The sequence below is a fragment of the Paenibacillus provencensis genome, from assembly GCF_042678545.1.
GTDB classification, from domain to species: domain Bacteria; phylum Bacillota; class Bacilli; order Paenibacillales; family Paenibacillaceae; genus Paenibacillus; species Paenibacillus provencensis.
In genome coordinates this window covers 1-92,471 of record NZ_JBHTKX010000009.1, presented here as the reverse complement: position 1 = coordinate 92,471, position 92,471 = coordinate 1, and the positions used below count along the sequence as shown (strand labels likewise).

Genomic DNA, 92,471 nt, shown 5'->3' with positions numbered 1-92,471 from the left:
ACTAAATCTGTTGTAAAATGATTCATAGGGAAGACCTCTCTCTGTGAATTTTGTGTGGTAACTCAATTCTACAAGAAAAGGTCTTCCTTTTGCATTTATTCATTTACACATAATATTTTATACTCTCGTTTTGAGATTGTTAAATGCATACATATATATTCAGTAATATATTCAGTAATATATACAGTAATATTTTTATGTTTATACTTCTGGGTACAAAACTATGTCTGCAACCCCATATAAATTAGATTTGATTCTCTATTTATGTGCCCAGGTAATGGATGAGGAGGTGTAGAGAAGGGACAGTGCAGGAACTACGATTTATCCAATGCAGGACTTTTTTCAAGATATAGCTTAGTTAAAAAAAATCTTGAAGAAAAAGGCGGATCTAGATCTCAGAGTGGAATGACAGTTCATACAGAAAGTAATTCGACACAAAATTGCTTTGTGCAGTATAGTGGTGCACCAGGAGGTTACATAGCTTTATGAGGAACATACAAGCAAGGAGTACCCCAACCATATTGATGTAGGAGAGAAGTTTCGAGGACTAAAAAGATACCTGGTGAGATTGCTGGATACTTACCAATACCCTCCCACTGAAAATAGCGGATATTCTATTCATCGGTCCACGGAGAAGAACTCTCAAGTCTTTATGAAAGATACCTAAAAGTACCGGCAGATATCCTATCTTTCAGACTATGTTTCCCAGATCGGCAATATACAAAAAGTGGGCAAAAACATAGGCGGCATGGAGAATGTCGGAAATCATAAATAATGCCCTTCCAATTTCCAACTGGGGAAAGGATAGGGCAGAAAACTTTGTTTTCAAGTTACTCGCCTTTTGGAATCGCAAGTGCGAAACCACGAGATAGGTGCGAGAAAAGAAGGAGACTAAGGACCCTTCTTCTCGATATTTCCTAAGCTACTTTTTTTCACCTCAATCAGTACATCCATATTTCTTTTATAATCCTCAATCACTTCTCTGCGACGAAGGACTACCTTTTTTGTTGAGTCGTTAAATTTTCTCCAGGCTTCTATAGCCGTTTCAGCTGCTCTCACCGCATTAATACCGGGACCCCTCCTCTGTAACTGAAGAATCAACTTTCACTGCAAATTATCTAAATTTAATTTTCCTTCAATACGCTGGATTTTTACATTGAAAATTATTTAAGTAGATGGTCATTTCGTGATGAAGTTTCACGAATAAAGACAGATATTATATTCGGGCCATTGTAAAGTAGTTAAGAGGATTAACACGACGAAGATCAAGTTCAACGCCAGATTTATCAAACCATTTGTTTAAAGAAATATCGTGCCATAAGAAACGCTCAAAAACCTCTTCAAACGCCTCTTTCTCTTCGCAGCCCATAAATTCAAGAGAACGTGGTTTTTTCTCTGAGTAAAAGAGGACCGGTATGACCTCTTTAGCATTTATTCTTTTCATAGATTCTATTGAGCGATATTTCTTTGCGAAATCTAATGCCTTAGAAATCCCACCGGTCTCATACTCGTCATATTTGAGATAGAGATAGATCTGATGCGATTGGGAATCTGACTGTGTCACTGTAAAAAATGGCTCCCAGCCAATTTCCTTCATCTCATTCTCATACAAAAAACAAAAGCTGGAAACCGTATTAGAATTAACTAGTACCTTAGATGGTTTCGGTTGACCGGTGAATCGAGAATCGTCAAGTAAAGGTCTGAGGTTTGAATTAAGTTGCTTCCTATACAATTCATTTGAGTTAATGTGAGATAAGACTAATGGTTCTAAAGTTTCCATATTGCCTACATAGAGATTTAAGTAAGTAGACCAAGGGCCGATTGCATTCATATAATTCCGAAATATGTTTTGCCAACGCGACCAGATACTTTGTCTGGCTGTTGTAATGAAAAATATAGAATCCGGTATAGAGGAGGCTAGGGATTTTCTATCAATACCCTGAGCGATGTAATTTAAAAATTGTTGATATCTCGAGAATTTCTCAAATAAAAAACTACCTTTCTCAGTACCCATATCGAACTCTACCCATGAGTGAAACTTTTTCTGCCCATCCTTAGACCTGATAATGAACTCTCCGTCTGGACGGAAAATTTTTTCAACCTGTTTTTTTTCGCCATCATCTATTGTCGTATAACCAACAGAAGAATACCGATTATCAATAAAGTCAAAGGAGAAGTTATGCTTAATTGCAAGCAATTCCATGAGAACGTTGAAATCAACACCAAGCATATGATGTTTTAATAGCCTTTCTTTCGGAGGCCGGTAAAGGTTGTAAGGGAAATAACCATGCTCTTTGTCCCAGCCTGTTCGATGATATCCCTCAATCTGTGGAATATCAAGAAGGTGGTATGCAATTGATAGACCGTCTTCCGAAAGAGAAAAGATTCTTTGATCGTTCTCTGGATGCTTACCCGCAACCACCACAAGACCACTTTTCTGCAGCTCCGCTAATCTATTCCATATACTTCTTAAACGAGGAACTCTTAGTTGGTCCCACGTGAAATGGGGATATGTTAATGGGATGTCCGATGAATCAAGCAAAAAATATAGTTGGTATGCAGTAAGGCTTCTGTAAATGAATAAACGTTCAATAATATGACTCTTTGTAGGACTTAATTTATGGATCTTTCGAATGTCCAAATCTAGTGACAACTCCTTTCGAACTTTCTCTTGATTATGGCATGTATTTACTTACCTTTCCGTACGGTTATTTCTTGTCACCAAAATCAAGTAACTAGAGGTTAGCAAATAAAACCTTTATCTACAATGCTTCTGTCGACCTTTTGTGAAGTTATAGACTGGTGACAAATCTAGTGACAACATAAGTGATTTTCTTAGTGATGGCATCACCTGGTTTATCATCATAGTTGTCACCAACAATGTCGCCAAAATAGAGACGATTTATGAAGAAATAAATTTTAGGAATAGATTTGATGGAATTACATAATAAAATCAAATTCCAGACTGTGCATTTGGATCAATTATCTTGCTTATATCCAGTATTATATTTTTGAGTTACCTAGAGGTGAGCTTAATATCACCCAGAGTTCACCCTATCTTTTTCTCGGTGAATAATAGAACAGATAATTATAATAATCTCAAGATATGAAAACGTAAGAATGCAGCAACTACACAGCGAAGAGGAACTTGCATATAGAATTATCTATGAATAAATGGGGATTGATGTAATATATATTCTATAATTTGCTATCTGCATAGATACCATATATGCTTAAGGTAACCCAAAGGTCACCCAAAGGTGACTGAGAGGTGACCTAAAATTTCTGTAAGGGGGTGGTGTGGTGTCATCTCGATTTTACTCAGATGAACACTATCAGGCATTCTATTCAAGGCTAACTCAACAACATATTCACGTATTAATGGTTATAACTGAAAATAGCTACATAGCTAAGAAAGATATTATTGAAAAGCTGAGTTCAGAGTATTCCAAAAATCCGATTGTAGCAGCTATTGATGCTTTGCTCTTTGCAGGGTTGATATCCTACAGATATAGTAGGAAGCAACATCAATATTATCTGTCAGCGGATGGAGTTGCCTTTAGTGAATATGCCAATAATCAATTACAGGAGGAAAGTCAAAATGGGACTCTCGAATAGTAAAGTTCTTAATTATATGAATGAAAGTGGTTTGATTACCGATGTATCACTTCGTTTCGGAGTAATCGGTGCAGGACAAAAAGGAAATAAAGATGCAGATATTTTCGCTGGGTATACTTATGCGGATGGAACACAAATCTATCCAAGCTTAGCAATCAATTTTTCAAAAACAGATATGATCCACCTCAAGAACATTCCTGAAGAAGATCGAGTTCATTTTGAAGGATTTAAAGGAGCAGCGAGAACACCATCACTGGTTGTTGAGACATTCGATCCAGAAATTAATCCTGGAGCGGTAAAGCTTCGCGATCAACTTGTACAAGCTATGGAACGTAAATTCGAGAACATAGATCACCTTATCATTTGCGCAGGTGCGGGAGGAGGTTTTGGTACTGGATTCATCTCTTTAGTTCTCGGACTTATTAAGGAGCAGTTCTTCCCAGTACCAATTACTCTATTGCTTTCAGTTCCAATCGATGATCCTACAGAAATGTCCAATGCAATTCTTCTTATGTCTGAACTCAATGAATTCAAGAAATTACAAGATGACCTTTTCGGACCAGGTGAAGAGAAGCCAATTGGAAGCTTTATCATCACAGATAACAAAAAATTGTATACTGATTTTTCGAGTAAGAAAGAGCATCGTATTAACACTGATGCACTTATTTCTTGGAAAGATCAAGGAAACGACGCAATTATCAGCACAATTCATGAAGCAAACGTTATTCCAGCGAATTTCGGATCAGATAACGTGACTTACGATCCTTCAGACTTTGTAAAGCTCATTCAGTTGTCAGGTGGATTTCTTAGTATCCACAAAGCCAGTATTGAAGCTCCTTACGATGTTCAAGATCTTAAAACAAAAATGAAGAATAGTATTAGTCGTGGATACTTTGCTTGTGACCACAATTATGATACTGCAACCATGTACGGCGGATTCGTATTACGGCCTTCTGGTGCAGAAATTTTCAAAGACGTAAAAACAGAACAAACAATTAAGCAAGTAATTAATGAATTTTCTGGAACCGCTCAAGGGAAATACGGTGATCCTATCTGGCACGACAATTATGCAGTGGTCTATACAATGTTTTCTGGAATGATTATGCCTAATCGAATTGTAGAAATGACAAAAGAATACGATGCTATATTAGAAAAACAAAAACAAGTAAAGAGTAAGGAAATTGAAGTAAATATCTCTGGAGCCATGGAATCCGTGAAGCAATCGTCCTTTAACCCATATCAAAAACGCAACGGAAATCGTTTTGGTGGTTCTGGTGCTGCTGGAATGGGAGGCTCAGTCTTCAGTCGGAAAACAAATGAAGATGCTGCTTCGGCATCAGAAGAGGTTGCAGTGACTGAAGAACAACCGAAGAAAAAATTCGGTTCAGGTGGAGGACAGGCTACACCAGCTAACCCCTGGGCAAAGATAAAAAAATAGTATAAACAAAAAAACGACGCCGGTAATTACTGACGTCGTTTTTATCTATGCGAAGTACCAGTTTCTATAAGTGATGTTTATTTTCTTTCATCAACTCAAGCACAATGCGCAAGCCGGAATTTATAACTTTAGTAGCGAAGCCTTTTTTCTTACCTTTTGAAATTTTATCGAGTTCCTTTAGCAATTTATTATCTATCAAATAAGTCCTACGTGTATGCGTTTCTTCTACAGTTAAATCATTTGTATTGGCGAGTGTAGAGAGAATGTTGTTAATTCCAGATGCAGAAGCAGACTGCTTTTCATCAGTAAATTGAGTGTTACTTGAAGGATTAGTAATTCTTGCTTCATTAATGTTAGGTTTATCTATATCTGTGCTGCTAGAGAATGTCGAATCCACTGACAAAGAAGAATTTTTCTTTTCATCAACGATAGCTGCCTCACTCTCTCTTATATCATTTTCTGATAGTTGATCTGTTTGAGGCAATGCTGACATAACACCTTCGGGTTCTTCGACTGGAGTAGTTGTTAAATTTTCTACTTTGTTATCGATTTTAACTTCTTCCTTTGTAATTTCAGAGCCTGGGAGAAGATGATCGTTGAGAATTCTCATTTTTTGCGAAGAGCCTGTATCTTTAATGTCATCATTCAACAAACCTTTAAATAGCTCCCTTTTCGACACGTGTCAACAGCTCCTCTAAATATAATTGATATTGCTCTAACGCATCACGATCTTCTCTTGTACTGTTTTGAATACCTAGTATAGAAAATTCTTTTATACGATTTCTTCTTTTAATAACGGTCTCAAACATCCAGTTGCCGTAATCCTCTCTTGCTTGATCAATAATAGAAGTATCTATCTTTGTACGTGTATCACTCATACTTGGTAAAATGCCTGCCAAGTTCAGCTGAGGACTTATCTTTGTTTTTATCAATTCGACAAGTTGAAGGTAACGAGGAACAGCTTTAAAACAGAGAGGCTCCGATTGTAACATTACAACAACATAATCACTCGCCACTAATGCCGAAACTGATAAATCACCTAAGTTTGGTGGCTGATCAATAACAATAAAATCATATCGATCTTTAACGATTTCCAGTGTTTCTTGTAAAGAGGAATGAACGTGTCTTTTCATTTCATTCATTCTGTTACCTAAAGTTGATAGAATATCATCTGCAGGAAGCAGGTCGAGATTTTCACGTACATTAACTATATATTTTTCAGGATCTCTCTCTACTATGGCGTCTAGTACAGTTTGTTCCTCAAATTGATATATATCTTTACCAGAAAGAATCTGAGTGGTATTACCTTGTGAGTCAAAATCAACTGTTAATACCTTATATCCTCTTTCAGCGAGTAGATAACTGGTAATACAAGTCGTAGAACTCTTACCGACTCCGCCTTTTTGCACGCCTATCGATATCGTTGTTCCCATATAAACCTCCGCTTGTATAAATATACTTAACTTCTATTTTGAAATAATGTTGGAGCAGAGTCAATACGTTATTGAATATAAACAAGAATACAAATAGTCACACAGATTTAAATATAAACATAATTAGTAAATAGAATAGATATATGTGTAAATAAATGAATAAAAAAGTATTCAGTTTATTATTAGTCAGTTTAATTATTCATGACCTGTTGACACCTTCAAATCAATCAACTATTATTGTTTGTATAAATAAACCGAATATGATCCTAGCGGATCTCGAAAAGCGAAGCACGCTTAATGCCAAAAGGCATTTAGCGTGCTTTTTTTATGTTCATAAACCCTCTAGAAAGGGGTGAGTAGAGGCAATGGATTTAACACCAGGAGAACTTATGAGAACATACCGGAACAGAAAAAACCTAACTCAAGAAGAACTTGCAGAGAAGGTCGGTTCTTATCAGGTAAGAATAAGTCGTTTGGAAAATCAGTTAGAGTTGCCGACTGACAAGGAGATTGAGGATATAGAAAGAGTTCTGGGTACTTCCATCTGGACGAACCAGAAAGGGGATGCAATGAATGGAGCATGAAACAGAGCGTGAACGAAAACGCAATGTTATCATTGCGACTCCTAAACCAGACCTTGGTGAAGGTTTAAAGAAACATTTTGAGATTGAAGGGATAAATGTTCTCGGAGTATATGTCATCATAGAGCATCTTATTGAAGACCTTCATTCTTTCAAAAACCAACCTGATTTTAAGCTAGATGGATTGGTCATTAACAGTTCAATGGCTAAGAAAGGAAAAGATAAGCGGCTTGAGTTTTTAGCAGACGTAATCGAGAAAATAAGAGATGACTTTAGTGAGACCTCTATCATCTTCCTGTCAGATGAAACACAGGGTCATCCATTATTAGCTGAGTTAGTATCGATGGGCATCTACAACATATTCGCAAAGTCTGCGCAAAAGTCGGAGTCTTTAAATGTCAAACAGTTGATTCGTTGTATTGATCATCCCATGCTTTACAACGAAGTAAAGAAATTTCGTGAGTTCGACAAAGATATCCCCTGGAGGAGATTTGTAAACGGCGGTCAGTCCATCACAATTAATGTTAATTCTGCTAAAGAAAGCATGCATGAAAAACAAGAAGCAAAGGCAGTACCTAAAGAAAAACGTATTCCTACTATTAATAGTGATTCTCAAACAATCACCGACGAGAGTTCTCCAACAACAACTGTTAATTCTTTGGAGTATGGGAAGCAAAAGGGTACGGAAAACTTACAATTGCCTGACATATTAGAGGAAGATCTCGAAGAAGAAGAATTCCTCTGGACTTTACCTCCTGTGAAACCAAAGGTGATTGTCCGAGATCGTATCATAGGCAAACAGATAATTGCTGTAGCAGGAATTGATAGAGGAGTAGGGACGACGCATACAGCGATTCTTATTGCTAATTACTTTGCATCGCAGGGGTATCAAGTAAAGTTAATCGAATGTAGTGGCAACAGCGAATATGTCTATATCGAGAAATCCTACGAAGGTAAAAACGTAGATTTGAATCGATCTGACGAATTCCAAATTAACGGAGTTACCTTTGTCAAGAACGACGATGAGATAGACATGGCTTCACAATTAACATCAGAACATACACATATTGTTTTGGATCTTGGTCTCTATGAAAACTCTAACTATATTGAAGAGTTTCATCGTGCGGGAGTGCAGCTACTTGTAGGGTCGGGGAGTGAATGGAAGCAGCACACATTGAAAAAATTTATAACTTTAAATCGCGCTGATATTCAACATAGATGGAAATTCCTTATTCCCTTCGTAGAAAAACAAACAATAGACGATATCCAGGGCGAAATCAAAGAATTTTCAGTTCGAGCCATCCCTTATCATCCAGATCCCTTTATGGAGCAGGATAACACGGGGGAATGTTTCGATGAACTATTTGAAGGTCGAGTAACAAAAAAACGTAAGATAATCAAAATCAGCATTGCAATTCTCGGGATACTTGTATTTGCAGGAGTATCGATGTATTTCACTTTATAGGAAGAGGTGTGTAAGACGTGTCAGTAATCAGGCAACGTACGAAAAACCTGTTAGCAGCTGGCGTAGCAGGAGCAGTCATTATGGGTGTCATTTTTTCTGGAGGGGCTGTATTCGTATATAAACAGCAAGCAGAGGAAAAGAAACAGATCAGGTCTGAATACGAGCAGAAATTGCAAGAAACGGAACAACTTTTACAGCAGGAACTTGCCGTTAAGAAAAGCGTTGTTGTCTCTTCGGGAGAGTTGAAAGCCGGTGTGAAACTTACGGAGAAAAATCTAAAAACTGTGCAAATCTCAGAAAAAGATGCTCCAGCCAATATGATTCAAAACCCTGATGATCTTGTAGGTAAAGTTGTAAAGATTGATGTTGGTGAAAATACACCGATTATTAGTTCCATGGTGTTTAATGAAGGTCCTACACCAGCTGATCTTCGTTTCCATGAATATAATGTCATGATTCTCCCAACGAAACTCCAGAAAGGACAGTACGTCGATGTACGGATATCATTCCCTACTGGTGAAGACTTCGTAGTGCTTTCTAAGAAAAAGGTCGAAGACTTGTCTGGTACGACTGTCTGGTACGACATTAATGAGTCAGAACTGTTGGTTATGTCCAGTGCTATCGTAGATGCTTACCTACAGGGAGCAAAGCTCTACGCAATCACCTATGTCGATCCGTTTTTGCAAGACAAAGCAATCCCGAATTATCCTGCAAACGCGAAGGTAATCGACCTAATACAATCTAATCCAAACGTGTTAGAAAAGGCAACAGAACAGCTAGGTAAAGTTGCAAGAAATACGCTCGAGAACAATCTCTCACAAATATCTGAAGTTGATCGGATGAAAATTCAGAATGGAAGCTTGATTCTCCAACAAGAAGTGGCAAATAACCGAATAACAAATGAGCAAAATAACCAGGCGCTTTCCGAAGCGCGAGGCGGTGTCGGATCAGATGGTACTCCTGTAGACACAAGTACTCCGTTAGTGACACCTGAATCACAACCGACAAGTTCAGGAATTCAAGAGGATCAAATAGTACAGCCGAACGATTCGCAAAATGACCAATCTGCTGATGATATTCAGAAACAACAAGATGTTTTTGAACAACCGCTAGTTAAATAGAAAGGAAGCCTCCTATGAAGAATGCATTATTCATTGGTTCCACGGATATAAGCGATCTGCTGCAATATGCGAGTAAAATATTAACGGTTTCAGGAAAAAAAGTGCTTCTTGTTGACGGCACTGAAGAAAGATACATCCGGTACGGTACTCCACTACCCAATGAGAACATCAAGGTAGTTGAGTTTGAAGAATTTGATGTTGCCGTAGGGTTTGAAGATATAAAAGAGTTGGATGAATATTTGGTAGAACATCATCAATATGAATCAATTATCCTACACTTCAGCGGTAATAAATTTCTTGAGTGGAACGACTTCCAACGTTTCGATCATAAATACATTGCAACATCTAGTGAAAAGATGTCCCTCGATAAGACGATAAGGTCCCTTCAAACCCTATATGAGGAAACAGAAAAGGATGAGCAACAAATACAATTCACAAAAATCGTCGTTAATGGCATTGAGTCCGATCTAGCGTCAGAATATTTAGAGACTGTATTAGGACCATTGCCAATCAAATGGGCTGAAGAAGTAATAGAACTTTACTTCGATGAGATTGATTATTCTATTAAAGTCAATAATCAACACGAAGGAAAGATCAACATTCGCAAATTATCGCGTCACTACAAAAGAGCTCTCGAGGACTTAAGCGAGGCGCTCTCAGATATGGAGACACGGGAAATGAAAGCTGTCATGAAACAAGTTATAAGGAGGTCATACGGATGGGGCAAATAGCATTTTGGAGCGGCCGCCACGGTCAAACAGGTAACTCAGCAAATATGATTGCGGCGTCGAGCATACTAGGTATCGAATACGTAACTCGTACACTCATTTGCCATACTCAATGGGAAATGTCTTCTCTTGAGTCGACGTTTCTAAAAGACAAAAAAAGTTCGGAAAATATAGAATACACGCGGAAGGGCATCGACGCTCTCGAGCTATTAGCGAAGAGCGATAAACTTGCTCCGACAGCTGTAAAGGATTATACGGATACCATTCTAAAGGATCGCTTGGAACTACTACGAGGTACATCCAAACCTAACGAAGAGATGTTTAATTCTGTCCTTGATGTAATCCAAACAATTTTAGATGCTGCGAAGAACTATTACAATCTCACTTTAGTAGATGTCAATAGCGGCATTAAGAATAAGTTCTCAAACGTGGTCTTGGAGCCATCAGATCTTGTGGTTGTTAGTTTAAATCAGAACAGAGCCGTACTGGAGGAGTTCTTTAATAGTCCTCCACCATTCTTGGAAGATAAGACATATGTAATTGTACTTGGACAATATGATCGACATTCGAAATATTCACTATCAAATATCAGCCGTATGTTTAAACCGAAGGTTCCTATTTTTACTGTTCCTCACTGCACTGGTTTTATGGATTCTTTGAACGATAAGACAGTTATTGAATTCTTTCTGAGAAATAAGAATATCACGAACTCTCACGATAATTATTATTTTATGAGCGAAGTTCGTAGATTCTCGAAAGGGATACTTGATGCGGTCGGTCTTGATACGAAGATTTTTAGTGAAAAGGGGGCATGATTCATGAGTGCAGGAGCGCTGCTTAATATATCACTCATCCTGATCATGTTGTTCCTTGTTGGGGTTCTCATTTTCTTTAAACTAACGGATAATCGCAACCCTCGCAAAGACCCACATAAACTGGATAAGAAGTATACATTCGAGGGATTGATCGAGTACGTAAAAACTTGCCTTAATGAAATGACAACAAGTAACATCGACGATCTAGGTTTATCTGAAGAGGAATATACTCGTCGTATGAATCAAAGGTTACAGCTGCAGAAAGCTTTAAAAAATAGTCCTTATGGCGATCTCCAAGATAAAAATTATGTAAAAAACACCATATTCGACTTACTACTGAAAACTTATGGGTTAAACGATGAGAACATCAATAGGGTCATACCATTCGATAATAAAAAATTACTAACTTCTAAAGATAAGCACGATATACTTCTACATCTTTATAAAAAGAAACATGGCTCTAACGCACTAGGCGCTCTTTTTGAAGCACACGGTCTCGCAGAATTGAAAAACGTGATTGAGGGAGGAACAGTTTCTTCTTATATCATTACTGACAGCGAGATTCACGAGGTGTACCAAAAGGAGATCAAGCCTCTTTCTTTTGAGGACAAACTCCAGATTATCGTTCAGCGTATCTATGAGCAATATAAAGGTTTAAGTGTAATTGACGAAATCAGAGACATGAAGATTGATGGGGTATCCGGCGGGGTATCGGGTGTTCCCATAGATCAAGTAGATCTAGACGATTATGATCTCTCATTCGTCTCAGGCCAGCTGAAAAAGAAGACAACCAAATATAGTCACGATAGCATCTGGGTCTTCTATAAAGGGAAGCCGATTCACTTAGCTTACCTCACATTTGGAACTGAGTCTGAATTGAAGCGCGTATGTCAGAACATATATAGATATAACAACCCTGGACAACTGTCTGATTCAAATGGTTTTAAAGTCAACGATATGAAAGATGGGTCTCGTGTGGTAGTTGTACGTCCTGGATTTTCTGAATCATGGGCCTTCTTTGTAAGGAAATTCGATATAGCCAATGCGACTCTTGATCAATTGATACCTGAAACAATCGTAGGTCGTGAGCTGGTTTCTGATGCCATCAAGTTTCTTGTTAAAGGAGCTCGGGTTATGGCCATCACTGGACCACAAGGTGCAGGGAAAACTACGCTTCTCATGGCAATGATTAAATATATCGATGCGACATACAGACTTCGTGTTCAAGAAACAGCTTTTGAACTTCATCTTCGGAAAATATACGGAGATCGCAACATTCTCACTTTTCGAGAAACTGAAACCATATCCGGACAAGCAGGTCTTGATCTATCTAAGAAAACTGATGGGGACGTAAATATACTCGGTGAGCTTGCAACAGATCCTGTAGCTGCTTATATGATTCAGACAGCACAAGTAGCCAGCTTATTCAGTCTCTTCACTCATCATGCCAAGACATTTAAAAACCTGGTATTTTCAATTCGCAACTCCTTGCTGAAAACGAATATATTTACTGATGAAAAAATAGCTGAGGAGCAAGTTGTAAGTGTACTAAACTTTGATATTCACCTTAAGCGCGATCCAAACGGTTTTCGTTACATAGAACGAATCACGGAATGTATACCACTCGATTATCAGGATGATTATCCTACTGATTTTCGAGAACTTGAGGGTTTAGAAGAGAAAGTTGGAGCCTTTATGGAAACCGCTACGGAGTACTTCCGAAGAAAAACGGATAGAAGAGTATTTACTGAAAGAAATATAATCGAATATCGTACTGGTGGATATATCGCTGTCAATCCAATTTCTGAAAGAAACAAATCTGAAATGCTGGCACATATGTCTGACGTAGATCAAATGGAGTTCAAACAATTTATCGACGAACACTGGTCATCCAATATTAATGGGGGTGAGGAAGCATGGATACAGAGAAGCTAGCCGTTATTATTTCCGTAGTATCGATGTTCCTCGGTGTGGTCCTCTATGTAATCTATAAAATTGTATCTCGAAAGTTACAGAGAAACGGAACTGAAGAAATCTATTCAAATTTTAAGCAACTTACTGGAACGGGGAAGTCTAAATGGAAGCAACGAGTTAATCAGCTCCTCTTAGACTCGTATATGGCATATAACAAGGTCCCGTTACTACGGTCTTACATCCAAAAGATACGCAGGAGACTTCAAGCAATTCATTCATATGATGAGCTGACTATGCGACGCGAGACAATGAAAATTGTCTTCTATACGCTAGGGATCATGGCCACCTTTGTAATAGTACTTTTACTAATGAATCATGATTTAACATTTGTTTTCATGCTGCTACTAGCTGCAATCGTTATAAATGGTATGTTAATCGATACATTTGTTCATAGGGTGGAGGATCGATTACTAATTCAGCTTCGAGATTTACTTAAGGACGTACGTCACCATTATCATCAGCATGGAATGATCGAAGAGGCTCTACATGAAGCATCAGAAACATCGTCCTATGAAGCGTCTCTTCATGCAAAGAAAATTTATGAAGTCCTAGTATCAGACAAACCAGAAGAAAGCCTGGCTGCTTATTACGAGAAGGCGCCGAATCGGTTTCTCAAAGGATTCGCTGGTATGAGCTTTCTGGTTAAAGAGTTCGGTGATAAGGTCGTGAAAGATGGATCGTTGTTTCTGGACAACCTCAATAAACTTACAAGCGAAATTAACTTGGAAATTTTGAAAAGGACTAAACTGAACTATTTATTTAAAGGACTTACTGCTGTAGCGATTACACCAATTATATTTACTAAACCAATTGAGATTTGGGCATCGAATTACTTCCCCGCAATGGAAGAATTCTATTCAGGTAAAGCTGGTTTCCTTATCCAAATAGTGATATTTGCTGTTATCTTACTCTCGTATATCTTGCTAAAAAAAATGCAGGATCAGCAAGAAGGCACATATGTTGCCAAAGTAAGAAAGCACCCATGGGAGAAATTCGCATTTCGAATACCTGGAGTCGATTGGCTTGTTGATCGCTTAGAACCAGCTAAGCGAACTGCTGCTCACTATAAAATAAGTAAGCTTTTAAAAGATGCTAATGCCGGTATTCCTATGGAGTGGCATTATCTGCATAGATTAATGTTATCCGTTGGTCTATCAATAGGACTCTTGATATCTTTTACAATGATGCACACAATTACGGTCAAAAACGTGATGGAGGCCCCAACTAGAAATGATTCATTGTTCGGTCGGATGACCGCAGAAGAGTTGCAAGTTGCTCAATCCACCACTGATTTTGATAGCAATATCATTAATCAATTGAAGGGGGTGAAAAAGGATGATTTGCACAACGAAGTTGTTCAATTGGTCAAGCAGAACGAAGAAGTTGCCACCAACGATACCTTGCTCAACAATACAACGCAAAGAATAATTGCAAAGATTGATCAAATCAATTCTGAATATCTCAAGTGGTGGGAAGTGCTAGTTTGCTTAGTGTTGGGTTACGTAGGATACCACATACCATATTGGATTCTGATTTTCCAAAAACGTATAAGGGCAATGGATATGCAGAATGAAGTGGATCAATTCCATACCATTATAGCAATGTTAAGCGAAATCGATCGCGTCTCAGTGGAGATTATACTTGAGTGGATGGCACGGTTTGCTTCTATTTTCAAAGCTCCGTTACATACATGCGTACTTAACTATGAAAGTGGAGCTGAAGAGGCGCTCGAAAAATTAAAGATGGATGCTCCATTTACTCCATTAGTAAGGACCATTGAGAAATTACAATTGGCTGTCTCCCGTGTCCCTATTAAGCAAGCCTTTGATGATCTTGAAACAGAGCGAGCTTATTATTTTGAACAAAGAAAACAGGATTACGAAAGAACTATTGAAGAAAAGGCAAGTTGGGGCAGATTGCTCGGATTCGCCCCTCTATACACTGTCATCTTTCTTTATCTTGTAATACCACTTATGTACATGAGCTATTCACAAATGAGAATCTACTCCGAACAATTACAAAACTTATAATAAAGGGGAATATCAAAAATGAGTAATGCACAAAAAGCATTATTAATGGCAGCAGGACTTTTCTTGGCTATTGCTTTAATAACGACCGCAGTGTTAATGTTTACTTCCGCTCAAGATGCAACGAAAACAGCTCAAACAAGTTTCTCTGAAATCCAAACGGAATTAGCACAAACCTCTTTCACAGTCTATGATGGCACGACCGTATCAGGTAGCCAAGTTGTAAACGCACTCCGTAAGTTCCAAGATAAGGGCGAGTTTGGTGTTCAAGTCATCACTGGTAAGAACCCAACTGGATCTTGGTACTTTAAAACTGTAAACACAACTGTGCCTGTAGGAAGCACAGGATATGGTTCTATCACGTCAAATAATACAACGGGTACCCTGACTAATGCTGCAAACGAATCGAGCAATGATTATATTAATCCGTCTGGTAAGTTTAAAGCGGAAATTATCAAAGATAACAGCAATGTGATTCGTGGTCTCATCTTCACACAAAACTAATTCAAAATAGCTAGGGGATGGGCTCAATTAGCCATCCCTAGTTAAATACAAGGGTGATCATTATGGGACTTGGTGAGAATACAAGATCCGCAATATATCTTGCGTTCGCTTCATTCATTTTTGTAGCTGCCTTATCTATTTCATACTATCTTTTCAAAACAGTTGCTGATACAAACGAAATGACATACACAATGACTGAACAATCCGATCGCAGTATTACTACCACTCTTAAGGTTCCAACAGAATACATAGTGACTGGGGCTGAAGTTCGTCAGTCGATTTACAAAATAAAAGATATTGGGGTTGATATAGTAGTTGATGGCGTTCTATATCCCAAAACATTGGATACTAGCACCGTTAATGTTTCGGGTATCAATATTGCTAAAAACTATACTCCTACTTACGTTCGAGATTCAAAAGGAATATTGACCTTGTTACGGTTTAATTAAAAAGGGGATGTAGATCGTGTGGAATTATTTCGAGAAAGTCTTCGGCTTGATACTTGCATTAGCGCTTATGTTCATATGGCCCATTTCTAATTCATTAAACAAGCAAGATGATATCTCAGAGATCGTTGTACTCAATTCAGTAACTCAATTCGTCGATTCAGTAAGAGATAAGGGTTTTATCACTCCAACAATGTACAACCAATTCTCAGATCAATTAACTCTAACAGGTAACACATATGATATTCAAATGGAACACTTACACAAACGCTATGACCCCATATACAGCGATGCCGGGGAATTTCTCGGTGGCTACAACGTAAACTACGAAGGATTTTACAATGCTCAAATAAACGAGAAACTCTTCCCGAGAACATCAACTGATGGAATTGATCATCCTAACCGCGTATACAAGTTGGCAGCTGGCGATTTCTTTAATGTAACTGTGAAGAATACTAACCGAACTGCTGCCACCCTTATAAATGACATTCTGACAAATACAATTAATTCTCCAAACAGCAAGATTGTCATCCCTTATGGGGGGATGGTGTTAAATGAAGACTATTAAATTTACAATTATCTTCACCGTGATTCTGCTTCCATTTTTCATTATTAATAATATGAACGTTGAGCATAACCGAAAAAACACTATTCTTGAGCTTCGATATAATCATGCAATCGATACAGCAACACAGGATGCGGCAAAAGCATTAATGACAAATGCTAGCCAAGGTCAAGAAGCTCAGTACGAATTCCAAAAGCGAGTTCGGATTAATAAAGAGGAAGCTGTACAAACCTTCTTCAATACAATGTATGTAAACTTTGGAGTATTTAATGATCCAGTTGGACAAGGAGTTATCCAATCTTATGTACCTGTTATCGCGATAGTTGGATATGATGGATACTATGTGTATTATATGGACGAGTACACCAATGCAGATGGTCAAACCGAACTCAAGCATGTATGGAGTCCAAAGAAGCCGTATGCACATGCAGATCAGTATGGAAACTCTTTTTCGTTTACACTTGATGATTTTGTCACAGTAAACCGTAATTCCGATCAACAATGGTTTGAAGGTTTCAGAGGAGAGATATCATCATTAGCTGAAATATCATTATTAAATGATGCAAATACGTTTGAACAGGTGAGAAGATCTACAATTGTAAAGGCAATACAGAATGACCTTGAATATTACATTAATCAATACAACAACTTTGCGAAAAAATATGGTGTAGCTTACACTTTCACACTCCCACTTATTAGCCAAGAAGAGTGGAATAATACCATTAACGATGTTGGAGTACTATCTTTTGTACAAGGTATTCCTATGGGGCAGGATTACTATAATAACTATGCGTTAGGTGGAAGTCGGCTTGTTAAAACACCAGTATATCACGGCATTATTGCCAACGGCAGAAAGTACTATTATTCCGCAAATTCGTGTACTTCTGATTTTACTACTTCAGAAGTCTTTGGATCAGAAAAAGAAGCTGCATCCAACGGTTATATACCCCTAGATTGTACTGTCGGGAATAGGCAATAATAACAAGTTTTATCGAAGCAATTGAGTTCTACGATAGTAACCTTAATTATAGTTTGACAGCATTTATCCTATCATTTAATATTATTGTATAAATAAACTGAATATGATCCATTTGGATCAAATATAAGCGAAGCACGCTTCTTGCCCTTAGGCAATTAGCGTGCTTTTTTTGTATTTCATATAAGGAGCTGGTTACCATATTTAATGATTTATACCGATATTATTTTATGTGGTGTAAAATTCGTGCACCTTAACAATTCAGCTTATTATAGAGATAAGGGTTAATTTCTCTATAAAACCATCGTCTCGAAAGGAGAAACAAATGAAAAAAGTTGTTTTATCTACTATTGCCGCATTAACACTATTAACGGGGAGTTTTACAATTACTCAACCGCTTGCCGAAGCTAGTTCTATCACTAGTAGTTTGAAATTTAAAGATGTCCCGTCCACTCATTGGGCTGCATCAGCGATCGCATCTGCTGTAAAAAACGGATATATGAAAGGCTACACAGATGGTTCGTTTAAACCGAGTTCACCTATTACAAAGACGGAAATGGCTGTAATCCTAAGTCGTATTGAAGGGCAGCCTACAGTAGCTTCTGGTAAAACCTTTAGTGATGTTCCTACTTGGGCTAAGAGTGCTGTCAGCGCAGCAGTACAGAAAGGTTTCATTAGTGTTTCTAAATATGGTAATAAACTAAATGCAAATGCGGCCCTTACGCGTGGAGAGATGGCTACATGGCTTGCACAAGGACTTGCTGCCGTTCATCCCGACTTTAAGCAAGCATTGTCTGATGTTACTAATACGGTAATACCAGCGAAAGAATATTTTGAGGGTAAAATGCCAGCTGCACAAAAAAATGCAGTGGCCGTGACTATGGGGACGGGATTAATGAGTGTGGGTAGCGATAAGAGCTTTGGTGTAAGTAAAACTACAACTCGTGCTGAAGTGGCAGTCTTACTTACTCGCTATACCAATGTTGCTAAGAAAGATCCTAGTGATCTACAGGCTTTAAATGAACTAAGGGAAATTGGACTAACAGGAACTAACATAAAAACCATTGTTCCCAAATATGTGAAAACTCCGGAGGAAAAGTTCCCTACAAATTACGATTATAGTAAAGTAACTGATGATTTCTCGAAAATCCGAAACAAAGAATTGGTAACAAAGAGAAACTATGCAACAGTAAAAATTAAAAATTGGATTCTCGTTAATCCATATGTTAAAGGTGAAGAAAGAAGCATATATTATTCAGTTTTCTTGGATGAAGGAGATAAACCACTGCGCGGATCTTATTACTCATTTGCCGAATTTAATTTGAGTATTACCAGTGCTTCTATGACACAAGTACAAGCAGGAAATTTAATGAGTTCTCCTAGTTTTATTGCTGCAATTTCACCTAATTCTCAATCGTCTAAAGAATATCAAATACCTGTTACTAGTAAAATTACAACATCGCGCGGAGAATTTACTGTAAAGACTCCAATCTACTGGGGAACTGGTTTGTTGCATTTTGATAAATCACTAAGAACGGGAGTTAGTCTTGTTTCAGAAGATGGCACCGTGTTTGATGTCATCCCAAAATAAATAAATAAGGATGATTGTCATTGAGTTACCGTAATAATTTTATAAAACAACTCATCACAATAAGCTTACTTTTCTTAATATTTATCCCTATAAATTCAGTAACTGCGGGTGGAGGACCTGGTCAAAAACCAGCATTAGAGGCTCCGTATTTTGAGCCTTCTTCACCAGCAAAGACTCAAAAGAAAGTCATACCTGCTGAAGGTGTGGCGGATACCAATATTGGGGTTTATATATGGCAACAGGATAATTTGCAGTGGCGAGTTGATGGGTCGTGTAATGGGCAATTATTGACCAATAACTCTCTCACAAATAAACCTGTCTCATCTTTGGTATGTGTTGATCTTGATTTAAGCTCACCATATTATATCCCATCCGAATGGAAGGATAAGAATGGTGAAAGGGTTTTATCAACTGAACTTGTTGAAAGTACTCAGAATCCAATTTATATGGACAACGATAACTATTACACACCAGGACTACCAATCTTAGTAAGTGTGGATTCCTTTACCGGTAAGCGAGTAAAATTCACAGCACAAATCGGCGGAGCAATAGAGCCTCAAAGTTATGGTCCATATAACGGGGATAAATTTAATGCTGTGTATAATATTTACACTGACCTTTATTGGAGAGGTAGAGCAGAAGTAACCAAAGAAATAAGCCTAACCGATGGCGGTCAATTGTCTACTGGACAAACCAAACAATTGACCGCCAAAGTGAAAACTAAAAATGGTGATGGTAATTTTGGTAGTGAAACTACTATATCTGCAGGAAACGGGACAACCACTTGGGAGTCATCTAACCCAGGTGTTGCAAGAGTAAATAGTAATGGACTCGTTACAGCTCAAAGTAAAGGAACAACAACTATTAAAGTCCTTTGGGAAAAGGACGGATACCGATTAACAACAACCACTACGGTTACTGTAGGCGAGGAAACTGGTGGTGGGGGTGGAGAACCAGGTGGCGGCGGCGCTTGTACATACACACTAGGTACTCCATCTCAAGTTTCAACCACAAGCATGTCTGATATGAATCCAAATACCAATGGTGTAATCAGAGCAGATAGTAGAGGATCAGAGAAGTTTGATGTATTACAGGGTATTCCAACATCTGAATCTCTTTATACCAATGCATTTGCTGATAATTATTTGTTCAAGCATGTGTGGGCTAAAATGTCTGGGACTATTACTTACGAGTGCAATGTTGATGTAACTTACGCTCTTGAATGGACTGTTCCTGGAGAGGAAGTTTGTCCTCCAGAAGGTGAAGAAGGAGAATGTACGCCAGGACCACCTGAACCTAAAACAGACACGGCGGATAAACCTTACTCGTTTACCTTTACACGTAACTATTCTTACTGGCAGATCAACAATTTGGAAGTATACGAGATATCGAGAGCGGACATGTCAAATGATGCATTGCCTAGTGGGAAAGTCACAATGAATCCTAGCGGGTATACTTCCCCGTCACTAGTATCCCAGCATGATCCATCTGTTGAATCTCATGTAACTCCTGGAAAAGGAGCGAGTATAAGTTACACTCCACCAGTTTTAAAGGGGGGACTAAACTCTCCACCAGAAGTACCTGATGACACAGAATTACTAAAAGGAATGGCGGAAGGTGACACTCCAGAAGCTAAAGTCAAAAATGATAAAGTCGTTTTCAATGGTTCTACGATCATGAATGATGCTGAAGCTACAAAGGATGGACCTACACCTTCAAATATTCCTAGTCCGTCAACAATTGGACAGAATGTGCTATATAAGCCTAATAACATGATAAGCAGTACATTCTTAAACCGAAGCAATATCCCAAGTTCAGGAAGAATCTATTATAACCTTCTGCCTGGTAATGTGAACGGTGGTTCGAATACCGATTTTGCAATCAGTGGTATCAATAGTGTAACGGTTCATACTCCTACTGTGGTGTATGCCAATGCTTCTGACGATGCTGCTCATAACCAAAAGACGATTCCGAATTACTCTAGAAGGGCTTTTATTTTGGATAGACCTTTTACGGTAAGCATTCCTACAAGTGGCCAACATCGAAACATTCCAGGATACGGGAATAGGGACTACGCGAAGTACATTAAATTGAAGCAAGTCCGATTTGAGTTTGACGTATATTCAGCAGACAGGAACAGTTTTTATCCAGCCAATACTTGGATTGAAATACCGGTTACTCAAATCGAAACCACGTTCTATTTACCGAAATGGGTAGATGAAGGGAACTACACTGTTTATTATCGCTCCTTTGCTGAAAACTCTCCGAACACTGGATTTACTACGGAGCAAGATGCGAACTTAAATCTGGCCAATCACGTTGCGACAGACACAGTTCCAGTAGAGGTTATAGGACGAATTTACGACTTCAAAATCACTGATATTGCTGACCCGAACTGGGAAACAGTGTTTCGGACTGGGAAGGGAAGTAGTATTCCAAAGGGTACATCCTATTCGGTTGGTCCATACGGGATTGATGCAGCTCCGAATGGTTCAGTATTTCCGTATCAGTTACCAATCAGACGAGGAAGCCATCCTCTTGCAAACTACAAGAGTGTCGCAGTAAAGTCGGGGTATCATTTCAAATTTGAAATGAAGACTAAAGGGAATTTGTTTGGAGATAAGGACGCGGTAAGAATCACTCCGAAGTTCTACTTCCAAGATAATAACCCATTAACACCGGCTAATCGTGTTGAAGTTGATTTATATTATCATTCTCAAAACCAAAAGTTCATAAAGATAGGTTCGACAGAAGATGTCGAGCGGAGGGAAATTACTATGAATACCCGTCTGCGCAATGTACCTTACACCGACATCATTAGTACAGCAGGTTCTATCTATGATCTTAACTCAGGTTGGACGATGACAAGAGATCAATACATTAACTCATTCGTGAAGCGGTCGACAGAACCAACATACGTTGGAGGATACGATGTGCAAATTCTACCTTCTCCACTTCGGACCTTCATTAACACCTTTGAGCGACCTAGCAATGCAAATGCAACACCAGCCAGAGTCAATGCTTCTGAACAGAAATGGTATGGGGAATACAGCCTGCCAGCTGCTGTGTATGCTGTGCCGAAAGGTACAGATCTAGCTGCATATGGACGAAGCAACCGCTTGAATGATAAATCACCTATTTTCTTGAAGAACGGTTATATCACAGTCAACTTCAACATTGAGACGATACCTAATGCAAACCTAGATAATCCTCACCTTCAATACATTCACGGTCCTTTAAACAACCAATGGTGGGATATGGAAGGATTTGACGGAGCAGATGGAACTCGTGACCATGTAATTACAGATCCATATGGCGTCCAATTCTTGCTGCAAGATGGTGATGTAGTATTCTATGATGCCAACAAGTCATCTTATGATGATTATAGACCATATGGTACGCACTGATTCATCAAAGAATGAGTGAGGAGGGGCCCAAACTAGGGCTCCTTTTCTTCTTTTTTTCTTGAATAGAATACTCGTTGTTTATGATTTCCAAATGCTATATAATTGAATTAATCGAATATAATCAAAAGCGGAAGCACCGCCGATCCTGATAAATTTATGGGACGGCTGTGCTTTTTTTTATTAAGGAGGAGAATAAATGAAGAAAGATATACAGAAACCCATTATCCTGGGGAATTACTATCACGGAGATGGAGAAATGGCTTGGGGATGGTGGATGTATGAGCACGCTCAACTTGCTATTATTGGTGACCAGGAACGTTCACCACGTCGCAGGATTGTTTCTGAGATAACTGAGTTGCTGAGCAGAAGAGATCAGGATTGTGTTTATATGATCTCGACAGAAAAGCCAGAGTTTGGGAAGTCTACTGTACTGAATACGATCCCTTGGGTAGAAGAATTCTCTGACCCTCCCGAGCACTTCGATGATCGCCAAGTTTTTATTGATAACCGTCATTTTTTTTCGTCCTCTTACTTTAATCTGCAGGCGAAGATACTGGATATTCCGCGAGGAGATCTCCTCCCTCCAATTAGCTTTAGACCTCATATTGAGGGACCATTAAAGGGTTATAGGAGAGCAATAGAAGGTCTTAGCGAAGAAACGCCACATAAGGAAGGATTAGTTGCTTCCTTAAACAGTCTCTCCCAAATCACATGGATACAAGTTAACGATCAAGGATATAAGTTTTATATTAACACGGATAACAATATCTACGAACAAGCTCTGGACTTCCTCACAGCTGCTTGGTCTTTTTGGTCATTTACATGTCAAACTGATGCTCAGCAGCAGATGCTTTTGGTAGTTGAATTACCTAAAGACTTGTTACGGCACGGGATTGATCCGATGGTAGAAAAGATTGTATTTCAAGCATTAAACATACTTAGATATGTTTCCCTTGTAACTACAACTACCCTCGTGCTGTCCTCAGAAATGCTGTATCCAGCTCCGGAATTGAATTTTCGTTATAAACTTCTTTTACAAACTCATGATTCGGACGTAGATTTTACTAACGATAACATCCGGAGTTCCATTGACTCAAAGCTGCTTGAAGAGTGGGAGCAGGGCAACAATAATATTGGACTATGGATGGATGATACTGCAGGGGAAATTGAAGATGCACGTATAACGATTCGGGTTGGTCATAAGGCACCTGAGATCTGGGAAGATTTCGAAATGGCTTAAAAGCACCTTATTCCGTAATTCGTAGTAACTGTGATATAATAATTTCATACCTTTGAACATTCTATTTTTTTATCCCACGTCATGCGATATGGGACTTTCTAATCAATAATTCACCCTTAAGGTGCCTAAGTCTGTCTTCTACCAGACCATAGCCTCCTTAAGGGTTTTTTTATTATAAGGAGGAGTTATATGAAACAAACATTCTTTAATGAATTATGTGCAGCAATGGGAGTGAGTAGTGAGTTGGCCGAACTTTCATTTCAAATTCCGACCGTTCATGAAGGAGTTCTCCATTTTAGAGCGTTCTGTCTTGCGGATATGCTCATCAAAAAGGTAGCATCAGATCATCAAATATCTTGGGCAGAAGTAATGAACGTATTTACATACTCAGAGGACAGGATATACGCATTTATTCAATTTAATTCATATATAAATGCGTTCCCTCTTGAAATTCCGATCATAGCACTTAACGGATCCAAAGCTCAGGTGGAGGTAACGATTGCTAAAGTATTAAAAAACCTACCTGAACAAATCAGAGTTTGGCTAAAGGTTACCAAGCAAGGTTACAAAAAGATGACTATCAAAGAGTTCTCTATGAAATTGAATAGAAGACCTAATTACCTCCGTAGCTGATAAGTCGCTGCGGTTTTTTAATGAAAAAAATATGGGAGGCGAATTAATTGTTTTCATGTAAAAACCCTGAAAAGTGTAGAAATGAAATGGTACGAAGAAGTAACATTCAAGAACGATTTTATTCTCAGAATATCGAAATTATTAAAGCCGCTCAGAGCAATAAAGGAACCAGGCTTAGTATGATTGAAAATTCCCACTCGGCAGAACGGGAAAACTTTAGAATGTATTCAAGAACGCAATTGATCCAAGCGTTTCTTAAAGGAAAAATGATTAGTTCTTCCTATAACAAAGTTTTTGGTGAATACCGTTTTGTACTAAAGTACAGTTTCAAGACATCTGTTGATTATGAGCGGCCGATACATCTCATTGTCGCGACCCACAAAAGCAATCTTCTAGATTGGACCATAATTACCGTAATGGACCCCGCTTCTCGTAAATTTAAGTGGGATGATACCTATGAAAATCAGATTTGCTTTTGTGATCGAAATTCTACGTTAAATTATGTATATAACTGAATTATCCAATGATCGTCGATCCATGTATAATGGACTTAGCGAAATCCGCGAGGGGGAATCCAGATGGCTCTCAATTCGGACTCGTTAAGTTCTCTGAACTTAACTGAGGAGGAACTGATTATGTTGAAGATTAAAGCAGCAATGTATACCAACGGTGATACTCAGGAATACATTAAAGGACTAATATTAAGCGATAAAAGATCCGTACCTGACTATAAAGCGTATTGCACTTCTTGTCACGATGTAAAGGAAATGATCTCGGTTAATCGCAATGAAGAATTCATTCTCTCTGAGTGCGAAAGCAGTATGCGGGTTGTAGTTGAATCGGTTCCGAAGCATAAATGCTCCAAATGCGGCAGCATCACATCCAATATGAAATTATCTGCAGCTATTGAGGAAGCGCTTGAGACAAAGCTACCTAATATGAGATCAGATGAAAAAATACCATTTCAAGTATTGGTCTCCTAAGAATAAATTACATAGAAGCCACGGGGATGATCCGTCGTGGCTTTTTTTCTATGGAAAAATAAGTTTAACTCATCTATAATACTGATATACCATTTATCATTTTCTCTAACTTACGGAAGGTCAGGCGACTATCCGCATTCTAATAATCCATTTGGATTAATTGACCAAGACTAGTTTTCTTGTGTCTTTGACTTAGAATCGGGGTTGTTCTGACCTTTTTTTGTTGAGTAATAGCTAAATGCCTCCCACCGGTTGAGTGTTTTCTTAATACTTCATAAGGTGGTTTTTTTAATTAACTCTAATTTAGAAGGAGGGATTTCTGTGGAATTATTAATCGCGTTTGTAGTCGGAGGATTAACTAATCTTTTCGTTGCATCGAAGTTGGAAGGTGGGGTATTACTGCCTTACATCAAGAAGGTAGGGAAAAAACGATTCTTTATTCCTGGTTTGTTTGGTGACTTTGTAATTGGTGGGGCTGCGGCTTTGGCTGCATTTTCGTTCTTTGAGCCAGTTGGATATGCTAAGATTATCGGCACATCAGTACTTGCAGGCTTCAATGGGCTTACCTACCTAGCTAAAAATGCTCTGTCCAAAGTTTCTGATGTCGAGGCTAAAACTATTGATGAAGAATATCAGAAACTCATCGGTATCAAAGATGGAAAAGATAAACTTTAGCTCACTGAAGTTGTTTAGATTGAAGCTCTAAAACCATAAAAAGTAGCCGAGGTGTAAACTATGGAGGATTCGAACCAAACTTTAAGCGAAATAGTGGAACTCATACACAAGATCTATTACCTACGAGAGAAATCAATCGATACTGTAAAGAAAGCAGAATATGAGGAAAAACTTACTCAACTTTTTGAACTTAAGAAGGAATTGGAAACGGAAGTGAGCCAGATTCGAGTGGTTGCTAGGTTTTCGAAAAAACGGAAAACCCATACTGAAAAGTCTGATCGTAGAAGGAAAACGGGGTTTAATCGAGCACTACATACCTTGACACTTGAGACGGTAGCTAATTGAAAAGAATCGAAAAAGCCTGAACACTATGTGTTCGGGTTTTTTTGCTTATCTCTAACACTCAAAATAGATTTCTTTATAATCTTTCGATGATTTCGGCAATTTCTGTGTGTGTTAGACTGTAAGTGTCAAATATATATTTTAAATTTAATTACATGAACGTGTTAAAAAGTAGCCTAACAACCTTATATTGTCACTGGAAGCCATCTAGGGCTTTACACCATATAAGTGAGGTAGTATATATGCAAAAGCGTGAGGTATTGAGTTTCATAATTAGCGACCGTGGCAGAAAGGTTTTCAATGTAATCGAGCCTACCTTCGATATAAGCTGGATAGAACAGAAAATACTGGAGCAGAGGAAGAAAGGAAGAGATATTTACTGGTACTCTTCTGTAAAACCGGTGAATATCGCTAAGAAAGACAACCAGGAGCAATTCGGATATACATACACGATGGATTCTGTATTCCTTCTAGCATCAGAAAGAAGCGATTTCTAATACCCAGAAATTATTGTACATGACTTGTGTACGGAGAAAATAAAGTAGTAGACTGAAGGTAATGATTTGACGCGGTTTATGCTTTGAAAAATCGTCTCTCTTCGATAAACAAGTATTAGACTGACTAATAAAATGAAGCAACGGCAGACCAAGACTGAAAATAAAGTCTTTTGACTGCCGCTGTCTTTGTTGAACTAACGTTTCCCGTCGTATTATGAGGTCATCCTGTTTTTACTGGTTACCACTTTTATTCCGTGGAGTATTTGTCAGTAGCCGGGGCAGCTCGAACGTTTCCCTGGGTCTGTAACCCGTTGCTAAAACTGATCTCTTCTTGTACTCCCCTATGAGTTCATAAGGAAGAGTTTTTTCTTCTTCGATAAAAAAAATACCCACTTATAATTAATGTTAAGGCTGCAAGAATAATCAAGCTAAAGGAAAGCTTGATTTTTTTGTTCCATTCATCTTTACCTTTTTGGTAGTAAGTATTAAATAATTCAACAATATCTTCATCTCCACGAATTTCATCTGGCAGAAAAAGGGCTTTATTTTGGCTTCCTGTCTCAAAAGCAATTTTTCGATAATTATCCGCCTCAGTGTTCGAATCGAAGCCTTCTTTATAGGCTTGCTGTATATCTGGATAATCTGAGTATGTATTAGGGTTGTATTCTACTAGTTTAAAATGAGTGGTGTAACCTTCTTGAAAGGCGGCTTCTTTTTTATCTTCGTAACCATTCGTATAACCTTTTTTGAAAGAATCTACAAATACTTTAGGCAGATCTTCTGGGATTGCGAATGGAATTAAATTATAACCTGATTTGTACCCCTTCTCTTCAGAGGCTCGTTCAATTTTCTCCACCGCTTCAGCTCGCCCCTCCTGAAATCCTATCTCATATGCTTCTTTAACCGACTTAATACCTAAATAAAGATCGGGAATCCAAATTTCTTCATTACTTAATCCATACTTATATCCCTCTTTCTTTGAACTCTTCTTGAGCTCTTCTATTCTTATTGCTTTTCCTTCTTCATAGCCTTTTTCATATCCCGCTTTATACCAGCTATATTCGGCCGTAGATAACTGCCCGAATTGATCTGGATGAAAGTCTAAAAACGAAAGTTCGTTGTAACCATGTTTATATCCAAGATAATGTCCTTCTTGAACAAGCTCATCATAATGTTCTTCAAGCTGCGCCTGAGTCCTTTCTGAAGAAACGTTATCGTCCGAAACTTCGTCTGAAGACACGTCGTCATCTGAAGATGATAAACCGCCACCGTTATGGTAGTGGTATTCTCCAGTGGATAACCCCCACTTGCCGCAATTCGTTCGACAAGTGTGTCCACCAGAGCTATCTGTTCTGCCTGGGTGTGCATCAGCAGTATACGAAAGAAAGAATAATATCATGACCATAAGCAACAGGGATGCTTTTTTCAAGTAAGTTTCCTCCAGTAATTTTACTCTCAGTAGTAACTATTAATGAAGTTTGTTCCATTAGAGAAACTAGAATGCTCCAGCCCCATCCATATTCACTATACTGCCCGTTAATTAATTTGAAAAATGAATGGAGCAGCTACCAACGGACAAACTGTTCCAAGTTTTTCTAACCTAAGACTCTACTGCTTCTCCATAATGTCTAGTTGCTTCTCTACCACACAACCATTTAATCCATAAGAAGATAGGATCACATAGTACCTATATTCACCCAATAATTAAATAGCCGGAGAGGACATTGAATACCGTGATCGTTTCTATACTGGTAATAATCCCTTAGATTTGAGCATTTTCCTTTTCGACAGTGGAATACTCTTTTCAAGCTCTCCTTTTGTAACATCCAGTCCTTCCCAATCGACAAATAAAACAAAATCCTCGGAGAGTAATTCGGAGAGTAATGGGTACTTGGACCAAACAGTCGCATTTATAGCATAGGTGACCTCATGCCATAATTTCATACCTTCTTCCCACCAGGTATCTGTATTATGCCAATACATAATAAGTGTTCTAAGCTTCGTGATTAATTCTTGATCTGAAATTTCTTGTTGATAATTCACCGGATGCTCTCCCGAAGCCCAGATCGTCCAAAAATCCTTATTGTTTTCTATCTGCTCATCTCTGATATGTTGCAATCCTGGATGAAAAATGGGTGAGTACACACCATGAGCTTCATCATGCAAGTAAATGGCCAAGAAACAACAACGTATATCTACTAACCCCTTACATACAGCATCAACTACTTCTATTAATGCTAATTTTAACTCTTCTTTAACTTCTTCCCGTAGTAGTGCCGCCTCATCAGTAGACATTCTTACAAAAATAACTCCCTTATCACCGTCTAATACTCGTGTAAGCTCACCTTTCTTATCATATTCAAGATAAGTTCGAACAAGAGAAGAATAATAAGGACTATTTTCGTAAACAGGCTGATAAACTTGAACTAAGTTTCCACCCTCATATATGTAGTCTTCATATTGCAACTTATCAAATCGAGGAGAGTATTCTACGCACCGATTAATGAATCCATCTTTTATTAAATATTCTTTAATTGAATAAAGTTCTCCAGTTAAGTACAATCTTGTAGTGATTCGGTTTTCTTCATAAACGGAGTATGTATAACCATCAATTAATTCATCATTCGCTGAGATAAGGGGTCTGTTTTGGCTATCAAACTCATAATATATGTCGGTTTCAACTTCTGAAACTTCCCCTGGAACTGTACTTTCACGACCGTACCAAAAAGGAGTAATATCATATCGCTTGTTAGAAGTAAATTCCCGTCTAACAGCAGCAGCCTCAGCTTCCTCCTTATAGAAAGCATAGTTTTTCTGTGCATCCTTACTTAACTTTAGGTAATATTCTTTATCTATCACTCCATATTCTTCCTTTCTATAGCGGCTAACCCAAATAAATTCGACAGATTATGCTTCATATCCTTTACCATTGAAATCTTCTACTCCGAGAAAATCTAATGATTAATGCAGCCTGCTCGTTAGCTTAACGGATGACTTTATTTTTCAGTCAAATACTTTATTTTTGCAAACAGCTTGATAAAAATCCCGCACGGGATAATGTATAATCCATATGTGGTTGGTTGGTGGGCGGCAGACGATGGATGATCTAATATACCGGTGCCATTCTTATGCTCCATAAACCACACTTCGTAACTGTAAATCTGGCTATTAAAAAGAAGATTTGCTGATCTGTCGTAGACAGAGCTCTTATTTTGCAGGAGAGAAATAACTGAAGCAAATGCTCGACTATGATATGATACTTCTTAAAAGGAGGTATTCTGTATGGGATCTCACTTATCTGGCTCAGAACTTCTCCGGATTAAGAAGCTAATGGGGCAAATTATTTGGCAATATTACAATTCAAATGACATTGTGACTAGAAGCGAACTTGAGGAAAAGTATAAGACTTTGATGGAAAGTAGCAAGCAATACAACCATGTTGAGTTAACTAAAAACGAAGAGCGAGAGATAAACAAATTAAATTTATATGCCAAGCTATTTGAAGAATATCATATCACAAATAACGTTGTAAGAAAGGCGGAGATCGAGGAGATCTTCACCAATTTAACTAGCGAACGGTGATATTTAAAGCACTTAGCAGGATAACTGCTTGTAAATTTGATTAATCACTTTGATCGCTATAAAGTATAACAGAACAATATTCTCTTATGGAGTGATATAAATGTTGAATAACTTCACTATGGAACCAACAACACATGGACTTGAGCCGATTGATGCTGCAGTTATGATGAAGAAATACGTGGCTCTGCTTGGATTAATCAATTACGGTAACGTGGAACAAAAACAACAGGCAAAACGGGAGATCAGAGAGCTCGATAACATAATTCACTATCACCTAAATTCTTTGGCTTTTGATGCTGCTGAAAGAAAGCTAGGGTTTTCGGAGGATGATCTTCGTGCACTTAATAAAGCTGTTTCATAAAGAACGTCTTTCTCTTGCTATATTATTCATTTTCACAGTTATTTCGGGGATCTGGACAATACATAATTCAATCCAATTTTTCTCCGCAGCTACACGAACCTGGGAGATCAAAATCCCCCTAATGATAAGTCTAATATTGTTATTTTCCTTATCATACGTGGTATTTCTTTTCATTTATGATAAATGGTCCGTTGAAACAAGAGGACAGCTCATGCATCTTTTATTAATAGATAATAGGGTAGTGTATTCAAAATTCAACCGATACTTTATCAATGTACAGTTAGTACATTCCTATGGATATAAAGCTTCCTCAATAAATAAACTTTCCCAAAAGGACATAATGTACTCGGTTCAAAGAGCAACTAGTCTTGGAAAAAAACCTTAATCTAAATTTGGAAATATGATATAATGTTTATTAATCAAATAACGTGAATGTGAGGAAGCACCTCTTTATGTCGAAAGACGTATTGGGGTGCTTTTTATTTTTATATGCAACTGATGCGCAGACTACTTCATAAATATTTATGTAGGGGGCATTAACTTATGCAGTGGGCAAGATATGGTTATGAAAAAAAACAAATTTCAGCTGAGTATTACAGAGAAGCTAAACATGGAGAAGTCACTTGTCGTTTTTGCGAAGGAAAAATGGCGTATGTATCAACTGGAAATCGAAAACCACACTTTAGAGTTGTCGATCGCAAAACTCACACATGTAAGTATTTTGGGAATGAAATTGAGAAGATTGTTGAATCAAGCTCCGAGGTAGTCCAAATGAATCGTAAAAACAATGAGAACCCAGTTTTTACACTTAATATTGAGTCGGCAAAACAGTCTAATGAAAAGACACTCCAATCTATAGCTTCTGATTCCTTTCTAACCAGCCTCGACTTGATGAGATCATCTAAGGGAAATTCCTTATATAAATTCATCCATGACCTTCATGCAATGTTCCTCAAGAATGAGTACGATAAGGTCCTCCAATTCCGATTTATTGTCGCAGAAGGAGGAACGGCCCAAAAGATTAAGGCAGAAGAGCTGGTGCCTAGCTACAAACAAATAATAGATATGCATACAAAAGGCAAGCTGACATCGAGGAAGCGATTTATAGTTGGTACAATACTTTCCTCTAAAGAAACAATTAAGCGAAACGTTGAAGTTACTCTACGCGGTGAGAAGTCATCAGATGGCTCCTACATTAATCACAAAATAATTATCATGAAGTATGTTCTCGATCAGCAAAATTTAGATGTTACTGATTTTATAAAAGGGAATACCATTGTTGTTTATGCAAAACTTAAGTTATCTGATACAAAACGTGAAGTTATTTCATTTGTAAGCAGTAAAGATGATTTTGATTTTGGACGCTATACAAGTCTCGACGGTGATTGGTTAGATTCACAAGATAAAAAGATTGTAGATGACTTCTTTTATTTATGTAACATCAAGCATGTCGTACCTGATCATGCAATGACTAAACAGTATTTCTACCATGAAGACCTTTTATTAAAACCAGATTGGGTACTTTTTATCCGAAATAAAACAATCGTTATCGATTACGTTGTGTCACAGAAAGATTTTATCAGTAATAAGTCGGAACCACGGGGCGACTACTTTATCAATCGAACTGATTACCACTACATGAAAGTACTTAAAGAAGATATTGAGGACAATTTCTATGGGCTAAAAAAGAAGTTACATGAGATAATTCCCAATCTTCAACTAAACTTATACGAATCATGAAAGGAATCACATTATGTCTAATAAATCGAATGAAAAAATAACGACTATTGGCTTAGATATAAGAGAAAGCAGGTTGAAACTGAAATACTCGCAAGCTCAATTAGCTCTAAAGTTAGATGTGGATAAAACTACAATCTCTGCCTGGGAAAGAGATATTCGTTTTCCTAACGAGGATTATCTTCTTCGATTGTCAACGGTCTTAGGTTTGTCTCTGCGACATTTACTTATGGTATCAAAGAACAAAAAAATGGCGGGGTTAACAACATGAGGCCTGTGGGGAAACGACTTAAAAGCGCTATATTGATTGATGAAAGTAATGCTATGCATCAGTTACATGATGTAGGGGTGGGCGGATTTCGATCATGGAAAAAGTTTTATCAGTCGATCGAGCAATATCTAAAGAGTAACTATGGACAGAAGATGGTAACTGATTTCAACTTTTATGGGACCCTGCCCCCTAAAGGCCATGTTGAGGATGCCAAGTACAATAGCAGATACAAGTTTTTCGAGGCATTACAATATGATGGAATAAACGTATTAAGAGGGGAGTGCTACTTTCAGGATGATGGTTCTCTAAAGGAGAAGCAGTTAGATGTATTGATGGCACTAGATATATACGAGTTATCCGTGTATAAATATGAATACATAGTAGTTTTTTCAGGAGACGCAGATTTTGTGCCTGCCATTGAAAGAGCGCAAAAGAATGGATCAACAGTGTTTGCAGTTCTGGGTAAGAATAAATCAGCTTTTCATCTAAAGAACTCCGTTGATGTCATTATCAATCTTGAATCGATAATTCAAGACATGGACAAAAAAACAGTTATTCCTTCAAAGACAACCTGGAAAGTTAGCAACTAAACATGTGTAAATCTCTCGCTCAAAAAGTACATCCAAACTTTCCTTTTATTACGAAAGGGTTATCATTGCAGCATAAGCCTGCAGAAGATTGAAGTTGATCTGAATACGATATACTGTTCAAACTTATTAGCTTAATGAGAAAACCGAGAAAGGTTAGTATATTGGTTTCTATTTGTTACTGCTCCAAAAATGCTAGACGGCAATCCTCATGATATAATGAGCCATTATATCACCGTTGGAAAGAGTGAGAGCGATGGGGAACTTTGAGATACTTATATTACAGATTTTCGGCGCGATTTTCTGCTGCATTATGTTATACGTATACATTGAATACCGTATCAGTTTGGCCCGTGAAAGACGAATCAAGGAAGCTACTTATACGAAAGCTGATGTTAGCTCCGATTCATTTTTTGGTGGAAATCAGCTTCATGAGCTCCATACTTCTGGAGATGAAATTTTGGAGTACTACCTCAATAAGGGGTATGTAGTTGCTCTCGATATCGGGGTCCTTACAAAATATCCGCAACTTTTTCAAGTGGACACTCCTGGCTCAATTCTCATTACAGAAGAAGTTTTTGCTGCTCAAAAGAAGAATAAGGTAGTTGGAATTTACCAGTATGACTCACAAATTGAATTTAGCCATGCTTTCATGCAAATTGGTACTAACGTCTCCTACGTTGAGAAAATCGGATTAGACCTGGCCAATATTAGTGATCGAGCTATTGGCGCATATTTGTATGCAGAAAGAACAGACTTAATTTCCATTATCTTTGTTACTCTAGATCATGAAACTCAGAAGCGAGCAATTGAGGCTGGACTACACTGTGAGATTATCTAATATAAAGGGTTGCCGGGAATAAATACAGTTCGTATAATTAATGTAATTGAATAACATTAAGCGACGAAGCACGCGCACATCTCCTATGGAGATTGTGCGCTTATTTGTTGTTAGGGGGTAATTATTTTGTTGAAGAAAACAGCAATATGCGCGATTACGGTCATAACGCTTTTAGCCAGTCCTTCGAACTCAAGAGCTGCCGAAGGTATATCTGTATATCTCGATGGAAAAAACATGGAGTTTGATCAAGATCCTCAGTTGATTAAGGGAAGCACGATGGTACCAATGCGAGCAATATTTGAGGAGTTGGGTGCCCAAGTGAAATGGGACAGCAATTCAAGCTCGGTGACAGCAACAAAAGGAAATATAACGATCAAGCTAACCATCGGGAAAAAGGAAGTATTGAAAAATGGAGATGTTTTTAATGTTTCTGTCGAGCCAACAATTTTAAATAGTACTACATACGTACCGCTTCGTTTCGTAAGTGAGTCATTAGGCACTAACGTAGGTTGGATTAAAGAACCTAACACCGTTATAATTAATTCTGCTAAACTTCAAGAGTTTAAAGTCGAGCACATACGGGATGGAGATACATTTGAGGGCATTTATAAGGATGGTCCTAAAAAAGGCCAGAAAGATGTTATAAGACTAATCGGAGTAGATACTCCCGAGACGGTCAAGGAGGGTAGCGCAGTAGAGTACTGGGGTCCTGAGGCTTCGAATTATACGAAAAAAAGTCTTAGCCAACAAACAGTATTTATTGCTGAAGATAAGTCAGATGATCCATATGGGCGGACACTGGCATACGTGTTCTTAGAGAATGGGTTGATGTATAATGCGGATCTAGTAGCCGGTGGATATGCTCGAGAGTTAACAATTGAACCAAATTCTAAATGGAAAGATTTATTCTCTCATCTAGAAGCAGAAGCTAAGTCCTCAGCAAGAGGATTGTGGTCAAAGCCTTCAAAGGAATCTGAAAATAACACACAAACAAATATTAACTATCTTAAGGAAAAGGCTTCTGAATACGGTTTTATCGATGGGGAGTTTGATCCAAAAGAAGTTGTTACCGAGGAGCAACTGCTTAAATTTTTGATAATCGCTCTATTCCCAGAAGCTAAAGCGATTTTCCTAACTAAGTCTTTCTATGATCTTAGCCAAAATGAAAAGGTCCAAAAAACAATCGACTATGCGATCGAGGCAGGTTTGATCCTTAAAGATGAAATCTCAGATATTGATGAGCCCTTAACACTCTCATCTGCAGCAAAAATTACTAGTAGGGCACTCCAACTAGAAGAAATCGATCAAGAGTTATCCTTACTCGATTTTGGAATCAATTTTGATCAAACTGATTCTAGCTCCTCACTTACATTAGGCGACACCATTTTATTGGTTGAAAAGACAGCCCGTGTTCATGATTCATTAAAGGAGTATTTTAGACATATGGCAGTTGCCGTGGAGAATTCAGAAATTGTAGAACAACTATCGGCAACACTGGCTGACAAACAGCTAGCAGAGAAGTTAAAGTCCTATGTAGCAAACGTGAAAGGCGTTATATCAGATCCGGAATTAATTGCTACGGTTACAGAAGGAGGATCACAGTTAATAGGCAACTTAACATCGCTCCTCAGCGGCTGGAAAGATGCAATGAATATTAACAAGATCAATGCGGCGATCGAGCAAACCAGCGAAAGCATAAAAAAAGCAGAACAAGCACTAGAGGCTGCAAAATTATTAAACTAGATTTTTAAGATTCTCGGTTTGACTCCGAGTGGTTCTAATGGATAAAGCAATCATTTTACGAATATATGTAAATGATGATTAGGGTTTTCATTGAGCACGAGGCACTAATGTTGTATAATAATACTTAACTGAATAACCAGAAACGCGAAGCACGCGAACGCCCATTTAATAGGCGTTCGCTTTTTTTATTCTTATTTCATAGTGAGAGGGGAAATTTAGGATAAGTTATTAAGAATATTGCCACTAACTAATGAAACAATAATCACACCATAAGTGTCACTTATTCTAGTTCAATAAATATTTAGTAACTTTGATTGCAAAGGGGTTCATTATGCGCAAGAGATACAGATATCTTTGGTTGGCATTGGGACTAGTCTTAGTGTTTATATTTCGATTACAAATCATCCTCCCCATTGCATATATATCGACTGGATTTCTTTTTTACCTATTTTTCTTTTGTTGGGCAAAAGCGAAGAATCTAGATGAGAGTTACAACGGTTGGTACTACGTGTTGAATTCAGCAAAAGGAATGTTTTATTTCCTTCTGAGCGGTTCAGTTTTATGGGGGCCGGTTTTAATAACGCTATTCCTGGAGATGAAAGAAAAATTCAAGCGAGACAGCAAGCATGCCTGGATGCAATATATAAAGAATCCGATGCAAATGCACCGTGACTGGTTCAATAATTTTTATCAATGAAAAGGAGTGGTTGATTATGTCATTACTAGATTTATTTAATGGAGTTAATGGAGAATTTGTAAGAGTAGCACTCATTATTCCAATAAGCGTCTTAATGTGGTTATTATCTCTGCAGTTACATGCAAAACGAAAAAAGAAATCATATGCGATGCTCTCCAAAATATCATTTGGATATATGATTTTTAATGTAGTAAGCTTTATTTTACTTTTAATAGCTGCAGTCACAAGTACCGAACTCTCATGGCTTGTTAAAGCTATAAATGCAGTATCCAATTCGAGTTTATTAGTGATTCTATTTGGATTTTATCGAATTCACAACAAGGCAGACATTAAAACTTACATATTATTTTTCTTACCTGCAGCTGTATGTTTCTTTACGGGAACTTTCTCCATTTGGGCAGGAAGTGCCTTAAGCGCTATCTCTGTATTGGGCATTACCATCCTTTTTGGAAAAAGAATAAGTCGAGGAAAAAGTGTTTGGTTATCTACTGGCATTTTTGTATTTGCATTATTATGTTCCTTATTGGCCGATCTGATTCCTGCAATTTCAGGGGGGATGAACCTGATCTATTCTCTTTTAGCACCTGCTGCATACGTAGTTCTATTTGCAACTTTAATGGATCATTCACTTGTCATAATGCAAAGCTCTTACGTATCCGCAATCACAGATCCATTAACTGGTTTATTCAACCGCCGCTATTTTATGAAATACATTACGAAATGTGTAGATCAAAATATACCCGTACATATTATTTTCACCGATATCGACAATTTTAAGAAATTGAATGATACAAAAGGGCATAAGGTTGGGGATGGGGTTCTGAAGGAAGTGGCCACCATTTTAATGGAAGAAGTTGATGGCCTTGGAATCGCAGGTCGTTATGGTGGAGAAGAAATGGTGATGTTAATTCTCAATGAGGATGTAGACATGGTTGAACTAACCGAAAGAATGAGGAGACGTATTGAGCAAGAATCGATGGTAACTGCAAGTATCGGTTACAAGATATTTGAAAGTGGATTACCACCTGAAGTGTTAATAAAGCAAGCAGATGAAGCGATGTACAATGCTAAACAAACTGGAAAGAACAAAGTAATGGAGTATGGAGGAGGAAGCCAGGCTCTGATTAAACCAGAGGCACTAAAGGTTGTTTCAAATGCATAAATACGATCAAAATGTAGATTTCCGTAACGACAAAGAGTTTTGTGAACATACCTGGAGTGAAGCTTATTGCTTCAGCGAGGACTTCACAAAGATCGTGTCTAACGGTGAAGAATGTGAGTATTGTGGCTTGAAGAGAGGACAGATAATTTAACATATTATTATAATTACATTAAACTTTATGAAGAGACAAAGCTTACAAAGCCTTGTCTTTTTTGTTTATGTGGAATAAAATGTTGTTTATAGTCAATGTGACTCACTACTTTTTTTATATAGGTATTTAAAGGCCCTTATAGATTAAACGGAAAATATCAATATTGCGATAAAAACTTATTCAGAGTAAGAAGGGACCAACTATTATGAAAGCACCTAAACGGTTTTTAAAAGAAGCGCATGGAGTCTTTAAGGTTGTGGGTCTTTCATTTAAGCCTCAAACGACTTCAAATCAAACACAAGAGACACTGTCAATCGGATTTAAAATCGGGGATTGGGACAATCCCATCAATTTGGTACCGTATTTCATTGAATCTGATCACAGTACACCTTATATTCATTAATCATACACTAACGACGCTCCTTATTAAGGGGCGTTTTTTGATTGTTTTTAGAACCAATCCGGAGAAATTTAGGGATAAGCTGAAATACAGAAGCTGGTTCCCCTTATATACACTCATCAGAAAAAGGTGAATAGTGCATATGAAACATTAAATTATACTTAAGACCATAAACAAAAGAATATGTAGAAAATACATGCTCGCTTGTTCCATAGCCTTTTTCAATAGTAAAAGAAAATGCTATTAGCCCACAAGATACATTTCAGATTAATTTTGGTTCTCTTAATAAGACCAAGAGTCCCCTGTAATCAATCCAATCAAGTACCTTTGTCCATATTTTCCAAACAGAAGGGCATGTTGAGCAATCTCACAGAACAACTGAATTGAAAATGTAAGCTCAAGCCTTAATGAAACAAGCTGACTGATACAAAAAATAATGATAAAGCATCAGCAGTTCATTCATTGTACTTGGAGCTAGGTTTGTTTTTGCTAGAAAGAGCCCCTCTATCTTCTTAAAAGAATAAATTATTCTCCTCGAATCAAATTTAATGAGTCTTCTTGCAAAGATGTATACATCTATTGAGCATTTTGATTTGTAGATTTATGAAACTATCTTTCCGAATCGGATCCCTAATTCTGTTAGAACTTTTAGATTTTCATTACGAAAGGTTGAAACAAACCAAGCGATCGGATTAGCAATTTTCCTCTTTACCAAATAAGTAATAAACTTATCAAAGGTGCGGTGGATTGCTTCGTAATGAAACTTTTGAATCTCCTTTTTGATTTGAGGATAAAGTTCACTTACCAATCTAACAGGAAGGTTGTATACTTTACAGGTTTCCAGAAACTCTTCTTGTTTAAAGCTTAATATCCCCGTCCCGTGGTCTTTAATCATTTCGTTAAAGACTTGTGCATAACATGCATAAGTTTTAGATTGTTTCTCACGCTCGCGCGTTATATATTCTTCTTCATCTTTTAAATCAGTAGAAGGATAAAGATCTAAAGATTCTTGATTCTCAAAACCTGAATTATAGGGTGCATCTTGTGCACATGGAGAATTCGTTATAGGTGCATCTTGTGCTTTTTGTGCATGCTGTGCATCAGAATCATTTTTTGATTTAGCAACCTGTTCATCAACGATTGTGTAACGATTAGATGTTTGTTTACGAGTTCCATCTGCAACTTCTTTGAAACGACTAAACTTTTCAATCATGTTACGTGCTTGGAGATCCTTAACCACGTACTGTGCTTTACGTTTAGACATCCCACCTGCAGCAGCGATGGTGTCGTAATCGGGAAATACATCACCGTATTCCTCTTGATGCATCTTGATTACAATCATAATTATTTTTTCATATGTTTTAAGATCCGAGTTATTAAGGATGGATTTAATACCATCAAACAAAAATTGGTTAGAGTGATTGATGCTTTTTGGCATGAAGAAGCCTCCTAATAGAGTTTTTCACGCCGGAAACCCTTGAATTTACTGGAACTGTCTCGTATAATAGAAGGGCACCGGCTAAGTTAAAGTTGTTTTTGGGCGACCTTAACACGGCCCCAGGCATACTGTTTTTTTGCGGAAACAGTATCCTGCGGAATAGCATTGCTGAATTTGAGTTAGCGGCTCGACTCAGCGGTGTGCGGTTTTTTTATTCGATCGGCCTAAAGGCCCGGCCCCCACTTCGGGGGCTTTTTTTCTTATCTAGGTATTTTTATATTACTCATGGCATATACTTCTAATCTAGCCTACCGTCATTGTATTTTTTGATATTTTTCGCGTCAAGGTATCGGGGGCGAATATACATCTTAGATTTATCGGGGACGAATAAACAAATTATCGGGTTTGAATAGACAGTATATCGGGGGCGAATATACATTCTAACGGGGTTGAATGTTCGGAAAATTTTTTTTGGTATATTTTCTTAGATTTCGCAGGGTATCGGGGGCGAATATACATATCAACGGGGGAAAACGAACAATCGATTTTTTAAAGGTATTGATATGTTCGTTGACATCACTCTAGCTGGAGATTCAAAGTATCGGGGCTGAATATACATTACTCGAATATAAGTAGTCCAATGGGGCACCAACATTGTTAATCATGTGGTGCTTTTTAATTTTCCTAAAAGGTATCGGGGGCGAATATACATCATAAGAATACAGATATTTTAAGTATCGGGGTTGAATATACGTATTAACGGTATTAAGTCTACATAGTATCGGGGGCGGATATACAATTGGTACTCGAATCTTATCAGATCATTCGGATCTGTGTTATTCTAAAGCAGTAAGTATAAATATACTGAATATATGTACAGAATATCCTGACAATAAAGGAGCTGTTACCATGCCACGTCGAAAAGTAAATATCGATCAGTGGGTCTCTAAGATAGTAGTGCTTGAGCTCCCGAAAGAAGACCCAAAAGTCCAGGACTTAATTATAAAAGCTGCAGATCAACTAAAGAGTAAATCAAAAGAAGAAGCTCAAAGACACATTCGGGATGAAGGTCAGAAAGAACTCGAGTTAACTAAACTACTCCTTCAACAAACGAACACACAAGAAGAGGCAGATGCCATTAACAAAGAAATATTTAAACACCAAATCAAGCAGATCATTTGGAACAAATCTCAAGAAATTAGAAGAGCAACCTACTACAACAAGCCTTCACACCCATATGGCCATATATTTGCTGAAGGTGCAATTTCCTCAATTTCTACTAAGCGGCAAAAAGCCTTATCTGCAGCAGAAGATGGTGACACTTTAGTTCGAGACAATCGTCGTACGCGTATCTATCATCCAGCCAACAAAGAATTAACATTGCAGGATGCAAAGGTATTAATCGGTATTCACAAACTCTGGGAGGAAAGCGGAAAGCAGAAAGAGTTTGAATTTACAATATACTCGTTGGCCAAAGCAATGAATCGTGATACAGGTGGTAAGACGTATAATGAAATTTGGCAGTCCCTTGAGGTACTACAGGACAGTAAATTCGAGTTTTGCTACTACTACGAGAAGGGGATTATTGATTCCTTAGATCGTATCAATATTCTCCAAGCTATTGGACGTAAAGACCGGCACAGCACATTCAAAATTATGTTCTCGGATATGATCTATCGCTCGCTGCAATCCGGAGCTATTGCATATCTTAGTCTAGCCATCTTAGAAGATCTTAAAACAGACACTGCGCAGAACTTGTATCTTTTCCTTCCGGCGCAGGTTGGACAAGGGATTACACGTTGGCCTCTGGAAGAAATATCAAACCTCATGGGTTCCAAGGCGACACGTCCAGTCTACAAGAAAAAAGCTGTTGAGGATGCTTGTAAGAACATGGTAGAGATTTCTCTTCTTGAGGAATTTACTATTCATGAAGATGAAACAGGGACTTCGTACCTTGAAGTAACACCAACCAATTTATTACTGAACTCCACCAGTATGGCAAACCAAGCAGGTGTTCAACAACTGTCGCTCCCTATATAGGGAGCGTTTATTTGTATATTCGCCCCCGATACTAAAAAAACGTGTGTAGTGTTAGAAATAGTGAGAAAACATTGGTTAAAAATCTCGATTTATCAAGGGCCGTATTCAGAATTAGTGAGAATGATCTTCCCTTAAACGTTGCTGTACTGGCCTGATTTTCACTATTGATGAGATTATCCGCCAAAGGCTAGATGTATAATTGTATAATTATTCGCGGAATGTATAGCCGTATATACTTCATTCTGAGGACCTCTTACCGTTTAATCAAACAAAAAATGCTTACCGTTTGAATAAAGCAACGGTAGCACTAGCCAGAAGACAAGTGACGCTTGTAAATAAAATAAGATACATTGAACAAACAGAAGTATTGGAAAAATAGAGCAGCTATGCATGGGCAATTGTTCATACGAATCAAAGCATAATAATTCAGTACTCGATAATTTTCATCTCATTAATTTAGAAATTATTCTCACTAATTATGACACCACACTGACCCTGAGGTAAGAGGAGTACACTAGTATGATGAAATGTATATTCGCCCCCGATACATAGAGTTTTTCTCGTTGTCTATGATGGAGTTGGATATGTTTATCCAAAGCATTGAATAAATCGTTTAATCATATCTTTTTGTTTTCCGATCTTAAGATGATGTACGAATTCAAGAAATACAATAGCAACTAGCTCGTCCATTCCAATTTTGAACGATTTAAACATTTGTTCGAGATCATATAAAACAATTTCTAGTCTTAAAGCTGTTTTACGTGGCACCGTGAGTTCAAGAGTATAATATTTAACCCTACGTGGCTTCTCTTTCAATTGAAGAGAAGAGCGGCCAGGGGAAAGTTCAACTAATTCTTCTATAGTTTCTGTTTTAGAGAGGTACTTCTTCTTCATTTCCAATAATGAGGTTTTCAGATCCTCCATCTTAGTCGTGGTCGTGACATGAAGGAAATCTTTTAAAAGCAGAGCAATGAGATCGACAATACTTAGTGCCGCATCATCTTCGAGTTTATCAGCTATATCCTCTAAAAAGACCTGTGCACGCAACACTTCGTACTCAGGTAAATCAATCTTCATGAACACAGCAGTTGATCGTGAAGGGAGCGTGAGTATAGTACTTAGAATTCCTTTTATGTTGCTACGGCTTTGCAAACTATCTAACTCTGATCTAATTAGGCTATATTTCTTCATCAGTGGCAACCTCCAGCGGACTTAGATTTTCTATCATTCTATGTCTGCGATTAGTAGATATGCCTCATGTTTAAAAGTCAAAAAGATTGGCAAGATTGAAGATAGAATGAAAAACGGGAAAGGGTGGAATAGCATGAATAAGAGGAATAAAGAGATTACAAAGTCCGAGGCGAAGGAATTAGCACGAATCATGAAGCAGGCGAAGCGGGAACTTGGAATCGTAGGCAGCCTTAAGAGGAAAGCGAACTAATCAAATTATGTACTAAACAAAACGAGTTTATGTATTGAAGGAACAAGCAAAAAATGATAGGATTTACGTAATCGAATACACGAAATGCGAAGTACGCATCTACTCCTTCTCTGGATTAGATGCGTTTTTTGTGACAGAAAACATCCATTTGATACAAGTGAATTTAATAAGGTCACTATTGAATGACCCTTGGGTGACTCTATAAGAGGTTTAATTTACTAACGGAGGTCAAGATGGTGAACAATTTACGCTACATAGAGAAGAATATCAAAAATTTGTTCAGGGCAATTATTATATTCCCAGGATCATTATTGGTGGGGAATGGAATAGATCAAGTGGGGCAGTGGTTTAGACTTAGGTCGTTATCTCCTATGGAAATCATTATTTCGGGGTTTTCATTCATACTAGTCTTTTATATTATCCCTCAGATAATTAACAACTTAATGGCCATAAAGAAGATTCGAAAATATTATCCTATCACTAATGATGTTATAAGTGAACATCGCGAGTTCTTTATGGAGAATATCGATCAAGAGATTACATTCCTTCAGCAAGCTGCCGATACTTTTATAGAAAGAGGTATGCGTGACGACTACAACCTTTTTATTGAAAATCTGCAGACAATGAAAGAAATTAGATCATGTATTATTGGAAACCAAAAATTAGAAAGTAAATATTTAACTCATCTAAACCAAGTTTTTAATCGTGGCTATCTTTTAAAAAAGATGTAGTTTTACAAAAATATTCAGTAGATTATACTTTGAAATTTAGACTCCGGGAATCCGACATTATTGAAAGTTTATTGCTATACTTATAATGTTGATTGGACATTGCCGGAGGTTAGCGTTATTTACCTAAGTGGCAGAAGTCATATTGTCGTCGATGATACTGACACCAGACATTTACTAAGGGGGAATGTTGAATGGAGACTTATATATCAGAACTTGGAGATATAGTTGCAATAGGTTTATGGTTCATATGTTTTTTAATGATTTTATCGATAATAACTGAGAGTATTCGTAAAGCTTTGAGTCATAACCGGCAGAGTGTACAGGTAATAGATACAAATGATATGGAACTGGTATCAAGAGAAGAAACAAATGGAGTAATAGAGGAAGTCTACATTAAAGGGAATAGAAAAGTAACCGTCAGAGCTTGGAAAGATGAAAATGAGGAGTAAATTATTTATAAACATCTTTAATGGATTAAGGGGTTACTTCATGAAGCGTTTATTTAGTTTGATAGCCGTTCTATCAGTTTTCATCTTATCCTTATTGGTTTTCATCCTCATAACAATTAATTCAAAAGCGGAAATGATGAAAACATCTCTGGTCTTAACGAGTCCCACTAATTATGAGTCTCAAACAGATGAGACGTTTGAAAAGACAGGTATTATCAATAAGACTTATAAGTTGGAAGGTAAGAAAAGCAGCAATTATAACATGATGATAGTCGGGAGTATGACTATACCAATAACATGGACGGACTATACGGAAGAGCGTTATTACGTTCTTCTGGAAGGGATGGAACTTACCGCAGATCAGCAGGTATGGGAACAGCTACAGCTCTCTGAAGGAGAAGTTGTCACAGTAGAGTTTAATCAAAATTTACATATAACAAAGATTATTTAGCTAGTCGAACAAAGAAGGCGACCCACGAGTATAACTACTCATATGTAGAAAGTAACATGATGGAGTGAGAAGAGGATAAGGCACACGCCAGATTTAGATGCTACGTATACCTCAAGCATGCTTGTTGCATAAGCATCATTGTGAGCCACGTAGATCGTCTGCGCGTGTTTTTATTTCTTTAGCGGATTCATTACTACAAAGGAAAGGGGCACGATCGCGATGTACCAAACCCAAATTGATAGTGATGATTCTCAAGCACATTTAAGTCACATTATCCGGATGCGAAAAGACTCTCAATTTGATCAGTCACAGATCAACGGTCTTGCCCGGTATATCAATGAACATGAAAAATGCTTAAACAATACTATCTACCTGGAGGAACTGCTTTTAGTAATCGATGGTCCAGCGACAATCAGATCATTTGAACAATACAGTAGGACACTCTATCGGATTGCCAACCGAACCAACCTTGATTTTGAACCTGCTCTATCGTTTCGAGCCTCAGTTAATCTTGAACTCCTTCGTTTTTGGGCAGATATAAATGGGTGGAGGAAACATATTTAATGAGTATTAAGTATTAAGTGGAAGTACCCGTTGCTAGAGCGTAGTGTGTAGCAGACGAAGGTCGTAGCTCATGCTAACGCTTTTTTGTGAAAACAGACTATCATTAAGAGAAAGTCACCAAAAAGTCACCTTTGGGTGACTTTTTGATCATGTTAAATGTACGGAGAAAATAATGTAGTAGACTGAAGGGATTGATTTGACGCGGTTTATGCTTTGAAAAATCGTCAGGTTTCGAAATATAAGTATTAGACAACAGCGGCGGAGACCAAGACTGAAAATAAAGTCTTAGACTGCCGCTGTCTTTGTTCAACTAAAGTTTTCCGTTAGCTTAGTCTGTTAGCTGGTGTAATCTTCCTTTGCGCATTACAATGACCTTATAGGTTAATAGTACTACTTTGCCCAAGAATTTAAATACGAGGACTCTACTTGGTTGATTTGTCCGGATATGGAACGTCGGAATTTTCCTCGGACAGTTGAATCAAGAAATTTAATCCGGCGGATTTCAATTTATTGCTTTGCGTCTTCTACGGGAAGTTGCATGAAGCCGATACGAAGTTTTTTAAGTAGCTTCAATAACAGGAACTTTCGCGTGCGAAGGGGTAAGTTACGATGTGGTGATCCCCATTTCTGTTGCGGGTTATACGGTGAAGAAGAGTCAGGATAAGAAGAAACAAGCGCAACGTCGCCGCCAACGCAATTAGAGAAGAGCTTGAGCAGCTTAAGTATGCGCATATAAACATTTTGTTACATGTACCTTTGACATAAGGAGGCAGGAAAGTTAAATAAATCAGAAACAATAATATTGAGTAATTGATGTATTGAAGAAATGATAAAGCGGACAGTAAAAGATCAAGAAAGGGGAACTTATGGAAATCTTATATATTTGGTTTAATGCTTATGGACCATTCCATCAACAAGGATTTCAATTGTGCGGAGATCTTCGTTTCAATTTTGAACGAAAGAGCGGGGTGTTATCCGTTAGTAGAAACCCCGACTATGTGAAGGGTTTTTTCCATGATCGTATGGCACCCGAGGGTGAGGCAGCCGTCGTAACAAATATTACAGCACTGATTGGCAGTAACGGTGCAGGTAAGACGACTCTTCTAAACTATATCAAACAATATCTCGTTCGTGCTATGGGCATGAATATTAAACAAGCATTGGTGGTACTTCGGAATGAAAAAGGTGAGACGATTGTTTTATATGATATATCGAATATCAAGTTAGAGGCCGTAGAGGATCAGGGTTTACTTCACCCCCTAAAGATATATCACGATCAAAATACCCATCAGAAGCTGCCGGATAGTTCGGTCATCTACTTTTCAAATATTTTCGATCATGCTCTAGAGACGACAGCCAATAACTATTACAATCTTTCGACAAACTATCTCATCAAAGGAGATCACCTGAGACGATTGGATTACAAACACGGGGATTCTAAGCAGAGTCCAATCGATGTGCATCGAGACGAGGATTTGAGCCGTCAGGTATTTTTCGTCTATGATTATCCGATTCGTTTTCCGGAGCAGGAACTACCTTTCCGTCTTCCTGGTAATCTCTTGGTCAAAATCCGGAACATCGACACGGGCGATTTTGGCAGCCTTGGGCAACACGCAGATTATTACCATGATCTTAATGATTATGTGAATAATAAAATTGATGAAATAACCTCTGAAAGAAGATATAACAAGAAGCCCTTATTGAGAAGGAGAGTATTCCTCTTAATAACTTATCGAGCAATGGTGTACTCTTTCTTGAAAGAGGTCACTGTATTCTCCAACCTAAGATTATTAGAGAAAGATGATCCGATTCTATCTCTTATAAATGTACGTAGCGATAATGAGGCGTTCTCTGATTATGTTAAAAAATTATTTGAATTTACGCTTGGGCGTTTTGACGACGCCATGATTCAAATGTGGCTCACGAATTTACTCGATATGGTCGATTATGTCTATGAGTACTCTATTTTCGTATCAAAATCGCCTAACATACCCGAACAACCTAATCTTAAATTACCGATTATGCAAGAGACGTTATTGAAGAGTCCCTCGTACGCTTTTGTACAAGCGTATCGACGCTCCTACCGTTCCTTTCCTTACTTTGATTTCGAATGGCAGCAACTCAGCTCGGGAGAACGAGCATTTTTAAACGTTTTCTCTAGATTGTATTCAAGGGACGATGGAGAAGTATTTGGCAGTAACGTCAAGTTAACGAAACATATACTGCTACTAATTGACGAGGGAGAGTTATACTTCCATCCTGAATGGCAACGTCGATTTATCGATACATTAATACGATTTTTATCTGTAGTTTATGGTCCTGAGCGGAGAGTGCAGATCTTGTTGACATCCCATTCTCCGTTCATATTGTCTGACTTACCTAACTATTGCGTCTCTTTACTCGAGCATAGTGAGAGGGGGACGAAAGTTAGAGATGGAACGACAGAATTTCACACTCTAGCTGCTAATATCAATGATTTGCTTGCAAATGGTTTTTTTATGCGAGCAAACATTGGTGAATTTGCCTTACAAAAGGTTAACGATGCAATTTCACGGTTGAGGTTGCTTCGCAATGAAACAGGTGAAGAATCTAAAGATTCGTCCGGCAATCTCAGAGAGGAAATTGATTATCTTCGTTCTATTATTCAGCTTGTCGGTGAACCGATTATTGCTGGCCGAATGCTTGAGTTGTTGGGAGATAGAGTACATAATCTAGGAGAGGATAGACATGATTAATATATACGAAGTGTCACAGGACGCTCTTGCACTGAAGCATTACGATGCGGTTGTCCAGGAATTAAGAAAGAAAAACACACGTATGCCCTCAACTCTTAATAAGTGGTTCAAAAGCTTTGATGTAAATTATACATTGAAGCACGTTATCACAGCGAAACCGAAAGATTTGCGTGTTATTATGAATAAATGCAAATTAGATAAATATCCTGGGTATATTATGGAACTTCATGACATGTATAAGATGAAATTTTCAAAAGCGAGTGGATACATCGGTAAAGCTAAAAATAAGTATAATGCAGTACAGCTTATGGAGAACTTAGGGATTGAAGTATGCCCACTCTGTAACAGGAACTATATAACAAACGTAGAGCCTGAGGGTCGAAATTTAAAGCGTACCGGACAACTTGATCACTATCATGACAAGGCAACGTACCCCTTTCTTGCAATGTCGTTCTTTAATTTAGTACCCGCCTGTTACGGATGCAATCATACAAAGAGTTCATTTGAACTTGAACAGACGCCATATGGTGAAGTTGATTTAGATCCCCTCATTACATTCAAAGTGTCATTTAACAAAATTGAAGACATATATGACGAGCAACATGTAAAGGTATCGCTAGACAATCATCCTTCCATCCAGAAGAACATAGACGTGTTAGGTCTTCAAGATAGTTACACTAAGTATCATAATAAAGATGCTTTTTCAGTGGTAAATACATTCAAAAATTATAACGAATTAAGTCGGACCTTGATGATTGAGAATTTCAGGGAATTGTTTGACAATGAAGATCAGTTGTGGAATATGATATTTAGTGAATATGTTGGTTTAACAGACAAACTAAAATCTGTGCCTTTAGCAAAGCTTAAAAAGGACATCTACGAACAACTTGAAAAATACCGTCAGAGTAGTGTATTAAGTTGATATTCCTTCATATCTTGAAATGAATAAATGCTACTTTTGGATAATCGATTGATTAAGATCATTAATGGCCAAGTAAGCTGTATATGTCAAAAAAATTTGAGTATTAGACTCAAAGGATCATTCTGCTGGTGAGCAGAATGATCCTTTTTTAGATTGGCTGTTTTGAAATTATGGATGTACTCATTATGTATAAAGCAGGAGAAAATCCTTCCGAAAAGCAGGTGCCAACCTGCATACGTTCCGAAAAATGTTTATTTGGAAACCGAGTGCCCAAGGTGAGCCTCCCATAGCGGTACGCTCCCGCGCCTTCGCTTGGGCTACGTCCTCCTCATTATATTCCATTTCCAATTATCTATTAAAGAACATACGCGGGTAGCATGCAGTGCTTAAACAGGGGGACTTATCTTAACCAAAGCACTAAGAAAATACTTTATTTTTTGAAGACATTAAACCAATCAGAAAATTTATCCTGGTCCTCTCTCAGGATAGACTGTTTTTTGCGGTCTAATTCTTTAATTCTCATTTATATCCGACCAATCTAACCCCTCTTTAGCCGACAATTATTCCATATGGATTTATCTATTGATTCCATATATAAGCCTATAACTTACAACTCGCTCACAGGACTACACCTCTTTTACCCCTTCTCGCATCTTCTACTTCATACCCTCTAAACTTTTGCTTGACGACTTGGCCTGCCTGTTGTATTTCCAGCCTTTCAACCATGGTTTTAGATCTGTTTATAGAAATCTGCTGCTTTTTTTGGATTCAGATATGATCCCAGGCGCGCGGCGCGCCCCCACCCCCACCAAGACAAAGGCACACTAGATTCGTATTTAGTTGCAGATTTAAATTCTGCAGTCTAGATCCGTACTTAGTAGGACCAGGAGTAGAAAATCGGGTATAAAGGGGCAGGAAAAGGTAAGTAGCCTGAGATGTAGGCGATATAGTTGTCATTGTCCTTTGATCGAGTTGTGAGTTAGAATGATATATATGGAAAGTAAATGTGTACAGGTGTCTGGCAACTGAGTCCGGCCAGGGTAGGAGCTTACGGGATAATGCTGTCAGGATGTGTCTTTATGAGGTGTTTCCCCTCCTCCCTACCGCGTTTACAGTCCATAACTATACAAAAAGGGGGGCGGTTTTGTTTCATGCTAGTTTGAAGAATGATTGCTATTGATAGTTACACGTTAGTACACTCTCGGTATGTCCATAAGCCAAACATCTACTGATCAGACATTAGGCAATGAACAAGTTTACTTCCTCTTCAGCAGAAGATCATTAGTTGCTATCTATAAACACATGCTCAATTATCGTAATAAGACTGAATAATTATTATTCCGTTATAAGTCATTTGATGGAAAGTACTCAGTCAAAATCATGGTATTGCCGAAAATAATAATAAGGGGATCTTTGGGCTCGAATAAAAGGGAAATAGCAATTTAAAGTTTATAAAGTCGTCTGTACTTGCAACAGTTCTCGCTGACTCGTTTCTTTCTTGAGGCTCTTTACCTTTCGAGAATGATGATGAGTAAAGCCATCGTCCACCACTAAGCGTACAGGAGAAGTTACTTCAGAGGATTACATAGAATCGTTCATGGACGTAGGAAGAAAGTTGCGAGTTTGGTTATGGCCTTATGAGCCCTACGGTGTTGGTCATCACCGGTTAAAGGTTGCAGTACGTGACCCTGAGAAGCGGCTTCTGTGGGATGAAGTCAACGCGGATGAAGTCTATAAGCTTGAAGTTATTGACACATCTTATATTGGGCGTCTTCCGGATCAATATGATGAGCACCGCGATCCAAGATTGATTTTCCACCTTTACTTAAAAGAACCTGAGACGATAACAGAGACACAAATTGATGCAAAACAATAGCTATGAGTACCGAAAAATAGTAATAGAGAGCAGTTCTAGCAGATCTGCAGATATGAAAAGGAGAATTGATATGAACAGAGATTTTGTAAAGGCACTTACGGAAATCGAAAAGGATAAAGGTATACCTAAGGAGGTGCTCCTTGAGGCTATCGAAGCAGCCTTAGTATCTAGTTATAAAAAGAAATTCAATACCGCCATGAACGTCCGCGTTGATATTGATCGAAAAAACGGAGCGATGAAGGTTCTTGCTCGCAAAATGGTCGTCGAGGATATCATTGACGAACGATTAGAAATCCTTTTTGATGAAGCAAGAAAGACACACCCTGAAGTTGAACTCGATGAGTTTATCGAAATAGAAGTCACGCCTCGTGAATTTGGCCGACTAGCAGCCCAAACTGCTAAAGCTATCGTTATGCAACGCATAAAGGAAGCTGAGCGTGGCATCGTTTATGATGCCTATGTCGGTAAGGAAGAGGAGGTCGTTACCGGTAAGGTGCAGGGCCTTGATTCCATGAACCTATATATTCTCCTCGAAGGAACCGAAGCTGTACTACCACTCAATGAGTTGCTTCCTAAAGAACGATATAAATTAGGAGATAGCGTAACAGCATATATTTCTAGTGTTGAAACCTCGACCAAAGGCACGTTAATCTATCTGACCCGTACACATCCTGGTTATCTCAAGAAGCTGTTTGAAAAAATGATTCCGGAAGTTCAAGAGGGTAAGGTACTTATTAAGTCTATAGCACGAGAGGCTGGTCAACGTTCCAAAGTCGCTGTAACTTCCGACAGTTCTGAAGTGGATGCTGTAGCAGCATGCGTAGGTATAAAAGGACAGGTCATTCAATCTATTATGGCCGAACTGGGTGGAGAGAAGGTAGACATCATCAAATGGTCGGAGGCACCTGAGGAGTATATCGCTAATTCACTCGCCCCAGCCAGCGCACTTGAAGTAAAAGTATTTGAGGATGAAGAAGAGGACGAGCCAATCGCTCGTGTCATCGTTCCGGACCATCAGCTTACACTGGCTATTGGAATTAAAGGACAGAACGCGAGGCTTGCTGCTAAACTCACGGGTTATAAAATGGATTTATATAGTGAAGATCAAGCATACAAGCAGTTCAATCGTCCCCGTACTCTGCAACAATAGATGATCAGAGAATGTAATCCAGAGGAAGCCATAGCGGACTTCTTGAAAAAAAGATAGTATCGTATTAAATAGGGGTCGATGTAGTAGCGTGTCTTAAGAACACCTCGCCTAATGCCAAGTTCAGTGGTAAAATGAAATCGGCAAATTTTGAAAAAACTTATAACGAAATTCAATGCGTATAATAAGTTCTAAATATGCAACTGCATGCTACGTTGTATACACTAGCTCACAGAGCCCACACACGAAATAAAGGATCTTTTTCAGCCGCTGGACTTTGATAGTTACCAGGCATCTATGCAGATTCCGATCATTACGTTTGATATCTATACAAGACTCAAGAAAGAAGGAAGATAATGGACGAATTTGACGTTATCCTAAGTAGAATAATATTAGTAATTTCCATTGTTATATTGTTTTCTATCTTGATTTTACTTGTTTTTGGTCGTAAACCATCAAAACCTCAAATTGTAAATATAGATACAGATAAAATGAAAATGGTATCAAAGGAAGAAACAGAAGAACATTAAGTAAACAATCTTAAAAATAGAAAAGGCGCTTCCGGGATAACGAAAGCATCCTAATTTGATTACCATATTCGACAGTTTGATGAGGTACTTATTAAGTATTGTAAAAAGCTCTTCGTCATTCTGTCGTAAGAAATTATCTTCGTCCAATTAGTATGCCTTTGATTACCTTCCGGTTATGAATGCCGATTGCAAAGACCACTAACTTTAGGTTTTAACCGGGAATTGAGAGGATGAAGACATTGCAGTTAATAATCAGGCTGGGGATCACCCTAGTAATTATTACTTTGTTCTTTACAGCAAACCATTTGGAAACCGGAATAATCAGCAATTTCTTCCGGATCATTGCTACTGTAGGCCTGTTTCAAATTATTGTGTCCAACGTTTTGTGGAAAACGTATAATGCCCGAATGCAAGAGATGATTAACCAGGGTGTAATTGTTGACGATTATGACACACGTCTATTTATCAACGCAGCAGTAAAGGGTGGATTCATCGCATTTGGTATTCTTATCGTTTTATATTTGCCGAATTACATCGCTGTCGGTTGGGTATGGATTATTTCCTATCTCGCCGCATTCATCGTAGTTCAACGTTCCGTTAAAGGATATCTACATCAACGTAAGACTTCAATGCATCTTCGCTCAGAGGCCCAGATGATGGTCCCAGCAGATTACACAAGAGCAACAACTGAATGAGAAAGTGAGGGATATCATGCCTGCCAAGGATGAAATTCAGCTCGGACCCGATCGTTTCGGTCTCAGCGAACGGGAAGTCATGTTTTTGCTCGTATTTCGAGAGCTGGGCAACACTTCCGCTTCGCCTGCAGATATTTTCGAGATTGTCCGTGAGGAGTTGGCCACCATTGAACGCGGACGAGCTCGTTCATATTTTTATAGCGTCGTGAGTCAAATGGAATCCTTTGGCTGGATTGAAACAGTTCGCTCCGAGAAGAAAAACAACAAAAAATACTTCGCTGTCACTAAGAGCGGTATAGAGAAAGTTGACAGTCTTCGTGACTCTTGCATGAATTCAATTATGAATCTTAAAAAGACGGCAGATCACTTTGCATATCATATTACTGGAATAGGTAATTCAGAGCCTAACCAGCTCTCCCCTGAACAAAGAAAGATGTTTAGTCGACTGATCAATGTTCGTCATCTGATTCGTTTCTTGGTACTAAAAACCTTATCAGAGAAAGACCATAGAGAGGAAACTGGAAAGAACATATACCGCCTCTTCAAAGAAAGATACCAATGGCAGCCTGCTGAAGGGTACTTCTACGAGTTGGCACGCGAAATGGAAACTGAACAAGGCTATATTTGTGGAGAATGGACTACATCTCGCCGTAATTCCTATGTATACCGTATAACAGAACTAGGAGTAACCTCGATTGAAAAGGAAGCTGAGTCTGCAATGTACTTTATCAGGCAGCTGCAGAAGTATACTCATTTCATACTGAAGTTATTTCCTGAACATCATAAAAAGACAAATGCGTTTCCTCTTGAATAGTACGTCACATTGCAAGGAGGTATAACATGCAAGCACTAAATTATACCCTAGAACTCTTCCGGAAAAACGATGTGCCCTTCAAGCTAAGTAGTGAAGAGAAATCTGAGAGAGAACTGAAAGTGACCCGTATTTCAGTTTCCCAAGAACACATCCTTAAGGGGCACGTACAAAAGTATCTTAAAATTGTAGAAACATTAGAAAAGAAGAAACAAAAGGGCAGGAACTCTCTTATATTCCTTTTCAAGGGATACGAGCAGGAGCCACGCCATATGTATCATGTACCGGAAATTAAAGCATGGGTGGAGCGTATGTTTAGAAACAAACCGAATCTATTCTATATGCTAGTCAATATGAATGAAAACTACATCCACGACATGGTACTTTGTCTAGTAAAACCTGAAGCGCTTACTGTTCCCAAAGCGATGCAGAGGTACATTGCGGCCTCTTCAGACCTCATATTGAATGGTGCAGATGTTACCCCAGCGATCCGTAAAGTTACGGAAAGTACATTTTTGTATGCTAAGAAGTTAAAACATAATCCTGAAGAGTTAATGGACATCTGTATGGCACTACTAGACAACACCCAGTACGAGCAGCACCTTGCTAATCAAAAGGCAAAAAGCAGTTAATCGTTTAAGGAACCTTCTAAAGCCGCGCAAATTGCGCGGCTTTATTTCTGTTTAGGCACTTAACTTAGTGTACAATATGGTAGGTAGTAAAGAAATGTGATATGTGACGCTGCAGCTAGACATCTTGAACCAGCTAAACAAAAACTTTGGCCAGTTAACATGTTATAGAAATTGGCCATAATTAACGGATCCTCACTATAAATCTAATCGGAAGGACTATGAATATGACAACACCAACACATCCCATGATATTAGCATATGAAATCTTTTATTTTGAAGCTGGGAAGACTTATTATCTACCTGGTAGTAAACAGCGAATTCTCTTAACCGATAGCGAATATGATATAAAAATAGAGGAACTTCGTCATAAAGAAATACAATACATGCTGCTCTATGACTACATGTTTGCCCTAAAGAAAGATAAATGGGAAGCTGTGCCTTCGAGTATCAATATGGATGAAGTAGAGTTTTACTATGAACTTTCAATAATAAATGAAGAAGAGTACATGTTGATTAAATATTTATATTCAGAGTATACCAAACCGAAGGGTTAATCATCTGTTAACTATCATAAGGTGACCATTTATCCGTTTTCAGGTATAATAGATGTAATCAAATACTCTTAAGAGCGAAGCACGCTTCTCCCAATTGGGAGTGGTGTGCTTTTTTTGTTTTAACATAGGAGGGCAAAATGAAACTTATTATAGCAGAGAAAAAAGACCAGGCTAAACGCCTAGCCGCGCCATTCCCCACAAAAGCTGAAGGGTTCGGCTATATCGAAGTTCTGCCCTGTCCTACTTTTCCTAAAGGAGCTTATTTTGCATGGGCAGCAGGACATTTAGTTTCTTTAAAGGAACCGGAGGATTATGATCCAAAATTTAAAGAGTGGAAGTTGGAACATCTCCCCATACTTCCTGAACAATTCAAACTGAAGCCTGCTAAGGGAAAGGAACGACTATTTACTCACCTGAAAAAACTAATTCAGAATAAGAGTTTCACTGAGATTATCAATGCTTGCGACCCCGGACGTGAAGGTGAGGCAATCTTTACACTGATTTATCAGCTTAGCGGAAGCACAAAACCTGTTAAACGGCTATGGACTTCCTCTCTCACAAAAGATGCTGTCACAGCTGCGTTTCAGAAACTGCTACCAGAGTCTGAAAAGAAAAACCTCTTTTACGAAGCATTCGCACGCTCATGTGCCGACTGGCTTGTTGGTATGAACACCTCGCGTGCCTACTCGATCCTTCTTCGAGAGAAGGGAATAAAGGGGGAGGGGTTCTCCACTGGGCGTGTACAAACTCCGGTACTAGCTTTGATAGTTGAACGAGAAGAAGCAATAGAAACCTTTGTTTCTACCCCGTTTTGGGAAGTTGTTGCTGAGTTTAATTTTGGCGGCCGGAAGTACACTGGTCGGTGGTTCGCCGGTGATCATAATCGTCTTACAGATAGGACTAAAGCAGAAAAATTGGCTAGTTGGTGCTCAGGTAAAGCAGCAAGCATTGAAGAAATAGTAGTTGAAGACAAGGAAATCAAGGCTCCTCATTTTTACAGCCTTTCAGCACTTCAAACGCTTGCCAATAAACTCTATAAATTAAGCCCACAAGAGGTGCTGGCTGCTTGTCAGAGCCTTTACGATGAAGGGTATCAAAGCTATCCACGTACCGACAGCGAATACATCACAGAAGAAGAAGCTAAGCAATTCCCAACCTTCTTAGATGAAATAAGCAAGCTTGGTCCATATGCACATTTGTTTCCAACACCTATACAATCGGTCATTGGAAATAAAAGGTACGTTGACCCGTCGAAGGTTTCAGATCACTACGCTATTATCCCGACTGAAACGATACCAGAGCTAAATTCCCTTAGCGAGAATGAAAGACTTATTTATGATCTTGTGGTCAAATCTGTTATTGCAGCGCATTATGAAACGGCGATCTTTCAACACACGACTATTTTGACATACATCGGAGATCAATTTTCTTTCTCAACCAAGGGAAAGCGTTTGATCCGAGAGGGCTGGCACAAGGTAATGCAGATAGAAGATCCGGACGAAAAGAAAGAAGCAGACCCAATGATACCAGATGTAAGGAAAGGGGAAGAAGGCATTACATCGAGTTGTGAAGCAAAAGAAGGCTGGACATCAGCTCCTAAGCGTCTTACTCAAGGTGATCTCATCCCTTTAATGAAATCCGCCGGTAGTACTTTGGGAGATAAAGAGCTCGAAAGTATTATGAGAAAAACACATGGACTAGGAACAGAAGCCACGCGCGCGGGAATCATCAAACGCCTGAAGGATCAGGGTTACATCGAAATTAGAAAGAACCTCGTGTATCCTACAACAAAAGGACGTACGCTGATTAAAGCGATCGGGTTATCAGCTCTTTCGTCTGCTGTCTTAACAGCAAAATGGGAGCAAAAATTGAGTGAAATTGGTGACGGACGTTATACTCACACAAGTTTCATCGATCAAGCTCGTAAGCTGGCAACCAAACTCGTTACGGACGCTGGTGAATCAGTAAGAATGATGGATTTGAAAACTGTTGTGCCAATATTACCTCCTGCCATATCTACAATTGAAAAGAGTATAGAAGGAGGTTCGCTACAATCAGAACACTCTTCAGGTAACGGACGTTTAGAAACTAACGGAGAATCGGCCTTGTCGAATCCATCGAACAACTCAAACACTACACCTGTCTCCCCTCCGGTAAATCAATATCCTGCCCAAGTAGGAGTCGATAACAAGATTAATCACGATCTGTTTGATGCGGCCGTTAAGTTCGTTATCGAGTCAAGCCAAGCATCTGTATCAATGTTACAGCAAAAATTGGGGCAGAATTACACACTTTGTGCCCGTATAATCGATCAAATGGAAAGAGAAGGGATCATCTCAGCCTATGCCGGAAATACGCCAAGACAAGTCTTAATGACAATGGATCAATTCCGAGCTAATTCCGGCCAGAAGGCATTAAGTAAACCCACCCTAACTACTGATAAAAAAGCACCAACAGAAACTACAACGGCACATCGTTCTAGTCAATCGTATGCTGAATCGGAAAAGAAACTCAGCCCAGTTGAAGGTCCGGGGAGTGAGTATGCTGGCCCGAACGTTCCGGAAGAAAATCACCGTCCAATACGTCAGATAGCAGCAGAGCAAGACTTGGGACCATGTAAAAAATGTGGAAGGCCGGTCATTGATAAGGGTGTCCTATATGGCTGTAGCGCCTGGGAGGATACTCGCTGTGATTTCAAAATCAGTAAAACGATCAAAGGAGTGGTGATCCAGAGAGAGATAATTAAACGTCTTCTCGAAAAAGGTTCAAGCGGGTTAATCCGTGGCTTTATTCAAAAATCAAAAGACCCGAATAAGCCTGATTCAACATTTGATGCAGTTCTTGTTTTTGATAAAGAAGGTAAATTGTGCTGGACATATCCAAGTTTGGATGTGCTGAAGCTGCCAACGTATTTACTCAAAGTACCAACCGTTGCTCCACCCTCTGAACAAGAACAGAAAAGGGAGTTTACCGAAATTGAGAAGGAGGCTGCTACACTTAAACTTCCTTCCAAGGTATTAAGGGCAACATATGGACCACGGGCAACACGTTATGAACTTGCTCCTGAGCCAGGTCTCAACGTAGCAAACTTCAAGCGTTATAAAGCGAATTTTCAACTTGCGCTACGAGCGGAAACAATTATTATTGATGCTCCGATTCCCGGTAAGAATGTGGTGGGCATCGAGATACCGAGTAAGACACCATATACCGTAAATCTTCGATCATTGCTTGAAAACAAAGAATTTTTAGCATCGAAAAAGGCACTTTCTTTTCCCCTGGGAATGGATATGTCTGGAGAACCTGTTTATGCGGACCTAGCGGAAATGCCACATTTGCTTGTAGCTGGTGCTACCGGTTCAGGGAAATCCGTGTTCTTAAACGAATTAATTGTCAGCCTTCTCTATGGCCAGACACCAGATAAACTCAAATTTCTGTTCATTGATCCTAAAATGGTGGAACTTTCAGTCTATGAGACGATACCTCATTTGTTTGGTCCTATCGTAACTGATGTCAGACGGGCAGGAATTGCACTGAAGAAGCTTGTCATTGAGATGGAGAAACGCTACGAAATTCTAAGGAACTACGGTGTCAGGAATATTCATTCGTACAACGATAAAACCCGGAACGATCCTAATGCGCCTGGTATGCCATACATCGTACTAGTAATTGATGAGTTAGCAGATCTAATGATGACGACAGGTCCTGAAGTTGAGGATTGTATCCAACGTCTTGCTCAACTCGCACGAGCTGCCGGCATTCACATGGTAATTGCAACTCAACGGCCATCTAAAACTGTTTTGTCACCGGTTATTAAAGCAAATCTCCCGGTACGGATCTCATTTGCTGTAGCAAACCATCATGACTCTCAGGTTATCCTTGACGCACCTGGTGCAGAAGCATTGCTCGGTAAGGGGGATATGTACTACCTTCCGAAGGATGGAGCTAAGAGACGTCTCGTATCAGCTTATGTCTCTGATGAGGAGATCGAACGAGTAACAAACCACATTACAAATAGCACTACATCAGCAGCCTCTGCAAGCCGATAATCTCTCAAAATAACAGCTCCCGTTTTTTGCAGACATTCCCTGGTCATAGCATAATGGGGGTATGTATTAACAACTATTCGTATTTCGGGAAGGTGACTGCATATGTGTGGTGTTGATTTTTCACAATACCCAATCGTCAATGACTTAATCAAGACATGCGACATGGATATCGACCGGGAGCATATTCTTTGGCTGAATGAAACGCAAACAGAAGCTGCGGTGCTCCTCGCTGAGATGCATCTGATGTGCAAAGCAGCTCTAAGCGACAGCATACCGCTGCGACTGCGCTCCAAAGTAAGCTCAAATTATTACCATTCCACTATCAATAGCAAGGTCCACGTCTTTGCTGCTAACCAAGCACTATCAGATCTAGGTATGACGGAAAAGGATTTATCGAAACTATACTCGCATAAAAGACCTAAGTTAAACGTTAATTGATCGGGGGATAGCCATGTGGCGTATACGTCGCAAAGCCAAACGAGTCTTCAGCAACCTGTTTAAGATTGTTATTCTATTATTTACACTCATGATAATCATTACAGTTATGAATCGGAATACTGATAATTCTAACAATCAGCCTTTAGTACAACATATCAACATAAATTTTGAAGTTGCTGCTTTTTGGATCCAAACCGTCTTTAGTTGGATTAAGTCTTGGGGATTATTAGTTGTCGCCTTCACTATTATCATAATTGTGTTATTCAAAGCAATTCCATATCACCGGAAGATGCAACGAATTAAACGTTCCGATATCCGTGCCATTGACCAGATGACAGGTGATCAGTTTGAAGAATTCCTAGTATTGTTTTTTCGTTTGCTTGGCTATTCTGCTAAAAAGACGAAGAAGTCCCGCGATCAAGGCGCTGATGTCATCCTGAATATCGATGGAGTAAGAGTTGTTGTTCAAGCAAAGAGAGTACGAAACAAAATCTCTAACTCTGCTGTACAAGAAGTAGTTGCTTCCAAGGCCTTTTATCAGGCGACTGATGCGTGGGTCGTAACCAACTCATACTACACTGAACCAGCAAAGGAATTAGCTCGAGTTAATAATGTGCAGCTGTGGGATAGGGACCGTTTGATCAGTGAACTTTCCAAGATCAATATGAATAAACATAACCGTACCGTTACGGATTAGTAAGTAAAAGACTCGCTGGGCCTAGAGGCTCACGAGTCTTTTTTCTTCATTCGTTTGATTTTTATTTAGCAATCCAGGGTTTTCCTGAAGACACTCAATCAAGGTTAACACAATCATGTCGTCAAATTGCTTTCCTGCATGCTTCTTGAGTTGAACAATTGCAGTTTCAGTATCAAGTGCAGGCCTATATGATCGGCTTGTTGTCATGGCATCGAAAGCATCACATACGGAAATAATCTTTGCATTTAAGGGGATGGCATCTCCCTTTAATCCCCGAGGATACCCCTTACCGTCAACCCGTTCATGGTGATATAACACAATTTCGTCTACTCCACGACATTTTAGTTCAGCAATTTCGCTGACAATATGGAATCCGTACTCCGGATGTTTCTTAATAGCATCGAACTCAGCATCAGTGAGTTTTCCAGCTTTCATCAGCACATTCTCCGGCACACCGATTTTTCCTATATCGTGAAGCAATGCACCTATTTCGATATTGTATATTTGATCTGCGTCCAACTGTAACTTTTTGGCCACAGCACTTGCATATCGTTTTACATTTTCGGAGTGAGATGCCGTGTAAGGGTCTCGAGCGTTTACAGCCTTTGACAATGAAGCGATCGTTGCTGTAATGAGCAATTCCAGGTCCGCATTACGCTGGCTGAGTTCTAAGTTGATTTTGTGAATTTCATTATCCTGCTTTTGAATTGTTTCTGCAATTCCCGCAACACTGAGTTCCAACAAACCGAATTCATCTTTATTCATCTCTGATTCGAGTTTATTTTTAGCGAACGACCCAACATGCTCAATAACATTTAAGAGTGGCTTCAGAATAGGACCGGCACTAAGATAGTTGATAATTGTAAGCACGATAAAGAATGAAATCAGCAACGTAATCTCAGCTGCAACATTTATGAACCACGCACCGTCCATAAAGTCACCACTTAAGTTATGAAATAAAAATCTTGATACTAGGAGAACAAGTGTCGCCATTAAGCCAAATATGGTTGCGAATTTGATTCGAATAGCCATGTTATTCTTCATTTTCTCCTCTCATGAAATTCTCTCACACTACAAAACGGCTCACAGCGGTAAAAAACTAGTGCTTAAACCAAAAAACACCACAGTAGGCTGTGTTGGCCTACCGTGGTGCTTCCACGTTTATAAATATTTAATTAATTTACATTATAGCAGAAGGCACAAGGATTGAGAATCTATATTCTAGAATTATCCCCCTAGTAAACTTAACACATATCTTGAGAAGTATTATACTTAATTATGGCAAACTCCCCCTTACAATATTCTCGCCTATCCTATTATATGAGTGAAGAGCCGACATAAAAGAAGTGAGTGTTGTTACGAATTAAATTGTTGTATAGATCCATTGATCTTAAGCTAATAATGATGAGTTGGGTTCTCTACACCAATAATTGAGTTAGCGACGACTGAAAAGTGCAGACCAGAGGAGGTGAGTACGTAAATACACTAAACGATTGTTAGGTGGATTCCGGGAATGGAGTGTAAAACGATTAAAGATTGATAAATTAGGATCAGTACATATTTAGGAGGATAGCAGCATGAAACATATAAAGAAAGTAATTGAGCTGTTGTGTATTATACTTTTTGTTAAACTATGTATGGAAGCCTTTGAAGTAAGACAATTACCTACCTTTGTCTCTATGACCGATATACAATCAATGTCTATATTGGATTATGTACTGGGAGCTTTCTTTCATCCCGTGTTTTTTTATACTGCAAGCATAGGTTGTTTCATTGTTGTTTTATTCCGCATGGCCACTATAACTGATGCTACCCAAAAGGGCAAACTTACTAAGTTCCTTTCTACCTTGATTGTTCTTCTTATAGGATATAATGTTATTCCGTACTTCGTTGATTTTTTTCATAGTCTAGTTTAGAACTTTAAGAGGATGGCTTGTGCTTTAATAGCTGATTATTGTGATTAAGAGTTATATATTTGATTTATACAGCAATGAGGGATAGCATTTTTTGGACAACTCAAGAAATTTTAACTTCTGAAAATTAGATTGCAAATTATTTACGAAATACCAAGTATTAAGCTATAATAAGCGTAATCAAATACTTAATAAGCGAAGAACGCTTTTCCCACTTGGAAAAGCGTTTTTTGTGTTATAGGGGGGATAGCTTGGCTATTATCACATCCACAAAGATAAAGGACGAAAACCGCTGATTAGTATATCTGATAAGGAATCCCCTAAACCGAATTCCTTTATTTTGTAAATGGAGGATGTCTGGCGACAGGTGGATGGTAAACGTAAGCTAGATGAAGGCATGATAGTGTCAAAAAGCTCGCAGGCCTGCCCTTACTTCCATGATATCGTCCCATTTAGATCCGTGACAGTTCTATGTGACGCTATGAAGTAATCTACTGGCTAGAGAAAGTTCAAGGTAAAAGGTGTATAACGAATATCAGAGTTTTGTTTGAGGACAGAAAGTTAGCCATGCGTCTGAATCACATAATTAGAACTTGATTTTCTCAATTACTCTAATTATAGACGAAAGGAGGTAACTACCCTCCCGTTTGTCTTCATATATCTTTCGACATCGCGGTTCAATGTTTCTATATTAATCGCTTATTTTGCAACAAATCAACAAAGATAGCTGCCATCTCCAGAAACAATTTACCAAAAACATGAATATTTATCCATTGGATAATCTTGGTCATTTCAGACAGAAATTCAACCATTTCAATCAAATCCTCTTTCAGAGGGTTCAATATACTGGTATATTTGTCGCATATAAAATAAATACGGTTAGTTCTTTAGGATTAACTGAACGAAAGGTGTTAGTTCCATGGATACAACAAAAAACGCAAATGACGAAAACGGTGGTAACGACGGTTTCGTTCCTAGAAATAATGTGAACTTATATGATCAAATAAAGCTCTGCATCATTTCGGACTATTTTCCAAACCTTCTTTCAAAGGAGCGGGAGGGAACCATGGAATTTTTCGTTAGGGATGGAGAACTCGCCATCCACTATCACGAAATTGAAGTAATGCTAGGAACACCAATCCAACAACCCCACGGTTGTGGAATGAAGCGAAGCCACTTAATTACTTTTCTAATGATGATTGAAGAGCAAATTACGTCATTCACACCAATTGACTATGGAAGCATCATCATTACATATGAAATGAATAATAAAGGAAATTTCAAAGCAAAAATGAAGTTTAGACAACAAGTAAATCATCGTCGTCGTTAGGTATGCTGCGTCCGGATTTTTGAAAAGACATGACTTGCTTCGAGATAATTCTTCTTAGTCAGGGGAACTTTTTTGTTGGTATGTTCCAAAGAGATAATATAACTCTTTTGAAGCAACCCATCCGGTTGGATTGATGTGATGTAAAGTGGATTAACCAAGTAACTCCTGTGAGAGTAAGTAAGATTCGAGCACATCTCCTTAATTTCTTTAAGTTGAGTGGTTGTTTCTAGCTGCTCTCCACTCTTCAGGTTAACTATGCATCTGTTCCGGGCCATCTTATCCTTCTCCACAAAAACAATCTGATTTTCCGCAATTTCATGATCGCGATAATTCGCCTTTAATATAATCCAATTCGTGTTCTCTAGTTCAACAACCGCATTTAAGAGCTTTCGAGAATGAATTACTTCCTTAGCTTTAATAATTGCTCTTTTAAATCGGTCTTTCCTAATCGGCTTCGTGAGGTAATCCACTGATTCAAATTCGTAACCGGTAAGTATATGTTGAGGGTTTAACGAACCAGTAACAAAAATTATTTGAGGACGTATGCCGGCCTCAAGTATTTCCTTAAATGCGGATATTCCATCTTTCTTTTTAAGGCCGATATCTAATAGGACAATATCAGGCCTATGCAATTTAACTTCATCAACCAGCCGCACACCGGAGGAAACCGTTGATATAATCACTAAATCTAACTCTATAGCATACATTTTCAACAAAGACAGCTGATGCATATCGTCTTCTGCAATGATAACCTTATATCTTTGTTGTTCCACTAATGTCCCTCCTTACCTTTTTAGACTTGGTTATTTTCTGTCTCGTCATTATAACATCCTGTGATATTTAACCAAAAGTCCAGCTCCTTGAATTGGGGTACGACCGAGGTACTTGTAAAAAAGGGTCATAGCATGGATTTTTTTTACATTTACAACCCTTTTTACTCTGTAGGGTAGGGTGGGGTCAGAAAAGTGCGGTTGTTGGTAGGATCCTAATAGGGGTAGTGTCATTGTCGCTACTCCTATTAAGGAATACTTAAACTAAATCACAAATTAAAGAAGAAACACATCTTAAAAAATGAGCATTGAACCTTTGCATAATAAGCAAAAGTCCTTTAAAATTTGTTAGCCGGGTAGAAAATGCTATAATGCTCTTATAAAAAAGAATGGATGCAAAATAGTTTAGGTAAGTTCTAAAACGATTTCTTTTATTCTTCGACAAACAGGCCAGATTCGTAATTTCTCAAGAGAATAATACAAGTCGCTGTAGGGGTTTTTGTGTTTTTTCACTTATGATCACTTTGATATACAAGACCTATTTCATCTCTCACTTTATCCAACACTTGTATCGTGGTGTATGAATTTTTATATGAGTTAGTATCAGACTCTGTTTTTCCTCGGTTGATTAATTCAATAAATTCTTTCACTTCGTAATACATAGCTGGATGAGATTGGTCGACTGTTAATTGTTCAACCGTGCCGTCAGTGTAGTGAATTTCTACTTTTTCAGCCGTATGAATCTTATCAATCATGATACTTCCTTTTTCGCCTTGAATTTCGCTTGGTAAATAAGAGTTCGTTATTTTGGAATACATCACAATCGCATCTTTATCATCATATTTTAAGATGACGCTACCTTCACCATCCACACCCGAATCAAGCATAATGCCAGTTGCCTTCACTTCTTTTGGTTCACCAAATAATGTAATAAGTGGATACAAACAATAGACACCAAGGTCCATTAATGAACCGTTCGCAAACTCTGGATTGAAGGCATTAAGGACAATTCCTTCTTTGTATTTATCATAACGAGATGAATACTGACAATAGCTTGCAAAGTATCTACGGATAGGACCAATTTTATGTAAATTATCTTGAATGACCTTGAAGTTTGGAAGTAATGTTGATTTCATTGCTTCCATTAATAGGGCGTTATGATCTTTTGCGGCTTGAATCATCCTCGCTACTTCGGTTGCATTAACAGCCAGTGGCTTTTCACATAACACATGTTTGCCATTTTGCAAAAATAAAATAGCTTGTTCTGCGTGATATGAATTGGGAGTAGCAATGTACACCGCGTCAATTTCTTGACTAACTGCCATTTCTTTTAGGTTTGTAAATATTTTTGTTACTCCATATTTACTTGCAAATTCTTCTGCTCTACTAATCGTGCGAGAATAAACAGCAGTTAGTTTAAAATCTTCTACATCATTTGCTGCTTCAAGTAATCTTTCTGTAATCCAATTAGTACCGATTACGCCGAATCGAACCATTTATTCAACCTCATTCCTTTGTTTTATAAAACGAAGAGTTTTGTTTACTACACTTATGAAGCGTTTTTCATCGCCAATAGGATTTTATTTTCCCATAAAAAAACTTATATAGACATGGGGCCTACCAGTGAAATATTGGTGATAACCCAAATAGGGCTCATACTGTGAGTGATGGCTAAATTCTTGGCTGTGCCCCACCCAATAATGATCTCTGATCCGGCCATAGAAGGGACTGAATCAGAGGCTATTTTTTCTTTCCTGTATGGACTGTGTTATTTGTAATATGCAGTAAAGACCGCAATTCATAAAAGAAATAAATGCGGTCTTTACGATGTTTCCATATTTTTTAAAGTGTACTCTATTCGAGATTGGCATGTTTGCCGTACATTTTAGTAGAGTCTAAGCCTTTTTTTTCCATAAAACGCAAGATCAATGCATCATAAAATAATAACATCGTTTGCTCAAAAAGTGACCCCATTGGTTGTATGGTCTTATATTCACTTTCAGATTGATCTTTCGGTGATCCAGGCAATTTAATGATAATATCAGCTAATTTTCCAATCGTGGAGTCAGGGGAAATCGTTACAGCTGCGACCGTCCCACCTAAACTTTTTGCTTTTTCAGCGATTGAAACCAAGGTTTTCGTTTCACCTGAACCTGAACCGATGATCAACAAATCACCTTTTTCTAAATTTGCTGTTACAGTTTCACCGACTACATAAGCATCGATCCCCATGTGCATCATTCTCATCACGAAAGATTTGCCCATAAATCCAGATCTGCCCGCACCTGCAACAAAGATTTTTTTGGATTCCAGAATCTTATTAACCAACTTCTCTGCTTCTTCGTCAGAGATTAAGTCGACTGTCCGACTTAATTCTTGAACGACTTCAGCTAAATATTGAGTAGTTTTCATAGTTATAATTAACCTTGTTTAATTAATTCTTGCATTTTAGCTGCAACTGCTTTTTTATCGTCTTTGCTTGTGATACCGCCACCTACGATGACAAGATCTGGTTGTACTTTAATCACATCTGGAAGTGTTTCTAATTTGATTCCGCCTGCAATAGCAGTTTTCGCATTTTTTACAACGCTCTTAATGGTTGCAAGGTCTTCGAAAGAATTTTTTCCTACAGCTTGAAGGTCATAACCTGTGTGAACGCAGATATAATCTACTCCTAGTTCATCCAGTTCTTTCGCACGACCTTCAATGTCTTTAACTGCGATCATATCAGCAAGGATTTGTTTACCTTGTTTTTTTGCTTCTTCTACAGCACCTTTAATGGACTCGTCTTCAGCTGTACCAAGAATGGTGATGATGTCAGCGCCTGCTGCAGATGCTTGGCTAACTTCATATCCAGCTGCATCCATGATTTTAAGGTCAGCTAATACAGTTAAGTTAGGGAAGGCAGCTTTCACTTCCTTTACTGCTTTAAGGCCTTCATTAATCACAACCGGCGTGCCGATTTCTACAACATCTATATGATTTTCTACTTCTTTCACCAATTCAATGGCTCCTGGAATATCTACAAGATCTAATGCTAATTGTAATTTCATTTATTACTCGCTCCTTATATAATAGTATATTGTGCCGTATAGCTTTCTTTTGCACAGTGTTATTGTATCCAATTGATAGCTATTTACTAACGGTATGATACTCAGTATACTGGGTATGTTACTAAATTAAAAGTATGCACTTTTTTATCATATAGTAACAAAAAGTATACTATTGGACATAATAAGGGTTGGAGGTGAAATGAATGCCGAATCTTGGGGAAAAAGTGTTTAATTGTGAAAAAGAATTGACTCTTTCGATTATTGGTGGAAAATGGAAAATGTTGGTATTGTGGCATCTAGGAAAAGAAGGAACCAAACGTTTTGGTGAACTAAAGGCCCTCATGCCGGGTATCACTCAAAGAATGCTTGTTAATCAATTGCGCGAACTTGAAGACCATTTGATTGTTCATCGTGAAGTCTATCCTGTCGTTCCACCAAAAGTTGAATACTCACTCACTGAGTATGGAAGAAGTCTGATGCCTATTCTGGATGCTATGTATGACTGGGGTAAAGATTATATTGAGAATGTATTGGAAAAAGAAACAGAAAACAAATCGTCTATTCAGTAGAAAAAAGAGTTTCTCCTAGGGGTTCGAAAAAGTGTAAAAAAGTTCATATACTAACAAACCACGGTTAGCTATCTTAATAAAGATGCTGTCCGTGTTTTTTTATATCTCTACGTATTTAAAAGGTTGAAAAAACACAACATTTAAACACAACATTTAATAAAAGAATCAGTTACTAAAAAGCCAAGGGCAGCGAATCTTGTATAATCGCTGTCCTCGGCTTTTCACTCTTGGTATTGGATTCAAGTTTATAGTATTATTTTTAACACTATGTTATACAAATGTATCTATATGTTAATAAAGTGCGTACTTTCAAAAGTATAACATACGTAATATACTGATTTTGCTCAAGTAATAGCGAGCTTAAAGAATACTACCAAACCTTAAGGGAATACTGCTACAAGCATGGTGAGATGAAGTGAAACTTCATTTAATAATTTATACATGTTGTTGCTTTTTACGAAAGGAGAGATCCGCATGGAAAGGTTCAAAACTAAGCAGCGAAAAGTTTGTGAAAGATGTCTAATCATCACCATAAATAATGAAACCTGTCCAAAATGTGGACATTCTCAATTAAGAGATATCATTATTACCGGACAAGCTGGGAGAAATAAACGAAACTTACATCCAAAAGTAGGATAACGCAATAGCGAAAATCCTTGTTGTTTTGTAGGGGAAACGAAGAAAATCAGACATTTTTCTATTTGAAAATGCTTTGAAAAAGTGGAGGAATGAAAAGTGGATTCTATGACGTTTGTCTTATTTGGGGCAACTGGGGATTTAGCTAAGCGAAAAATCTACCCTGCCTTGTTTAATTTATATTTGAATCAAAAATTACCAGATTCTTTTTTGATCATTGGTGTAGGAATAGACGAAATGTCTGATGTTGATTTTCAAAACCATGTAACAGACTCGCTATACACTTTTTCTAGACACTTGATAAATGATAAATCCGAAAAACAAGAGTTTGTAAAGGCATTTCGTTATTGCCAGTTAGATTTCACGAATGCTGAAGGGTATAAGAAGTTAGTTGAAGTCGTTCAACAAAATGAAAAAGACCAGAGTATTGAAGAGAATCGAATGTTTTATCTTTCTGTTGCTCCTGAATTCTTTGATGTAATTGCTTTGAACATCAAGGAGAGTGGATTAGGCTCGACAAAAGGATGGAAACGATTAATGATCGAAAAACCATTTGGGCGTGATTTAAAATCTGCTCAAGATTTAAATGAAAAACTAAGCAAAGCTTTTGAAGAAGACGAAATTTTCAGGATTGACCATTATCTTGGAAAACCGATGGTTCAAAACCTTGAAGCTTTAGAATTTGCCAACCCTGTGCTGCAATCACTATGGAACAATCGGTATATTGCCAATGTGCAAATAACGGCTAGTGAAACGGTTGGTGTAGAAGAGAGAGCTAGTTATTATGAAAAAGCAGGGGCTATTCGTGATATGGTCCAAAATCATATGATGCAGCTGTTGATGATGACGGCCATGCATCAGCCAAAACAGATGAGCACGAACGATATCCGTACAGTGAAAAGAAAAGTTATGGACTCTCTTCGGCCTGTACAGAAAGATACTGTAGGTATCCACGTTGTTCGTGGTCAATATGGACCGGGGGAAATAAAGGGTAAACCTGTAGTCGGATATTTAGAAGAACCTGGAGTGAATGCTTCTTCCACAAACGATACATTTGTGGCTGCTCGTTTATGGATTGATAGTTCATTCTGGGATGGGGTGCCATTTTATATCCGGACAGGAAAAAGAATGAAGGAAAAGTCGACGCGGATTGTGATTGAATTCAAGAATCCAACGAAAAATGTGTATACTAACGAGAATCAATTTGCAGAACCCAATCTATTAGTTATCAAAGTAAGTCCAAATGAGGGTGTGTCGATGCAATTAAATAGCAAAAATTTAACAAATGGAAATTTGGAGCCGATAATTGTTGACTTCTCAGCAAGTACAAGAGACATACCAGAAGCTTATGAACTCTTAATATTCGATGCTCTGCGTGGGGACTCTACCTTCTTTGCTCATTGGGACGAAGTTGAATTATCTTGGAAATGGGTACAGCCCGTTTTAGAGGCGTTTGAGGAAAATGCCCTTCCACTCCACCTATATCAAGCCGGTTCGATGGGGCCACAAGCTGCTTCGCAATTATTGGAGGAGGATGGTTTTAAATGGTGGGAAACTAGGGGGGGAGTTTAATCCGCACCTCCCTGGAAGGCTATTGGTATGAAGAGAGCAAACCGAGGTTGGATTTGACAGATAATTGTTACGCGATTTACCCAAGGAACTTAAAGTATTTGTTGAATCCTTATGGTTCCATAAGGAGACCATGAAGAACAACAAATGGGTAGCATAATAATACAGGCTATTTTTTGTAATTTAAAGGAGGAAACTCAAGTGAAAGTAGGATTAATTGGATTAGGGAAAATGGGTATGAACTTAGGAAAAAACTTAATTGACAATAAACACCGTGTAATGGCGTTTGATCTAAATACAAATACTATTGAAGAAATTAAAAAATACGGAGTTGAAGGAGCATCCAGTTTACAAGATCTTGTTCAATCATTAGAAAAGCCACGAGTTGTTTGGATAATGGTCCCACACTCCGTCGTTGATTCAGTTATTAGTGAAATCACACCATTTCTAAGTGAAGGAGATATCGTCATTGAAGCTGGTAATTCGCATTATAAGGAATCCATTCGTCGTTACGAACAGTTGAAGAAAGTTGGAGTGAGCTTTATGGATGCCGGTACTTCTGGGGGGATGGAAGGTGCTCGCTATGGTGCTTGTTATATGATTGGTGGAGATCCTGAAGCATGGAGCATTGTCGAGCCGATTTTTAGAGATACAGCTGTAGATAATGGGTATTTATATGCTGGGAAATCTGGTAGTGGCCACTTCTTAAAAATGGTCCACAATGGAATAGAATACGGAATGATGGCCGCCATTGGTGAAGGATTCGAAGTCCTGGAAAAAAGCGATTTCGATTTTGACTATGAAAAAGTGGCACGGGTGTGGAATAACGGTTCTGTCATCCGCTCATGGCTCATGGAATTGACAGAACGCGCATTTTCTAAAGATGCAAAATTAGATGAAATTAAGGGCATTATGCATTCTTCTGGGGAAGGGAAATGGACAGTTGAAACCGCTTTGGATCTTCAAACAGCTACCCCTGTTATCGCTATGTCTTTACTAATGCGTTACCGTTCATTAGACAATGATACATTTACAGGTAAAGTGGTAGCTTCCCTTCGTAATGAATTTGGCGGACATGCTGTGGAAAAATCATAAAGTCATCTGCTGTATATGTCTTTCGTTAAAATGAGCCGGAAATTCATTGGATTTTTAGTTTGGTATATCCCAAAAATTGGTAGATTTACTTAAGTCGTTGATAGTGCTAACTATGTTGATTGAAGCGGAAGGAGCGAGACTCCTCGAAAATGCATTCACATTTTCTCGTGCGGTGCCTATTCACGGATGATGATTCAACGTCCTGTGGGAAAAACAGGACAAGGGAGACCCCGCAGCCGCACAGCGCCGAGGAGGCTCCCGGCTCGCCCGCGGAAAGCGAGCACCTGGAGCCAACAGACAAGTTTAACAGAGCCAAAAAAATAAAACAATATTGAGGTGTGACATCATGAACGTATTGGATGCAAAAATCATTAACACACAATATGGTTTAGAAACCTATTTAGACATGGTGAAGAATATCGAAGTAAAAGAACTCCATTCTCCATCAGATAATGAGCCCTTTTATGAAATAGTATTAGGGATAGAGTATTTTCTTCTAAGGGACGGAAAATATTATGATAGTGAAAGGAATTATTTTCGGATTCAAATGAGCGAAGATTTTAATTCAATCACGTTAAGAGAGACAGATACCGAAAGTTTATTTGCTGTCAAAACCGAACACGAGAGAGACTCAACTAAGCTACTGGTTGGAGAATGGCTTATAAAAACCAATGCTTTCAAGCAAGTAATAAGTGAACTGATCCAACAAAAGAAAATGGAGAATGTTCAAAATGAGGGAGACACTCGAAAAGTATTAGGAACGATAAGATTCTTGGAAATATTACTTGAAATCAAAACAGAAGACATACTAAGTGCCGATGTAGAGAGGGACCATTGAGTTTTCTTAATACTAACTATCTTTTAATGTACGCTATTGATAATTACACGGTCCCACTAAGGATTTTTCAAAATTGAAAAGGGGGAGTTTAAATGTGTTTTTAAAAACTTCCCTTATATACTGTAGAAAAGGAGAATGCACTAACATGAAACGTTTTACTATGCCGAGAGATCTTTTTTACGGAGAAGGATCTCCGATTGAAGCAGCTAAGCTAAATTTGATTGAAAGGGGAAGTAATGTATGACTATTTCGTTTGATTACTCCAATGCATTAGCATTTATGAAAAAGAGTGAAGTAGATAATCTAAGTGAATTTGTAAAAGTGGCTCATAAAATGCTACATGAAAAAACAGGCCCCGGCTCTGATTATCTTGGTTGGGTCGATTTGCCACTAAACTATGATAAGAGTGAATTTGAAAGAATTAAACAAGCTGCTGAAAGAATCAAGAAACATTCAGACGCAATGGTTGTAATTGGTATTGGTGGTTCGTACCTGGGGGCAAGATCGGCTATAGAATCTCTGTCCCATAGCTTTCATAACCAGATGAACAATAAGACACATGTTTATTTTGCCGGTCAGAATATCAGTTCTACTTATATATCTCATTTATTTGAACTATTAGAGGGGAAAGATATCTCTGTTAACGTCATTTCTAAATCAGGAACAACGACAGAGCCAGCCCTTGCTTTCCGTATTTTCCGTGACTATATGGAGAAAAAATACGGAAAAGAAGAGGCGAGAAAACGTATTTTTGCTACTACAGATCAGAAAAAAGGCGCATTAAAAAAGCTTGCGGACGAAGAAGGATATGAAACGTTCGTTATTCCGGATGATGTTGGTGGAAGGTATTCTGTGCTAACAGCAGTTGGTCTCTTACCAATTGCCGTAGCAGGACTTGATATTGATCATATGATGGAAGGGGCAGCAGCAGCAGCCCGTAAATACAACAATCCTGATTTATTGACAAATGAGAGCTATCAGTATGCTGCGGTCCGAAATGTACTCTACAATAAGGGAAAAGCAATTGAAGTGCTTGTTAACTATGAGCCCTCCCTTCACTACGTATCGGAATGGTGGAAGCAGCTGTTTGGGGAAAGTGAAGGAAAAGATCAAAAGGGGCTATTCCCTGCTTCCGTTGATTTTTCAACGGATTTGCATTCCATGGGGCAATATGTACAAGAAGGTCGACGAAACCTTTTAGAAACGGTTTTACAGATTAAGAAACCTCGAATTGAAGTGACTATTCAGGAGGATCCAGAAAATATTGATGGATTAAACTTCCTGGCAGGTAAGACGATGGATGAAGTCAACAAAAGTGCATTTCAGGGTACCCTTATGGCCCATATAGATGGAGAAGTACCTAATCTCGTGATTGAACTGGATGAAATGAATGAATACACTTACGGTGAGATGGTTTACTTTTTTGAGAAGGCATGTGGGATTAGTGGCCATCTATTAGGAGTTAACCCATTTGACCAGCCTGGAGTCGAAGCATACAAGAAGAATATGTTTGCTTTACTTGACAAACCTGGTTTTGAAGCAGAAAAAGCTACTCTCATGGAGCGTTTATCAAAATAATTATATCTGATTGGTTTTGTATTAATAAAAAGATTGTTACCAAAAACCATAAAAAGTTGTGTTTTTACTTTCAGTAAGGTTTTCGCGCAGGTTAAAATTCAAAGAAAAAGCGCTGTAGGAAAATTTCAGCGCTTTTTATCAAGTGGTCCATTTCTCGAATGAGGGGATGCGTAAATAACCTTTTTTCGTTAGGTTCCGATATTTTACAATGCCTTTTAGTTTAGGATCTAAATAAATAAAATCATCGGTTTCTGTCCGGATGAATTTTTTGTATTCTGCATACAATTTCTTCCGATCAGAGGGTTTCATAAATTCCATTAAGCCAGCTGGTGATCCATCTTCAAAGGAAAGCAGCACGCCAAATTCCTTTTTACGTAAGCCGGTAATCAGGACATTTTCATACTGATAATTAATGACTTTGAGCCAATTTTCGGAGCGAGTGCCAGGGCGATAGATAGAGTCTGCTTTCTTTAAGACAATGCCTTCAAGTCCTTGTTCCTTAATTAACTCAAAGTATTCGCTGCCGTGGCCTTCTATATGCTGTACGTAACATTTTTTGTCAACAAAAAGTTGCATACTAATAAGACGTAGTCTTATATTGCAATCCCCTTCTTTTGTTTATTTTGGGTAGACTCTATGAGAACAAATGAAAGTATTGTGAATTTTAATTTTATTTTGCGCAGTTTTTAAGCATTAATTTGCGCCATAGAAACATAAGAGGCTCATGATTATCTCGGTGGTAATCATGAGCCTCTTTCTTACTTATTCAATTATTGTTCGACAGTAGATAGGAACAGTGTATTTGGCATTTAACTGATGTACCAAATAGCAGTATATTTATTCGTTATTAATAAAATTTATTCATTCTGATTTTGTCGCTTGACATGGAGCCTCTGCGGACAGATTTTTTTGAAAAGACCAGAGCAACAAGCTTTTCTGGGCAATTAGCCTAACCCATCCGCCACTCCATGTAAAGCGCAGCGTATTCAAAAAATATACTGCCACGAACAGCATTTTTTAAGTGCCACAAACAGAACAGTGCATCCTTTATACAGTATAGGTTTTCAACACGTTGATCCTCCGTTTGAGTCATGATTTTCCTCATCCTTTCAAGATAAGCTTCAGCATATGTGCCTGATAAAAAGCTTAATGCAGCACTTTTCTAAAGGTGTGCGACGGGTTTCAATAAGGTTTCCAAGTATGTTTTTCACTTATGTGTTAAGTTCGGTGAATAAAAGTGAATGCCCTTTTACTAAATTTGTCTTTTCTTTTTTGGTGTATTTTCTCTTCGCATATCTTGTAGATAAGTACACTTTTACGCAAGATTTGTTATGAGAGCCAAACACCTTACTGAAAGATTAATAAAGCTTAGATTTAAGAGAGGTTTTAAAATGATTGAAACGAACAAAAACGGAACTGCCCGGGCAGTTCCGTTTTGATTCCATCAAAAAGTTACTTTTTCACCTTTAAATGCAGCAATATAAAGTTTTTTCATTTCTTCTACAGATACTTCCCGGGGATTGGATGATGTACACGGATCTTCAATCGCTCCCGCTGCCATTCGATCCAGCTGTTTTTCAAATTCACTCTCATTTACACCGAATTCCTGCAGCGATAACGGAAGGTTTAGCGATTTATTTAAACGGCGAAGCAAATCCGTTAAGGAATCGATTAACTCGTCTTCTGTGTTTCCAGAAAGGTCAAGCATCTTAGCGATATCAGCAAACCGGGAACCGTCCGCCTTTTTATTAAAATCAATCACGTATGGCAAATAAAGAGCATTCGCAAGGCCGTGCGGAATGTTAAAAATCGCGCCACTCTTATGTGATAGGCTGTGTACAATACCAAAACCCGTTCGAGAAAGCCATTCCCGCAATAGCCTGGGCATAATGCATCTCTGCTCTCGCTGCTTTATCTCCAACTACTGATTTTTCAATATTATCCACTGCCATTTTAACCGATTGTATCGCCAACGGATCACTAAATGCGTTATGCATCGTTGATACGTAGGCCTCGATTCCGTGCGTTAATGCGTCCATTCCCGTATAGGCGACAATGTCAGCCGGCATCGAATATGTCAGCTCCGGATCGATAATGGCAATATCCGGCGTGATCTCATAACCAAATACCGGATATTTCGTTCCTGTTTCATGATCCGTGATAACAGAAAAAGGTGATACGTCAGTACCTGTGCCACTCGTTGTAGGAATCGCCGCAAAGCGTGCTTTTTTCCGTAAAGCCGGTAGTGGGTTCGGTGCTTTAACTTTATCAAATGCGAGCTCCGGATTCTCATAAAAAATCCACATTAATTTAGCTGCGTCGATCGGTGAACCGCCGCCTGCGGAAATGATCCAATCCGGCTGGAATTCCTCCATCTTTTTTGCACCCTCTAAAGCGGTTTTTGCAGATGGGTCATTTTCAACACCATCAATGAGCTGTGTTTCAAATCCAGATTCACGTAAATAAGCATCTATTTTATCAAGATAGCCTGATTTTTTAATGGACTGGCCTCCGATAACAATAGTTGCCTTTTTCCCTTCAAGGGTTTTCAAAACTTCTAAAGATCCTTCTCCATAATAAACATCCCTCGGAATAGTAAAACGGTTCATGTGTGTAAATTCTCCTTTTCTGCATTAAAGTAGGCAAGCGTTCAAAAAACATTCAGTGTAAATTTCCCTTATCAATTTTTTTAAAACATTAGTGGAACCATGTAACGTTATCAATAGTATTTTATTAAAAAGGTAGTTATTATTAAGAAACCTCAGTTATCCCTCTCTACAACGGCACTTAATATCTCTTCTGTTTTAATCTTAAGTAATTTTTCCAAGAACCTTGTCGTTCCTAAAACTATTTGAATGTCTTCCTCTGTTTGAACGTTTTCCATTTTCTTTTTTTGAATCAGTTCATTTATAACTTCTTTGAAAGCATTTGTTTTTATAAGCCATTCTCCAACTAGTTCCTTAGTTGCGTCTCTCTCGTATTCGTTTTTGACAGCAAATAAGCTTTTCGTTTTTGTTTCTCTCAGTATTATTGAACTAAATTCAGAATTCATACGAATGCGAAAATAATTCTTTTGACTGTCATAATATTTTTCTTCCCTTAGCAAAAAATACTCTATCCCTAAAATTATTTCGTAATAAGGGTCTATCTCTGTAGGATAATGAAGCTTTTTTACGTCAAGATTTTTCACAAAGTCTAAATAGGTTTCCAATCCATAATGAGTATTAATTATTTTTGCATCCATTACATTCATGATTTCACTCCCTTTTCACCATCCGGAAATTGTTATGATATCGGATACATTTACCGAATTCACACAAATTAGCCTAGTTGCTTTTTTACACTGCATGTCCACCAAACTCGTTCCGAAGGATAGCTATGACTTTACCGGTAAAGGTATCCCTATCTAAAGACCGGTACCGCATAAAAAGAGACATGGCGATGACTTGAGTAGTACTTTGTTCTTTTTTCAGAACTTGCACGAGTAATGATTTGTGCTACTCTCAGTTTACTGGTGATACGTTAGTATAATAAGTATATTCCAATATTGAAAGTTCACACTTTAATTTCACCTAGTAACAAAAAAGGAATATAGTATCAAATTGTATACTATTAAAACCTAAAGGAATAAGTCCTTGATAGTAGGATCCTGCGGACCAACAAACTAAGTAAGGAAATTATGTTGCATTTGATCAATAGCGAAAAAACAAGTGCCATCTTCATTTTTTTATTCCAACGTCTAGAATTTACAAATTTTAAAAGCGCAGATTTTTAGATTTATTTTAACTGTTCTCTCAAAGATTGTGGCTATTGCGCACGATTTAGGTAGTTGAAAAGGCGTACATCTGATAACAGATTAGTACGCTTTTTCCATCTCATTTTTAATGTCAAATCGGGAGTTGAACTGGAGTAAACGCCCTATTTAGTTAAATAGAACTAAAAATAAAAAAAAAGTATATTAATTTCTTCAATGGGTATTATAAGAGTTATATGAATTTATAATAGGAGGTTTTACTTGTGAAAGCAGTTACTTTTCAAGGTTCCAAGGATATGCAGGTGAAAGAAGTTCCAGATGCGAAGCTTCAACAAAAAGACGATATTGTTGTGCGCATTACATCAACAGCGATATGTGGGTCTGATTTACATATTTATCAAGGTGCCTTGCCAGCTGAAAAAGATTATGTAGTTGGCCACGAGCCCATGGGTATTGTAGAAGAGGTCGGACCAGAGGTAACAAAAGTGAAAAAAGGGGATAGAGTGGTCATCCCATTTAACATTTCATGTGGAAGCTGTTACTATTGCCAGCATGATTTGGAGAGCCAATGTGATAATTCTAACCCAAATCCAGAAGTTGATACAGGCGGATATTTTGGATTTACGGAGCGTTACGGGAATCATCCGGGTGGACAGGCTGAATATTTGCGTGTTCCCTATGGAAATTTTATGCCTTTCGTGATTCCTGAATCTGTTGAACTTGAAGATGAAGCATTACTGTTTATGTCTGATGTACTGCCAACTGCTTATTGGAGCATTGAAAGTGCAGGAGTGAAAAAAGGGGATACAGTTGCCGTGCTCGGCTGTGGACCCATTGGTTTGATGGCGCAAAAGTTTGCCTGGATGAAAGGCGCAAAAAGAGTCATTGCCGTCGATAATCTTCCCTATAGGCTTGAACGTGCCAAAAAAATGAACAATGTTGAGATTTTTAATTTTGATGAATTTGATGATATGATTTCTATGGGTTCCCATATTAAAGAAATTACAAGTGGCGGTGTAGATGCCGTCATTGATTGCGTAGGGATGGATGGGAAAAAAACACCAATCGAAGCTGTCGAACAAAAGATGAAGCTTATTGGCGGAACCATCAGCCCGATCGAAATCGGTATGAGTGCTGTGAGAAAATTTGGAACGCTGCAGCTGACGGGGGTCTACGGCTCTAAATATAACCAGTTCCCTTTAGGAAACATATTTGAAAGAAATGTAAAAATAAAAATGGGTCAGGCACCAGTCATCCATTACATGCCAATGCTCTTTAAAATGATTACGGAAGGAGAACTGGATCCAACAGAAATCGTCTCTCATAAATTGCGTCTAGACCAGGCGAGTGAAGCCTATCAAATCTTTAATGATCACGAAGATGGGTGTGTCAAAGTTGTTCTCAAACCCTGACCTTCCCAAAAAGTTATAACCATGTTTTTAACAATGAAGAACATTAAAAGCCCCGTTGGTAAAAGTGTAATTTTACGAACGGGGCTTTTTTATGCAAAAACAGCTATTTTAACTTTCGTTTAAGTCTAAAATCATTTTACGGATTCTCTAATTAGGGAATCGATTTTTTTAATTAGGGGTACAGCCAACATTTCGCATAAAACATACGTTAAGCACATTTCGACATAGAAAAAACTCATTTTCTATACGCTAAGCCCATCAAGAATGTAATGAAACTTATTTTCGACCTATTAACTGAACATAGATAAGTGAATGAGTTATTGAACATCAACAAATGAGGAAAATCCTCATAAACCCTTTTGTTAGAAGGTGTTAAGGAACTCAAGGTTATCTGAACAAATTCCTTAGCGTATGTTTTTCGCTTTTCGTTGGTAGGACCCCAATTACGGCGAATAAATGGTGTCAAAACTCAACAGGCTTGAATTCTGGTTTAACTTGGAATAGGGGTACCGTCAGCAAAACGCGGATTTACAACGTTAAGGGGATCTGGATACAAAAATAGCCAATTTTCACCACGTTAAGGATGTAATCGGCTTTAGAACTATTATTGATTTAAAGACCGCAATGATTCTAAGTTGGTAACTCCTTTTGGATCGAAGCGATACTCTCCAAGGAAGTTGATATGTTCCCATCCTAATGGTTATATATGCTTTAATAAATCCTCCCGTAACATTCCTTTACTTTGAAGTAATTCGGTAGCTTTGCCTAGATAAACTGTATTCCATACACTAATTGCATTAATCAAGATGTTCAAAGCACTTGCGCGTTGCAATTGATCCTGCAGAGCACGTTCTCTCAGTTCTCCATGTTTTCCAAAGAAGATGGATCGAGCCAGAGCATTCATGGCTTCTCCTTTGTTTAACCCACGTTGGATACGGCGGCGCATCGATTCGTTTGAGATGTAATCTAGTATAAAAATCGTCTTTTCGATTCTTCCCATTTCTCTAAGTGCCTTAGCAACCTTATTTTGCCGAGCATAAGAACCAAGTTTACCCATAATGAGGGCACCAGAGGCTTGCCCCTCCCGAATAGAATGTGCCAGACGCAAAACATCATCATAATTTTTACGTATAACCTTCATATGGGGTACAGTCAGGAAAATGCGGATTTACAACGCTAAGCCCATTTCCCCGACTATTCCCCCAGTTTTAACAACGTTAAGAAAGTTTCAAGGGTCTTAAAGAATCTAACGAGACCATTTTCTCCGAATTAAAATGGTATTCTCCAAGTAAATTAATATGTTCCCAACCTAGAGGTGACATATGGTGCAATAATTCTTCATTAAAACTACCTGACCGTTTTTGATATTCAACTGCCTTTGTTAGATGTAAAGTATTCCAGATACTGATGGCATTAATGATTATATTTAAGGCACTGGCCCTTTGCAATTGATGCTGTATGGTTCGTTCCCTAAGCTCACCTTGTTTTCCAAAGAAAATAGCCCTTGCCAATCCATTCATGGCTTCTCCTTTATTCAATCCTCGTTGTATTTTTCTTCTTAATGATTCATCCGATATATAATTCAAAATAAAGATCGTTTTTTCTATTCGGCCCATCTCACGTAAGGCGGTAGCTAAGCTGTTTTGTCTTGAATAGGAACCTAGTTTCCCCATAATAAGGGATGCTGAAACTGTTCCTTCCCTTATAGAATGAGCTAATCGCAAAACATCTTCATAATTTTCTTTAATGACCTTTGTATTTATTTGTCCACGTAAAATGGCTTCTAATTTTGGAGATTCGCTTGCTTTATCTATTGTAAATAATTTTGAATCTGATAAATCTCTTATTCTTGGAGCAAATTTAAATCCTAATAAATGAGTCAATCCGAAAATTTGGTCTGTGTAACCCGCAGTATCTGTATAATGCTCTTCTATGTTTAAATCCGTCTCATGGTGCAACAAACCATCCAAAACATGAATCGCATCCCTTGAATTAGTATGAATGATCTTTGTGTAGTAAGAAGAAAATTGATCACTAGTGAAACGGTAGATGGTGGCTCCTTTCCCCGTTCCATAATGTGGATTTGCATCTGCATGTAGTGATGAAACTCCTAGCTGCATTCTCATACCATCTGACGAGGATGTTGTGCCGTCTCCCCAATAAGAAGACAATTGTAGCTTGTGATGAAAATTTACTAATACAGCTTGGGCTTTATTCATTGCGTCTTCATACATGCGCCATTGAGACACATTGGCTAGTTGCTTATATGTAAGCCCGGGTGTTGCTTGAGCCATTTTGCTCAAGCCAATATTCATTCCCATTCCTAAAAGAGCAGCCATAATAATGATTGTTTCTTCTTTATCTGGTTTTCGTTTGTTAGAAGCATGTGTAAATTGCTCATGAAATCCTGTTATATGGGCAACATCCATAAGTAAATCGGTTAATTTTATTCTTGGTAGCATCTGATACAGGCTTGCACTAAATTTCTTTGCTTCTTCTGGAACATCTTTTTCTAATCGTGAAATCGACAGCTTTCCTTTTTCAAGAGAAACTCCATCTAACTTGTTGGAATTACCAGCTAACCAGTGTAACCTCCCATTAAGGCTGCTAGTTCTCTCTGTAATATAATCCTTGAATGATAAACTAACCGATAATCTTGTATTCTCCTTCGTTTGATTCCATGTATCTTCGGAAAACAAATATTCCTCAAAATCTCTATATTGTCTACTGCCCACAATAGAAACATCACCAGCCCGAATATGCTCCCGAAGTTCTGTTAAAACAGCCATTTCATAGTAATGCCGATTGATTGTTGTACCATCATCCTCGTATAAATGCTTTTTCCACCGTTTTGAAATAAAATCCAAAGGTGAGTTATCAGGTACTTTTCGCTTCCCAGATTCGTTCATTCCTCGTATAAGTGGCTCATTCGCCTTTGTGGAATGAAATTCCAATACCCTTAATAGGGTTGGCGTATATTTTCTAAGAGAATAAAATCGTTTTTGCAGTAAGTCTAAATAGTCATAGTCGGCAGGACGTGCAAGCTCTTGAGCTTCTTCCACTGAAGAAACAAAAGAATTCCATTCAATAACCGATTCTAAAACCTCAAAAACGTCTAGTTTTTCCCGTTTTGCTTTGATTAAAGCTTGTCCGATGTTCGTATAGTGTATAACCTTCTCATTCAGCTTTTTCCCGTTTTGTTTCTGAATTTCTTCTTGAGCCTTACGGCCTTTTGATAACAGACTGAGTATTTGTCTGTCATGAATTTCAAAGGCTTTATCCGTTAAATCCTGAGTAAGGTGTAATAAATAGACGGTTAAAATCGAGTATCGTTTATTTTCTTGAAAGTCACGGAACGCATAAGGCTCATATCTTGAACCTAAGCGAGATAGCTGTAACAAGCGATTGCGATGCAAATGATTAATTTGTACCGTTTCTAATTCCATACCTCGTATGTATTCGAGTCGTTCTATTACTTTTAGAAATGTTTCGGATGAAGGATGACCCGGTGGTTCCTTTAACCAACCCAATATCGTTTTATTGGAATCGGATGAATGTTGCGAAGTAATGATTTCTTCAAGCTTTTCTTTTTGCTCACTTGTTAGAGATTGACTAACTGTATTAAACAGCTTCTTTTCAGCCATTTCTCTCGCCTCCCACACTATTCTTTCAAGTGTAGTGATAGCAGGCAGTATGATTTTGTTTTTTCTTAGAAAATCTATGCATTCATGCAGTAGATGAATGGCATCACCATTTTCCAAAGCTAATTGATGAAGGTGCTTAAATGTCATTCGATATTCACTCAAGGTAAAAGTTACAAAGTCGTATTCACTTCGAATTTCTTTCAAATGATCCCAAAGTGTATTTTCCCTTTGAGGATAATAGCTAAGCGAGGATGGACTAGCACTGATTTGTTTCGATATATATTGTATAACCGAATCTGGGATGCTTTTAATATGAGTGTATGGCCAACCGGAATACCGAAGAATAGCTAATTGAACGGAAAACCCTAAACGGTTTTCTTCCCTCCTTCTCTTATTAATGATTTCTAAATCACGTTTGGAAAAGGTGAAGTAGGTCCCCAATATCCATTCATCTTCAGGAATTTGCATAAAAGCCTGTCTCTGTTCCGGTGTAAGCAATTCTCTACCTCTAGCAATTTTCATTCAGTATCAGCCCATTTCTGTATTTTTCAATTTATTAGCTCAATTATATATCAATAGAGTGTACTCTATTGATACAAGTATAGTAGACTGATAAAATCATAGTTAAGAGTGTCTCATAAGACTTGTCTCAAAAACGAGGTGAAATTTTGCAGAAAATCGGTTATGTACGCGTCAGTTCGACTAGCCAAAATCCTTCAAGACAATTTCGGCAATTGAACGAAATTGGAATGGATATTATTTATGAAGAAAAAACTTCAGGAGCCACAAAAGATCGTGAACAACTTCAAAAAATGTTAGAGGATTTACAGGAAGGTGACATTATTTATGTTACAGATTTAACTCGGATCACTCGAAGTACGCAAGATTTATTTGAATTGATTGATTTAATACGAAATAAAAAGGCAAGCTTAAAATCACTTAAGGATACATGGCTAGATTTATCAGAAGATAATCCATATAGCCAATTCTTAATTACGGTAATGGCTGGTGTTAACCAATTAGAGCGAGACCTTATTCGTATGCGTCAGCGTGAAGGAATTGAGCTCGCAAAGAAAGAAGGGAAGTTTAAAGGACGGTTAAAGAAATATCATAAAAATCACGCAGGAATGAATTATGCAGTAAAGCTATATAAAGAAGGAAATATGACTGTAAATCAAATTTGTGAAATTACAAATGTATCTAGAGCTTCTTTATATAGAAAGCTATCGGAAGGAAAAAAATAAGCATTCATTACTTATATTAAAAATTTCCGGGGATTGTGAAACAACGTACCTAACCAAGCAGGCTATTTCTATAATGAAGTATCAATATTTGTTTATCTAACTAGGCACGATCATCAAAGGATTCCGAGTACATTTTAACGGAGATATACGCTAAACTCAGATTTAAAGCAAGGCTGTATTTTCCGAGAACACTTTATAAAAAACAACCTTAGTCATTCACAAACGAAGGTTGTTTTTATAAAGTCATGGTCTAATTAAAACAATTGCTGTCCCAAGAGCATACTTGAGACTGAAAAGGCACCAGCAGGTGGTAAAACATTAGTATATATGGGAGGTCCCAAACGGGGTGTAAAGGTTGTAGCAATCCAATTTCCATATTCACCAGCCAGCAAAGAGGGAGGTTTCATTATAAACCGTCCACTTAAAACGAAATGCCGAATGCTTATAGCGGTCTCATCAAATATTGTCAAGTTGCCAAAAAAGGAGGCATATGGTGAATCGAAACTTATTTATTTAGCGCTTTCGTCCCAATACCCATTAATCGGAATAGGTATACCACGAAAATTAACTGTACCTACTACTTTGTTGTCTACAATGGAATCAATGGTAAGTATACCTCTAATAATGGATCTCCCCGCAATAGAAGCATCAATCCCCCATACGGATGGAAAGGGGATACTAACTTTGGCTGTCTTTGGAATTTTCAAAATTAACCTCTCCTTGATTATTTTATGTATGGATTGAGTTGTATTTAATCATAATCCTGTAGTAATGATACAGTATATGCACAGAGAATCACTTAGGTGTTTTGTTAAGAAAGAAGCATCAATAATCAATCAGCCTACTGTCTAGATGAACAAGAGTTTGCCTGACCCACGAAAAATATGGAACATTAATTCCTGCTGCTCATAGATATGGTCTCGCATTTGGAAAATTTCTTAGCTTTAAAATAAATCATCTGATTCAATGAAATGTAATGCCTATCATCACCTATTTTTATATGTACCTCAGACGAATACCTATACCTCCGTTACTCTTCGATCATATTGTATTTGTACGAGGTGGTGTAAAATGTTTAAATTATATTTAGATCCTGGTCACGGGGGAGTGGACCAGGATTTGAGAGGTAAAGACCACAGATTTTTATATTCAGACGATCAATCTAATAAAACTATTAAAGAATTACGAAAAACTGTCCGACAAGGTAATATTTGGAAAGGAGATGTGAAAAACAAAGCAAAAGATGGTTCTTTTTATTGGGTACATACTACGATTGTTCCTTTCCTAAATGAGGATGGGAAGCCGTATCAATTTGTTGCGATTCGCAACGATATTACGGATCAAAAAAGGGCTGAAGAATCATTAATTAAGTTAGAGAAATTATCAGCTATCGGAGAACTAGCCGCTGGCGTTGCACATGAAATACGAAATCCATTAACAACTATAAAGGGTTTTACCGAATTTTTAAATGCAGAAGAAAAAGAAGACAAAAAGAAGGAATATTTTAAGATTTTATTAGATGAAATTGAACGAATTAATTATATTGTGGGAGAGTTTATGCTGTTAGCAAAACCTCAGTCCATAACATTGAAAACGAAGCCACTAATTCCGATTATCACCAGTGTCATCAAATTTCTTCAATCTGAGATGAACTTACACAATGTTTTAACTACACTAGATTTTGGTTCTCAAGATATTTATATAGAATGTGATGAAAATCAAATAAAACAAGTTTTTCTCAATATTATTAAGAATGCTATCGAAGCGATGCCCACCGGGGGAACCTTAGAAATTAAACTTGCAAGAAAGAGCGACAAAATACATATTATTTTTATCGATTCTGGGATGGGCATACCTAAAGAAAAATTAATTAAAATTGGTCAACCCTTTTTCACAACAAAAGAAAGTGGAAATGGATTAGGTATGATGGTTAGTTTTAAAATTATTCAAAACCACAAAGGTAACATACATATAGATAGTACAGAGGGTGTAGGAACAACATTTACAATAGTGCTAGCTTGCTCTACTCTTTAAGTAAATGTCATAAAATATTCACACTTATATTAAGTAAAACTGGCAATAATAAGTATTAAGCCCTTGCAACAACCACCAAAAAGACATCATAGATCTAGCAAGGGCAATTAATATAATTAAGTTTTTTGAAAAAAGTACAAACTATCATTTATATAAGTTCCCTCTTTAATTTATTATTTTTCAAACCTTCTCCCTTCTCCCTTAAATTGTTTGAAAATCCCTTATAACTCTGATTTTGTCAATTCATATAACTGTCTTCCATCTGGTGTCTTGAAATATTGAAGATGTAGCAACTGCCCAATTAAATACTGATTGGTACTATGAAGCTTGTTTCTATAAACTTGCATACTATTCCTCCATTCTTTTAAGTTAATCAGAAGGACAACACATAAAGAGTTGCCCCTTTATCGAAAGGTTAAAAACTAACCGTAGAACTATTATATTTTCTTTTAGGCTTATACTATGGATAAAAAATGTTAATATTTCTTGAACTTTAAGGCTTGTTCCATCAAAATACTATTTTAATATGTCAAAAACATTTTATCGATAACTCCTTGTTCAGCTATTGAAAATTAGTTCAAAAAACACCTTATATATGAGATGGTGAGTTCAGTAATAGGTGATCCACTTTTTAAAAGGATATTTTTTGTAACAATATTTATGAGAAATACTGATGCTTGATTTTACTAATTTTATAGGTTACCAAAAATAATTACCAAAAGTTTTACCAAATACTTTTACAAAAATGATGTCTCTTGTACAATTAGATTATTAAATTGTGCAGGAGGCTTCTTTATGATAATCGGTTATGCTCGAGTTTCGACAGTTGACCAAAATTTAGACCGACAAATTATATTACTTTCTGAGTACGGCTGTGAAAAAATGGTTCAAGAGAAATTTACTGGGACTGCAAAGGATAGAGATGGACTTAACTCATTGCTAGATGTAATAAGGAAAGGTGATACCGTTGTAGTAGAAAGTATTTCACGCTTAGGGAGAAAAACACTTGATATTCTTTCTATTATTCAGCAATTCGAGGATACTGGTGTAAAGTTCGTTTCTATTAAGGAGAACATGGATACAAGAACATCAACGGGAAAAGCCATGTTTCAAATGATGTGTGTCATCGCAGAGTTAGAAAGAAATTTAATTGTAGAAAGAGTTAAAGAAGGGTTAGAAGCGAGTAAAAGAAGAGGAAAAAAACTAGGAAGGCCTAAAGTGGATCAAGGGAAAATTGAAATAGCCTTGAGGATGTATGACAGTAAAGAATACTCGGTAAAAGAAATTGTAGAAGGTACAGGACTTTCACAGGGATCATTATATCGAGCGATTAATAAAAGAAAACTAGTAGAAGCAAATTAAAAATCTCTTATATTTTTAGGGAATTATGTGACGGACTAGGGCAGCTACTCTGTCACCACCCCCAACTTAATTTGAATGGAGTTGGTAATTTGGCATCTATAGAACGTACGGCTTATCCAAGATTTAAAAAACGTCCTACTTCAAAAGAACTTCGTGATGTTTACTCCCCTACACCTGAAGAAAACCAATTTGCGCATAAAGTTGCTAGAGGACCTGTTTCAGTTCTAAGTCTATTAGTTATGTTAAAGTCTTTCCAACGACTTGGTTACTTTCCTCGACCGAAAGATATTCCTGTAGAGATCATGATTCATATTCGGACCTGTTTGAATCTCTCTGCTAGTGTTGAACCGAATTACAATAGTAAATCAATTTACCGACATCAAAAAGCAATTAGAGATTACCTCAATGTACGTCCTTATGGAAAAGAAGCCTTACATATTGCAACTACTTCAATTTATAAGGCTACACAGGTAATGGACAATCCAGCCGATCTTATCAACGTATCCATTGAAATATTAATAAAAGAAAGGTGTGAATTACCTGCTTTTAGTACATTAGATCGATTGGCTCGTCGTATAAGAACATTAGTGAATCACCAGTTATTTAATTCAGTATTTTCAAAATTGACTCCTGAAATTGAGCGAAAGTTAGATCAATTACTAGTTACTAAAAATGATAATCGGACTTCTGAATATAACTTATTAAAAGAAATTCCAAAAAGCGCAACACTTTCGCATATGAAAGAAATACAAAATAGGTTACTTCTGTTAACTGATTTTATAGAAGAAATTGATAGCTTACTAGAGGATATTCCAAATTTAAAAATTAAACACTTCGCTTTAGAAGCAAAAGCGCTTGATGCATCAGAATTAAAAGACTTTAATTTAGCTAAAAGATATATGCTGCTACTTTGTATGATTTATCGCTCAAAAATTTCAGCTATAGATAGTTTGGTAGAGATGTTTCTCAAAAGAGTCAGAACTATACATAACAAAGGCAAAGAGGAGCTAGAACTTCTTCGAGAAAAACATAGATCAAAAACTGAAAATCTTATATCTGTTTTGGCGGAAGTCTTAAATGCCACAAGTATAAATGAGAACGATACCTTGACTGGTCAGAAAATAAGGGAGTTATTAGGGAGAAGAGGTGGTATCGACGCATTAAAAGAAGATTGTGAATCAATTTCATCATATAATGGCAATAACTACCTTCCTCTTTTATGGAAGTTCTATAAAAGCCACAGGAAAACTCTTTTTAGATTGATTAGTATGATTGAAATTAATTCAACCACACAGGATCAATCACTTTTAGAAGCTTTACAATTTTTACGTGATAATGAGAACCGAAAAATTGAAAATCTACAAATAGATTTGGATCTTTCATTTGCTAGTGAACAGTGGAAAAAAACGATTTATGTACCTAAAGAAAATAACTTAATCCATCGTAAACACCTTGAAATCTGTATTTTTTCCTATCTTGCAAGCGATTTAAAAACGGGAGACCTTTGTGTAAAAGGATCAGAGAATTTTGCTGATTACCGTGAACAGCTCCTTTCTTGGGATGAGTGTAAACCTATGGTAGATGAATACTGTAAGGAACTTGGCTTTTCTTCAAATTCAGGGGATTTTGTTCAACAATTAAAGCTCTGGCTAGGAGATACTGCACAAAAAGTAGATTTAAACTACCCTGATAACGGCCAGGTAATCATTAATGAAAATGGAGAACCAACGTTGAGAAAAATAATGAGAAAAGAACAACCTCAGACAAGTAAGGCGTTAGAGGTAGTTATTTCTCAACGGTTACCTGAACGAAATGTCTTAGATATTCTTTGTAATGTAGAACATTGGACAAATTGGACACGGCATTTTGGACCATTATCTGGTTCAGATCCTAAGCTTGAAAATGCAATGGAACGTTATATCATTACTTCTTTTGGATACGGATGTAATTTAGGACCAACACAGACTTCTAAGCACATGAAAAAAGCAGTAACCCCACACATGATTTCATTTGTAAATCGGCGACATATTAATGCATCTAAAATAGACGAAGCTATTCGTAATATTTTAAATCAATACAATCAATTTAGTTTGCCTAGACTATGGGGTGATGGAAAAACGGCTGCTGCAGATGGAACAAAATTTGATCTCTACGAAGAAAACTTAATCTCTGAATACCACATTCGATACGGAGGTTATGGGGGGATTGCATATCATCATGTTTCAGATACTTATATTGCACTCTTTAGTCACTTCATTCCATGTGGAGTTTGGGAAGCAGTTTATATTATTGATGGTTTGCTGAAAAATAAATCAGACATTCAGCCCGATACGTTACATGCTGATACGCAAGGTCAATCAACGCCTGTTTTTGCACTTGCACATTTATTGGGGATTAATTTAATGCCTCGTATTCGAAATTGGAAGGATTTAAAATTTTACAGGGCTGATAAGGACACAAAATATCACCACATTGATCAGTTGTTTAGTGATACCGTTGACTGGGACCTAATTGAAACACACTGGCAAGATCTGCTCCAAGTGGTTCTTTCTATAAAAGCTGGTAAAATATTACCCTCTACACTACTTAGAAAACTAAGTAACTATAGTAGAAAAAACCGATTATATCAAGCTTTTAGGGAATTAGGAAGGATTGTAAGAACTGTATTTTTGCTTAAATATATTTCTGATATAAAACTAAGAGAGCAAATTGGTGCTAGTACAAACAAAGTCGAAGCATATAACGGCTTTTCCAAATGGCTATTTTTTGGTGGCGATGGGATCATTTCAGAAAATGATCCAGAAGAACAAGAAAAGCGAATTAAATATAATGATTTAGTTGCCAACGCAGTAATATTCCAAAATGTATGTGATATAACACTTATTTTGTGGGAACTTTCTAAAGAAGGCTATGTATTTTCAAAAGAAGATATTGTCATGCTTAGCCCTTATCTGACTAGGCATATAAAACGTTTCGGAGACTATATGATCGATTTAGAAAATATTCCACAACCAATCGAGGGAGATATTCCTGTATAGTATATAAGAAAGTAAAGAGCAAGAAAGGGTTATAAATGGTAAACAATACCATACTATGACCCTTTTTTACATGTATCTCGGTCGTACCCCGAATTGTTCGAAAGAACCAGGATTGGAAGAACAGACGATTCTTTCTTTCACCGAAAAAAATACCAACCACTTATATCAGTTCTGAGAGATAAAATCATCAAGGTATTGCTTTCTTAGTCTTTGATCCTGCTAAACAGTAAACAGCCTCTTTATAAGAGGCTGTTTACTATAACTGTAATCTAGTTTAAAGAAAATGTGGCTTTAAAAATAGTTGCATCTTCATCCGATTTAAATGTCAGCCGCCCTTTATTCTTCCCAACTATTGAATTTACAATAGATAGTCCTAATCCACTGCCTCGCTTTTTAGTTGAAAATCCAGGGCGAGTGAGATCTTCAAGTTTTTGAGCTTGAATTTTATAACCATTATTCTTTACTTCAAATACATATGAATTTGCATCTACATAACCAATAATCGATACCTCAGCTACTTCACTCGGGTTGTTTTTCTTATATTCACGCGCTGCATCAATTGCATTGTCAATAAGATTACTTACAACACGGATAATATCATTAGTTCGGTATTTGAAGTTCGGTATATCTGAAATATCATGAGAAAATATGACACCATTATTAATGGCAAATGTATGCTTATATTGAATAAGACCTACAAGAGGCGCACAGTTTATATTTAATATCGCGTTAATATCAGCGGCTTCTTCAATGAGTTCTCCGGTGTAACGATGCAGATCATCATAAGCTTTCATTGATACTAAAGAGTGGAGTGTAGCCATCGCATTGTTATAATCATGCCTTTGTTGACGCACTGCTAAAAATATAGATTCCATACTTTTGGCATAATCGACGTGTACCGTTTCTAAAGCCTTGTCTTTATTTTTATTGAATATTTTATACATTACAACACACAAAAATAAAAACAATACTGAACAGATTCCTATTGCGTAAATATAGATATCAACTTCATCCATCATAACTTTTTGGATCATATCATGATCTGAAATGATGCAAAGGACAAATGTTTGCTCTCCAACATGTAATGGCATAAAAGACTTCTCCAAATTCAGATTATCTCTGCTGTCAACGTAATTAGTGCTCTCATTAACAGCTTTATTGATAAAAGGGATGTCTTCTGGTGTTAGAAGTGAATATGTGCCGTAGCCAACTAATTCAGAGATAGAATTGGCATCCCCATTTTCAAATAGAGCAAATTCGTAGTAAATCTTTTGACCATCATGATAATTTAATGTTGAATTACTCAATTCGTTCAGACGTTCATTTATGCTTTCTTGAAAAGACCCAGTAGCTTCTTTTACTAAGACCAGTTCATAATCAATATCTTCATTCGTATATATGTGAGTGATGCTTTGATTTGAAATTTGAGATTTATAGTCATCAGTAGTAGAAGATTTGCTTCGTATATGAATGGAATTCATCTGATACTTAGTCGAGATTTCCCTTAACTCAATCTGATCTATATCAGAAAGGTGGATCCCCAACTCGTTAACAATAAGTTCTGATAACATATTCATACCACTTATAATAATATTTTTTTCTTCTTGTTCGTTAAAGTGGACCTGTTTCATGAAAGAATTTATATACTCTGCTGTAACATCCATTCTCTTAGATGCTTCTCTTACCAATGTTTGCTGAGTAACAAAGTAATAAGCTACGTTAGAATTCCTGTAATACGAATATTTGGAGTTTGAATAAAAAAGAACGCCTCGTTATGATGGGGTTACGCACGAGGTCATTGCCTCAAAAAGCCCATCTGGAGGTCGCTCTATCATGAAGTTTAA

Annotated in this window: 76 protein-coding genes and 3 pseudogenes; 58 read left to right on the top strand and 21 right to left on the bottom strand. The window is 37.8% G+C overall.

From position 1 onward, the window contains the following. Positions 1–1,216: 1,216 nt before the first annotated feature. The gene (locus tag ACFQ3J_RS25180) at positions 1,217–2,641 is read right to left on the bottom strand and encodes a replication-relaxation family protein (protein WP_090727516.1); all 1,425 of its coding nucleotides are present in this window, start codon (positions 2,639–2,641) and stop codon (positions 1,217–1,219) included. A 662-nt stretch (positions 2,642–3,303) separates the two neighbouring features. On the opposite strand from ACFQ3J_RS25180, the gene ACFQ3J_RS25175 reads away from it, so the two are divergent. Both ACFQ3J_RS25175 and ACFQ3J_RS25170 read left to right on the top strand, forming a co-directional pair. Next, positions 3,304–3,618 carry a hypothetical protein gene (locus tag ACFQ3J_RS25175; protein WP_090727515.1) on the top strand — a complete coding sequence of 105 codons (315 nt, stop codon included), beginning with the start codon at positions 3,304–3,306 and terminating at the stop codon, positions 3,616–3,618. Further along, positions 3,602–5,056, top strand: coding sequence for a hypothetical protein (locus tag ACFQ3J_RS25170; RefSeq protein WP_090727513.1), 1,455 nt, complete (start codon positions 3,602–3,604; stop codon positions 5,054–5,056). Before ACFQ3J_RS25175 ends, ACFQ3J_RS25170 begins: the two co-directional genes overlap by 17 nt. A gap of 64 nt (positions 5,057–5,120) precedes the next feature. Here ACFQ3J_RS25170 and ACFQ3J_RS25165 read toward each other — a convergent pair whose 3' ends face one another. Further along, entirely contained in the window at positions 5,121–5,735 is a 615-nt protein-coding gene (locus ACFQ3J_RS25165) for a hypothetical protein (protein WP_090727512.1), read from the bottom strand. Then, a complete protein-coding gene (locus ACFQ3J_RS25160) occupies positions 5,713–6,489 on the bottom strand; it encodes a ParA family protein (protein WP_090727510.1) in 777 nt (258 codons plus the stop codon). Before ACFQ3J_RS25160 ends, ACFQ3J_RS25165 begins: the two co-directional genes overlap by 23 nt. 365 nt (positions 6,490–6,854) lie before the next feature. On the opposite strand from ACFQ3J_RS25160, the gene ACFQ3J_RS25155 reads away from it, so the two are divergent. From ACFQ3J_RS25155 to ACFQ3J_RS25070, 18 genes are all read left to right on the top strand, one after another. Further along, positions 6,855–7,073 (top strand): helix-turn-helix transcriptional regulator, encoded by a 219-nt coding sequence (locus ACFQ3J_RS25155; RefSeq protein ID WP_090727819.1) that lies wholly within the window; start codon positions 6,855–6,857, stop codon positions 7,071–7,073. Next, on the top strand, positions 7,063–8,535 hold the full coding sequence (locus ACFQ3J_RS25150) for a hypothetical protein (protein ID WP_090727817.1): 1,473 nt from the start codon (positions 7,063–7,065) through the stop codon (positions 8,533–8,535). The genes ACFQ3J_RS25155 and ACFQ3J_RS25150 overlap by 11 nt, the downstream gene beginning before the upstream one ends. 17 nt (positions 8,536–8,552) lie before the next feature. Then, positions 8,553–9,656, top strand: coding sequence for an SAF domain-containing protein (locus ACFQ3J_RS25145; protein WP_090727816.1), 1,104 nt, complete (start codon positions 8,553–8,555; stop codon positions 9,654–9,656). Between the two features lie 14 nt (positions 9,657–9,670). Further along, positions 9,671–10,387 carry a hypothetical protein gene (locus tag ACFQ3J_RS25140; RefSeq protein ID WP_090727814.1) on the top strand — a complete coding sequence of 239 codons (717 nt, stop codon included), beginning with the start codon at positions 9,671–9,673 and terminating at the stop codon, positions 10,385–10,387. Further along, positions 10,375–11,199 (top strand): hypothetical protein, encoded by an 825-nt coding sequence (locus ACFQ3J_RS25135; RefSeq protein ID WP_090727812.1) that lies wholly within the window; start codon positions 10,375–10,377, stop codon positions 11,197–11,199. Before ACFQ3J_RS25140 ends, ACFQ3J_RS25135 begins: the two co-directional genes overlap by 13 nt. Before the next feature lie 3 nt (positions 11,200–11,202). Further along, positions 11,203–13,134 carry an ATPase, T2SS/T4P/T4SS family gene (locus ACFQ3J_RS25130; protein WP_090727811.1) on the top strand — a complete coding sequence of 644 codons (1,932 nt, stop codon included), beginning with the start codon at positions 11,203–11,205 and terminating at the stop codon, positions 13,132–13,134. Continuing rightward, on the top strand, positions 13,116–15,203 hold the full coding sequence (locus ACFQ3J_RS25125) for a hypothetical protein (RefSeq protein WP_090727809.1): 2,088 nt from the start codon (positions 13,116–13,118) through the stop codon (positions 15,201–15,203). The genes ACFQ3J_RS25130 and ACFQ3J_RS25125 overlap by 19 nt, the downstream gene beginning before the upstream one ends. An 18-nt stretch (positions 15,204–15,221) precedes the next feature. After that, positions 15,222–15,704 (top strand): ABC transporter permease, encoded by a 483-nt coding sequence (locus ACFQ3J_RS25120; protein ID WP_090727807.1) that lies wholly within the window; start codon positions 15,222–15,224, stop codon positions 15,702–15,704. 62 nt (positions 15,705–15,766) lie between these two features. Then, positions 15,767–16,153 (top strand): hypothetical protein, encoded by a 387-nt coding sequence (locus tag ACFQ3J_RS25115; RefSeq protein WP_090727806.1) that lies wholly within the window; start codon positions 15,767–15,769, stop codon positions 16,151–16,153. 16 nt (positions 16,154–16,169) lie between these two features. Then, positions 16,170–16,718: a hypothetical protein gene (locus ACFQ3J_RS25110; protein ID WP_244533623.1), complete on the top strand. Its 549-nt coding sequence runs from the start codon at positions 16,170–16,172 to the stop codon at positions 16,716–16,718. Then, the gene (locus tag ACFQ3J_RS25105) at positions 16,705–17,694 is read left to right on the top strand and encodes a hypothetical protein (RefSeq protein ID WP_090727804.1); all 990 of its coding nucleotides are present in this window, start codon (positions 16,705–16,707) and stop codon (positions 17,692–17,694) included. Before ACFQ3J_RS25110 ends, ACFQ3J_RS25105 begins: the two co-directional genes overlap by 14 nt. A 322-nt stretch (positions 17,695–18,016) precedes the next feature. After that, positions 18,017–19,282, top strand: coding sequence for an S-layer homology domain-containing protein (locus tag ACFQ3J_RS25100; RefSeq protein ID WP_090727803.1), 1,266 nt, complete (start codon positions 18,017–18,019; stop codon positions 19,280–19,282). Positions 19,283–19,302: 20 nt separating this feature from the next. Then, positions 19,303–22,689, top strand: coding sequence for a DUF5704 domain-containing protein (locus ACFQ3J_RS25095; protein ID WP_244533621.1), 3,387 nt, complete (start codon positions 19,303–19,305; stop codon positions 22,687–22,689). 196 nt (positions 22,690–22,885) lie between these two features. Next, positions 22,886–23,929: a hypothetical protein gene (locus tag ACFQ3J_RS25090; RefSeq protein ID WP_090727801.1), complete on the top strand. Its 1,044-nt coding sequence runs from the start codon at positions 22,886–22,888 to the stop codon at positions 23,927–23,929. 189 nt (positions 23,930–24,118) lie between these two features. Then, positions 24,119–24,562, top strand: coding sequence for a hypothetical protein (locus tag ACFQ3J_RS25085; protein ID WP_090727799.1), 444 nt, complete (start codon positions 24,119–24,121; stop codon positions 24,560–24,562). A gap of 635 nt (positions 24,563–25,197) precedes the next feature. Next, positions 25,198–25,545: a hypothetical protein gene (locus tag ACFQ3J_RS25080; RefSeq protein WP_139237043.1), complete on the top strand. Its 348-nt coding sequence runs from the start codon at positions 25,198–25,200 to the stop codon at positions 25,543–25,545. Between the two features lie 321 nt (positions 25,546–25,866). Continuing rightward, positions 25,867–26,220 carry a DUF4257 domain-containing protein gene (locus tag ACFQ3J_RS25075; protein WP_090727795.1) on the top strand — a complete coding sequence of 118 codons (354 nt, stop codon included), beginning with the start codon at positions 25,867–25,869 and terminating at the stop codon, positions 26,218–26,220. A 584-nt stretch (positions 26,221–26,804) separates the two neighbouring features. Beyond that, positions 26,805–27,059, top strand: a complete 255-nt coding sequence (locus tag ACFQ3J_RS25070; protein ID WP_090727792.1) for a hypothetical protein — start codon at positions 26,805–26,807, stop codon at positions 27,057–27,059. Positions 27,060–27,408: 349 nt separating this feature from the next. On the opposite strand, the gene ACFQ3J_RS25065 is transcribed toward ACFQ3J_RS25070, so the two are convergent. Then, positions 27,409–28,488, bottom strand: coding sequence for a YHYH domain-containing protein (locus ACFQ3J_RS25065; RefSeq protein ID WP_090727790.1), 1,080 nt, complete (start codon positions 28,486–28,488; stop codon positions 27,409–27,411). 314 nt (positions 28,489–28,802) lie between these two features. Beyond that, positions 28,803–29,918 carry a hypothetical protein gene (locus ACFQ3J_RS25060; RefSeq protein WP_090727789.1) on the bottom strand — a complete coding sequence of 372 codons (1,116 nt, stop codon included), beginning with the start codon at positions 29,916–29,918 and terminating at the stop codon, positions 28,803–28,805. 423 nt (positions 29,919–30,341) lie between these two features. Here ACFQ3J_RS25060 and ACFQ3J_RS25055 point away from each other — a divergent pair, with 423 nt between their 5' ends. From ACFQ3J_RS25055 to ACFQ3J_RS25015, 9 genes are all read left to right on the top strand, one after another. After that, positions 30,342–30,641 (top strand): hypothetical protein, encoded by a 300-nt coding sequence (locus tag ACFQ3J_RS25055; RefSeq protein ID WP_090727787.1) that lies wholly within the window; start codon positions 30,342–30,344, stop codon positions 30,639–30,641. A gap of 100 nt (positions 30,642–30,741) precedes the next feature. Continuing rightward, positions 30,742–31,002 carry a hypothetical protein gene (locus ACFQ3J_RS25050; protein WP_090727786.1) on the top strand — a complete coding sequence of 87 codons (261 nt, stop codon included), beginning with the start codon at positions 30,742–30,744 and terminating at the stop codon, positions 31,000–31,002. A gap of 543 nt (positions 31,003–31,545) precedes the next feature. After that, positions 31,546–32,742 carry a hypothetical protein gene (locus ACFQ3J_RS25045; RefSeq protein WP_090727783.1) on the top strand — a complete coding sequence of 399 codons (1,197 nt, stop codon included), beginning with the start codon at positions 31,546–31,548 and terminating at the stop codon, positions 32,740–32,742. A 13-nt stretch (positions 32,743–32,755) separates the two neighbouring features. Further along, positions 32,756–33,010 carry a helix-turn-helix domain-containing protein gene (locus tag ACFQ3J_RS25040; RefSeq protein WP_090727781.1) on the top strand — a complete coding sequence of 85 codons (255 nt, stop codon included), beginning with the start codon at positions 32,756–32,758 and terminating at the stop codon, positions 33,008–33,010. Continuing rightward, positions 33,007–33,600 carry an NYN domain-containing protein gene (locus ACFQ3J_RS25035; protein ID WP_090727780.1) on the top strand — a complete coding sequence of 198 codons (594 nt, stop codon included), beginning with the start codon at positions 33,007–33,009 and terminating at the stop codon, positions 33,598–33,600. Before ACFQ3J_RS25040 ends, ACFQ3J_RS25035 begins: the two co-directional genes overlap by 4 nt. A gap of 253 nt (positions 33,601–33,853) precedes the next feature. Next, entirely contained in the window at positions 33,854–34,438 is a 585-nt protein-coding gene (locus tag ACFQ3J_RS25030) for a hypothetical protein (protein WP_090727778.1), read from the top strand. A gap of 126 nt (positions 34,439–34,564) precedes the next feature. Beyond that, positions 34,565–36,181 carry a stalk domain-containing protein gene (locus tag ACFQ3J_RS25025; protein WP_090727777.1) on the top strand — a complete coding sequence of 539 codons (1,617 nt, stop codon included), beginning with the start codon at positions 34,565–34,567 and terminating at the stop codon, positions 36,179–36,181. 713 nt (positions 36,182–36,894) lie between these two features. Next, complete coding sequence (locus ACFQ3J_RS25020) at positions 36,895–38,040, top strand: GGDEF domain-containing protein (protein WP_090727774.1); 1,146 nt, start codon at positions 36,895–36,897, stop codon at positions 38,038–38,040. A gap of 356 nt (positions 38,041–38,396) precedes the next feature. Next, positions 38,397–38,594 carry a hypothetical protein gene (locus tag ACFQ3J_RS25015; RefSeq protein ID WP_090727773.1) on the top strand — a complete coding sequence of 66 codons (198 nt, stop codon included), beginning with the start codon at positions 38,397–38,399 and terminating at the stop codon, positions 38,592–38,594. Between the two features lie 598 nt (positions 38,595–39,192). Here ACFQ3J_RS25015 and ACFQ3J_RS25010 read toward each other — a convergent pair. Continuing rightward, positions 39,193–40,029, bottom strand: coding sequence for a helix-turn-helix domain-containing protein (locus ACFQ3J_RS25010; RefSeq protein WP_090727771.1), 837 nt, complete (start codon positions 40,027–40,029; stop codon positions 39,193–39,195). A gap of 909 nt (positions 40,030–40,938) precedes the next feature. On the opposite strand from ACFQ3J_RS25010, the gene ACFQ3J_RS25005 reads away from it, so the two are divergent. After that, positions 40,939–42,069, top strand: a complete 1,131-nt coding sequence (locus ACFQ3J_RS25005; RefSeq protein WP_090727770.1) for a replication initiator protein A — start codon at positions 40,939–40,941, stop codon at positions 42,067–42,069. Between the two features lie 588 nt (positions 42,070–42,657). On the opposite strand, the gene ACFQ3J_RS25000 is transcribed toward ACFQ3J_RS25005, so the two are convergent. Continuing rightward, positions 42,658–43,260 carry a hypothetical protein gene (locus ACFQ3J_RS25000; RefSeq protein WP_090727768.1) on the bottom strand — a complete coding sequence of 201 codons (603 nt, stop codon included), beginning with the start codon at positions 43,258–43,260 and terminating at the stop codon, positions 42,658–42,660. A 483-nt stretch (positions 43,261–43,743) separates the two neighbouring features. Between ACFQ3J_RS25000 and ACFQ3J_RS24995 the strand changes: the two genes are divergently transcribed. The 16 genes from ACFQ3J_RS24995 to ACFQ3J_RS24920 all read left to right on the top strand — a co-directional run bounded on the left by ACFQ3J_RS24995 (position 43,744) and on the right by ACFQ3J_RS24920 (position 60,788). Continuing rightward, positions 43,744–44,241, top strand: a complete 498-nt coding sequence (locus ACFQ3J_RS24995) for a hypothetical protein (RefSeq protein ID WP_090727766.1) — start codon at positions 43,744–43,746, stop codon at positions 44,239–44,241. Positions 44,242–44,432: 191 nt separating this feature from the next. After that, positions 44,433–44,690, top strand: a complete 258-nt coding sequence (locus ACFQ3J_RS24990; RefSeq protein WP_090727765.1) for a hypothetical protein — start codon at positions 44,433–44,435, stop codon at positions 44,688–44,690. A 40-nt stretch (positions 44,691–44,730) separates the two neighbouring features. After that, positions 44,731–45,141 (top strand): hypothetical protein, encoded by a 411-nt coding sequence (locus ACFQ3J_RS24985; protein WP_090727763.1) that lies wholly within the window; start codon positions 44,731–44,733, stop codon positions 45,139–45,141. A 219-nt stretch (positions 45,142–45,360) separates the two neighbouring features. Continuing rightward, complete coding sequence (locus ACFQ3J_RS24980; RefSeq protein ID WP_090727761.1) at positions 45,361–45,705, top strand: hypothetical protein; 345 nt, start codon at positions 45,361–45,363, stop codon at positions 45,703–45,705. An 866-nt stretch (positions 45,706–46,571) separates the two neighbouring features. Beyond that, positions 46,572–48,440: an AAA family ATPase gene (locus ACFQ3J_RS24975; protein ID WP_090727759.1), complete on the top strand. Its 1,869-nt coding sequence runs from the start codon at positions 46,572–46,574 to the stop codon at positions 48,438–48,440. Continuing rightward, a complete protein-coding gene (locus ACFQ3J_RS24970) occupies positions 48,433–49,362 on the top strand; it encodes a hypothetical protein (RefSeq protein WP_090727757.1) in 930 nt (309 codons plus the stop codon). The genes ACFQ3J_RS24975 and ACFQ3J_RS24970 overlap by 8 nt, the downstream gene beginning before the upstream one ends. A 1,615-nt stretch (positions 49,363–50,977) precedes the next feature. Continuing rightward, complete coding sequence (locus ACFQ3J_RS24965) at positions 50,978–51,238, top strand: hypothetical protein (RefSeq protein ID WP_139237041.1); 261 nt, start codon at positions 50,978–50,980, stop codon at positions 51,236–51,238. Positions 51,239–51,308: 70 nt separating this feature from the next. Beyond that, positions 51,309–52,388, top strand: coding sequence for a transcription termination factor NusA (nusA, locus tag ACFQ3J_RS24960; RefSeq protein ID WP_090727753.1), 1,080 nt, complete (start codon positions 51,309–51,311; stop codon positions 52,386–52,388). 353 nt (positions 52,389–52,741) lie between these two features. Further along, positions 52,742–52,915 (top strand): hypothetical protein, encoded by a 174-nt coding sequence (locus tag ACFQ3J_RS24955; RefSeq protein ID WP_170862575.1) that lies wholly within the window; start codon positions 52,742–52,744, stop codon positions 52,913–52,915. Between the two features lie 239 nt (positions 52,916–53,154). Continuing rightward, positions 53,155–53,610 (top strand): hypothetical protein, encoded by a 456-nt coding sequence (locus tag ACFQ3J_RS24950; RefSeq protein ID WP_090727751.1) that lies wholly within the window; start codon positions 53,155–53,157, stop codon positions 53,608–53,610. A gap of 16 nt (positions 53,611–53,626) precedes the next feature. Beyond that, the gene (locus ACFQ3J_RS24945) at positions 53,627–54,424 is read left to right on the top strand and encodes a helix-turn-helix transcriptional regulator (RefSeq protein ID WP_090727749.1); all 798 of its coding nucleotides are present in this window, start codon (positions 53,627–53,629) and stop codon (positions 54,422–54,424) included. Positions 54,425–54,450: 26 nt separating this feature from the next. Then, entirely contained in the window at positions 54,451–55,053 is a 603-nt protein-coding gene (locus ACFQ3J_RS24940) for a hypothetical protein (RefSeq protein WP_090727748.1), read from the top strand. A 224-nt stretch (positions 55,054–55,277) separates the two neighbouring features. Continuing rightward, positions 55,278–55,607 carry a hypothetical protein gene (locus tag ACFQ3J_RS24935; protein ID WP_090727746.1) on the top strand — a complete coding sequence of 110 codons (330 nt, stop codon included), beginning with the start codon at positions 55,278–55,280 and terminating at the stop codon, positions 55,605–55,607. Positions 55,608–55,744: 137 nt separating this feature from the next. After that, on the top strand, positions 55,745–59,653 hold the full coding sequence (locus ACFQ3J_RS24930; RefSeq protein ID WP_090727744.1) for a DNA topoisomerase 3: 3,909 nt from the start codon (positions 55,745–55,747) through the stop codon (positions 59,651–59,653). 102 nt (positions 59,654–59,755) lie between these two features. After that, positions 59,756–60,091 carry a hypothetical protein gene (locus tag ACFQ3J_RS24925; RefSeq protein WP_090727743.1) on the top strand — a complete coding sequence of 112 codons (336 nt, stop codon included), beginning with the start codon at positions 59,756–59,758 and terminating at the stop codon, positions 60,089–60,091. Between the two features lie 13 nt (positions 60,092–60,104). Beyond that, positions 60,105–60,788, top strand: a complete 684-nt coding sequence (locus tag ACFQ3J_RS24920; RefSeq protein ID WP_244533619.1) for a restriction endonuclease — start codon at positions 60,105–60,107, stop codon at positions 60,786–60,788. A gap of 21 nt (positions 60,789–60,809) precedes the next feature. Here ACFQ3J_RS24920 and ACFQ3J_RS24915 read toward each other — a convergent pair whose 3' ends face one another. Further along, positions 60,810–61,820, bottom strand: a complete 1,011-nt coding sequence (locus ACFQ3J_RS24915) for an HD-GYP domain-containing protein (protein ID WP_170862574.1) — start codon at positions 61,818–61,820, stop codon at positions 60,810–60,812. A 545-nt stretch (positions 61,821–62,365) separates the two neighbouring features. On the opposite strand from ACFQ3J_RS24915, the gene ACFQ3J_RS24910 reads away from it, so the two are divergent. After that, positions 62,366–62,704, top strand: coding sequence for a hypothetical protein (locus ACFQ3J_RS24910; RefSeq protein WP_090727739.1), 339 nt, complete (start codon positions 62,366–62,368; stop codon positions 62,702–62,704). Positions 62,705–63,620: 916 nt separating this feature from the next. Then, entirely contained in the window at positions 63,621–64,031 is a 411-nt protein-coding gene (locus ACFQ3J_RS24905) for a hypothetical protein (RefSeq protein ID WP_090727736.1), read from the top strand. Here ACFQ3J_RS24905 and ACFQ3J_RS24900 read toward each other — a convergent pair. The 4 genes from ACFQ3J_RS24900 to hxlA form a co-directional block, all read right to left on the bottom strand. Further along, a complete protein-coding gene (locus tag ACFQ3J_RS24900) occupies positions 64,028–64,804 on the bottom strand; it encodes a LytR/AlgR family response regulator transcription factor (protein WP_079180142.1) in 777 nt (258 codons plus the stop codon). The genes ACFQ3J_RS24905 and ACFQ3J_RS24900 overlap by 4 nt on opposite strands. A gap of 506 nt (positions 64,805–65,310) precedes the next feature. After that, positions 65,311–66,297 (bottom strand): Gfo/Idh/MocA family protein, encoded by a 987-nt coding sequence (locus tag ACFQ3J_RS24895; RefSeq protein WP_072526549.1) that lies wholly within the window; start codon positions 66,295–66,297, stop codon positions 65,311–65,313. Between the two features lie 358 nt (positions 66,298–66,655). After that, positions 66,656–67,213, bottom strand: a complete 558-nt coding sequence (gene hxlB, locus ACFQ3J_RS24890; protein WP_031538337.1) for a 6-phospho-3-hexuloisomerase — start codon at positions 67,211–67,213, stop codon at positions 66,656–66,658. A gap of 8 nt (positions 67,214–67,221) precedes the next feature. Beyond that, a complete protein-coding gene (gene hxlA, locus ACFQ3J_RS24885) occupies positions 67,222–67,854 on the bottom strand; it encodes a 3-hexulose-6-phosphate synthase (protein ID WP_031538336.1) in 633 nt (210 codons plus the stop codon). 203 nt (positions 67,855–68,057) lie between these two features. On the opposite strand from hxlA, the gene ACFQ3J_RS24880 reads away from it, so the two are divergent. The 5 genes from ACFQ3J_RS24880 to ACFQ3J_RS24860 all read left to right on the top strand — a co-directional run bounded on the left by ACFQ3J_RS24880 (position 68,058) and on the right by ACFQ3J_RS24860 (position 74,139). After that, positions 68,058–68,423, top strand: a complete 366-nt coding sequence (locus ACFQ3J_RS24880) for a winged helix-turn-helix transcriptional regulator (protein ID WP_031538335.1) — start codon at positions 68,058–68,060, stop codon at positions 68,421–68,423. A 735-nt stretch (positions 68,424–69,158) separates the two neighbouring features. After that, positions 69,159–70,631, top strand: coding sequence for a glucose-6-phosphate dehydrogenase (gene zwf, locus ACFQ3J_RS24875; protein ID WP_072526551.1), 1,473 nt, complete (start codon positions 69,159–69,161; stop codon positions 70,629–70,631). Positions 70,632–70,829: 198 nt separating this feature from the next. Beyond that, a complete protein-coding gene (gene gnd / locus ACFQ3J_RS24870) occupies positions 70,830–71,723 on the top strand; it encodes a phosphogluconate dehydrogenase (NAD(+)-dependent, decarboxylating) (RefSeq protein WP_031538333.1) in 894 nt (297 codons plus the stop codon). Positions 71,724–72,069: 346 nt separating this feature from the next. Continuing rightward, complete coding sequence (locus tag ACFQ3J_RS24865; protein WP_031538332.1) at positions 72,070–72,561, top strand: hypothetical protein; 492 nt, start codon at positions 72,070–72,072, stop codon at positions 72,559–72,561. Positions 72,562–72,801: 240 nt separating this feature from the next. Beyond that, positions 72,802–74,139, top strand: a complete 1,338-nt coding sequence (locus tag ACFQ3J_RS24860; RefSeq protein ID WP_031538331.1) for a glucose-6-phosphate isomerase — start codon at positions 72,802–72,804, stop codon at positions 74,137–74,139. 138 nt (positions 74,140–74,277) lie between these two features. Here the strand turns inward: ACFQ3J_RS24860 and ACFQ3J_RS24855 are convergent, their stop codons facing one another. From ACFQ3J_RS24855 to ACFQ3J_RS24840, 4 genes and pseudogenes are all read right to left on the bottom strand, one after another. Further along, positions 74,278–74,715, bottom strand: a complete 438-nt coding sequence (locus tag ACFQ3J_RS24855) for an ATP-dependent DNA ligase (protein ID WP_072526550.1) — start codon at positions 74,713–74,715, stop codon at positions 74,278–74,280. A gap of 868 nt (positions 74,716–75,583) precedes the next feature. After that, positions 75,584–76,748, bottom strand: a pseudogene (locus ACFQ3J_RS24850) (iron-containing alcohol dehydrogenase). A 152-nt stretch (positions 76,749–76,900) separates the two neighbouring features. Beyond that, the gene (locus tag ACFQ3J_RS24845; protein WP_090727733.1) at positions 76,901–77,392 is read right to left on the bottom strand and encodes a hypothetical protein; all 492 of its coding nucleotides are present in this window, start codon (positions 77,390–77,392) and stop codon (positions 76,901–76,903) included. An 85-nt stretch (positions 77,393–77,477) separates the two neighbouring features. Further along, positions 77,478–77,600, bottom strand: a pseudogene (locus tag ACFQ3J_RS24840) (phosphogluconate dehydrogenase (NAD(+)-dependent, decarboxylating)); the annotation flags it as partial. 556 nt (positions 77,601–78,156) lie between these two features. Between ACFQ3J_RS24840 and ACFQ3J_RS24835 the strand changes: the two are divergent. Beyond that, entirely contained in the window at positions 78,157–79,305 is a 1,149-nt protein-coding gene (locus ACFQ3J_RS24835; RefSeq protein ID WP_090727731.1) for a zinc-dependent alcohol dehydrogenase, read from the top strand. 604 nt (positions 79,306–79,909) lie between these two features. Here ACFQ3J_RS24835 and ACFQ3J_RS24830 read toward each other — a convergent pair. After that, positions 79,910–80,443 (bottom strand): annotated as a pseudogene (locus tag ACFQ3J_RS24830) (Tn3 family transposase); the annotation flags it as partial. Positions 80,444–80,522: 79 nt separating this feature from the next. Next, positions 80,523–83,471: a Tn3 family transposase gene (locus ACFQ3J_RS24825; protein ID WP_090727729.1), complete on the bottom strand. Its 2,949-nt coding sequence runs from the start codon at positions 83,469–83,471 to the stop codon at positions 80,523–80,525. A gap of 146 nt (positions 83,472–83,617) precedes the next feature. Here ACFQ3J_RS24825 and ACFQ3J_RS24820 point away from each other — a divergent pair, with 146 nt between their 5' ends. Next, a complete protein-coding gene (locus tag ACFQ3J_RS24820; RefSeq protein WP_063385374.1) occupies positions 83,618–84,193 on the top strand; it encodes a recombinase family protein in 576 nt (191 codons plus the stop codon). 509 nt (positions 84,194–84,702) lie between these two features. Here the strand turns inward: ACFQ3J_RS24820 and ACFQ3J_RS24815 are convergent. Next, positions 84,703–84,900 (bottom strand): hypothetical protein, encoded by a 198-nt coding sequence (locus ACFQ3J_RS24815; protein ID WP_249436106.1) that lies wholly within the window; start codon positions 84,898–84,900, stop codon positions 84,703–84,705. Positions 84,901–85,264: 364 nt separating this feature from the next. Here ACFQ3J_RS24815 and ACFQ3J_RS24810 point away from each other — a divergent pair, with 364 nt between their 5' ends. After that, positions 85,265–86,227: a PAS domain-containing sensor histidine kinase gene (locus ACFQ3J_RS24810; RefSeq protein ID WP_177178843.1), complete on the top strand. Its 963-nt coding sequence runs from the start codon at positions 85,265–85,267 to the stop codon at positions 86,225–86,227. 221 nt (positions 86,228–86,448) lie between these two features. Here the strand turns inward: ACFQ3J_RS24810 and fbpA are convergent, their stop codons facing one another. After that, positions 86,449–86,574, bottom strand: coding sequence for a Fur-regulated basic protein FbpA (gene fbpA, locus ACFQ3J_RS24805; RefSeq protein WP_175537550.1), 126 nt, complete (start codon positions 86,572–86,574; stop codon positions 86,449–86,451). Between the two features lie 448 nt (positions 86,575–87,022). On the opposite strand from fbpA, the gene ACFQ3J_RS24800 reads away from it, so the two are divergent. Next, the gene (locus tag ACFQ3J_RS24800; RefSeq protein ID WP_211749976.1) at positions 87,023–87,589 is read left to right on the top strand and encodes a recombinase family protein; all 567 of its coding nucleotides are present in this window, start codon (positions 87,023–87,025) and stop codon (positions 87,587–87,589) included. A gap of 89 nt (positions 87,590–87,678) precedes the next feature. Beyond that, positions 87,679–90,627, top strand: coding sequence for a Tn3 family transposase (locus ACFQ3J_RS24795; RefSeq protein WP_066194381.1), 2,949 nt, complete (start codon positions 87,679–87,681; stop codon positions 90,625–90,627). 269 nt (positions 90,628–90,896) lie between these two features. On the opposite strand, the gene ACFQ3J_RS24790 is transcribed toward ACFQ3J_RS24795, so the two are convergent. Further along, positions 90,897–92,291, bottom strand: a complete 1,395-nt coding sequence (locus tag ACFQ3J_RS24790) for a sensor histidine kinase (protein WP_379294245.1) — start codon at positions 92,289–92,291, stop codon at positions 90,897–90,899. Positions 92,292–92,471 lie beyond the last annotated feature (180 nt).

Excerpts from the sequence above, each read along its gene's own strand:
- ACFQ3J_RS24895 (WP_072526549.1), bottom strand. The coding sequence starts at position 66,297 with ATGGTTCGATTCGGCGTAATCGGTACTAATTGGATTACAGAAAGATTA.
- ACFQ3J_RS24980 (WP_090727761.1), top strand. The coding sequence starts at position 45,361 with ATGTACCAAACCCAAATTGATAGTGATGATTCTCAAGCACATTTAAGT.
- ACFQ3J_RS24935 (WP_090727746.1), top strand. The coding sequence starts at position 55,278 with ATGACAACACCAACACATCCCATGATATTAGCATATGAAATCTTTTAT.
- ACFQ3J_RS25105 (WP_090727804.1), top strand. The coding sequence starts at position 16,705 with ATGAAGACTATTAAATTTACAATTATCTTCACCGTGATTCTGCTTCCA.
- ACFQ3J_RS25150 (WP_090727817.1), top strand. The coding sequence starts at position 7,063 with ATGGAGCATGAAACAGAGCGTGAACGAAAACGCAATGTTATCATTGCG.
- ACFQ3J_RS24910 (WP_090727739.1), top strand. The coding sequence starts at position 62,366 with ATGAAACATATAAAGAAAGTAATTGAGCTGTTGTGTATTATACTTTTT.
- ACFQ3J_RS24790 (WP_379294245.1), bottom strand. The coding sequence starts at position 92,291 with ATGGATGTTACAGCAGAGTATATAAATTCTTTCATGAAACAGGTCCAC.
- ACFQ3J_RS24955 (WP_170862575.1), top strand. The coding sequence starts at position 52,742 with ATGGACGAATTTGACGTTATCCTAAGTAGAATAATATTAGTAATTTCC.
- ACFQ3J_RS25005 (WP_090727770.1), top strand. The coding sequence starts at position 40,939 with ATGCCACGTCGAAAAGTAAATATCGATCAGTGGGTCTCTAAGATAGTA.
- ACFQ3J_RS25135 (WP_090727812.1), top strand. The coding sequence starts at position 10,375 with ATGGGGCAAATAGCATTTTGGAGCGGCCGCCACGGTCAAACAGGTAAC.
- ACFQ3J_RS25035 (WP_090727780.1), top strand. The coding sequence starts at position 33,007 with ATGAGGCCTGTGGGGAAACGACTTAAAAGCGCTATATTGATTGATGAA.
- ACFQ3J_RS25020 (WP_090727774.1), top strand. The coding sequence starts at position 36,895 with ATGTCATTACTAGATTTATTTAATGGAGTTAATGGAGAATTTGTAAGA.
- ACFQ3J_RS24905 (WP_090727736.1), top strand. The coding sequence starts at position 63,621 with ATGGATACAACAAAAAACGCAAATGACGAAAACGGTGGTAACGACGGT.
- ACFQ3J_RS24990 (WP_090727765.1), top strand. The coding sequence starts at position 44,433 with ATGGAGACTTATATATCAGAACTTGGAGATATAGTTGCAATAGGTTTA.
- ACFQ3J_RS25085 (WP_090727799.1), top strand. The coding sequence starts at position 24,119 with ATGAAACAAACATTCTTTAATGAATTATGTGCAGCAATGGGAGTGAGT.
- ACFQ3J_RS24865 (WP_031538332.1), top strand. The coding sequence starts at position 72,070 with ATGAACGTATTGGATGCAAAAATCATTAACACACAATATGGTTTAGAA.
- ACFQ3J_RS25010 (WP_090727771.1), bottom strand. The coding sequence starts at position 40,029 with ATGCCAAAAAGCATCAATCACTCTAACCAATTTTTGTTTGATGGTATT.
- ACFQ3J_RS24930 (WP_090727744.1), top strand. The coding sequence starts at position 55,745 with ATGAAACTTATTATAGCAGAGAAAAAAGACCAGGCTAAACGCCTAGCC.
- ACFQ3J_RS25045 (WP_090727783.1), top strand. The coding sequence starts at position 31,546 with ATGCAGTGGGCAAGATATGGTTATGAAAAAAAACAAATTTCAGCTGAG.
- ACFQ3J_RS24925 (WP_090727743.1), top strand. The coding sequence starts at position 59,756 with ATGTGTGGTGTTGATTTTTCACAATACCCAATCGTCAATGACTTAATC.
- ACFQ3J_RS25140 (WP_090727814.1), top strand. The coding sequence starts at position 9,671 with ATGAAGAATGCATTATTCATTGGTTCCACGGATATAAGCGATCTGCTG.
- ACFQ3J_RS24845 (WP_090727733.1), bottom strand. The coding sequence starts at position 77,392 with ATGAATGTAATGGATGCAAAAATAATTAATACTCATTATGGATTGGAA.
- ACFQ3J_RS25155 (WP_090727819.1), top strand. The coding sequence starts at position 6,855 with ATGGATTTAACACCAGGAGAACTTATGAGAACATACCGGAACAGAAAA.
- ACFQ3J_RS24970 (WP_090727757.1), top strand. The coding sequence starts at position 48,433 with ATGATTAATATATACGAAGTGTCACAGGACGCTCTTGCACTGAAGCAT.
- ACFQ3J_RS24945 (WP_090727749.1), top strand. The coding sequence starts at position 53,627 with ATGCCTGCCAAGGATGAAATTCAGCTCGGACCCGATCGTTTCGGTCTC.
- ACFQ3J_RS24810 (WP_177178843.1), top strand. The coding sequence starts at position 85,265 with ATGTTTAAATTATATTTAGATCCTGGTCACGGGGGAGTGGACCAGGAT.
- ACFQ3J_RS25015 (WP_090727773.1), top strand. The coding sequence starts at position 38,397 with ATGAAAGCACCTAAACGGTTTTTAAAAGAAGCGCATGGAGTCTTTAAG.
- hxlA (WP_031538336.1), bottom strand. The coding sequence starts at position 67,854 with ATGAAATTACAATTAGCATTAGATCTTGTAGATATTCCAGGAGCCATT.
- ACFQ3J_RS25115 (WP_090727806.1), top strand. The coding sequence starts at position 15,767 with ATGGGACTTGGTGAGAATACAAGATCCGCAATATATCTTGCGTTCGCT.
- ACFQ3J_RS24855 (WP_072526550.1), bottom strand. The coding sequence starts at position 74,715 with ATGCAACTTTTTGTTGACAAAAAATGTTACGTACAGCATATAGAAGGC.
- nusA (WP_090727753.1), top strand. The coding sequence starts at position 51,309 with ATGAACAGAGATTTTGTAAAGGCACTTACGGAAATCGAAAAGGATAAA.
- ACFQ3J_RS25125 (WP_090727809.1), top strand. The coding sequence starts at position 13,116 with ATGGATACAGAGAAGCTAGCCGTTATTATTTCCGTAGTATCGATGTTC.
- ACFQ3J_RS25160 (WP_090727510.1), bottom strand. The coding sequence starts at position 6,489 with ATGGGAACAACGATATCGATAGGCGTGCAAAAAGGCGGAGTCGGTAAG.
- ACFQ3J_RS25100 (WP_090727803.1), top strand. The coding sequence starts at position 18,017 with ATGAAAAAAGTTGTTTTATCTACTATTGCCGCATTAACACTATTAACG.
- ACFQ3J_RS25070 (WP_090727792.1), top strand. The coding sequence starts at position 26,805 with ATGCAAAAGCGTGAGGTATTGAGTTTCATAATTAGCGACCGTGGCAGA.
- ACFQ3J_RS24985 (WP_090727763.1), top strand. The coding sequence starts at position 44,731 with ATGAAGCGTTTATTTAGTTTGATAGCCGTTCTATCAGTTTTCATCTTA.
- ACFQ3J_RS25000 (WP_090727768.1), bottom strand. The coding sequence starts at position 43,260 with ATGAAGAAATATAGCCTAATTAGATCAGAGTTAGATAGTTTGCAAAGC.
- ACFQ3J_RS25040 (WP_090727781.1), top strand. The coding sequence starts at position 32,756 with ATGTCTAATAAATCGAATGAAAAAATAACGACTATTGGCTTAGATATA.
- fbpA (WP_175537550.1), bottom strand. The coding sequence starts at position 86,574 with ATGCAAGTTTATAGAAACAAGCTTCATAGTACCAATCAGTATTTAATT.
- ACFQ3J_RS24915 (WP_170862574.1), bottom strand. The coding sequence starts at position 61,820 with ATGGCTATTCGAATCAAATTCGCAACCATATTTGGCTTAATGGCGACA.
- ACFQ3J_RS25050 (WP_090727786.1), top strand. The coding sequence starts at position 30,742 with ATGTTGAATAACTTCACTATGGAACCAACAACACATGGACTTGAGCCG.
- ACFQ3J_RS25030 (WP_090727778.1), top strand. The coding sequence starts at position 33,854 with ATGGGGAACTTTGAGATACTTATATTACAGATTTTCGGCGCGATTTTC.
- ACFQ3J_RS24880 (WP_031538335.1), top strand. The coding sequence starts at position 68,058 with ATGCCGAATCTTGGGGAAAAAGTGTTTAATTGTGAAAAAGAATTGACT.
- ACFQ3J_RS24975 (WP_090727759.1), top strand. The coding sequence starts at position 46,572 with ATGGAAATCTTATATATTTGGTTTAATGCTTATGGACCATTCCATCAA.
- hxlB (WP_031538337.1), bottom strand. The coding sequence starts at position 67,213 with ATGAAAACTACTCAATATTTAGCTGAAGTCGTTCAAGAATTAAGTCGG.
- ACFQ3J_RS24860 (WP_031538331.1), top strand. The coding sequence starts at position 72,802 with ATGACTATTTCGTTTGATTACTCCAATGCATTAGCATTTATGAAAAAG.
- ACFQ3J_RS25170 (WP_090727513.1), top strand. The coding sequence starts at position 3,602 with ATGGGACTCTCGAATAGTAAAGTTCTTAATTATATGAATGAAAGTGGT.
- ACFQ3J_RS24825 (WP_090727729.1), bottom strand. The coding sequence starts at position 83,471 with ATGAAAATTGCTAGAGGTAGAGAATTGCTTACACCGGAACAGAGACAG.
- ACFQ3J_RS25120 (WP_090727807.1), top strand. The coding sequence starts at position 15,222 with ATGAGTAATGCACAAAAAGCATTATTAATGGCAGCAGGACTTTTCTTG.
- ACFQ3J_RS25130 (WP_090727811.1), top strand. The coding sequence starts at position 11,203 with ATGAGTGCAGGAGCGCTGCTTAATATATCACTCATCCTGATCATGTTG.
- ACFQ3J_RS24800 (WP_211749976.1), top strand. The coding sequence starts at position 87,023 with ATGATAATCGGTTATGCTCGAGTTTCGACAGTTGACCAAAATTTAGAC.
- ACFQ3J_RS24995 (WP_090727766.1), top strand. The coding sequence starts at position 43,744 with ATGGTGAACAATTTACGCTACATAGAGAAGAATATCAAAAATTTGTTC.
- ACFQ3J_RS24920 (WP_244533619.1), top strand. The coding sequence starts at position 60,105 with ATGTGGCGTATACGTCGCAAAGCCAAACGAGTCTTCAGCAACCTGTTT.
- ACFQ3J_RS24940 (WP_090727748.1), top strand. The coding sequence starts at position 54,451 with ATGCAAGCACTAAATTATACCCTAGAACTCTTCCGGAAAAACGATGTG.
- ACFQ3J_RS25080 (WP_139237043.1), top strand. The coding sequence starts at position 25,198 with ATGTTGAAGATTAAAGCAGCAATGTATACCAACGGTGATACTCAGGAA.
- ACFQ3J_RS25090 (WP_090727801.1), top strand. The coding sequence starts at position 22,886 with ATGAAGAAAGATATACAGAAACCCATTATCCTGGGGAATTACTATCAC.
- ACFQ3J_RS25055 (WP_090727787.1), top strand. The coding sequence starts at position 30,342 with ATGGGATCTCACTTATCTGGCTCAGAACTTCTCCGGATTAAGAAGCTA.